The following is a 115,343-nucleotide window of genomic DNA, read 5'->3' on the forward strand; positions in this document are numbered from 1 at the left end:
CTGCTCAAGGCTCACTACAAGGTTGACCTCAACCCTGGCGTTCTCGCGGACGGAGCCACTGCCAAGGTCCTTGCCGACAATATTCGCAGCGCCCTTGCCAAAACCGAGCAAGGAAACCTGTCGGAACAGGAGCTGCATGTCCTCAAGGTCTGGTCCGAGGACATCGGCCTCAAAGGCATTGGCCTGAACGACGATTTCTTCGATCACGGCGGCACCTCGCTGGCCCTGATTCGTTCCCTCAGCCTGCTCAAGGCTCACTACAAGGTCGACCTCAACCCTGGCGCGCTCGCGAACGGAGCCACTGCCAAGGTTCTTGCCGACAGCATTCGCACCTCCCTTGCCAACGCCCATTGACCGAAAAGGAACACGCACATGTCTGAAACAGCAATCAAGCGATTCCACCTTTCCAAGGAAGAACGCGCCGCATTCGAGAAAAACGGTTTCATCGGTCCTTTCACGGCCTATGACCAGGACGAAATGAAGGAAACCTGGAAACGCCTGCGCCTGCGCCTGCTGGATCGCAGCCACGCGGCCTATCAGGATCTGGACGCGATCTCCGGTGGCACCAACATCGCCAACTATGACCGTCACCTGGATGACGATTTCCTGGCCGAGCATATCGGTCGTCCGGAAATCTGCGACCGCGTGCAAAGCATTCTGGGCCCGGACGTTCTGTGCTGGCGCACCGAGTTCTTCCCCAAATACCCGGGCGATGAAGGCACCGACTGGCACCAGGCAGACACCTTTGCCAACGCCTCCGGCAAGCCACAGATCATCTGGCCGGAAAACGAAGAGTTCGGCGGCACCATCACCGTATGGACGGCCTTCACCGACGTCAGCATTGCCAACGGTTGCCTGCAGTTCATTCCCGGCACCCAGAACAGCATGAACTACGACGAAACCAAGCGCATGAGCTACTCGCCGGAAACCTCCAACTCGGTGGTCAAGGATGGTGTACGCCGCGGTTTCTTCGGCTACGACTATCGCCAGTTGCAGATCGACGAGAACTGGAAGCCAGACGAAGCCAGCGCCGTACCGATCCAGATGAAAGCCGGCCAGTTCATCATTTTCTGGTCGACCCTGATGCACGCCTCGTACCCGCACAGTGGCGAAAGCCAGGAAATGCGCATGGGCTTCGCCTCCCGTTATGTGCCGTCCTTCGTGCATGTCTACCCCGATTCCGACCACATCGAGGAATACGGCGGCAAGATCAGCCTGGAAAAATACGGCGCGGTGCAGGTCATCGGCGATAACACCCCTGACTACAACCGTCTGGTGACCGAAACCACCCGCGGCAAGAAGTTCAGGGAAGACTGAGTCAGCGGCAGTCGAGAAGGCAGGTCACCACAATGTCTGGTAAGGAGCGTTTAACCATGTCCCATTTCACTGACGCGGCGACGCGCCTGTGCGAGGCAGTCAGGATGCTCCGGCATCTGGCGACCAACCTTCCCGAGCCGATTCGTATCGGCTTCCTCGGGGCCGAGGATGATCGTTCGATCATCGCCGGCCCCGGCGTAGCAGCAATACAAAAGGCAGTCAGCCTGGCTTTCGAGCGTCTGGGTGTTCGACACCTGGAGTATCGCCATGATGCCATTGCCCAACTGTCCTCCTTCGAATTGTTCATCAGCAGGAAAATCAGCGCTGCGCTGGATTTCAACTATGAGCTGTTTGGCGTTGCCGAACCGGACAAGGCGCAACAGGCGCTGATCCACGATTTCGACTTCAGCCCTCCTCTGCCCGGTATCGCGAGATCAAGCCTGATCACCCGCGACGGCGTCCTGCTGAATACTTACGCCAGTGCCAACCGGCAACTGACTCCGATTGTCCTTGCCCTGCCCTGCGGTCTGCCTTTCGAACTGTGCCGCGAATGGTTCCAGGCGCTGGGCGAGCGTTATTTCGTCATGACCTGGGAGACACGGGGATTATTTGGTGCCTGCATCGATTTCGATCGGTTGGAGGTGGATGCCGATGCCCAGGTGGCAGACCTGTTCGCCGTCATGGATCACTTTGGCCATGACAGCGCGCACCTGATGGGTATCTGTGGCGGCGCAGCCATCGCCCTGTGCGCAGCCGATAAAGAAAGTGAGCGCGTGCGTTCGCTGAGCCTGTGGCATGGCGACTACAACCTGGCCGATGACAACCTGCGCACAGCCCACCAGCGCAATTTCGAATGGCTGATGGAAGCCGCTGCGGCTGACCGCAACGAAGCAGGCGACCTGCAGATGCTGTTTGTCGATCAGGCCACGCTGGTTACAACCCCGGAACCCATTGCCCACGTGGCCCTGTTTCCGTACACCAACGCGGAGCTGTTCTACCGCTATTCGAAACTCAACGATGCCCTGAACAAGAAAGACCTCAACGGGCTGCTCGATCAGATCGTCGTACCGACCCTGGTAGTGGCTGGCGACAGCGACCAGACCACGCATATCGGTGGTTCGCGGCATATCGCCCAGAGCATCGAAGGGGCACGTCTGCATGTCGAGGAGAACGGCAGTCACCTGGCGTTTTTCGAACACGCCCCGCGCTCGTGCAGCACTGCATTCCGCTTTATGGAAGAGCTGGAAGAGCCCGCGCTGACTTAAGGAAAATTACGCAGTCCGGGTAGGAGCGCGCTTGCCCGCGACCGGCTGCGCCAGCAGTCGTAGGTCGTAGAGAGTGCTTCGCACTCGGTCGTCGGAGTGCCGCCCAGGGCAAGCGCGCTGCTACCTGCTTGCTACGTGACAGCGCGGCGCCGAGGCCGCGCCTCCTGAAAATCCTGTCCGGTACATCCGGAGAAAAACCATGTATCAGGCCCTCAGGCCTGATCCACCATATGCTGTTCGCGATAGAACTCGACATACATCACCGTGCGCACACCATTCGATGCGTTGACCGCGAAATGATCGAGTGAGCCATCGAAAACTACCAGATTGCCGTTGACGCTCTGGCTGAACTGACCATTGACGTTCAGGTAGTTGTAATTCTGCTCGGTCGGCGCATCGATGGTCAGTTGCATGTGCAACAAGCCCTCTTCCCAGGTCCCGCCGTGGGAGTGCGTGCCGAGGAATGCATTGGGCTCCAGGCGCAGCAACGCGCACAGTTTGATGCCTGGCGTATTGCTCAACAGCTCCAGAGTGCGCGGCATCTTTTCCTGGGCATAGGGGACAGGCTGGTCATAGACCATGAGCGCGTATTGCGTCCAGTTGGTCATCAACTGGTCGTTGTCGCCCCAGCCCCATAGCCAGCCGTACTCGCCGCCGTTATTGACGTGTTCGGTCAGTTCCTCGAACAGTTCGGTGATGGATTTGTTGACGCGATTTATTTCCAGGGTCGGTGCATTCAGAGCCTAGAACTCATCGCGGATCACTTCCCAGTTTCTGGCCAGGTTTTCAAGTTTGGGGAAACGGCAGGCTTCATAAAACGACGGGCGCATGAGCACCTCCTTGAACAGCAATTATCAGAAGGCCTTCGGATGAGGTCATTTGCCTTTCGCCACACGTATACAAGGCGAGAAAGCCATTTGGCCTGCTGCCACCACACACTGTCTGCCACCGTAATCGGGTACATCGTCTGCCCCATGAAGCGCCTGGCGTTTGTCCCCACTTCCAGCGACATACAGTGCGCAAGCGTTCCTCTAATTTTCAGCCATGGCTCTCTGGAAGCACCCGGGACCCAGGCACGGGATGGTTTGTTCGCTTGCGCACTCCTCTCTCGAAAAGCCGGTTCACCGACTGCGACCGCCGAGACGACTTTTATTGATCGAACCTCATGATTCGTCACGCCGATGGGTAATGTCCGCATTACAGCCTGCCTGCCCACCGCCCGTAGACGAGCCTTCACTGACTGCACGATACAGGTGATCCGACATGGCCTCGTCCACTCCCCAGGTGCTTGAACAAGAAACCCCGGCGTACGGGCTCGCTTCCGTACAACAAGGTATCTGGCTCGATCAGATGGCCCACCCCGAATTGCCTTACTACAACATCGGCATGGCCATGGAGATCCGTGGCGAGATCGACGTACCGTTGTTCGAAAAGGCTATCCAGCTGGTGGTGGAGCGTCACGACTCACTGCGCCTGAGTTTCGATGTGCAGGACGGAGTGGCCTGTCAGCGGGTACTGCCTCGGGTCGATGTGGCACTGGAAGTGGTGGACTTTTCCGGCGAGCAGGACCCGGAGAAAGTCGCCAGGGCGTATCTGCAGGAGGAGTTCCGCCGCCCGTTCCCGTCGCTGACCGGCGTACTCTGGAGCGTTCGTCTGGTCCGCTGCGGGCCGCAGCTGTATTACTGGCTGACCCGTTATCACCACCTGATGACCGATGGCATCAGCGTCATGCTGATGGGCCGCGCCGTGGAGCAGGCCTATAACGGGCTGCTGATTGGCGAAGATGACCCGGCCCCGGGGCCGTCCTATCTGTCCTTCCTCGAAGAAGACCGCGGCTATCTGGAGTCGAGTCGTTTCGAGCGCGACCGAACGTTCTGGCAGGAAGTCTTCGCCGAGCTGCCACCGCCGCTGCTGCAACAGCGTTTCGCCGTTGCGGGCAACGGGATTGCACCGAGCGCCCAGGTGCAGACGATGATGCCGCGCAAGCTGTTCGACGATCTCGCCGAGTTCGCCACAGGCCAGGGACTGTCGCTGGCACACGTGTTCATGACGATCATCAGCACCTATTTCTGCCGCACCACCGGCGTCGACTCCATCGTGATCGGCATGCCGGTACACAACCGCACCAATGCCCGGCAGAAGGCGACTGTGGGCATGTTCTCGTCGGTCAGTCCGATCCGCCTGGAAGTCGATACCCAGGCTTCACTTGTGGATCTGATGCAAGTCACGGCAGCCCAGTTGCGTCGCTGCTATCGCCACCAGCGCTTTCCGATTGCCGAACTCAACCGCACCTTGAAGCTGGCCCAGGAAGGTCGTCGGCAGTTGTTTGACATCTCGATCTCGTTTGAAAGCCTCAATGGCGACGCGACGCTGGGTGGTCAGGAAACCGAGATTTTCACCCAGGACAACGGTTACGAACGTCTGCCGCTGGCAATCTTCGTCCGTGACTACCATGCCTCGGATGACGTTTACCTGGACTTCAACTTCAACACCGCCTTCTTCACCAAAGAGGAAGTCCAGGTCATTCAAGGCCGCATGGTGTCGATGTTCGAAGCCCTGATCGAACACCACGCATTGTCTGTCGCACAATTCCCGATCATGCCGCAGACCGAGCAGGATCGCGTTCTGCACACCTTCAACGCGACGCAACATGACTACCCGCGCGACGAACTGATCCATGCCCTGTTCGAGCAACAGGTCGAGCGCACGCCGAACGCTTCTGCAGTCAGCGACCACAACGGTCAGTCATTGAGCTACGAAGCGCTTAACCGGCGTGCCAACCAGTTGGCTCATCAACTGATCAGACAAGGCGTGAAACCGGACTCCCGAGTCGCTGTGGCCCTGCGCCGCAGCAACGATCTGGTGGTCGCGCTTCTGGCAATCCTCAAGGCCGGCGGCGCCTACGTGCCGGTTGACCCGGATCTGCCGGACAACCGCCGGGACTACATGCTCGACGACAGTAATCCCGTAGCGATGCTGACCTGCGAGGCCCTGCTGGATAATGTCGCCCGTGCCGACATTCCCGTGCTGCTGGTGGACGACGATATCGACCGTTCCGTGTTCCCGCAGAGCAACCCGAGTCCCGAACTGCTGGGCCTTGAGGCCACGCACCTGGCCTATGTGCTGTACACCTCCGGCTCTACCGGCAAGCCCAAGGGGGTGATGAACGAACATCGCGGTGTGGTCAACCGCCTGCTCTGGGCCCGCGACGAATACCGGGTCGATGCAAACGATCGGGTACTGCAAAAGACGCCGTTCGGTTTCGACGTATCGGTCTGGGAATTCTTCCTGCCGCTGCTGACCGGTGCCCATCTGCACATGGCACGGCCCGGCGGCCATCAGGACCCGGCCTATCTGGCCCAGGTGATGCGCGAGCAGAACATCACCCTGCTGCACTTCGTTCCTTCGATGCTGGAAGTGTTCCTGGAGCATGGCGACAACCAGGGCTTCAACGCCCTGAGTCGCGTGCTGTGCAGCGGCGAAGCCTTGCCGCGCAGCCTGCAGAAGCGTTTCGAGGAGCAACTGGCCCCGGTCGAGCTGCACAACCTGTATGGCCCGACCGAAGCCGCCATCGACGTCACTTCCTGGCAATGTCTCCCGAGTGACGAAGGCGACAGCGTGCCGATTGGTCGGCCTATCGCCAATATCCAGATCTATATCCTTGATCCCCATGGTCAGCCGACACCTGTAGGTGTGGCCGGCGAGATCAATATTGGCGGCGTGGGGGTTGCCCGTGGCTATCTGAACCTGCCTGAACTGAGTGCCGAACGCTTTGTGCGCGATCCGTTCTCCAGCGACCCGGATGCCCGTCTGTACAAGACCGGCGACCTGGGCCGCTGGCTGGATAATGGCGCGGTGGAATACATCGGACGCAACGACTTCCAGGTCAAGATCCGTGGCCAGCGTATCGAGCTGGGCGAGATCGAAGCCAAGCTGGCGCTGCACGAGGCCATCAAGGAAGCCGTGGTGCTGGCACGGGATGAAGCCTCCGGCGAGAAGCGTCTGGTGGCCTACTTCACCTCGACCAGTGATTCGCCACTGGATATCCGTGAACTGCGCGATCACCTTCAGGCCCAGCTTCCCGCCTATATGGTGCCTGCCGCTTATGTCGGCCTGGAAAACCTGCCGTTGACCGGCAACGGCAAGCTGGATCGCGGCCTGCTGCCTGCCCCGACCGCGAGCGACGTGATCAGCCGCCGCTATGCAGCGCCTCAGGGCCAACTGGAAAGCGCCCTGGCAGAGCTGTGGCAAAACCTGCTGAAAGTTGAACAGGTCGGACGCGAGGATCATTTCTTCGAACTGGGCGGCCATTCGTTGCTGGCCATTCAACTGATTTCCCAGATGCGCCAGCAACTGTCCATCGAGCTGGATCTGGCCGAGCTTTTTGCCCACCCGACCCTCGCCGACCTGGCGCAAATGGCGGCAAGCGCCGGCAAGAGCAGCCTGCCGGACATCACGCCGGCGGACCGTGAGACAGACCTGCCCATGTCCTTCGCCCAGCAGCGCCTGTGGTTCCTGGCACAGATGGAAGGTGCCAGCGAGGCCTATCACATGCCGGCGGGACTGCGCCTGCGCGGCGTGCTCGACGCTTCGGTACTGCAAAGCGCTCTGGACCGCGTAGTCGAACGTCATGAAGTACTGCGTACCCGTTTCGTGCCACATGCCACCGAGCAAGCGGTGCAAGTCATCGAGACTCCGCGCACGGGCTTTACCCTGAAACACATCGACCTGTCGGCTCAGGCCGATGCAGAACTGCAGATGCAGACTCTGGCTCACCAGGAAGCGCTGGCACCTTTCGATCTGGAGCGCGGCCCGCTGGTACGCGGCACCCTGATTCGACTCGGTGAAACAGAACACGTATTGCTGGTGACCCTGCACCACATCATCTCCGATGGCTGGTCGATCGGCGTGCTGACCCGTGAAGTGGCGGCACTCTATGACGCACTGTGTCAGGGCCATGCCGATCCATTGCCGCCTCTTGCACTGCAATACGCCGACTACGCCGCATGGCAGCGTCGCTGGCTGACCGGCGAGGTTCTGGAGAAGCAAAGCCGCTACTGGAAGGAAACCCTGGCCGATGCGCCCGCGCTGCTGACCTTGCCCTCCGACCGACCACGCCCGGCGGAGCAGAGTTACAGCGGTGCCAGCCTGCCGGTGACCTTCGACGAAAGTCTGACCCAGGCTCTCAAGGCCTTGGGACAGCGTCACGGCACGACCCTGTACATGACCGTGATGAGCGCCTGGGCGGCATTGCTCAGCCGTCTTTCCGGTCAGGACGAAGTGGTGATCGGCTCGCCAATGGCCAACCGGACCCGTGCCGAAGTCGAACCCTTGATCGGCTTCTTCGTGAACACCCTGGCGATTCGTGTCGACACTTCGGGACAGCCCGATGTCGGTTCGCTGCTGGCTCAGGTCAAGGCCCGGACCCTGGCTGCCCAGCGCCATCAGGACCTGCCTTTCGAGCAGGTCGTGGAAATCGTCAACCCGTTCCGCAGCCTGTCTCACACCCCGATCTTTCAGGCCATGCTCAGCTGGCAGGACACTGGCGTCGGCCAGGCCGCACTGGGCGAGCTGCAACTGGAAGACCTGGGGCTGTTGAACGACATCGCCAAATTCGACCTGTCCCTGGATCTGGGTGAAAACAACGGACGCCTGAGCGGCAATCTCGAATACGCCACGGCCTTGTTCGATAAGGCCACAGCGCAGCGTTATCTCGGTTACCTGGAGCGCATTCTGCGGGCCATGGCCGCCGATGACAGCTCGGTGGTGGAACATATCGCCCTGCTCGACGCCAATGAGCGTCAGCGGGTCCTGCAGGATCTGAACCCCGCCCGCACGCCTTATCCCCACGACCGGACCATCCATCGTCTGTTCGAGGAGCAGGCCAGCGTGCGCGGCGACGAACTGGCGGTGGCTTTCGAAGGCCAGCGCCTGAGTTACAACGAGCTCAACCGGCAGGCCAACCGCCTGGCCCACCACCTTATCGGCCTGGGTGTCCGCCCGGACGACCGGGTGGCGATCTGCGTAGAGCGCAGCGCCCGGATGGTGGTGGGTCTGCTGGGTATCCTCAAGGCAGGCGCAGCCTATGTGCCGCTGGACCCGGATTATCCTGAGCAACGGATTGCCTACATGCTGCAAGACAGCGCGCCTTCGGTGCTGGTCAGTCAGCACGAAGTACTGGGGCGTGTGCCGCAACTGTCGATTCCGCTGGTGCTGCTGGACGAGCCCTTCACGGGTCGCGACGACAATCCGCTGGTTCCCGGTCTGCGGCCCGAACATCTGGCCTATGTGATCTACACCTCCGGCTCCACCGGCAATCCGAAAGGCGTGATGATCGAACACCGTGCGCTGGTCAACTACAGCCTCGATGCAGCCCGCCTGTTCGGGTTGAGTACCCGCGACACCGTGCTGCAACAGAACACCCTGAACTTCGACCTTTCCATCGAAGAGATCTTCCCGGCCCTGCTGGCAGGCGCAACCCTGAAGCCGACCCGCAACCTGTTCGGTACCCGTCAGGATGACGACGAGCCGGTAGCCACCATGGTGCACATGACTGCTGCCCACTGGCACACCATGGTGGGTGAATGGCACCTCAATGCCGCGCTGGCTGAAAGACAACTGAAAAACGTGCGCCTGATCAACGTGACCGGCGACGCGCTGTCCGCACAGAAGCTTCAGCAGTGGGAAGGCATTCGCCCGTCCCATGTAAAGCTGGTCAATACCTATGGTCCGACCGAAGCGACGGTCTCCTGCACCGCCGCCTATGTTCAGGGCTCTGCCGAAGACAGCGAAGCCAGCGGCAACGCAACCATCGGCACGCCCATGGCCAACACCCGGATCTACCTGCTGGACGGGCAACAACAGCCCGTGCCTTTCGGTGCCTCGGGGGAGATGTTCATTGGTGGCGATGGCGTCGCCCGAGGCTATCTGAACCTGGATGACGTTACCCGGGAACGCTTCCTGGACGATCCGTTCAGCGATCAGCCGAATGCTCGGATGTACAAGACCGGCGACCTGGCCCGCTACCTGCCCGATGGACGCATCGAGTACCTGGGTCGTAATGACTTCCAGGTCAAGGTGCGGGGCTTCCGCATCGAACTGGGCGAAATCGAGGCTCGCCTGGGCAGCCTGCCGGGAATCAAGGAAGCGGCAGTCATTGCCCGTGCAGACAGCGCAGGTGAGAAGCGTCTGCTGGCCTATGTGGTGCCCCATGAAGGCCAGAGCATCGATGCATCACAACTGCATGCACAACTGACGCCGCTGTTGGCCGAATACATGATGCCCGCCGCGTTCGTGAGCCTGCCGGCCTTCCCGCTGACCGCCAACCGCAAGCTGGACCGTCAGGCGCTGCCAGAACCCACCGCCGAAGCCTACGCCAATCGCGTCCACGAAGCCCCGGAAGGTGCCACGGAAACCCTGCTGGCACAGGTCTGGCAAGAAATACTCGGCGTTGCAACGGTCGGCCGCAACGATCACTTCTTCGCCCTGGGCGGACATTCGCTGAAAGCCGTCAGCCTGATCGAGCGCCTGCGCGAGCAAGGGCTGGTGGCCGATGTACGGGCCGTATTCAGTGCGCCGCTGTTGCGCGACATGGCCAAGGCTATCGAGGGCGGCAGCGACTCGCTGTTCGTCGCCCCGGCGAACCTGATTCCCGATGGCTGCACGGCACTGACGCCGGACATGCTGCCGCTGGTGCAATTGAGCCAGTCGCAGCTCGACACCCTGATCCAGCGGGTGCCGGGCGGTGCAGCGAATGTCCAGGACATCTACCCGCTGGTGCCTCTGCAACAGGGCATTCTCTATCACCACATGCTGGGGCATGAAGGCGACGCTTATCTGGTGCGCTCGCTGATCGAGTTCGACGACCGAACCCACCTGGATGCCTTCCTCGATGCCTTGCAACAGGTCATCGACCGCCACGACATTCTGCGCAGTGCCGTGCAGTGGAGCGGTCTGCCCCAGGCGGTGCAGATCGTACAGCGCCATGCGGCCTTGCCGGTCGAAACCCTGGCACTCAAAGGCCACTCTACCGCCCTGGAGCAACTGCAACAGGCCAGCGACCCGCGCCATCTGCGCATGGACCTGACCAAGGCTCCGCTGCTCAGCGCCCGGATCGTCCAGGACCCGCAATCCCGGCGCTGGCTGCTGGCATTGCTCGATCACCACCTGATCAGCGACCACGTCAGCCTTGCCATCATTCTCGAAGAAATCCAGACGATCATGCAGGATCGCAGCGATCGACTGCCGGTTCCGCTGCCGTACCGGGATTTCGTTGCCCAGACCCTGGCCAGCACGCCAGAGATTCACGAAGCCTATTTCAGCGAACGTCTGGCCGTCATCGATACACCGACCGCACCTTTCGATCTGCTCGATATACAAGGCGACGGAGCCGACGTCAGCGAAATCAGCCAGCATCTGGAACCGGAACTGGCACAGGCCATCCGCGAACAGTCCCGTCGTCAGGGTATGACGCCGGCTGTGTTGTTCCACGCCGCCTGGGCACAGGTTCTGGCTCGCTGCACCGATCAGAGCGACGTGGTGTTCGGCACGGTAGTGTCGGGTCGCCTGCAAGGTTCGTCGGGCTCCGAGCGGGCGCTGGGAGTATTTATCAACACCCTGCCGGTGCGTATCAGTCTTGCCGGACAAGGTGCTCAAGAGCTGGTCAGGGAAGTGGCCCGGGATCTCGGCCAACTGCTGGGGCACGAACAGGCTTCCCTGGCTCTGGCCCAGCGTTGCAGCGGCGTTCCGGCCTCTCTGCCGCTGTTCACCACACTGCTCAACTATCGCCATCAGACCGATGGCGGATCCCTGGCCAATGACGAAGCCGTACTGCAATGGGATGGCGTGCGCTTCCTGAGCAACGAAGCACGCACCAACTACCCGATAGAAGTCGCCGTGGCCGATGAAGGGCAAGGATTCTCCCTGACCACCCAGACAGCCGCTGGCGTCGATCCGCACAGAATCGCGGGCTATCTCATTCAGGCCGTCACCACACTGGTCAAGGCTCTGGAACAGACGCCGCTGCGTCTGGCAGAAGCCCTCGACATCCTGTCCGCAGCCGAGCGCCAGCAGGTGCTGAGCGGTTTCAACCAGACCGCCAGCGATTTCGGAAGCCCGTGTCCTCTGCAGACCTTGTTCGAGGCGCAGGTTCAGGCGCAACCGGACGCCATTGCTCTGGTTTACGAACAACAGCAGCTCACCTACGCCCAGCTCAATCGTCGGACCAATCAGTTGGCCCAGCGGCTGCTGGTACACGGCATTCAGCCCGAACAACGGGTTGCCATCTGTGCGGATCGCGGCATCGAAATGATCGTGGCCCTGCTCGCCGTGCTCAAGGCCGGCGGCGCCTATGTACCGATCGACCCCAACCATCCTGCCGATCGCATTGCCTTTATTCTCAAGGACAGTGCCGCTCGCCTGTTGCTGTGCCAGAAAGCACTGATACCTCACCTGCCAGCGACACGCTATTGCCCGGCTCTGATCGTGCTCGACGAGCATGACCTGACAGCGGTCGATAACGATCCGCAGTACGACGAGAACTTCGACCCGGAATCCGTGGGCCTGACCGCCGAGAACCTGGCTTATGTGATCTACACCTCAGGTTCCACCGGGCAGTCCAAGGGCGTGATGGTCGAGCACCGTTCGGTGTTCAACTTCAGCCACGTCATGGCACGCACCACCCACGCTCATTGCCCGCCGCAAGCCAATGTGGCGCTCAATGCCGGCTTCTACTTCGACATGTCCATCAAGGGCATCGCCCAGCTGTTCTTCGGCCATCGTCTGATCATCATTCCATCGCTGATCCGTGCCAGCGGCCAGGAACTGCTGGATTTCCTCGAGAAGCATCAAGTGCATGCTTTCGACTCCACACCGTCGCAACTGGATACCCTGCTGGCCGCCGGTTTGCTGGAACGTCGCAGCTATCAGCCGGTCAGCGTTCTGCTGGGTGGCGAAGCCCTGAACGCCGCGACCTGGAACAAGCTGCGCCAGAGCCGCAACATCCACTTCTACAACATGTACGGCCCGACCGAATGTACGGTCGATGCCTCGCTGGGCCTGATCAGCGAGCTGGGCGACCGTCCGAGCATCGGCAAGCCGCTGTCCAACATGCAGGTGCTGATCCTCGACAAGCGTGGCCAGCCGGTGCCGGTGGGTGTGATCGGAGAACTGCATATCGGCGGTGCCGGTGTGGCCCGCGGTTACCTGAACAACCCGCAACTGACTGCACAGCGTTTCGTCTCCAACCCGTTCTCCAGCGATCAGCATGCTCGCTTGTACAAAACCGGCGACCTGGGCCGCTGGAAAGCCGACGGCAGCCTGGAATACGCCGGACGCAATGACTTCCAGGTCAAGATCCGCGGCTTCCGTATCGAACTGGGCGAGATCGAAAGCGCGCTGCTGGCCTCTGCCTCGGTACGTGAGGCCGTGGTGATTGCTCGCGAGGACCGCTTGGTGGCCTACGTCTGTGGCGAACCGACTTCTGCCGAAGAACTGCGGGCACGATTGATCAAGCGCCTGCCGGAATACATGGTGCCCAGCGCCTTCGTGCAGCTGGAGTCCATGCCGCTGACCGCCAACGGCAAGCTCGACCGTCGCGCCCTGCCCGCCCCGGGTCAGGATTCCCTGGCCAGCCGTGCCTATGAAGCGCCACAGGGCGAGGTCGAAGAGGCCATTGCCAAAATCTGGCAGGAGTTGCTGCACGTCGAACAGGTCGGCCGCAACGATGGCTTCCTGGAGCTGGGCGGCCACTCGTTGCTCAGCGTTCAGTTGCAGGCACGCCTGCACACCGAACTGGGAGTTGAAATCGATCTGCGCACCCTGTTCAGCCAGTCCTCGTTGCAGGAACTGGCGGCCTATGTCGCCCAGGCCGATCACTCCAGCTCACAGGCAATCCCTCTGGCCGACAGGCAGCAGCCGCTGCCCGTATCCCTGGCCCAGCAGCGACTCTGGTTCCTTGACCAACTGGACCACAGCGCCGGTGCTGCCTACCACATCCCGGCACTGCTGCGCCTGAGCGGTGAGCTGAACCGCAATGCCCTGCAACGGGCGCTGGACCGAATCGTCGAACGCCACGAAAGCCTGCGCACAACCTTCGAGCGCCATGGCTCGCAAGTACGTCAGCGTATTGCAGCACCACACAGCATCACCATCAGCGAAACCACGGTCAGCCAGGCTCTGGACAACGAAGCCCTGCAACACATGGCCGCGCTGGAAGTGAGCAAGCCTTTCGATCTGGCCAAAGGTCCGTTGTTCAGGGCTCATCTGGTGCGCCTTGGCGATAGCGAGCACCTGCTCTGGGTAACCCTGCACCACATCATTTCCGACGGTGTCTCCATGGGCGTGCTGATCGACGAATTCGGCGCGCTCTACAGTGCTTTTGCCAAGGGCGAAGCCGATCCGTTGCCTGCCCTGGCCATCCAGTACGCCGACCATGCCGTCTGGCAGCGGGAGTGGCTGTCGGGTTCACGCCTGCAGGCCCAGAAGGATTACTGGCAACAGCATCTGCAGGGCGCACCGACCCTGCTCGAACTGCCTGCCGACCGCCCTCGTCCGCTGGTCCAGAGCCATGCAGGCGGGCAATACAACGTCGTACTGCCCACCGACCTGACATCCGGGCTGCGCGCCTTGAGCCGTCGTCATGGCAATACCCTGTTCATGACCCTGATGGCCGGCTGGGCAGCCTTGCTGTCACGCCTGAGCGGACAGACCGACATTGTGGTCGGCACCCCGGTCGCCAACCGGCAACGGCAGGAAACCGAGTCGTTGATCGGCTTCTTCGTCAATACCCTGGCGATCCGTGTGCGGCTGGACGACGAACCGAACGTCACGCAACTGCTTGAACAAGTCAAAGCCAGCACCCTGGGGGCTTTCAGTCACCAGGAACTGCCTTTCGAGCATGTGGTTGAAACCCTGAACCCTGAGCGCAGCCTGGGCCACAGCCCGGTCTTCCAGAGCATGCTGGCGCTGAAGAACGGCGACGCCGAACCGGTTCTGCAACTGCCGGGGCTGACGCTGACCGCCGAGGATTACGAGCATCGCAGCACCCAGTTCGACCTGTCGCTGTCCCTGACCGATGATGGCACCGACCTCACCGGCAGCGTGGAATACGCCAGCGATCTGTTCGACGACAGCACCATCGCCCGTTTCATGTCGCACTTCCAGACCTTGCTGGAAGGCCTGCTGGGCAACGATCTGCAAGCGGTCAGCCGCCTGCCGCTGCTCAACGAGCAAGAGCGCGAACACGTGCTGTATGGCTGGAATGCAACCGAACGGCCATTGCCGGGCAATCCCTGCATCCATGAACTGTTCGAGCAGCAGGTCCGCAATCAGCCTGAAGAACTGGCCCTGATCTTTGAAGACCAGCAACTGAGCTACGCCGAGCTGAACACCGAGGCCAACCGTCTGGCCCATTACCTGCTGGCCACGGGCATCCAGCCCGATGACCGGGTGGCGCTGGCCATCGAGCGCAGCCCGCGCCTGATCGTCGCCTTGCTGGCGATCCTCAAGGCGGGTGCGGCCTACGTGCCGCTGGACCCGGCTTACCCTGCCGAGCGCCTGGCGTACATGCTGAGTGACAGCGCGCCGCGGGCCTTGCTCTGTGAACACGGTGCCCTGCAGCGGCTGGGCGAACTGCCCGCCGGGCTGCAAGTGATTGCTCTGGATGGCGAGCTCCAGCCCTGGACCTCTCTCGATGACAGCAACCCGGATGCTTCGGCGCTGGGCCTGAGTGCATCGAACCTGGCTTATGTGATCTACACCTCAGGCTCCACCGGCAAACCAAAAGGCGTGATGCTTGAGCATGCCGGCCTGCGCAACGAAGTCGAGGCCATCTGCGGGTTGACCGGCCTGGTCGCGGGTGAGCGCTCGCTGCAATTCGCTTCGGTCAACTTCGACGCCTCCACCGAGGAGATTTTCGGTGCATTGGTCAGCGGTGCCACACTGGTCCTGCGCAGCGATGCCTGGCTTACCTATGCCAGCAACTTCTGGGCCTTGTGTGCAGAAAACAGGCTGAATGTGGTGAGCCTGCCCACGCGCTTCTGGCAGCAACTGGCTCAGGATCAGAAGGCAGCGATTCCCGAGCATGTGCGTGTGGTGGTCATCGGCGGCGAGGAATTGAGCACCGAGGCCGTGCAGCAGTGGTTCGCACGTCCCGGCCATACCCCGAGGCTGCTCAATACCTACGGGCCGACCGAGGCGACCATCGTGACCACTGCGGCTGAAGTCCGGCCACAGGACACCCCGAACCGCAGCATCGGACGGCCACTGGCCAATACCCGGGTCTACGTCCTCGACCGCCATGGCGAGCCAGTGCCCACCGGCGTGGTCGGTGAGTTGTATATCGCGGGTGCCGGGGTGGCTCGCGGTTACCTCAACCAGCCACAAATGAGTGCCGAGCGCTTCCCGGACTGCCCGTTCAGTGAAGATCGACAACGCATGTATCGCACCGGCGACCTGGGGCGCTGGCTGCCGGACGGCAACTTGCAGTTCCTGGGTCGCAACGACGATCAGGTCAAGATCCGGGGCCTGCGTATCGAGCTGGGTGAAATCGAAAACGCCCTCGCCGCCTGTCCTGGCGTGCGCCAGGCGGTGGTCCTGGCCAGAGACGACAGCCCGGGACAGACCAAAGGCCTGCAACTGGTCGCCTACCTGTGCGGCGAGTCCCTGTCCGTGGAGCAATTGCGCACGCAACTGCTCGAACGGCTGCCCGAGTTCATGGTGCCAAGCGCCTTCGTTCAACTGGATGCCTTGCCGCTGACTCCCAACGGCAAGCTCGACCGCCGAGCGTTGCCGGCACCCGATCAGCAGGCGTTCATCAGCCGTCGGGACGAAGCGCCACAAGGCGAAACCGAGACCGTGCTTGCCACGCTCTGGCAGGAACTGCTGGGGCTGGAAAAAGTCGGTCGCCATGACCGGTTCTTCGAGCTGGGCGGCCATTCGCTGATGGCGGTCACACTGATCGATCGTCTGCGCCAATTGGGCCTGAATGCCGATGTGCGCAGCGTATTCACCGCGCCAAGCCTGCATGAACTGGCGGCAACCCTGCAGCATGGCAACGTGTTGCAATTCGAGACCCCGGCCAACCCGATCAAGGACGGTTGCACGGAACTGACCCCGGAGCTGCTGCCGCTGGTGGAGCTCAGCCAAGCGCATATCGACCGCATCGTCAGTCAGATACCGGGCGGCTCGGCAAACATTCAGGACGTCTACCCACTGGTGCCTCTGCAGCAAGGCATTCTGTTCCACCATATGCTGGACCAGGAAGGCGATACCTATCTGGTGCGTTCGGTCCTGGAATTCAGCGAGCGGGCAACCCTCGATGCCTTCCTGGATGCGCTGCAACAGGTCATCGACCGGCATGACAGCCTGCGTACCTCGGTGCACTGGAACGGTCTGCCGCAGCCGTTGCAGGTGGTACAACGCACAGCGCAACTGACCGTCAGCAACCTGGACTTCACGGGCGACGACATTCGCGGGCAACTGGACCACGCCACAGACCCGCACCGGCTGCGTATCGACCTGGGCAAGGCACCCCTGATCCATGCCCATGTCACCCTGAATGCGGGGGGCTGGCTGTTGACCCTGCTTGACCATCACATCATCAACGACCATGTCAGCCTGGGCATCGTCCTCGACGAAATCCGTACCATCATGGATGGCGGCGCTGATCTGTTGCCTGAGCCACAGCATTACCGCGAGTTTGTCGCCCAGACCCTGGCCAGCCCGGTGGAGCTGCATGAGGATTATTTCCGTCGGCGTCTGGCCGACGTGGACAGCCCGACTGCGCCATTCGACGTGCTGGAAGTAGAAAGCGATCTCCAGAACCACATCCTGACCCTGGACGAAGACTTCACCGCACAACTGCGCACCCAGGCCAGAAGCCATGGCGTGCTGCCTGCCACTCTCGTGCATGCAGCCTGGGCGATGGTGCTGGCGCGCTGCACAGCCCGCGACGACGTGGTGTTCGGCACCGTGCTTTCCGGCCGGCTGCAAGGCGGTGCCGGGGCGCAAAGTGCCGTGGGGATGTTTATCAATACCCTGCCGGTGCGGGTGCAACTGTCAGAACGCAACGTGCAGGAGCTGATCAGCGCAACGCATCAGGACCTGAGTGAGCTGCTGACTCATGAACAGGCAGCACTGACCACTGCCCAGCGTTGCAGCAGCATCGAAACCGGCACGCCTTTGTTCACCGCCCTGCTCAACTACCGCCAGCACGCCCAGGCTGACGGACTGGCGGACTGGCCGGGCATTCGGGTGCTGACTGACGTGGACAACGGCGACTACCCGCTGTCGCTGTCGGTGGACGACTACCCGCAGCACATGAAGCTCACCCTGCAAAGCGTGCCGCTCATCGGTGTCCAGCGCATCGCCGACATGACCCTCAAAGCCTTGAATCTGCTGGTTCAGGCAATGGAAAACAGCCCAGACACCGAACTGAGAGATCTGCTGAGCTACCTGGCCGACGACAGCCTGGCGCTCATGGGGCGTAACGACCTCAAGGTCAAGGTGCCGCGCTCGGCACAGGTTGCCCCTCGAACCTATGAAGCGCCCAACGGCGAAACCGAACAATTGCTGGCGAACATCTGGGCCGACCTGCTCGGCTTCGAGCGAATCGGTCGCAACGACTCGTTCTTCGAGTTGGGTGGACATTCGCTGACAGCGGTGCAACTGACCCTGCGGATCCGTGAAGAAACCGGCGTCGAGATCCCCCTGCGGGCACTGTTCGAACAGAACTCGCTGAAGGCTCTGGCCGACCACATCAACACCTTGCAACTGGCGCTGTACGACGCCGACGACCTGCTCGCGCTCGAACAGGAACTGGCTTTGCTCTCTGAAAGCGACCTGCTCGCTATTGTCTCCAAGGATGCCTGAATTGAACGACCGTAACGAAAGTCTCGACCAGTTGAAACGCGCCGCCCTGCTGCGCCTGCTCCAGCAACGCGGTGCCAGCCGTACTGAAAAGGCACCTCAGGATGCAATCGAAGCGGCTGACCGCAGCGCCGCGCTGCCCCTGTCGTTCGCCCAGCAGCGTCTGTGGTTTCTCGATCAACTCGATCATGCCGCCAGCGCCGCCTATCACATGCCGGCGGCCCTGCGCCTGACCGGCACGCTGGACAGGTCGGCGCTGAAATCAGCTCTCGATCATCTGGTGGCACGCCATGAAAGCCTGCGCACGACCTTCGAGCAAAAGGGCGAGCAACCGGTGCAAGTCATCGCCGCGGCCGATAGCGGCTTTACGCTGGTGGAGCAGGATTTGCGCGATCAGTCCCCGGAACAGGCACGTCTGAGCGCAACGCGTATCAGCGAGGCCGAAGCAGCAGAGCCTTTCGATTTGCTCAAGGGGCCGCTGATCCGTGGTCGTCTGCTGCAGTTGACCGATGAAGAACACCTGCTGCTGATCACCCAGCACCACATCATTTCCGATGGCTGGTCCATTGAAGTGCTGGTCCGGGAGTTCTCGGCCCTTTATGAAGCCTTTGTCGGCAATCAGCCAAGCCCTCTACCGCCCTTGTCGATCCAGTATGCCGACTATGCCGCCTGGCAACGCCAACGCATGAATGGCGAACTTCAGGCGCAGCATGTGGAGTTCTGGCGCAATCACTTGAGCGGCGCTCCCGCCTTGCTGACGGTGCCCACCGACCGGCCGCGTCCGCCGGTGCAAAGTCATGAAGGCAGCACCCTGAAGTTCAGTCTGCCCAAGGACCTGTCCCAGGCAATCGGGGCCTTTGCGCAGTTGCGCGCCGCAACGCCCTTCATGACCCTGATGGCCGCCTGGGCTGTGCTGTTGACCCGCATCAGCGGCCAGCAGGACGTGGTGATCGGCACAGTCGCCGCCAATCGTGACCGACAGGACGTACAAGGACTGATCGGCTTCTTTGCCAATACCCTGGCCCTGCGCGTCCGCTTGCAGGCCGATCCGAGCCTTGATGAAGTCATGGCCCAGGTGCGCAACCTGATGCTGGAGTCGTCCAGCTATCAGGACACACCTTTCGATCTGGTGGTCGAAGCGCTCAAGCCACCGCGCAGCGCCAGCCACAGCCCGATCTTCCAGACCATGCTCTACACCAATGCCGGCAACGACGCAGAACAACTGCGTCTGCCGGGCCTGACGCTGGAGTTCCTGTCTTCGCGCCAGGAAGACACCCAGCACGATCTGTCCCTGCACATCGATGAGGGCGGTGAGCAACTGGTGTGCAGCCTGTCCTATTCCACGGCCCTGTTCGATGCATCGACCATCGAGCGGCTTGCACGGCGCTTCGAGCGGGTACTGCGCTATTTCACCGAGGCACCCGAAACCCGGGTAGGCGCGCTGGATCTGGACCCGGCTCTCGATCTGCCACAGGTGCAACCGACCGGCCACGATGCCCTGGAAACACCTCTGTCCTGGCACCAGGAACGTATCTGGTTCGTCGACACCTTTGAAACCGGCTATCTGTATGCTGCCAACCCGATCTACCACAACATCCCGCTGTTGCTGGAGCTTAGCGGCGAGATCGACAACAGCGCCCTGCAAACGGCCCTCAATGGCCTGATGGCTCGCCATGAAATCCTCCGCTGCCGGGTACTCAGCGACGGAGCCAGGGCGTGGCAGCGTTTTGAAAAGAACGCCGCACTGCCCCTGAACCGCCTGCAAGCCGCCACCGGTCAATGCGCTGCCATTGCTCTGGAAGACTCGGCGCAGCCGCTGCACATGGATGGCGGCGGTCTGGTGCGTGCGACTCTGGTGCAGGACGACACCCGGGAGTCGGTGCTGGCCATTACGGTTCATCATTTGCTGGCCGACCGGGCCTCAATGCAGATCATCAAGCGCGACTTGCTGGAGCTCTATGACGCAGCCTGTTCGGGGCGCGAGCCGCAACTGCCCGACCTGCCGGTGACCTATCGCGATTTCGCCCAGTGGCAGCGCCAGTTGCCTGCGGCCACCCGTGAATCCCTGCGTTCGTTCTGGGCCTACCAGTTGCGCGGCAAGCTACAACCCATGGAGCTGCCTCTCAACCGCCCGCGTGCAGCGGTTCATGTCTTTACCCCGGCCACTCATGCCTTCGAACTCACGGCAAGGCAGGTCAAGGCGCTCGAAGCCGTTGCGCGCCGCGCCGGGGTTTCAACCCAGAGCCTGGCCCTGAGTGCATTCACCGCCCTGCTGCGCCGTTATGCCGGGCATGACGAGCTGGTGGTCGGCACCACCGCTGCCTGCCGCGAAGACCAGGCCCTGCAAGACATGGTCGGCCCGGTCGGCAACCTGCTGGTGCTGCGCGGTGCCTGTGATGAAAACACTTCGCTGCAAGGCTTGCTGACCCAGACCGCGACAAAGCTGGCCCAGGCCCACAAGCACCGCTACATGCAGTTTGACCAACTGGTACTGGCCCTCAATCCCGACAAGGATATGAGCCGCACGGCGCTGTTCGATGTGCTGTTCAACTTCGAGCAGGCCCGGCAGACACCCGATCAGGTGGCGGGCCTCGGGGTACGCACCCTGGAAACCAGCCTGGGTTACGGCAAGAACGACCTGCATCTGCTGATCGTTGCCAGCGAAGCCCAGTGGCAGGGTCATATGACCTATAACGCCGACTTCTTCGACGCGGACTTCATCGCGCAGCTGATGCAGCATTTCGTCCGTCTGCTGGACGCCTTTGCCGAACATGCCGAACAGCCGGTGGATGACATTCCGCTACTGGATAAGCAGGAAAAACTCGTTCAGGCCTTGCACTGGAACGATACAGAGGCCGCTTACCCGACCGATGCGACGCTGCATCAGTTGTTCGAGGCCCAGGTTCTGGCCACACCAGAGCATATTGCGGTCAATAGCGACGAAGGTCAGCTGACCTACAAGGCGCTCAACGAGCGTGCCAACCATCTGGCCCATCGCCTGCGTGCCAGCGGGGTCGCAGCTCAGGAACTGATCGCCATTCTGCTGGACCGCTCGCTGGACATGATTGTCAGCACCCTGGCCGTACTCAAGGCCGGTGCGGCCTATGTACCCATCGATCCGGCCTCGCCTGCCGATCGCATGGCCTACATTCTGCAAGACAGCGGCGTGCGCAAGATCATCGCCCGGGCAGAGACAGCCCGATCGCTGGCAGACACGGCGCTTGAAGTCTTCGATCCCGTCTCGTCGGACAAGGAGCGCAGCACCGCCGCCAACCTGGAAAACCTCTCGGCCCCGGAACACCTGTGCTACGTGATCTACACCTCGGGCTCCACCGGTCAGCCCAAGGGCACCTTGCTGGAGCACCGTAACGTGGTGCGCCTGCTGCACAACAGCCGCAGCCCGTTCACCTTCGGTAGCGACGATGTCTGGACCCTGTTCCACTCCAACGCCTTCGATTTCTCGGTATGGGAAATGTTCGGTGCCTTGCTGCACGGCGGGCGTCTGGTGCTGGTGCCGGAACCCGAGCGTCGCGATCCGGCGCTGTTCCTCGATTTCCTCGAGCGCGAACAGGTCACCGTTCTCAACCAGACACCCTCGGCCTTCCTGCCCTTGAGCGAAGCGGCACTGGGCCGCAAGGAAACCGCTCTGCGCGCCCTGAAATACGTGATCTTCGGTGGCGAAAGCCTGGAAGTGAACCGCCTGGCGGCGTTCCACGGTGCCTTCCCCGAGGTGGCGCTGGTCAATATGTACGGCATCACCGAAACCTGCGTGCATGTGACCTTCAAGCACATCGAGGCCGAAGACATCAAAGTCGGCATTTCCAATGTGGGACGACCGATTCCGACTACCGTGACCTACGTCATGGACAGCAAACAGCGCCTGCTGCCGGTGGGCGTACCAGGTGAAATCTGTGTCGGTGGCCTGGGGGTCGGGCGCGGTTATCTGAACCGTCCTGAACTCACCGCAGAGCGCTTCATCGACGACCCTCTGCGTCCGGGCGAGCGCCTGTACCGCTCGGGTGATCTGGGCAAACTGCTGAGCAATGGCGAAATCGTGCACCTGGGGCGCATGGACGCTCAGGTCAAGATTCGTGGCTTCCGTATCGAACTGGGCGAGATCGAGGCCAAACTGCTGGCCTGCGAAGGCGTGCATGAAGTGCGTGTGCTGGCCCGCGACGATGCCCGTCAGGGCAAACGCCTGATTGCCTACCTGATTCCCGAGCCGGGCGCGGCTATTGAAGTGGCGGCCCTGCGCAAGCAGTTGGGTGCGACCTTGCCGGACTACATGGTGCCCAGCGCCTTTGTCAGCCTGAACGCCTACCCGCTGACCGCCAACGGCAAACTGGATCAGGACGCCCTGCCCGCTGCGGGTGTGGACTCCATGTCCGAGCGCGGCTATGAAGCGCCGCAGGGTGCTACCGAACAGGCTCTGGCACAGATCTATCAGGAACTGCTGGGGGTCGAGCGCGTAGGTCGTCGCGACGGTTTCTTCGAGCTGGGCGGCCATTCGCTGCTGGCGGCACAACTGGTGTCCCGCGTCCGTCAGATGCTGGGCGGTGAACTGATGCTGCGTGAGCTGTTTAGCCACCCCACCGTCGAAGAGCTGGCCAGAGTCATCGGCACCCTGGAACAGACCACGGTTGCGGATATCCAGCCTGTCAACCGTGAAACCCCGCTGGCCCTGTCCTTCTCGCAACAGCGCCTGTGGTTCCTCGATCAACTGGACCCAAATGCCAGCATCGCCTACCACATGCCGGCCTCGCTGCAATTGCACGGCGAACTGAACACCCGGGCCTTGAAAGAGGCTCTCGATCATCTGGTGGCTCGTCACGAAGGGCTGCGCACCACCTTCAAACGCATCGGTGAGCAGCCAGTGCAGGTGATTGCCGCCCCCGACAGCGGTTTCAGTCTGACCGAACACGATCTGCGCGCTCTGCCTTTCGCGGAGGCGCAATCCAGCGCGGCACGTATCGCCCAGCGCGAAGCGGCAGCACCTTTCGACCTGCAGCAAGGACCGCTGATTCGCGGCAGCCTGGTACACCTGGCCGATGATGAATACCGCTTGCATATCACCCAGCACCACATCATTTCCGATGGCTGGTCCGTGGGTGTGCTGGTCAGGGAATTCGCACAGCTCTATGAAAGCTTCAGCCAGGGCAATACCCCCTCGCTGAAACCGCTGGCGATCCAGTACGCCGACTATGCCGCCTGGCAGCGTGAAACCCTGTCAGGCCCGCAACTGGCCAGTCAGCTTGAACAATGGCGCGAACACCTCAGTGGCGCGCCAACCCTCTTGACCCTGCCTGCCGACCGTCCAAGACCGGCGCTGCAAAGCTATCGCGGTGCCGATGTGCCACTAGCCCTGAGCCCGCAACTGCTCGCCCAGATAGAACGCTGCTGCAAACAGCACGACGTCACGCTGTTCATGGTCTTGCTCAGCGCGTGGTCGGTGCTGATGGCACGGCTGGGCAACGAGCGCGATGTGGTGATCGGTGTGCCGACTGCCAACCGTGGCAATGCGCAGGTCGAATCGCTGATCGGCTTTTTCGTCAACACGCTGCCGGTAAGGGTGCAATTGCAGGACAGTCCGAGCGTCGGGCAACTGCTGACGCAGGTCCGGGACACGCTGCTGGCCGTTCATGAACGCCAGGAAGTGCCTTTCGAGCATGTGATCGAAGCCCTGCAACCGCCTCGTTCCCTGAGCCATAACCCGCTGTGTCAGGTTGCCCTGTCCTTGAACAACACCCCGGACGATGGCCCGCTGAACCTGCCGGGCCTGACCCTCACGGCACTGAATCAGGCTCAGGAAACCTCGCAGTTCGACCTGATGCTGTCCCTGGCGGAAAACGCCGGAGAACTGGGGGGTGCCATTCAATACGCCACCGACCTGTTCGACCGTGCAACCGTGGAGCGCTTCGCGCAATCCTTCCAGGTCTTGCTGGAAGCCTTTGTCCGTGACAGCGAGCAGCCGGTCATGGCCTTGCCGCTGCTGACGCCTGCCCAGCTAGAAGCGCATCCATCACTGCGCCCTCCTGTGGCGAGCTTCAATACCCATACCCTGATTCATCAGCGCTTCGAGCAAATGGCGGAGCAACAGCCACACGCCATTGCACTGCAATTCGCCGAGCGTCAGGTCAGCTATCAGGAACTCAACCGCCGGGCCAACCGCATCGCCGGGCAATTGCTGGAGCTGAACGTCAAACCCGACGACCGGGTCGGTATTCTCGCCGAACGTGGCGTGGACATGTTGTGCGCCATACTCGGCGTGCTGAAAGCCGGCGCAGCGTATGTCCCGCTCGACCCGGCCTATCCGCAGGCGCGCCTGAATTATCTGCTGGAAGACAGCCAGCCGGTGGCCCTGCTGGCCCAGCCCGCCAGCCTGGATGCCCTGGGCGCTCTTCCCGAGATTGCGCTGATTGAGCTCAACCCGCAGACCAGTCCCGGAACGGCTACGGACGCCACTCTGGATCGCAACCCGACGCCGGATCTTGGCCCGCAGCACCTCGCCTACGTGATTTACACCTCCGGCTCGACCGGGCTGCCAAAAGGCGTGCTGGTGGAACATGGCAATGTGGCGCGGCTGTTCGATGCCACGCAAGCCAGCTTCAGTTTCGGCAGCGACGATGTCTGGACGCTGTTCCACTCCTTCGCCTTCGACTTCTCGGTCTGGGAAATCTGGGGAGCCCTGGTCTACGGCGGCAAACTGGTGATCGTGCCCACCGAACTGGCACGCTCGCCGGACGACTTCCATGCGCTGGTCTGCCGTGAGCAGGTGACTGTGCTGAACCAGACGCCAAGCGCCTTCCGCCAGTTCATCGAAGCCGCCGGACGCAGCAATGAGGCCCACAGCCTCAAAGAGGTGATTTTCGGTGGTGAAGCTCTGGATGTTCGTACCCTGCGCCCCTGGACACAGCACACACCGCTGGCCCGCACCCGGCTGGTGAACATGTACGGGATTACCGAAATCACCGTGCACGCCACCTTTCATGCCGTCAGTCAGGCTGAAATCGATGCAGGCGATAACGGCCTGATCGGCGAACCGCTGCAGGACCTGTGCCTGCGTATTCTGGATGCCTTCGGGCAGCCGGTGCCGGTCGGTGTCGAAGGTGAAATCTACATTGGTGGCGCAGGTGTCGCTCGCCACTACCTCAATCGCCCTGAACTCAATGCCGAACGCTTTATCGCCGACCAGTTTTCCGCCAGTCCCGAAGCACGCCTCTACCGCACCGGTGACGTGGCGCGTTACCGGGGCGATGGCGAGGTTGTTTACGTGGGCCGCAACGACTCACAGATCAAGATCCGCGGTTTCCGTATCGAACTGGGCGAGATCGAAGCCCGCCTGCAAGCCTGCGACGGTGTGCGTGAAGCGGTAGTGATCGTGCGTGAAGATACGCCCGGTGACAAACGTCTGGTGGCTTACCTGATCGCCCATGAACAGGCGATGCTGGAATCATCGGCCCTGCGCGCGCAACTGGCCAGCACCCTGGCCGAACACATGATTCCAAGCGCTTTCGTGCCCCTGTCGGCCTGGCCGCTGACCACCAATGGCAAACTGGATCGCAACGCACTGCCCGCGCCTGATCGCACCGCAACGGCAACCCGCGACTACGAAGCCCCTCAGGGCGCGCTGGAAATGGCCCTGGCCTCGGCCTGGCAGGAACTGCTGGGTATCGAGCGAGTCGGTCGCGAAGACCACTTCTTCGAGCTGGGCGGACATTCGTTCCTGGTGATCAGCCTGATCGAGCGCCTGCGCCAGAACGGCATTGTGCTGGATGTGCGCAGCGTGTTTGCCGCACCGACACTCAAGGCCATGGCTGCGGTGCTGTCCACCGATACCGGGACTGTCAGCGCTTCCATCCCGCCGAACCTGATTCCTGAAGGCTGCACGGAAATCACCCCGGACATGCTGCCGCTGGTCGCGCTCACCCAGGCGGAGATCGAGCAGATTGTGGCCGATGTGCCCGGTGGTGCCGGCAATGTCCAGGACATCTACCCGCTGTCGTCACTGCAGGAAGGGATTCTCTTCCACCACCTGCTGCAGAACCAGGGCGATGCGTACCTGATGCGCACCGTGGTGAAGTTCGATCAGCGCGAGCGTCTGGACGAGTTTCTGGCGGCGCTGCAAAGCGTGATCGATCGCCATGACATCCTGCGCACGGCCCTGCGCTGGTCCGGACTGCCGAAACCGGTGCAGATCGTACAGCGCCAGGCAACGCTGCCGGTGACCCTGCTCGACAGCAGTCAGGCTGCCGATCCGCTGCAGATGCTGCATGAACACACCGACACCCAGACGCTGAGTCTGGATCTGCAACAGGCACCGCTGATCGCGGCGTACATGACCTGGGACAGAACCCGTGAGCAATGGCTGCTGGCGCTGCTGGACCACCACCTGATCAGCGATAACGTGACCCTGCGCCTGATCATGTCGGAGATCTACACCATCCTGCATGGCGAAGGCCACAGCCTGCCGCCTTCCCATCCTTACCGGAACTTCATTGCCAAAGCGGCCATGGTTTCCCAGGAAGAGCACGAAGCCTATTTCCGCAAACTGCTGGGCGACGTCGACGAAACCACTGCCCCTTATGGCGTACTGGATGTTCAGAGCAGCGGTGCCGGCAACACCAAGGCCATCCGTTATCTGAGCGATGAGGTCAGTGCAGCCGTTCACCGCGTGGCCAAAATCCGTGGCGTACCCAATTCCGTGCTGTTCCATGCGGCATGGGGATTGGTGGTCGCGGCAACCAGCGGACGCGACGATGCGGTATTCGGTACCGTATTGTCAGGCCGCTCCCAGGGTGCCAGCGGTGCCGACCAGGCACTGGGCATGTTCATCAACACCCTGCCGATGCGCATTCGCCTGGAGCAGAGAAGCGTCAGCGACATTGTCCAGGATGCCTATGAGCAATTGAGCGAACTGCTGACCCATGAACAGGCATCACTGGCCCTGGCTCAGCGTTGCAGTGCGGTCGATGCTTCGATGCCGTTGTTCACCGTCATCCTCAACTGCCGTCATGGTGAGATGATCACCGCCGATGGCAGCAATATCGCGGAAATCGACAAGTGGGACGGTATCCAGTTCGAGGCCTCGGAAACCCATACCAACTACCCGATCGAAATTGCCGTGGCGACTGAAAACGGTGCGATCTCGCTGACCTCGCAGACGGTAGTCGGCATCGACCCGCAGCGGATTGCCGATTATCTGGCACAAGCGGTGACCGTTCTGGTGCAAGCGCTGGAACATACCCCGCAACGCCTGGCCGACACCCTCGACATTCTGCCCGAGCCAGAGCGCCAACTGGTGCTGGACGGTTTCAACCGGACTGCCAGCGACTTCGGTAGCCCTCGTCCTCTGCAGACCTTGTTCGAGGCGCAGGTTCAGGCGCAACCGGACGCCATCGCTCTGGTTCACGAGCAACAGCAGCTCACCTACGCCCAGCTCAACCGTCGGGCCAACCAGTTGGCCCAGCGGCTGCTGGTACACGGCATTCAGCCGGAACAGCGGGTCGCCATCTGCGCCGAACGCGGTATCGAGATGATCGTGGCCCTGCTCGCCGTGCTCAAGGCCGGCGGCGCTTATGTGCCCATCGACCCTGATCACCCGACCGAGCGTATCGCCTTTATCCTCAAGGACAGCAACGCTCAGGCTCTGCTCTGCCAGCAGGCTCTGATCCCTCACCTGCCTGCCGAGTCCTGCCGTCCGACGCTGATCCTGCTCGACGAGCATGACCTGACAGCGGTCGATAACGATCCGCAGTACGACAGGAACATCGATCCTGCAGATCTCGGCCTGACCGCCGAAAACCTGGCTTATGTGATCTACACCTCCGGTTCCACCGGGCAGTCCAAAGGCGTGATGGTCGAACATCGTTCGGTGTTCAACTTCAGCCAGGTCATGGCGCGCACGACCCATGAGCATTGCCCTCCACAAGCCAATGTGGCGCTCAATGCCGGCTTCTACTTCGACATGTCCATCAAGGGCATCGCCCAACTGTTCTTCGGCCATCGTCTGATCATCATCCCGCCATTGATCCGTGCCAGTGGCCATGAACTGCTGGATTTCCTCGAGAAGCATCAAGTGCATGCTTTCGACTCCACACCGTCGCAACTGGATACCCTGCTGGCCGCCGGTTTGCTGGAACGTCGCAGCTATCAGCCGGTCAGCGTCCTGCTGGGTGGCGAAGCTCTCAATGCCGCAACCTGGGACAAGCTGCGCCAGAGCCGCAACATCCATTTCTACAACATGTACGGCCCGACCGAATGCACGGTCGATGCCTCGCTGGGCCTGATCAGCGAACTGGGCGACCGTCCGAGCATCGGCAAGCCACTGTCCAACATGCAGGTGCTGGTCCTCGACAAGCGTGGTCAGCCGGCACCGGTGGGTGTGATCGGAGAACTGCATATCGGCGGTGCCGGTGTGGCCCGCGGTTACCTGAACAATCCACACATGACCGCCGAGCGCTTCTTCAGCAACCCGTTTTCCAGTGATCCACACGCCCGCCTGTACAAAACCGGCGACCTGGGCCGCTGGAAAGCCGACGGCAGCCTGGAATACGCCGGACGCAACGACTTCCAGGTCAAGATTCGCGGCTTCCGTATCGAACTGGGTGAAATCGAAAGCGCATTGCTGACCTCGCCGGCAGTGCGCGAAGCGGTGGTCATCGCTCGCGAGGACAATCCGGGCGAAGCCAGCAGCAGCCGGTTGGTGGCCTACGTCTGTGGCGAACCGACTTCTGCCGAGGAGTTACGCGCCCTGCTGCTCAAACGCCTGCCGGAATACATGGTGCCCAGCGCCTTCGTGCAACTGGACACCATGCCGCTGACCGCCAACGGCAAGCTCGACCGTCGCGCCCTGCCCGCTCCGGGACAGGAGTCGCTGGCCAGCCGTGCCTATGAAGCACCACAGGGCGAGGTCGAAGAGGCCATTGCCAAAATCTGGCAGGACTTGCTGCATGTGGAGCGGGTCGGCCGCAACGATGGCTTCCTGGAACTGGGCGGTCACTCGCTGCTGGCGGTGCAATTGCTCTCCAGGCTGCGCCGCAAGCTCGGCACCCGGCTGACCCTGCGTGAGCTGTTCGACGCCCCGACCGTGCGCGGCCTTGCTGCAAGGGTGGAATCGGCATCGTCCGAGCAAAGCCAGACCATTCCGCTGGCCAACCGCAAGGAAAAGCTTGCCCTGTCGTTCTCGCAGCAACGGCTGTGGTTCCTGGATCATCTGGACCCGGCAGCCGGTGCCGCCTACCACCTGCCCGTGGCTCTGCGCCTGAGTGGAGAACTGAACCCCGATGCCTTGCAGGCAGCCCTTGACCGCCTGGTAGCCCGCCATGAAAACCTGCGCACTTCGTTTGCACTGGTCGATGGTCAGCCGGAACAGAAAATCGCGCCTGCAGACCGTGGCTTTGCACTGACGCGGCACGACCTGCGTCCGTTGTCGGCTGCGGAACGTCAGCAGAGCATCGAGCAACTGGGCGAAACCAATGCCAGCACGCTGTTCGACCTCGGCAACGGACCGCTGCTCAGAGGTTCTCTGGTGCGGACTGGCGACCATGAACATCTGCTGTTCATCACCTTGCACCACATCATCTCGGACGGCTGGTCCAACAGTGTTCTGGCCCATGAGATCAGCGTGCTTTACAGCGCCTATAGCCAGGGCCAGAAGGACCCGCTACCGGCCTTGCCGCTGCAATACGCCGATTACGCCGTCTGGCAACGGCAGTGGTTGCAGGGTGCAGCACTGCAGGCTCAGACGGACTTCTGGCACAAGCACCTGCATGGTGCCCCTGCGTTGCTGAACCTGCCCCTGGACCGGCCTCGTCCGGCAGTGCAGAGCTATGCCGGCGGCATCATCGACTTCGCTCTGCCCGCCGGACTGAGCGAGCAGTTGCGGGCCTTCAGCCAGGCACAGGGCACCACCCTGTTCATGACCCTGCTCGCGGGCTGGTCGACCCTGATGACCCATCTCAGCGGCCAGGACGACGTGGTGGTCGGTACACCGGTCGCCAACCGGCAGCGTACCGAGCTGGAGCCTCTGATCGGATTCTTCGCCAATACCCTGGCCCTGCGGGTCAAGGCCGAGCGTGAGACGAGCGTTTCCCGGTTGCTGGTCGGTATCAGAGACCTGACCCTGGCGGCCTTCAATCACCAGGACCTGCCTTTCGAACAAGTGGTCAGCGCGTTGCAGCCAACCCGAAGCATGAGCCACAGCCCGCTGTTCCAGGTGATGCTCAGCCTCAACAACACACCTCCCGCGCCACTGACGCTGCCGGGCCTTGAGATCGAGTCGCTGGAAAGTGCTCACAGCACCACCCAGTTCGACCTGTCGCTGTCCCTCACCGAAGACCAGGGCACGCTGTACGGCAGCATGCAGTACGCCAGCGACCTGTTCGATACAGCCACGGTGCAGAACATTCTCGATCTGTTCACCCTGAACCTGGAGCATCTGATCGCTGATGCCCGGCAACCAGTCGGCAAGCTGCTGGAGCAGTTGCCAGCCCTGGTGCGTGCCGATTCCGCGCCGCATCTGCCGGCCTCGGAATCAGAAGCACAGGAAGCAGAAGCCTTGCCTTATGAGGCCCCTCATGGCGATACGGAACAGGCCATTGCACGCATCTGGCAGGAACTGTTCAAGACCGAGCAGATCAGTCGCCACGATGATTTCTTCAAACTGGGCGGCATCTCGCTGATGGCCGTGCAAATGACCTCAAGGCTGCGCAAGGTGCTGGGCAAGGCCATCGCGGTCCGTGATCTGTTTGTCGAACCCACCGTGGCCGGTTTCGCCCGGACGCTGGATCAGCAGTCTGGCCAGGGTACGCGAAGCAATCTGGTGCCGATCCGTCGCAGTGGCAGCCAGCGGCCATTGTTCCTGGTCCACCCGCTGGGCGGCGAAGTGCAATATGCCCGGGACCTGGCACCGGAGCTGGACGCCGAGGTGCCGGTCTACGGGCTGGCGGCCAGTGGCTTCGCAGCCGGTGAAAAGACGCCGACCACGATCCAGGCCCTTGCTGCCAGCTACCTGACAGCGATTCGCGCCGTGCAGCCCAAGGGGCCTTATCGGATTGCGGGTTGGTCCGCCGGTGGTCTGATCGCCCACGAAATGGCGCATCAGGTCATTGCCGCAGGGGAAACCGTCGAGTTCCTGGGGATTATCGACACCTCGGTCCACAAGACTGCGCCTGCCGAGCATCCAATCAGCGAAACGCAGTTCCTGCTGGAGTGGTTGCCCGAAAGGATCGCGCCGGGCATCAGAAGTGAACTGGATGCCCATGCGGCCGCCAACCGGATCGAGCAGATGCTTGCGCTTTGCCTGGCCAACGACCTGTTGCCGCAGGAACTGAGCAAAGACATCGACGCCCAGTCACTGCGCACTCACCTGAAGGTTGCCCATGCCATTCGCCAGGCGGTCGATGCCTATGTCAGCCCGGTGACGGCGGTGAACGTATCGCTGTTTACCGCCAGGGATCAGGAGCGTGTCGATGCGGCACTGGGCTGGAGCGAGCTGCAGGGTGAGCGTCTGCAGATCACCCCGCTGCGCGGCGAGCACAATACGCTGGTGAAGGCCCCCTACGTCGGCGCATTGGGCGAGGCCATCACTCTGGCCCTGAAGCGTCTATAACTTCCAGCAGCAACGGCGGCCAGGCGCAACGAACGCCAGGCCGCCACTCTCTGGATCGAAGCGAGGATTTTTTGTGAATGGAGCATCTGCAACGGCCATCAACTTTGCCGACAAGTTTTCCCTGTTCTCCGAGCAATGGACTCCCAAGGTCATCGCGCAGATGAACGACTACCAGTTCAAGCTGGTGAAGGTCGAAGGCGAGTTTATCTGGCATAGCCATGCCGATACGGATGAAGTCTTTATCGTCATTGAAGGCGAACTGGAGATTCACCTGCGCGATGGCAAGGTCACTCTGGGAGCAGGAGAAATGTATGTGGTCGGCAAAGGTGTCGAGCACAAACCCTGTGCGGCACGGGAAACCCGGATTCTGCTGGTGGAGCCTCGCGGCGTCATCAATACCGGCGAGCATACGGGAGAGATGACCGCCGAGAACGATCGCTGGATCTGAGCGTGCTCCCGCACACTGCGCGGGAGCCTTCAGCCCCGGGTCAGGAAACCACCGCCTTGACGGGCGGCTGGGTACGACGTCCCAGTACACCGGCACCTGCTGCCACCAGACCGGAAATCACCATGCTGATCAACAGCATCCAGGCCGCCTGGGAAACCCGTCTGGCCGTCACTTCGGCGGCTTCACGGGCTTTCTGCTCGGCCTGGGCCTTCAACTCCTCATACCTGGCATATGCCTCGCGATAGCTGGCCTGAGCCTGATCGACGATCTGGTTGGCTTCTTCATCGGTCTTGTTGCCACGGGCCTTGATCAGATTGACCATGGCCTGACGGTCGGCTGCATCCCAGACCTGATTGCCTTTGTCCTTGATGCGATCCATCAGGCCGCCCAATTGATCATCGGCCTGCCGAGGGTTCTGCGCACCTTGCCGGGCAGTATCCTGCGCATCCTGCTGAGCGGACTCGACGTCCTGGCGGACATTGTCAGGGTTCAGTTCCGGCTTGCCGGTCTGGCGCATGGCCGTTTCGATTTCCCCCTGAATATCGTTGAGGTTGAAGTCGATACCTTGCGCACGCAGTTGTTCCTGAATCCTGTCACCCAGCGCAGGTGCGACCTGAGCGATGCCACTGCCCAGTGCCGACATGCCGCTGCCCGCCAGATTCAGGCCACCGCGCACCACGCCCGTGACAGCACTGGAAACCAGATAGACCGTGATCAGAGAAACGCTGGCCCATACCATCAGACCATGAAGCGCGCCCTCACGCTGGGCCAGGCGCCCTGCTGCCCAGCCGCCGACGAACAGCGAGATCATGGAACTGGCGACCAGCCAGATACCGGCCCCGGTGCCGATCCCGGACATGGGGTTGGCTTCCTCGATCGGATCGATGCTGGCAGTGCCGATAGCCGTACCCAGCAGGTTCAGCAGCAATGAAACGACCATGGCCAGCACGACACCGGCCAGTATCGCACTCCAGGAAATACGCTTGAGCACTGGCGCAATGGTAGGGGTGTCCTGACGGACATAGGCGGGATCGGTGCCCGGAGTAATACGGTCATCGCGAATCATGGTGATAGTCCTTGAAGTCAGTGGCAGAACACGCAACAAGTCTGCGTTAGTCCAGTGACCCGAAGGCAAGTCAGGAAGTTTAATACTTCCGTCGAATATTTCCCGGGAAGTTATAACATGTGTTTCATATAAGCGCAGCGAGACGACTCATTTATATTACAACCTGAACCACCCCATCAAAACGCTGCATACGACTATTGATGTCCGATAATATAAAAACCATCCAGTTATATCTTATTGTGGTTGTACCTGCGCAAAACTCGATACCAGAAAGTTCCTGTTATTCAATAGCACATGCGTACTATTTTTATCGGGCCTGTCCCTGAACAAGACTAACCTTCAAGAGAAAGCGCCAATACAAGAGCAACCATGGCCATATCATTCAAATCTGTATCAGTTCTTGCATCAGGTGCAGTGCTTTGCGCCTGTTCATCCCTGGCACAGGCCAGCGGTCAATTACCACCGTCATCCATCGAAAACCGCATGCTGCCCGACTTCGCTTCCTGCCGGGCCTTCCTCGACGCCACCTGGCGCGAGGATCAGGGCAAGGCCGATCCGCAGCCGATCCCCACCGAAGACGGCAACCGGCAGACGCTGATCTATTCAAAAGGTGTGGTAGTCATCGACACCAACCATGCCACCTATGAAGTGGAGCAAGGCTGGCAGTTTCGCACTCCGCTCCTGGACATTCGCCAGATCCGGACCAGCTACAGCTACGAACGTCGCACTTATAGCTGTAACGGTCGCCATCTTTCCGGGACAAGTATCAGCGGTTATGCACTGGAGGGGTATGAGGCAATGCCGGAGGGAAGATCACCGCAGTAGAACAGATGTGTTATCAAAGCCAGATATCCAATTGTCGCTCTTCAAAAACCAACGGCTGTCCATGCTCCAGCAACCGCCGGATACCCGGACCGAGCAGATCCTGCGGACCATCCAGCGGCACGGCAGGAGACGCCTGGAAACGTCGTTGATTGACGCTGACCTGCTGCAGAATCTGGCGGTCCTGGCGCAGGATGACCCGAAACGCCTTTTGCAGAACGAGGCGTTTGAGCGCAGACGGCCACCAGCCTTGTGCCGTGGCAATCCGGGCAAAGACTCGAAGTTGTCCATCACCGCACGGGGTCAGCCAGGCGCTGGCCAGCAGGTTGAGGCCGTCGCGACGGTCGCGATATTCGATTTCCGCCAGCCCCGGCAACCGGAAGCGCCCCATGCTGCTGCCCCGCTCGCCTTCGAACAGGCGCGAAATCAGCCCTGACTGCTTGCCCTCCTCGCTGTACTGCGCCTCGATGCCATCGGCCAGCGGCCGGACCCGGGCGCTGATTTTCTGCCGTTTCCGATCGTGGCGTATCCAACCGGCGTGGACGAAATGGGTATGAAACCCGTCGAGGAAGTTTTCCGCAGCGTCCTGCAGCGAGCACTGCACATGGTCCGTGATCCAGAACGTATCGAGTTGCTGTCTTTGTTCGGCAGGAGCAACCGGCGGCATGGCAGGAGGTTGCCCGCTCAGACAGACCCACACCAGACCATGGGCTTCGCAACAGGCCAGACTGTCGAGCAGCGGCTTGTTGCCTGGCGCCTGTTCGGTGCCGGGCACGCGGGTGCAACGTCCGTCAGCGGCAAATCGCCAACCGTGATAAGGGCATTCGATCTGCCCGTCGCGGACCTTGCCCGCGCTCAAGGGCGCAAAACGATGCGGACAGCGATCCGGCAGCGCAGCGGCGCGTCCGTCTTCAGCCCGGAAAAGCACCAGCGGCGAGTCGTATAACTGGCACGCCAGGGGCACATTCTTCAATTCGTGACTGAGCGCGACCGGCCACCATTGGGCAAGAGGATTCATAGCTTGAACCTCCTCATCAGTGGCACGCCAATGCCATGCAACAGACCACTGAGCAAAGTCCACACCAGTCGACGGCCCCAGGACAGATGAGCAACGTGAATCAGACTGTATTCGATCTGCGGCTGACCACCGCGCAAACGCTTGAACCCGGCGGCTCCGGAACTGAAATTCAGGACCTGACGCCGTTTGGCGGCTTCCAGCAGACACAGGCAGGTCAGTTGCCGATACAACCCCGTTTTTTGCGGCAGTGCCGTGTCATAACCCACGATGGGAGTGCTCAGGGTCGTGTCATTGGCGAACCAGCCCAACGCGCCGTCGATCTGTCCGTCAGGCCTGCGCAGAGCGCGGATGTCGAGCCAGCCTTCGCGTTGGCCGCGTTGCATCCAGCGGGCGCTGTAATGCGGATTCAGGATGCAATACTTCTCAAGGTAAAGCAGGTTGTAGAGGTGTTCGATGCGCTGAAAATCGGCATCGCTCAGCACAGAACCGGACACGACTTCATAGGGCGCGCGCCGCAAGAGCGTGGTGTCCATGCGCACGTTGTGGTGTTTGAGAAACCCGGCCTCGTCCCCTGCCCGACCATCGAACAGATAGACCTGACGACTGGGAATGCTCAGGTAGCCGAGGGTTTGCAGATGCTTGCGCAACTCCCGGTTGCTGAAGTCGTTGATGGAGCGAAAACACAAAGCGTGATCGGGGAAAGCCTGCTGCAGAAAAGCAGTGATCGCCGGCAGTTCGGCGACATTCCATTGGGCCGGGTAGAGATTGGTGGACAGCAGCCAGTTGTTGACCTGCACCAGCCTGTCGACCCTGGCCGACCGCAGCAAAAGGTCAACGCTTCGGGTCAGCCACTTCAATGGCCAGGTCAGCCAGGGTCGGCCAAGACGCGAAAGCTCTTCACGGGCATAGCCGCTGTAGGCAGTCCGGGGCGATACCACGTAGCAGTTATCTTCAGGTTCAGTGCCGTCGTTGATGCTGACCGGAAACTCCTGAGTCCCGGTGTCGAGCAGTGCCATGCGGGTACTGACATTGCCGATCAGGCCCGCGTTGGCACAGGCGCGGACATAGTGCCGGGCCTGGCTGTCGTCGGGACTGGCCTGCTCGCTGAGGAGTTGTTCCGGCAACAACAGCCTCATGGCGAACGCTCACTCAACGCCTGGCCATTCCACTCGATATCCGCCGTGGAAGCTGCCAGCAAGCCACAGCGCCGGGAAACGGAGCGGGAGATGATTTCTGCCAGGCTCAGCACTTGCGCGCCCAGCGGCCAGAAGTCGCCTTTCTGTACAACCACATCCCTGGCAGCGCTGTAGTCACGCCAGAACGTCGGGCTCAAAAGCCGCGGCGGGGCTGCCAGCAAGAGCATGGCCAAGGCGATCATGCGCGGATCATCTGTCGGCTCCAGCACTTTCTCACAGGTTTCGCCCAGACTGCTTACCAGCGACTTGCGCTGATCGTCGAACAGGTGCACGCCACTGGTCGCCCGTGGATTGCACTCCAGTACATGGAAGCGCCCCTCGCGGTCCTCGATAAAGTCAAAGCCCACCTGCCCGGTGTAGCCGGTTTCCTGACCGAACCGCTCCAGAAACTGGCGCACGGCTTGCGGCACGGCTGGCTGAAAGTAGATCCCGGAACCACGTCCCACCCGATAGCGCGGCTGGTAGCAGCTGTGGGCACGCAATTCGCCATCGATCAGTACGCTGAAGCTGCAGAACTCTTGCCCGTCGATAAAGCGCTGTGCCACCCAGGGGGATGCATGGTCGGGATGGACCTCGCTCAACTGACGGGCCGAGGGACGAATCAGGGTCTGCGAGGCAAAGCGCGAGTACGCCGGTTTGAATACCCATTGCTCTGCTTCATCGACAAGGGCCAGCACAGCCTGACGATCGATCAGCAGTCGGGTTTCGGGAGCCGTCAGCGCCCAGCCCTGAGTCATGGCAGCGAACTGCCCCTTGTGATGCAGGCGGTGCAACAGGGAAAAATCACTGGTCAGAACACGACACAGCGGTGCCAGCCGCTCGAGGCCGTGGGACAGATAGAACACTTCTTCGCAGGTGGGCAGCAGCAAGTCGATACGCTGGGTTTCGATCAGCTTCGCAAGGGCTTCGATCCAGACCGCCGGGTTCTGTCTGGGCTCCGGCAGGCGCACGAAATGGTGTGCCGAACGACTGAAACGACTGAGTGGTTGCCCCAGAGAATCACCGACGATGACGTGCCATCCGGCCTCGTCAAAAGCCCGTACCCATTCCAGGCAGGCTGGCGCGCGCGCGCCGAGAATCAGTACACGCATGGCAGGCCCTCGGGTAATTGCAGCAGCTTGAGGCGTCGGCGTTTGGCATCTGGCGGCGGAGCCTGCCAATGGCCAAAGCTCAACACCGGTGGCTGCAAGGCGTGATCGGCGCACAGTGCGTGGAGGCTGTCGGTCAGGGCCTGGCACAGGCTGGCGTGATCGTCGCGGGCCAGAAGGTTGATCTGCCAGTGCAGGCCTCGTTGATGGATCTCATATTCCTCAAGCGCCGTGCCATGCATCAGCAAGGCACGACGCATGACATCGGGATAAAGCGCCTGTAACCGGTCGCCTGCAAGGCTGGGCAGCCAGAGGATGTCATCGGCACGACCTTCGACAGCCTCGATCGCCCGCTCGACCCGCCCACAGGCGCAAGGCGTTTGGGCGACCCGCAAAATATCGTTGAGCCGGTAACGAACGATCATCTGCGTACGCCGGGAGAAGTCGGTGATGATCGGCTGAAAGCGCGTGTGCCCGGCATCCAGCCATTGCGGTTCGATATGCAGATGACTTTCGTTCAGATGCAAGGTGCCCTGCTCGCAGGTGTAACCCAGAAACCCTTCACTGGCCTGATAGATCTGCTGCGGTGCGACACCGAAGGCCATGAGCACGGCATCGGCATCGCCGTTTTCGAGCACTTCGGCCACCGACAGGATATGCGTGGGCCGTATCGTCAGCCGCCCGCTCAACATGGCCTCGGCCAGCCCTCTCAGCACCGTGGCCGGGGCCACCAGTACATCGGGGTTCTGCGCGTTGAGACGTGCAAACGATGCCTCAAGGCCCAGTGTCAGGTCGTGAAAGGCAAAGTCGATACGGCGGCTGGACAAGGTGGTGTAGAGACGGCTGTTGGCACGCAGGAAAAAGGCGATCCGCAAGGGTGCGCGCCAGAAGCACAACAGCCGTGGCAGAAAGCGGCGCGGCAGGGTTCGCGCCAGCAGGATGCCAGCCCAGCGCTGACGCTCCAGTGCACTGACCAGAAACACCCCCTGATTGCCGGAAGTGCCGCTGGAAAGCCCCACGGTCATATCGCCCAGGGTCGGACTGAAATCACGTGACTCTTCTGCCTGACGTGCCACGGGCAAGACCTGCTCCAGGCTCAGGCCGCGGGTGTTGAACCCGGCGAAGTCGCCCATCAGAGTGGCCTTGTCCATCAGCGGCAGGTCCGCCAGATCGGTGACGTTCAAGCCTTTGAAACGCTGCGCCCGGGGCAGCACATGCTGCAGGAAATGTTGCAACTGCCGGGCCTGCCAGGCTTCCAGTTGCTCACGCCGGGTGAAGCGCAGCCGGTAGCGACTGTTGATGAAACTCAGGGCACTACGCAGAGCCCCCATCAGTCTTTCACTGCTCATGACCGAATGCCTCCCAGGCCTGGGTGCAATGGGATGGCAGCACAGCCACGGCAGGCTCTCGGCGAATCAGCGTACCGAGATCACTGTAGGTCTGGCGGTACTGCCTGGCATCGTGGCTGACAAAGTGCAGCGCGGGCCAGGCTGGCAGGCGCTCGGCGCGGCAGGCCGGAACCGACCAGCAGGCATCGGCCACCAGAAACACCGGACGTCCATCGGCATCGGGGATAAACAGGCCAAGCTGGCCTTCGCTGTGCCCCGGCAGCGGCACGCCGATCAGGCTGCCATCGCCCAGCAGATCGAGGCCCTGACTGAAAGGTGCCATCCATTGGGGCAGCGCAACCTTCCTGCTGTGATCGGCAAGCGTCACCCGCGAGCCGAAATCGTCCGGCAACAATCCGGGCAAATGACCGCCAAGCGTGGCGCGCCAGCGGGAGCCGCGCAGGCTTTCGATCTGTCGGCGGTCGGCATCCAGGGCAATGAACGATGCGTTGGGAAAATCCCGCAGGCCAGCGATGTGGTCGCTGTGGAAGTGGGAAATGATCAGGGTGCGGATATCATCCGGGCGGATACCGAACTCGTGCAATTGGGCGAGCAGTTGTTCCTGTACCGGCAGCTGCACCGGCACCGCACTGCGATACAGGCGCTCGGGCAGCGCCTGGGTCGCCTTGAAAAAGTGTTCGGCGTAACCGGTGTCATAGAGTATCCAGCCCGCATCGGGGTGGCGAATCAGACCGCACAAGGCTGGGAAACGGGTCGGCGCGATGCGCCCGCCACGATCGGCCATGCATTCCAGGTGTCGGCACCAACCGGCGCGCAATACGTTGAGGCTGACGGTACGGCTCAACCTTGTGCTCCTTGCCGGGCCAGCCACCACTGCGCGTGCCGGCCAATGCCCTCTTCCTGAGTCATGACGGGGCGGTATCCCAGTTCGTTGCGGATGGCATCGAGGTTGAGGGTCTGACTGAATGCCAGTAAGCCAGCGCCATACCGGGTCAATAGCGGCTCGCCGCTGCCCGTCAGCCGGGCTCGGGTTTCCAGCACCCGCGCTACAGCGTCCACCAGTCGCCACGGCAAGTGCCGGGTACGCAGGTTCAGGCGGAACTGCTCGGCGATACGCTGCAGCAAGTCCTCGAAAGCCAGCGGCGTGCCGTTACTGACGTTATAGGTGCACACGGCCCGGGGCAGCGGCTGGCTCAGGCTCAGTTCCACGGCATGCACCAGATTGTCGACGCACGTCAGGTCCAGCTGCGCCTGGCCACCACGCATCAACGGAATCCGTCCCCGCTGCATGACCCGCAGCAAGCGCGGCAACAACGTGCCGTCCCAAGGACCGAAGACCGCACGCGGGCGCAGGATCACGGCTTCGGCGAGCCCGGCTGCATGCACTCGTGTTTCAGCCAGTGCCTTGCTGCGGGCGTATTCGTTGACCGCCGGTGGCAGCGGATCGCTTTCGCGGATATCGAGACGATCGCGAAAGGCAAAATACAGGCTGGGCGTCGAAAGATGCACCAGACGCCTCACATCGTTGATGCGGCAGGCCCGGAGCACTTCATCGGTGGAATCCAGATTGGCCTGGGCAAAGGCTTGCGGCGTGCCCCAGGGTGAAGACAATGCCGCGCAGTGGACGATGGCGTCACACCCGCGGGCAGCTTCGCCCAGTGTATCGGCAGCCCCCGGCGTGCCGTGTTGCAAGGGAAGCCAGCTCACAGCACCGGGGCTGTGGCGAATGACCTCGGCAGCCGCCGCTGGATTGCGACCACTGAACTGTACCTCGAAGGCACGGGATGCCAGTCGCCAGACAATATGCCGACCAATGAACCCGGTGCCGCCGGTAACCAGAACTTTCATCAGTACTCCAGAATCATGCCGCCAAGCGAAAGGCCCGCGCCGGTGCCGATCAACATCAGCGTCTGGCCGCGCAGGATACGCTGGTCGCGGATAGCGATGTCCAGCGCAGTGGGCAACGAAGCAGCCACCTGATTGCCGTGCCGGGCAAAGATATCGATGACCTGGTCTGCAGCGAAGCCCAACCGTCTGGCCGCATGCTGCAGCGCTTGCTGGCTGGCCTGATGAGGGATGACCCAGCGGATCTGCTCCTGGGTCAGTCCGGCCTGGGTCAGCAGTTCATCCATCAGGGCGGGCAAGTGCCTGGCTGCCAGGCGGTACACGTCCTTGCCCTGCATGGCAAAACTGGTCAGCGGTTCGAACGGCGTGTCGATACGACGCGGGTGAAAGCGCGAGCCGCCGGCCGGGATCTGGCACAGATGCGCGCCCTCGGAGAAGGTCTTGAGGCTGGAGGCAAGAATCTTCGATCCGCCATCGCTGACGCCCAGCACCACGGCGGCCGCGCCATCGCCGAAAATCCCGCTGACTTCGACTTGCTGCCAGTCCAGACCGCACGAAGCGATATCCGAACACACCAGAAGAATGCGCCTGTAACGCCCGGCCATCAGGGGCCAGGACAAGGTGTCGACGGCGGCGAGAAAGCCCAGGCAACTGGCATTGATATCCATGGCAGGAATGCCGGACTGCCCCAGCCCCAGTTCGCGATGCAGCAAGGCGGCATTGCACGGCAGGCCTTGATCCATGGTGCCGCTGGCGCAGGCGATCAGGTCGATCTGTTCCAGTGCTACGCCAGCTGCATGCAAGGCATGGCGCGCAGCAATGGCGCCGAGACTGGCAGCGGTTTCAGTGCGGCTGGCGACATGCCGTTGAACCACCCCGCTGATGCGCTCCACACTTCCCGCAGCCAACCCCAGTTCGACATCAAGTTCGGCACTGGTAACAATCCGTTCCGGCAGAGCGTGTCCGGAACCCAGGATGGCCACAGGCCTTGAAGGAAGTGGCAAAAGCGGTGAAGTCTGCATTCAAATTCCGTTTGGCGAGGATAAAGCATCGTCGGGTGAAGCGGCGGAATAGGCTAACAGGTTACCGATGAATATACGCTCTGAAATAACCTGTCAGAGTGTCGGTTTAGGAACGGGCGTGTCTGGAATCGATTTGGCATTCTTGGGTTGTTTCGGACAACCTCCGGATATACCCCATTTGGTAATAATGCCCCCTTCGACAAGGAAGCGTTGAACACATCTGGAATATCTGGGGTTATCTCCGCTCGCGCCTGCAAGCCAGACATATTCATAAGAAATCATGCTTGCCGCACCTCCCGCCATTGGAAAGCTGTTTTGCGGCGTCCCCCAAGACATGATCAGATCGTCCAGGGATGAACCTACCCAGGATGCCTGCACATCATCGGTTGTCTGAAAACGCTGGTTATTCAACAGGTTTCCCAAGGGTGTATTGGCACAACCGCCAAGCGTCAGAGCTGACAAAATGACTATCAGGAACCGCATATCCCAAACTCCAAATCAGTTGATATGACAGACTGGCCGTCCATCTTTTCGATGAGGCGCTATAAAGTGCGCAGGCCGTTATACGGTCTGGCTGGCGTTCGGGAAAATAGTACAGGTGTACTATTCAAGCAGACTCTCAAACACTCTAAGTTAGTCAATACAATGACTGACTTCACAACTCGCCCATTCATATCGGTTTGTTCAGTACTACCATTTCGATTACCGCCAAACGCTCAATAGTGAGCCGCTCCTGGCCTGAAAGGATGTCGCCGCGTGCTGCCGATTTTTCTGGAAACCGGGCTGGAAATCTTTGAATACCTTGCCGAGAATCCGCCTTATGCCTGGCTTTTCGGCCTGTCCCTTGTTCTTCTGGCACTGGGCCTGTGGCTGAAGCGGCAAGTTGCAAGACTGCGCATGGAGTCCGTCAGCCAGAGAGAGCAGATCGAAGTCCTTCAGCAGCGCATTGCCAATCTGGAATCGCCACCCGCCAGGCCTGAAGCGGCGCAGGCCACAATCCCCTTGCCTGACGATGCAATCATTGTGACGACCCGGGACAGCGGGCCGGAACTGGTCTGGGACCTGCCGGAAGAACTGGCCGCCGCTGCGCAACCTGAAGTTGACACCAAACCGACCACTCAACCTGTTGCACGACCTGACCCGTTGAACGCTGCGTTCGAGGCTGCGCGAAACTGGCTGCTGGGCGGCAATACCGTGCTGCGGGTTGGCGCAGTCGTACTGTTCATGGGGCTGGCGTTTCTGCTGCGCTATGCAACCGAAGGCGTAGTGGTGCCGATCGAGGCACGCTATGCAGGCGTCGCCGCCAGTGCCATGGCATTGCTCGGCCTGGGCTGGTGGCTGCGCCAACGCAACGCCACCTTCGCCTTGATGATGCAAGGCACCGGGGTCGGCGTGCTGTACCTGACGGTCCTTGGTGCCATGCGGGTGCATGAACTGCTGGACCCGGGCCTGGGTTTTGTCCTGCTGGTCGGCGTCATGCTGTTCTCGACAATGCTGGCCGTCACGCAAAACTCGCTGGCCCTGGCCTGCGCCGCCACCATTGGTGGTTTCGCCGCGCCCATCCTGTCGTCTACCGGCCAGGGCAGCCATATCACGCTGTTCAGTTACTTTGTCCTGCTCAATGCCGGAATTTTCGCCATTGCCTGGTTCAAGGCCTGGCGCCTGCTTAACCTGATCGGCTTTATCGGGACATTCGGCATCGGCTTTGCCTGGGGCTTGCGCTCGTACAGGCCGGAACTGTTCTGGAGCGTCGAGCCGTTCCTGGTCCTGTTCTTCCTGATGTACCTGGCCATCGGCCTGCTGTTCGCCCGGCACAAACTGCAGCAGCGCAGTGATGCACCCGAAGATGACAGTCGCGAAGCGATGCTGCGCTGGTCCAGACGTCAGGGCGACCATGTCGATGGCACGCTGCTGTTCGGTACGCCCCTCATAGGCTTCGGCCTGCAATATGCACTGACTGCCGACATGGAGTTCGGCACCGCTTTCAGCGCACTGGCGCTGGGTCTGCTATACATGGGCATCGCTCGCCTGCTCTCGGGCCGGGCTCCGGGTCGCGCGTTGTTGCTGGTAGAAACCTGCCTGGCACTGGGCGTGGTCTTCGCCACACTGGCAATCCCGCTGGGGCTTGGCGCTAAATGGACCACCAGTGCATGGGCCATCGAGGGCGCGGCGATTTTCTGGCTGGGCCTGCGTCAGCAGCGCGTGCTGGCACGTGGTTTTGGCTTGCTGTTGCAGGTTGCTGCGGGACTGGCGTTCATCCAGCAGATGCTCCAGTGGTATTCCCTGACACTGCAAGGCGATTTCTGGACGCCCATGATCATCGCCCTGGCCGCCCTGCTCAGTGCCTTGTTCGTGCATCGCATCAAGACTCTGCGCTACCTCAAGGACAGTGTGCTCTCAGGCATGTTGCTGGTGTGGGGCAGCCTGTGGTGGGGGCTGGCCTTTATCATCGCGCTCATGCGCTTCTCGTCGCACACCCTGTTCCCGACCTGGTTGCTGCTGTCGGTGGCCGCAAGCATAGGCGTGTGGACCTTGCTGGCCCTGCGTTGGCGCTGGAGCGGGCTGGCGGCGCTGAGCCTGTGGCTGACACCCGTCAGCCTGATCCTGCTGGTCGGCGCGATGACCGACACTCAGCACCTTTTTGCCGATTGGGCCTGGGTGGGCTGGGGCGCATTGCTGGCCGTGCATCTGTTTTCCCTGCGTCGCCTGACAGATCTCCTGCCCCGCCAGGCACTGTCACTGGCGCACATCCTGGGTTGCTGGCTGACCCTCTTCATACTGAGTGTGGAGTTGTTCTACGGCGTAGACACCCTGATCAGATCGAACGCCCCCAACAGCGCGTGGAACACGATGGCAGGCACATTGCTGCCAAGTCTGTATCTGCTGGGCATGGCCTCCAGCCGGACATGGAGCTGGCCGGTCAATACCCATGCCAGGGCTTATCGCGTGTGGGCCGCACTGCCCGTCGCGTTGTTCATGCTGGCGTGGTTCTGGCTGACCAACTATTACAGCCGTGGCTACACCGAACCTCTGCCTTACGTGCCCTTGCTGAACCCTCTCGATCTGGGCCTGGCGTTCGCCCTGCTGGGGATCGTGAGCTGGACCCACCATAACCTGCCACGCCTCGGCATCACCGTACCGCGCGCAGAACGATTGGCGGTGATCATTGCAGGCGCTTCGTTGTTCGCCCTGATCACCGCCACGGTGCTGCGCACTGCCCGGCATTGGGACTGGTACCAGATCGACCCCATGCTGGATCAGGCGGTGTTGTCCATCGTCTGGACCCTGATGGCACTGGCCTTGATGGTCGGCGGCCATATTCGCGGCCAGCGTGAAATCTGGATCACCGGCGCGCTGCTGATCGGTGTCGTGGTCGCCAAACTGTTCCTGGTCGAATTGAGCGACCGGGGAGGAATGGCACGCATCGTGTCCTTCATCGGCGTTGGCGTCCTGCTGTTGGTGGTGGGGTATTTCGCCCCGCTTCCACCGAAAAAACCGGCAAACACTACAGAGACCTATTGATCATGAGGATTGCCTGCTTGAGTCATCCGCCGCTATTCAGGATCGTGCTGTGCAACCTGGCCCTGCTGGGTTCGACATTCGTCAGTGCTCAGGACAACCCGGCCGACTTTGCCAGCCACACGCCCTTGAAACTCAATGGCGGCGGCCCCTGGTATCGCATCGAACTGCCGCTGACCGTGCAGCTCAACTCGCGCCAAAGCGCTCTGGGCGACTTGCGGGTCTTCAACAGCGAAGGCCAGGCCCAGGCGTATGCTCTGGCCTATGACCCGGTTCAGTCCCGACAGGAGCCGACGCCGGTTTCGGTCAAATGGTTTCCGTTGTACAGCGCAGCAGACGCTCCCGACAGCGCGCCCCGAATCCGCGTTGAGCGCAGTGCCAGCGGCACGCTGGTCGAGGTGCAGCCGCAAGGTGCCATCGAAGCCGGCAACGAAGTGCTGCGCGGCTGGTTGCTGGACACCAGCGCCATAAAGCAGCCACTGAAACAATTGATCCTGGACTGGAGTACCGGGCGTGAAGGCTTCCAGCGTTTCAGCATCGAGGCCAGCGATGATCTGCAGCACTGGCAAGTCTGGGGTGAGGGCCAGGTGGCGCGTCTGTCGTTTGCCAGCGATGTGGTGCAGCAGCGTCAGGTCAATCTGCCTGGCCGCACCGCACGTTATCTGCGCCTGTTGTGGAAGACGCCAGAGAGCGCGCCAACACTGACTGCGGCGCAACTGCTCATCGCCAGCAGTGACACACCGCAAGTGCCTCTCACCTGGTCACAACCGCTGGCAGGCAGCCTCGAAAAACCGGGCAGTTACCTCTGGCAATTGCCCGCCGCCCTGCCCGTCGAACGCCTCAAATTCGATATCGCCCAGGCCAACAGCCTGGCACCCGGCACCGTGTACGGGCGACCGGACAGCAAGAGCCCCTGGCAGACGCTTGGCAGCGGCCTGGTGTACCGTCTGACGCAAAATGGCCAGGACGTGACTCAGGATGAAATACAGGCATCCGGCACAATCGTGCGTCAGTTGAAACTTGAAGTGGATGAGCGTGGTGGCGGTCTGGGTAGCCAGCCACCTTCCCTGCGGTTTGCCGTGCGAGCGCCTCAGGTGGTATTTCTGGCACGCGGCAACGGCCCGTACTCACTGGCTATCGGCAACCCGACCGCCAGACCTGCCAACCTGCCCCTGGCCACCCTGATCCCGGATTACGACGCCCGGAAGATGAACAACCTGAGCAGCGCCGAACCGCTGAGCGAACCGGTCAGGCTGCCCCAGACAGCCGAAAGCAGCATCGACTGGAAACGTATTGGCTTGTGGGCCGTACTGGTATCGGGCGTGGTCCTGCTCGGCTGGATGGCCATGAGCACCTTGCGCGCTCCGTCCTCCGGGTCCCGGACCCACAGAATGAAATCAGGACATCCCGTCCAGTTCAGGAAAACCGCATCCGGCACCTATGAAACCTCCGACGGGCAGTACCAGATCGATCTTGAAGGACGACGGACAGGCCAGGTCGTGACCCTCAGGGTGAACGGCAAACCTGACTCATCGTTCTTCGCCTGGCCAGAACGATGTTTTGAAGAGGGAGGCCCGGAGGTTATCTGGACGCTGGGGGCTGCGCCTGAAACGGCCGACAGGCCGGTAGGCGACGAAACCTGTGGGACTCTCTTGCAGGCTTTCTTCCAGGCACTTCATGAATCGACAGGGCGAGTTGCGGTGGTCTTCGATCCCTCTATCGAGAATGTCGTTCTGGAGAGATGGGGACCTTAGGCGCTGCCCACGACTGCACGCCGATTCGTGCTACAACGCCAAGGCACTTGCAGACCCCGACTATCGCGTTCCCATTTGCAGGAATGAAATCCGACAATGAATAAATTCGCCGCCATGGCGCTGCTGTTCTTCCCTCTGCTGGCCTCAGCCGACTGCACGGAGCAGTTGCAGAACTGGGCCAGGACCCTGAAGCCCGATCTGAAATTCGACAGCGAACGCGCTGTATGCAAGGTCAATCCAGCCAATCCCGGACAGATACTGGCGGCCCTGCCCTTTGCCGAGACGGTGGATGAAGATGCTCAGGGTGACTATGGCCTTGGCGTGATCATGGCCGACGCTGCCAGTGGCCAGATCGTTGCCCGGCACTACCAGAGTGCTGCAATCACCTCGGACGCCATATCGTTTGAAAACCTCAGCCTGGATACCGCCCGCTATCAGCTGACGCCGCGTCTCAGAGCTTTCGGCGTACGGATCTCTTACGACGGCGCATCCAGAGTCAACCCTTTTGCCAGCACGACCCTGAACCTCTATGTGCTCGACGGCGCAAAGTTGCGCCCGGTCATGAACACAGTGGAAGTCAGCAGAAGCAGCGGCGAATGGGATGGTATGTGCAACGGCGACTTCACCCGGACACTGCGCACCCTGTCCATCGCAGAGAAACAAAGCCATGGCTTTGCCAGCCTGAATATCGAGGAAAAAGTCATCGACACGCAAAACCGGCGCAAGGGTGAGGATTGCCAACGGACCGAAGGCAAACCTGTCAGCTCCAGACGCACCCTCGACTATGACGGCAGCCAATATGTCGTGCCCGGTGGCCTGTCATACCCGTAATGAAGTCGCCAGCAAGCTGCCTCTGATCAAACAGACGCGTGGGGTAAAACGCGCTCCGGTGGACATATCCATTATCGGTATGGGCTGGTTATACCGGTTCCGCCTTTACGGCGGCTCCCTTTGTTTCGGCAAAGGGGGGAAACCATGGGCTCCGGTTCGGCCCCGGCATTGCTCCGTGGGTACGCGCCGAAGGGCCGTCCCTGGCCCTGCGGCGCTTGCTCGGCGTCCTGCCTTGCAACCCACTACGCAATACCTCCACTCGGCCTTCCCTTACGTCGCAATCGGCGGCGTCTGTGCCATCTCGGTTCATAAAAGCACAAGCAAAAGCAGAAAACTCTTTGCCGCAGTCGTGAGAGCACCGCAGAACGCGACGTTGGTGAAGGCTGAGTGGAGGCACTGATCCGGTGGTAACTCTGCAAGGATGCAGAGTTAGCCGCACCGGGCCATGGATGACCCATTGCCGCGACCGCCGGATCAGTGCCGGAGCGCAGGGAACCCCGCCGTCAGGCGGGGCCGGCCCCTCAATCAGTAACCACACCGCACCTGTTTGCTGGGCGACAGCGCGCCGGGCGAACTCCCACCACGTGATACATCACGGCTGGAAGATCACCTTGACCGGTGTGTTCCGCTTGTAAGTCCAGGTTCGGGGTCCTTCAACCGGTTTGAAACCCGGATACCAGGCTCTGAGTTGAGTATCACTCGCCCATTCGAGTTGTAACAGGTCGAGTTTCGGAGGCTCGGGGGTCGTGATATCAAATTGTGCCCAGGGTTCCACAGCGGACTGGCACGCTGCCGATACACCCGCATCAAGAACGGAAACCTGTAGCTTTTCACCCCATGTTATGGAACCGCTCTCGGGACATCTGCGAACCTCGACATGATGCTTTCCATCTGGCGAAGGCAGACTGGAAACCAGTTCATTGGGACCACATGCCGCCAGGGCAAAGGACAGCAAAATCAGGCATGGAATCGTTTTCTGCATGACAGCACTCCGGGATCTATTCCAGCAAAAGACGCCGGGCCAGACCTTCGATATAGGTTTCATCCTGGCCGACAGGGTGCGCTTCAAACGCCAGGTGAAGGTATTCATGGGTAAGGTCGAGACGGTCCTGAAGTGACAGCACGCCACGCACGTAGATGCGCTTGCGCTCGCGGTCGACGTAAGGGTTGCCGAAAGCCAGCTGGCAGACGGTAAATGTGCCGACTTCGTTATAGCCCGCTTCGCTTTCGAGTCGTTGACGCCAGCCCCGGCGCTGATTCTGCAACCAGTCCTGGGCGGCCGGAAGCGGTCTGCAGGATGCGACCGGGTTGTCCCAGCGACTGAGGCTGGTGCGCGGATAAGCGTGCAACAGGATCGCGTCGTAACGCTGACCGGCTTCGGCCTGCTCCACAGCCTGCTGCCAGGAAAGCTTGTCGGAACCGGGTTGAGTGGAGTGGTAAGTGATGTTGCTACCCGCCAGTACCAGGTCGCTGGTCCAGGCGGCGATCTGACGGGCCTCCGCAGAGGCCGGGCGTGGGGCAACGCGCTGACGATTGCTGCTGTCGTCGATGGCCAGACACTCGCCGTTACGGCTGGCATTCTGCAGCAGGTAAGTGCGAATCGCGATGGCCAGGGCCTTGGCCGCTTCGGGAGGATTGGCCGAGGCTTCACGTTGCAGCACACGGGCGACATATTCCTCACGGTCCAGACGCGCGACCAGCTTGTCCTGCATCAGGAAGAGTTCGCCGTCGCTGTGTATATCCAGTTGATTGCCATTGGCAAACTCGACGCGATAATCCCCCAGCAAAGGCCCCGACTCCACAATACGGCCTGCCGCAAGAACGCGCGCCACCGGATAGCGTGAGAACAGATCCACTTCGACGCAACGCCCCGGCTCCGCGGGCCACCCGGCAGGCAGCACCGATGCGATGGCCTGGCCATAATTGCGCAGTACCGTCTGGCTGGTGCCCCGCCCTCTGGCCCAGACAGGCGTGCCATCCACCGTCCAGCCGGCGAACCCGCCCTGCCGCAACCCGCTGTCGCGCTCCTCGAACCAGCTCCAGGTTTTCACCCGCAATCGACCACCCAGTTCGCCCACGACATTACCGTCAGCCGCGCTCAACACCACATCCAGCAATACTCGCCGCGCCTGATCCTGAGCAGGCAACACGGCCAGCATCCCGAGCAGTTCCGCGACAGGCACCTGTGTAGCGGGCTGCAACGACTGAAGGCCGAGCAACCATTGCGGGGCCTTGCGTGCTTGCCAGTACGAACGCCAGTCGGCTTCGGAAATGGCCAGGCGTTGCGGCTCGAAGTACAGGCCACAGGATTTCACCAAGGCCTGATCCCGCTCGACCTTGCCACCCGCCGTGCAGCAATACACCTCCTCTTTCGACTGGCCACGGCACTCATAGGCCGGTTCATGGGCACCGGTATCCACCAGCCATGCGTAGACAAAGAGTTTCCAGAGGCTGCCCAGATGCGTCTGCAAATCCGCAGGTAAAGGCTCTCGCGACAGCAGTCGGGTCTGGTTCAAAGACAGCAGTTCGCCCTTGAACCCAATCAGCACAGGGTCTTCCTGCGCTGTCGCCAGCGCAGGGAGCAAAAGCAGTACCAGCCATGACAGACGCCGGATCATCTCAGTCGACCTTGACCTGACCATAGGCAGGCTTTGTTTCCATAGCCTGATTCTGCGGCGCATAGACCTGAGTGAAACGCACCGGCGGCAGCTTGAACTGGCCTTTTTGCGAGAAACGCACCAGATGGCGTACCCGCAATTCGCCGCTCAAGGCATCCACTGGAATGGCGTAAGCCATTTGCCCCGGCTCAAAACGGGCCTTTTCCAGCGCCGTCGGTTCAGTGCCGACCTTGCCCTGCAACCTGATACCCCAGGTGGTGCGCTCGACATCCGCGCCCGGTGGCAGTGGCACTTCGATCATGCCGTAGCGCAGCGGTTTGGCGGCTTTGCTGGTGACGATCACCTCGTCAAGATAAAGGCTGTCACTGGACAAGGGCTTGCCATCGACCGCTTCGAGACTGAACTTGAACGCTTCGTCTCCCGGTACAAGGCGCGACAGGCGACGGGTGACGGTCACAGCCATCGGATCGATTGCCGGCTGCCGGGTCTGATAGCTCAGCAAGGCCCGCAGCGGGCGTTCCTGGGTCCCGGACAACGACAATACCGCTGGCACGGGAGTAGCCCCCTGCCAGATCCAGTACATTTCACCGCTGTCGCCGTATCGTTTCTTCCAGCCTTCACCCGGTGCCAGAGCGATGGTAGGCGAAGCCTGCTCGATGCTGCGTTGCAACCAGCTCAAGGCCAGGGCGCGCTCCAGCGTCGATTGCTGTGGCAGCAGACGTTGCAGCAACGCATGGGCACGGCCCTGATCGAAGCCTTGCAGCGACAGGTTCAAGGCTTCGACAAAGGGCTGGGAGCTGACAGCCAGACGTTGCTGGGCATCCGGAAGTTGACGGCTGAAAGCCTCCGGCAACGTCACTTTCGACTGCCGGGCCAGGGAAGCGGTCAGTGCACGCGCTGCGGCCAGTCCCAATGCAGAATCCGGGGCGCTCATGACCATGCTGTCTTCACCACTGTCCAACAGGTTCGCCTGAGGCCCCTCACCGGCCTTCGCCAGATCATCCATCAAGCCACTGAGCAAGGTGTTGACCGGCAATTGCATTTGTCTGGCAAACGACAGGATCAGCGCCCGTTGCAGCAGAGGCGTGTTTCTGGCCTGTTTCGCATACACCTCCAGCACCCGTTGCCAATGCTCCGGCGGCAGATGCAGCTCCAGAGCCTTGCTGGCGTGCCAGTCGGCGTAATAGGCGTAGGCCGTCAGGAACGCATCCGGCTCAACGTCATAGCCCCACCATGTAAAGCTCGCCGAAGGACCGGCCATTTGCACCAGCCGCAAACGGCTGTTCTGCATGATCAGGCGCAGACGGTCCCTGACCTGAGGATTCGACGACAGGATCGGATAGGCCATGCTCAGCGGCAACAGCCCGCTGGCCGTGTGCTCGACGCCGCCATAGGGGTAGCTCAGCAAATCGTCGAGAGCCGAACGGAACAGCGCTTGCGGGCTGTCGTCCAGACGCAGGCGGATACCCGTTGCATCGCTCGGCAAGGCCAGCGGATTGTCGCCGCTGACGGCGTCCAGGCTCCGGTTTTGCGTCACCTGCCAGCCTTCCCCGGTCGCGGTCAGATTCACGGCCAGTGCATCGGCGACTTTTCCGTCCTGAATCAGTTGCGCCGTCCACTCGCCACTGGCCAGTGCAAACCCTGGCAACGCAATGTAGTTGATGCCCTTGTTCAGGGTGACGGGCACACGCTGCCCGGTGCCGGCGTACTGCGTCACCAGTTCGGCCTTGATCGGTTTATCCGCCTGACTGAAAGCAAACACACCCAGATCAGGCTGGTCGCCTGTACGGAATCGGGTCGGGCCGCTCCATTTCAGGTAAAGCGGTTTTTCCGAACGTACAAACTGCTTTTTCTGCCCGACCTGACCGTTCTGATCGATGGCGCGGGCCGTGATGCGCCAGCGGGTCAGCGAGTCCGGCATTTTGAAGGTAAAGCGCGTCTTGCCATTGGCGTCGGTCACCAGCTCGGGTTCCCATGCAGCGGTGTCGACGTCCTCACGTCTCGGCCGCTCCAGCACTTTCACCCCCCGCTCGCTGCGGTTGGCCTTGCCCGGCGCACTCGGACTGCCCGGCAATGCCACGTCGTAGCTGATGAACGACAGACTGGCACTGGTGCGCACGTTATTGCGGCGTGGGTGATAGAAGAACTGGTCGATGGTCGGTGCGATTTCCGGTTGCAGCGCGTAGATCATTTCGTCCACCACACTGACCGTCAGATGTGCCGGGACCGGTTTGCCAGCGAAGTGTGTGGTCAGTTCCACCGAGACGATATCACCCGGTTGGTAATCTTCCTTGTCCGTGGCAATGGCCACGTCTATCTGCGGCGCAACTACCTTGATACCCGCATTCTGGAAGCTGTACTGGCCGCCTTTGGTGTACAGGACCGAGAAGGTCAGGTTCGGCGCAAAGGCGTCCTTTACCGTAATCCGGGCCCGGTATTGGGTGTCGTTGAGTTTCTCCATCTTCAGCCAGTCGCCGCCCCTGGACAGCAAGGCTGTGGCCTCGACCTTGTCGCGCTCCAGAGACAGCAGCGCATCGCTGACCGGCTCGGGGAAAGTGATCAACGCCAGGGCTTCGTCGCCCACCTTGTACTCGGGCTTGTCGAAGATGATTTCCACGGTGCCCGGCACGGCCTTGACGCCGTCACCGGTCACGGAATGCCCGGTGGCGCCCAGCAGGCGGCCATGCTCATCCAGCAGGGTCAGGTTGTAGGTACCCGGACGCTCGAAGGTCAGGCTGAAATCCTTTGCTGTAACCGCGAGCTTGTCGCCGCCACTGGTCTGGTCTTCCAGACGAACCCACTTGTAGCTGCTCGGCGTCACGGACTTGAGCGGCTCGCTGCTGCCTTCATTCTGATAGCTGAACGCAACCTTCTCGCCCACGGCACTGAAACGCCGGGGCGCAGTGAGGCGGAAACTGGCCGCGCCGCGGTCGATAAGGATTTCCCGGGTGGTCTTGACCCGATACGCCGCACCATCACTGGCGAACACGGTAAGCATGTAACGGCTGGGCTTGTCGGCAGCAGGCAGATCAAGGGGCGCATTGCCCTTGGCATCGGTGGTCAGTTCGGTGCTGGTCAGCTCCACCGGAAATTGCCCGAGGTATTGCAGCTCGTTATCGACCGTGGACAGTTGCTGGGCGCGCAGACTCAGGGTCACCTTGGCATTGGCCACCGGCTTGCCGTCCGGATACAGCAACACCAGATTGCCTTTTACCGGCTCGCCGGTGCCGTAGTCCTGTCTGGCCAGGTTCAGCGACACTTCAAAATGCGGCTTGATGTATTCCGCCACCCGGAAGGCACTGCTGTAGGCCTGGTCCCTGTAGCTGAAACGCAATTCATAGCCGCCCGCCACGGCGTTATCCGGCAACTGGAAACGCCCTTGGGCACCGGACACGGCGTCAAACTTCAATGGCAGCGATTGCAGTGCAGTTCCTGTGGCATCGAGCACCGTGACCTCCACATCGGCAGCGGTCGGCGCAACCGAATCACGGGCATTCTTGAACTCGCGACCGACGATCTTCAGCGACACCCAGTCCCCGGGCCGGTACATGGGCCGGTCGGTAAAGGCATAAAGCTTGGTGTCGTAGATTTCGCTGTCGTAATAGAAGTTTTCCGAAACGAAGACACCGCCCTCTTCGTCTTCACCGATCACGAACGAGCGCTCGGGGCTGACGTGTTTCAGTCTCAGCAAGCCATCGTTGTCGGTCGCCCCGCTGCTCATTACGCCCAGGCCATCGGTCCACAGCACATTGACCTTGGGTGCCGAACTGCCGTCATGCTTGCGGGCGGCCCATACCAGAAGCTCGTCACCGGAAATCTTGCTCACTGCCACGGTATTGGAAACGAAGACCATGGTCGTGGCGCGGTACTTGCCGATCAGCGCCTCCACCAGATACAGGCCTGGCTTCAACTGGCCCAGCGGGATATAGACGTTGCCCGGCACCACAGTGACGAACTTGCTGGACGAACCGCTCAGATCCACGCCGGCCGGTGGCTGGATAGGTTTGGCTTCCCACAGCGGGTAACGGAACTGGCTGACAACCGGCAGGCCGGGGATCAGGGCGAATTGGGGCTGAGACTCGAAAGGTGTCGGCGCAGCGATGGCGTTGCCCATCTTCAGTTCAGGCACTTCCTCGGTCACCTGCTTACGGGACTCGTAGGAAAACGCTCTCTGCATCACGCGACGTGAGGTGCGGTACCAGTTGTCCCACAGATAAGCCAGGGTGTTGGACAAGCCTTCGCCCTTGAACTGGCCCTCACTGACCACGCGGTGCAGGTTCTTCTGCCGCTTGAGGAAATCCAGCGGTTTTTCTATGCGATATACGCGAATGTCTGCGCCACCGTAAGGCTCCATGCGAAACCGGCGATAGTCACGCCCCGGCGCTTCCAGGCGGACCAGCGCCTGTTCGTTGCTGGAAAAGCTGCTGTCCGCCAGCAGGAAAAAGCTTTCGCCGGACACCGGGCTATAACCGCTGGGTGCAACGCTGTCTTCGGCGTGGGTACTGGCCACGGGGATCAGCAACGCCAGAAGCAATGAAATCAGAGAACAGATACGCGGCATGCGGGCACCGATCATTGGGAGAGAAAGTTGAGTCGATAGACGCCGATGAAATTGGGGTTGGCAGCGTCGGGTATCCATCGGGTGTCCTTCCATGTCATGAGTTGCTGCAGGCTCGCGGAGCGCATGCCGTTGTCAGTGGGGGTTGTGGTGCCGGTGTGATAGGCGATGTAGCGCCCCATCCAGATCATCAGGTGCTGGTCGTCGCCCTGATCGAAAAACAGCAGGTCGCCGGGGCGAGCCTGGGTCACGTCGCGTCCCACCAGATGGCTGTTGAACTGGATAAGCTTGATGGCATTCACGTACGGGCCGACCTTGCCTCCCCCCTGCTGCCATTGCTGGGCGAGCCCTCGCTGAGCCTCGCTCAATTGCAGTTCTGGTGGCAGATAACGGTTCGACAGGCCATTGCTGCGCAGCCATTTATCGTCATGAACCTTCAGCGCCTCATTACTGGCAAAACGCACAAGTCCCGCGCAGTCCTGCTGATACCAGCGCGGGCTGGGTCCCTGGGCCAGCTGTTCCTGGGCGATACGCACGAACCAGGCACGAAACACCTGGGATTGCTGCGCATCGAGCGGCGGCACCTCACTGGCAAACGCCCGGCTGCCCAGCAGCATTGCCAACAGGACAAATCCTCGAACAAGCGTGATCACAGGGCTTTCCACTCCAGCGGCAGCCATTGCCAATGGCCGTCGGGCTCGGTGCCTTGCGGCAGCGTGAGTGCGTACTTGCCGTAACCGCCCAGCTTGCGCAGCTTGGGAATCAGATGGGTCTGCGCGGCGTTATAGAACACCGGTTCCATGTCTTTCGGCAGGCTGCCCAGGGTTTCCTGTTGCATCAGTTGCGCCATGGAGCCGGGATTGAAGTAGATCGGCACCAGCGAGTCCTTGGGCAATACATCGGCCAGCGGCGGGAATCGCTTGTCGAGGGTGCCGAGGGCCTTGTCCACGAGCTTGTCGTCGAGGGAAAACAGCAGCGTCGAGCCATGACGCGCCAGACTGACCTTCATGAAGGCCTTGCCGGTGATGGCGTCCGGATTCTCGGCATTGCGAGCCAGATACGGCCCGAAGTTGGTACTGACCTGCCGTTGCCATTGGTGGGTTTGGCCCTCCTGCTTCTCGATCACAGGAAACACTTTTTCCGCGACATTGGCCTCATAGGCACCGACCATGGAGCCGAACAGGCTGCCCAGATCTGCGTCGAGGCCGGTTTTTTCCTGGTGCTTGAGGCTGGCAACCAGAAGCGGCGTGTACAGGCGCGAGTCGGCGTACCAGCACAGGCCTGCCGAATCGGAGATGTGCTCAGTCAGTGCCTGAGCCACAGCATCCTGTGCACCCAGTTTGACCAGCAGCGGCTTCTGCTGGGCGGCAGCCAGCGGCAAGGCCACGCAGGCGCTGGCCCCTATAGGCATGGCCTGCCAGATCGGCTTGAAGTTCAGATCCGGCTGATTCTCCAGTTCGTCCATGGCCAGGAAACTGTGCCAGCCCTTGTCATCCATCTCGAAACGCAGGCCGGCGAAGTTCGGGATAAAGCGCTGATACCCCATGGCCAGTACACTGGAGTTGACCGACAGGCGTTGCTTGACCTCAGGTGCCCGTGGCTCCAGACCGAAGGCTTCGGTAAACAGTTTGTCGCCCTTGAGCAAAGCGGCCATGGCTTCGGTGGAAACGCTGCCGGGTGCGGGCGAGGAACCGTTTTCCTGCTCGTCAGCCGGGCTCATGCCGGAAGATGTCGGTTCATGGGTTGCGGTGTCCGGCCCCACAAGCCTGGCCGGGTTGGACAGCACCACCAGCTTGTCGCCGTGGGATGCGAATACCAGTGACTTGCTGGCGTTGTAACTGAGTTGATAGAGCGGCACCTCATCGGCACCCACTTTCAGTACGCCAATATTGTTCAACTGGGTGTCGTACAACACTTTGAGCAGCGGCTCCAGAGTCTTGGCCAGGCCTCCGCGGTCCATGACCAGCAGAAAATCCTTGAGCCGCCCATCCTTGCCACGCCACAGGGCAATATCCGCCGGTTGATCGAGAAGCTGTTCGATCAGGGTGTCCTGCAACTTCAGGTCGTATTCGTAGATGATTCTGCGCAGGCTGCCGATCAAGCCGAGTCGATCGGCATGGGTTTCGTAATAGAAGACGAAATCTTCGGTCAGGGTTTCCTTGAGGAACGGCACGGCCAGCAGGTCCCTGGGCAACTGGCTCAGGGATCGGGTTTCCAGCAGGCCGTCCGGGCGGCTCATGCCCAGTCTGTCACTGGCAATGGCGGCCACCTGCACCTTGGGTTTGTGCATGAACCAGCCCATTGCCCCGGCAACACCGGCCACCAGAAACAACCCGGCCAGCAGCACCGGACGGCGTTTGACAACAGGTGTTTCGGCAGACTGGGAAGCCGCTGTTGCAGTCGAGTTATCGCTCATGTTCACAAAACCCAATTCATCCATGGGACGGGATGATCAATAGTTGAATGTCTTGACCAGCAGCAGGTCACCGATGGCACGCAGAGGCACGATGAAGGTTTCGCGTTTTTCATCGACGGTGTTTTCGTTGAGCACCAGGCTTATCTGCGAAGTAATGACTTCCTGTTTGTTGCTGGCTTCATCGAAGTTGTAACCGCCGTTGCCGAAGTTGCCCCAGTAGTTCACGTAAATCAGGTAAGTGCCCTTCATGGGAGCTGTCATGGTGAACATTTCCGGGCCTGGCCCGTCGACCCCGTCCGGGTCCAGGCCGCCGCCGTTGGTCAAGGCCGTATGCCCGAAGAACGCATGCTGACCGTCGGGGGTCACGATGTGCAGATCGAGTTCGGCCTGGGGATCGTCCCAGCCCAGCACAACGCGAATCCGCGCCGGGGTTCGCTGGCTGTTGGCTTCATAGAACTGAACGCGCTTGAGCGACTTGCCTTCGGCACTGCGCACTTCGACGCTGTTGGAGCCGGCACCAAATGCATAAGGCCGGGCAAAACGCCCTTCTTCGTCGGTATACAGATTCAACGGGTTGCCATTGACCGAAAGCACATGCGGCCCACGCTGTTTGCCGATCGCCTTGAGCTGGCCTTCGATCATGGTGCGATTGCGCTCCACGCCCCGATCGATGGGCGGCGTGGGATAAGCGACGCGAGGGTTTTCACTGCGGTCCAGAAGACCGTTGTAGCGCCAGCCACCTACAGGCTCCGAAAGCGTGGCCGATGTCTCGGCTCCTGCGGCGGTTGCCCAGGCAAGCGTGGCCATGAGCGTTATCAAACTACCTTTCAAGGTAAGCTCTCCAGGAAAATCATGACGTCTGCAAGGCAGACGAAAACCCCGGTATTCAATTGACCACGGCACCCGACGGCACAGGCTCGTCATATATAAGCTCATCAGGAACAGGGCCTATCGGAAATGTGCCCATGTCGGCGATGTCACCCGCTTCTGACGGGCAGCCGCTGCCATCCGTGGTCGTAACGACGATCTCGCCATCGACATACCAGTACGCCATGTTGTTGTCGTATTCTTCGTAGTAACACAGCGCCATGCGGCTGCCATCCAGCGCCGCAAGAATAGCCCAGTTCACTGAACCACCACTGCGACGATCCCAACCCGATGCCAGCAAACGGTCATCGACCTTGAGGATCGGACTGATCATGTCCTCACCCAGCACCGCATCGCTGACCATGGCCGAAGGTGCCGCCTTGATCACGGCGGCCCGCACGTCAGGATCTTCGATAAAGGCGATGCCATTGACCTTTTCCCATGGGTACTTGCCGATATAGGTCTCCAGGGGAATGCGCCCATCTGTCTTCGCGGCGAGGGCCATGCAGGCCACCGCTGAAAACACCCCCAGAACGGCTCCTGCAAGCAAGCGTTTCATGGCACTTCCTGATTACTGATTCTGTCCGGGCAAAGTCATCTTCAGCCTTCATGCAAAGCATCGGGCTGCCCGGAATCTACCTCCACGGAAGATCCCGGCCAATAGTACGGATGTGCTATCTCCGGGACTCAATATTTTTCATTCGATATCAATGGCTTGGATGCAATCCTGCGGAGTTTTCACTGCACGGACGAGTCACCTGCCTGCAAACAGGGCGGATTTGCCATTTCAAAAATGCCAATTAAGCATAATAAAAAAACCATAGATCATAAAAACGTATATTAGCTTACAACCAAAAAGACTTTCACAACTCCTCCTCAGACGAATAAGGTCTTAAAAACCAGCCTGAAGCGCTGTTCGACTTGAAGAGGATTTCTCATGCACCGCATTCAATCTCAGGCATTGCCAGGCAACCCCGCGGACCAGGGGACGCAGCAATGATCAAAAGCCCTCTTCTGCCACGCCTGTTATTCGCCGCCGTCGCGGCCAGCACTTTGCTGGGCTGCTCACCGGCCAGTCAGGACAGCCAGGCAACCAAGACACTCAAAGTCGCTTTTTTCAGGGATAACACCACGCTGGTCAGCCTCGACCCTTTCCAGGTCTACTGGCTGGAACACCGGGTCGTATTGCGCAATGTCGCCGAATCATTGACCGATCAGGACCCACAAACCGGCAATATCATTCCCTGGCTGGCGGAGCGCTGGGAAGTGAGCGACAACGCGCTGGAATACACCTTTCACCTGCGCAAGGACGTCACCTTCAGCAACGGCACACGCTTCGATGCCCAGGCGGTGAAGGCCGCTTATGATTCCAACAAGGCTTTTGCCACCCAGTTGCCGACCACCTTCGGTGCGACGTATCTGGCGGGCTACGATCATGCCGAAGTGCTGGACGACTTTACCGTCAAGCTGGTGCTGGCCAGACCCAATGCCGGTTTCCTGCAGGCCACGTCCACCACCAACCTCTCGATTCTGGCTCCGGAGTCCTACAAGCTCAGTGCCAAGGAACGCTCGCTGGGCGCGATCATTGGCACCGGGCCTTTCGTGCTGGAGCGCTACACCCCGGAAAGCGGTCTGCGCCTGACCAAACGCAAGGGCTACGCCTGGCCATCGGCCAATGCCCAGAACAAGGGCGAAGCGCATCTGGATACCGTCGAAGTCAGTTACGTGCCGGAAGAAAGCGTACGCAACGGCCAGTTCGTACAAGGTCAGGTAGATATTCTCTGGCCGCGCAATCCGTTTTCGGAAGTGGACCTGAACCTGTTCAAATCCAAGGGTGCCACCATCCAGAGCCGTTCTCTGCCAGGCCCGGCCCTGAACATGTACCCCAATACCCGTGGTACGCGCATCCTGGCCGATCGCAATGTACGTATGGCGCTGCAGAAAGGCATCGACCGCAAGACTTACGCCGCGACTGTCTATAACGCGCAATTCCCGGTGGTTTCCAGCATCTACGACATCACCACGCCCTATTACAGAAATCTGGGCGACAAGCTTGCCTATGACCCTCAGGGTGCCGAACGCCTGCTTGAAGAATCCGGCTGGCAGAAAAATGCCGACGGCTATCGCTACAAGGACGGCAAACGCCTGAGGCTGGCGTACAACCTGTCGCCTGCCGAAAGCGCTGGCGACGTGCTGATCCAGGATCAACTGCGCAAGATCGGTATCGAGTTCAAGCTCAACGTCGTGACCACTGCCGAATGGGCAGCGGCCAACGCCGCAGGCAACTACGACCTGACATCGACCTACATGACCCGCGCCGACCCGATTGTCCTGCAAACCATCATCGATCCGCGCACTGCAAACAGTTCGACCCTGGCCACCAACCTCTACGAACCGCAAACGCTGCCCAAGGCGCTGGAACTGTTCGATGCCGGGCTGACCGCCACTCGCCCCGAACAACGGGCACAGGCCTATGGCGACCTGCAGAACCTGCTGATCGACGAAGGTTCGGCATTCCCGGTCTATGAGCGGGTATGGCAAGCCGCGACGGCCAAGAAGGTGCGTAACTTCCACTGGACCGCCGAAGGCTTTGCGCTGTTCAACGACATCGAGATCGCAACGCCATGAGCCGTTACGTCCTTGGCCGGATTGCCCAGGCGCTGCTGGTACTCTGGGGTGCCTACAGCATCACCTATTTCATCCTGTATCTGCTGCCCGGCGACACCCTGTCCATCATGCTCAGTGCCTCCGGTGTCGAGATCGATGCCCTGTCCGAACAGGACATCGCTCAGGCCAAACAGTATTACGGGCTGGATCGTGGCGTCTTCGAGCAGTACATCGATCTGCTGTGGGGCGCGATCCACGGTGACTTCGGCCATTCGCTGACGCTCAACCGCCCCGTTTCGGAACTGCTGGTCGAGCGTCTGCCGCAGACCCTGTCGCTGGCAGGCCTGGCCATTCTCCTGTCGCTGATCGGCGGGGTCGGCCTGGCTTACCTCACCGCTTACGTGCGCTGGAAACCGTTGCAAGTGGCTCTGTCGCGCTTGCCATCGCTGGGTTTCTCGGTGCCGGTATTCTGGATGGGGTTGTTGCTGATCCAGTTGTTCGCTTTCAGCCTCGGCTGGTTTCCGGCCACCGGCAATCAGGGCTTTTCCAGCCTGATATTGCCTGCGGTCACCCTGGCGATTCCCAGCGCTGCGGTTTATGCGCAGGTTCTGCTGCGCGGCTTTCAGGGGGTGTGGAAAGAACCCTACATCATCACCGCCTACGCCAAAGGCCTGAGTCGCGCACAGGTTCAGGCACGCCATGCCTTCAAGAACTCAGCCTTGCCACTGCTGACGCTGATCGGCCTGCAGGTGGGCAACACCGTTTCCGGCGCAGTGCTGGTGGAAACCATCTTCGCCCGTGCCGGCGTCGGTCGCCTTGCCCAGGAGGCGGTGCTGCGCCAGGACATTCCGGTGGTACTCGCCATCGTCGCCGTCTCGGCTGCCGCTTTCGTCGTGGTCAATCTGATCGTCGACCTGCTCTACCCCGCGCTGGATCCGCGCATCGCCCACACGCCAAAGGTCTCCTGACGCCATGACCATTTTCGATACTCGCCTTGCACGTCTGGCACGCGCTGTCAGCCGCAGTGAAACACCACCTGCACCTCAGTGGCAGCGGCGCAGCAGTCTGAGTCGGGCTTTCGATGCGGTCAGACCACTGCTGCGTCGCCCCGGATTTCTGCTGGCACTGGCCATCGTGGCTTTTGCGTTGCTGGCAGCCGTCGCACCGACCCTGCTCAGCAGCTACGCCCCCTACGCCACGTCGCCCGCCGACAAGCTGACGCCGCCCAATGCCGTCCACTGGTTCGGTACCGACGAACTGGGGCGCGACCTCTATACCCGCGTGGTGCATGGCTCCAGCCTGTCGGTGCAGGCCGCCTTGCTGGCCGTCGGCATCGCCATGGCCGGCGGGCTCAGCCTCGGAGTGATTTCCGGTTTTGCAGGCGGTCGCATCGATGCCGTGATCATGCGTTTCATTGACGTCTTGCTGGCCCTGCCCGGCCTGTTGCTGGCTCTGGCCATCGTCACGGCCATCGGCTTCGGCACCATTCCGGTGGCAATCGCGGTGGGCGTCGGGATCATTCCTGGCTTCGCCCGCACCACCCGTGCGGAAGTGCTGCGCGTCAAGACCTTGCCTTACGTCGAAGCGGCCAGGCTGGGCGGCGCAAGCTGGACCCGGACCTTGCTGCGACACATCCTGCCCAATGCCTGGGGCCCGGTTGCGGTGCTGGCCACCCTGGATTTCGGCGCGGCCATTCTGGCCACCGCCGGCCTGAGTTTTCTCGGCTTTGGCGCAGAGCCACCAGCCGCCGAATGGGGCACGCTCATTGCCAATGGCCGTCACTTCCTGATGACCGCGCCCTGGGTGTCGCTGTTGCCCGGCCTGTTTCTGGTTGCCGTGGTGTTCAGCTTCAACCATATCGCTCGCACTCTGGAAGAGACTCAACGATGACCGACGCCCCGCAACTGATCGATCTCCAGAACCTGAATGTGACCTATCGTTTCAACGGGCAGCTCACCCAGGCCGTGCGCAACGTTTCCTTTCAGGTGGCCAGAGGCGAGACCGTGGCGATTGTCGGCGAGTCCGGTTCGGGCAAGTCCACCATCGCCAACTCGATCCTCGGTCTGCTGCCGGATAACGCGACCATCACCAGCGGTGAGCTTCGGATCGACGGCAACGACCTGAGCCACGCGTCTGAACGCGAGAAGCGGCGGATTCGCGGCAGCATCATCGGTCTGGTGCCACAGGACCCGATGGTCAGCCTCAACCCGACCTTGCGTATCGGCCAGCAGATTGCCGAAGCATTGATCCAGGCTCACGGTCGCCGCTACCCGGCCATCGACGCCGACGTGGTGGAATTGCTGGAACAGGTCGGCCTCGACAAGCCGGTGCTGCGCGCCCGGCAATACCCCCATGAGCTGTCCGGCGGCATGCGCCAGCGGGTGCTGATCGCCATCGCGCTGGCAGGCAATCCGCGCCTGATCATCGCCGATGAGCCTACAAGTGCTCTGGATGTCACGGTACAACGCAAGATTCTCGACCACCTGCAACGTCTGGTGGGCGAGCGTGGCATTTCCCTGCTGATCATCACCCACGACCTTGGCGTGGCTGCCGACCGCGCAGACCGGGTCCTGGTGATGAAAAGCGGTGAACTGGTGGAGCAAGGTCCGCCACGGCAGATCCTTGTCCATCCCGGACACAGCTATACACGCGCCTTGATTGCGGCCGCGCCGGCGTTCGGCCAGAGAAAAAGCCCGGCAGCGCACCGCCCTGTCGCGCCAGACGCTACACCGCTGCTGACCCTGAGCAATATCGGCAAGACCTATCGTCTGCCCCATGTAAAGGGTGAAGACGCCGACTTCCAGGCCTTGCAGGACGTCAATTTCAAGGTTTATCCGGGACAGACGCTGGCCATCGTCGGCGAGTCCGGCTCCGGCAAAAGCACTGCACTACGCATCGCACTGGGTCTGGAAAAGCCGACTCACGGGCGAGTTCTGTTCGAGGACCGCGATGTCACGGACCTCGGCTGGAACGAGTTCAGGCCGTTGCGGCGGCGTATCCAGCTGGTCCAGCAAAATCCGTTCGGTGCTCTCGATCCACGCTTCACCCTGTTTGAAAGCATCGTCGAGCCGCTGGTTTCCTTTGGCCTGCTCAAGGGCCGGGAACTTGAGCAGGCGGCACGCCAGTTGATTGAGCGGGTTCATTTGCCGACGGCATACTTGGACCGACTGCCTCGCGAGTTGTCAGGTGGACAGCGGCAGCGGGTGGCGATTGCCAGAGCCCTGGCCCTGCAACCGGACCTGCTGTTGCTCGATGAACCGGTCTCGGCACTGGATGTTTCGGTGCAGGCGCAGATCCTCGACCTGCTCGTCGAGCTGCAAAGCGAACTGGGCATCGCTTATGTGCTGGTATCCCATGACCTGGCGGTAGTCGCCAGCGTCGCCCATCAGGTACTGGTACTCCAGAACGGCAAGACCGTCGAACAAGGCCTGGCCAGCGACGTCTTCGAACGGCCAGAGGCGGCTTACACCCAGGAGCTTATTGCCGCGATACCGGGTCGCAGCCTGGAGTTACAGGCTGCGATATAGGACCAGCCTCATAAAATAATTTATGGGGTTCGGAAAATAACCTTGTTGGCTGCCAACCGGCCTGATCTCTAGGATGCCTTATCGCTCATCGCCTCAAGGAAAGACCATGATAAGGCTGCATCATCTGAACCAGTCTCGCTCCATCCGCATTCTCTGGCTGCTGGAGGAGATTGGCGCGCCGTACGACATTGAATTCTACCGTCGCGACAGCAAGACCCATTTTGCCCCCGAGTCCTTGAAGGCGATCCATCCGCTGGGCAAATCCCCGGTTATCGAACTCGATGGCAAGGTCGTTGCCGAGTCAGGCGCCATCACCGAAATCCTTATCGAACGCTTCGCGCCGCACCTCGCTCCTGAAAAGCACACCGCAGACTACCTGGACTATCTGCAATGGCTGCACTTCTCCGAAAGCTCGGCCATGCTGCCGCCGCTGCTGAAGATCTTTGCCCAGCGCGAAACAGCCACTCTCTCCTTTCTGCCCGGTTATGCGCAGCTGGAATGCGAAAAGGTCTTTGGCTACCTGGATCAGCAACTGGAAAACAGGACGTTTCTGGTCGGGGAAAAGCTCAGTGGTGCGGACTTCATGATGCTGTTCGTTGCCGAACTGGTCGAGCGCCTGGAGAAACCAGAGACTTACGCCAATATCCAGCGCTATCTGGCCACCCTGAAGAACCTTGATAGCTGGAAAAGTGCGCAGGCGCGTGAGGCTGCGGTTTACGGGTAAGGCAGGCTAGCCAACGTGCGGGAGGCAGCTTGCTGGCGACTTCAGTTCTGGCCCGGGATATCTGCCGATTTTCAGTTTTTTTCGTCAGCAAGCCGCTTCCTGCACGTTTGTTAACTGATCGGTAACACGACTACAACGTCAGTATTGCAAGGACAGTAACTGCCAGGACTGCAATACCCATCAAAGACGTCAGATTCGCCTGCAGGGTTTCGGAAAACCAGGAACCTTTCACGGGATACTTTCCGAGAGTGAGAGCTTTCATCACAGGCCAGCCGACAAAGTAGCAAATGGCTCGAAAAACGACTTCAACCAATATATCAATCACAGCCGACGATCCTTGATCTGCCTGAAAAGAGAACGGCTTCGTAAGTTACCACCCCATCGCCGATTGCCGAAGACCTGCCTGGCTGAATCTTGAATGTCAACGGTCCGCCTTGCGTCCCTCCCAGCGCTGAACCACCACACAAATACACATCAATACAATGCCCGATGCCGCAAGGATGCTTCCGACCCATCCAGTAGATGCCCACCCGAAGCCCGAAGCAATGGAGAACCCTCCAAGACTTGCACCCACAGCATTGGAGATGTTGAAGGCGCTGTGATTGAGAGCAGCGGCAAGGGTCTGTGCCTCACCTGCAACGTTCATCAGACGCACTTGCAGCGCCGGCACGAGCGCAAAGCCACAACCGATGAAAAACAGAATCGCCAGTGAGCCCCAGGACGAAGACGCGCAGACGGAAAAGAGTCCGAGAAACACAAGGTTCCAGATCATGATGTAGAAAATGGCCGGTATCAGTGCGCGGTCCGCCAGCCAGCCTCCCGCCAGATTGCCGACAATCATGCCGAGGCCCCACAGCGCCAGTATCATGGGCACCTGATCGATGCCAAAGCCGCTCACTTCAGTGAGGGTCGGCGTGATATAGCTGTACACCGCAAACATGCCGCCGAAACCGATCGAGGCCGTCGCCAGCGTCAGCCAGATCTGGGGCCTCTTCAGCCCGCTCAACTCGGCCCTGGGGCTGGCTTTTTCATCCTTGGGAATGGCTGGCACGAAGTACCAGAACAATGCCATCGAAACTACTCCGGCAATGGCAAGCGCAGCAAAAGTCGCACGCCAGCCCCAGAGCTGTCCGATCCAGGTCGCGACCGGTACACCGATCACATTGGCTGCCGCCAGGCCTGCCATCACATACCCGGCCGCCTGGGCCTTGCGGTTTTCGGCCACCATGGCTGCCGCTACCAGGCAGGCGACGCCGTAATAGGCGCCATGGGGCAAACCTGCCATGAACCGGGCCGCGAGCAGCGACAGGTGATCCCAGGCCACTGCACTTGCGGCATACCCCAGTGCGAACAGTGCCAGCAGAGAGATCAGCAAAAGCTTTCTGGGCCAGCGCGCGGCCATGATCGCAATGGCAGGTGCACCGATCACCACGCCAAGCGCGTAGGCACTGATGTAGCCACCGGCCGTTGGCACCGAGACATCCGTGCCGGTCGCAAGGTCCGGAAGAAGACTCATGGAAACAAACTCGCCCGTACCGATGAAAAGCCCGCCCAGGCCAAGCGTCACGATAGCTGCGCTGACGCCATGGGGAACAGGGGTTGCCGATGGATCGCTGAGCGCAATTCCGTCTGATTGACTCATGAAAATATCCTGCCGTCGGGTTAACGGGCCGCAGCACTATGCCGCTGCTACCCCAACCATTAATGAATTTTTCTAATGGTACACTTGGATCAAATCAGCTTTGTTTAGGTATTCCGCACAAAGCATTGAATAGAAATCAACAATAGGGATCGATGATGCCGGTACTCCCGACTACCAGGCTGTCACGAGCGGATCTGGCCGATCTGAATGCGTTCCTGGCGGTAGAAAGCCATCGAAGCTTTTCCAGAGCGGCTATCGAACTGGGTATCACAACCTCGGCTCTCAGCCATTCCATCCGCAATCTGGAAACCCGCCTTGGCGTACGTCTGCTCAATCGCACCAGCCGCACGGTTTCTCCTACGGATGCCGGTGCCACTCTGGCTAAACGGCTTTCAATCGGTTTTCAGGAAATCGGCGGCGCACTGGCTGAAGTGGACAGGCACCGTGACAGACCTTCGGGGCGATTGCGCATCAACGTTCTCAATGACGGCGCGCGTCTGTTGCTCACAAGATGGCTGCCTCCGTTTCTGGACGCTTACCCCGACGTGTCGGTCGAAATAGCCGTGGACGACCGCATGATGGATATCATCGCGGCAGGTTTCGATGCAGGTATCCGCTATGGGGGAACCATCCCGGAAGACTTCATCGCCGTGCCCATCAGCGGCCCGTTGAGGTGGGTGGCAACGGCTTCTGCGCGGTATATCAATCGATCGCCGCGGCTTGTGCATCCCGAAGACCTCAGGCATCACAACTGCATCCAGATCCGCACCGGCAACGGGACGATCTACCGCTGGGATTTCGAGAAGGATGGAGAACACCGGACGATTGATGTAACCGGGCAGCTATGCGTCAATGAGACCGGGCTCGGTATTGAAATGGCTCTGGCAGACAGAGGAATCACATATTGCCTGGAGGATCGTATACGCGGTCATCTGGATCGGGGTGAACTGCAAGTGGTGCTGCCCGACTGGGCTCCAATCGAACCACCCTTTCATATCTACTACCCGGACCGCAGACAAATGACGCCAGGCCTTCGCGAACTGGTCGATATGCTGCGAACCGAGGCCGGTTCATGGTCAAGTCAGCCTAACGGAAGGCATCGGCGCTGAGCCCGAATCGGTTCATCTTGTTGTACAGCCCGCCGCGTGACACTTTCAGGTGCCTTGCAGCCAGCCGGATATTTCCGTTGGTGTGCTTCAGCGCATCGATGATCGCGTTCATTTCATGGGCTCCCAGGTCAGGGGCATCATTGTATTCAGGCCGTGATGGAGGTTGCGGCCGGAGCGATGCCTGGATGATTTCCAGGGGCAGGTCGGCTGGCTGGAGCGATGCCGTCGCCGCCAGATTGGTGGCGCGCTCGATGATGTTTTCCAGTTCTCGTACATTACCCGGCCATGGATACGCCATGAGCGCGTCCAGCGCCGGGCTGGAGATGCCCGACACGGGCTTGCGCAGCGACTGCGCACAACGGTCGAGAAAGTGCTGAGCCAGAAGAGGGATATCCTCCTTGCGCATCCGCAGCGGCGGCACAGTGAGGTTGAGGACATTGAGCCTGTAGTAGAGATCTTCCCGGAACGCGCCTTCGGCCACCGCCTGACTGAGGTTACGGTGGGTGGCGGCGATGATCCGCACATCGACCTGACGGGACTTCCTGGCCCCGACACGGGTCACTTCGCCTTCCTGCAAGACCCGCAACAGGCTGACCTGTGCATCAAACGACATGTCACCGATTTCATCGAGAAAGATGGTCCCGCCATCGGCCAGCTCGAACTTGCCCGCCGAGCCGCCGCGAGCCGAGCCGGTAAACGCGCCTTCGACGTGACCGAACAACTCGCTTTGCACCAGTTCACGGGGAATGGCCCCGCAATTGACGGCCACAAAAGGACCGCTGCTGCGGTCACTGGCGTTATGGATGGCTTGAGCGAACAGCTCTTTGCCGGTGCCGCTTTCGCCGAGGATCAGGATGGTGGAATCGCTGCGACTCGCGATCCTGCCAAGGCGTAGCGCGTCCTGCATGACTCTGGAGTTTCCCTGAATGCTGTCGAAGGTATAACGGGCCTGAGCGCCCATGATGCGGCGGGTGATTTCGCGGATCCGGCGGTTCTCGCGCAGCGACACAATCCGCCCGCCCTGCCCGGTCAGGCACACCGAAACCAGGCACGCCAGTTGAGTGCCATCGTGAAGCTGAAAGGCACAGTCCAGGTCACGTAACGCTTCACCCTGATGCTGCATGATTTCGTCATTCAATTCGCTGTGTCCGAGTTGCGGGAACGGGCAGTCCAGCAGTTCTGGTCCGACCCGAAACAACTGGCGGGCATAGCGATTGAGTGCCTTGATGCAGCCCTTGTCATCAAGCACAACCAGGCCTTCATTGAGCACCTCCAGAACGCTGCGCTGCTCGTCCAGCAGGGTCTGCAACGCCATCTGCCGCGAAACGGCCTCGGCCGCTGCCTGCACGGTGCCCAGGGTATGGAAGTGAAACCATCCCGGTTCGGCTGTCAGGGTCAGGATTGCCAGCGTTTGCCCACCGGCATTGCGGATCGGCGCGGCAGCGCAGTGCATGCGACGTTGCCGCAAACCATTGGCAAAGTTTTCCTCGGCCAGTACATAGACCAGTCGGTCCTCGGCAATCGCAAGACCCGTGCAGTTGGTGCCCTGTACGGACTCTGACAGGCGACTGCCCACCGGCGTGATGTCCAGCCCGCAGAAACTGAGAGTCGTGCCTTGTGGATCGGTGAGGTTGATATGACCTCGTGGGTTATAGGCGAGCAGACCGCGCATCACCTCCCGAGCGGTCTCGATCAACAAGACATTACCGGTCAGCTTTTCAGCCAGATCTGTCGGCGTGACGAACCGGTATTCGCCATCTTCGGGATCGATCCCGTTTTCGACGCTACGCCGCCATGACGCCCAGATCACCGGCCTGACCAGAGGATGAGGATCGACCCTGCCTGCAAGGCACTCCCGCCAAGCCTGTTGCAGATCGAGCATCGGCCCGTCATTCAGGGCCAGCGGGCCGATGGCGGTGATGTAGTCCAACTCACTCTGGGGCAATGTCAGGAACGAATGGTCAGCCATTTGCAGCTCTCGAAGTGTTCATTTCTTTGACATGTCATTGTAGACATGTCTTTCAAATAGACACTTTCGCATGCGCAAAAAAAGATATTTCCATTACATATCAATCACTTGAGAAATGGCACAGGGCTTGCTCTACCGTCCATGGAGCGAATGACCTCGCTCCCTCCATTACAACAACAAGGAACGCATGCATATGAGCAAGATCATTCGCCTGGGTCTCATCGGCGCAGGCCGTATGGGCAGCTTTCACGGCCAGACCGCAGCCCTGCATATTCCGGGCGCCAGCCTGGTTGCGATTGCCGACCCGACACCGGGACAAGCAGCTCGCCTGGCTGAAAGACTCAATGTGCAGAAGGTCTACACCGACCCGCAGCAATTGCTGGATGATCCTGATATCGATGGGGTTCTGATTGCAGCTCCGGCCCGTAGTCATGCCGAACTGGTGATCGCCGCCGCCCGCGCCGGTAAAGGCATCTTTTGCGAAAAACCCATGGCGATCACTCTGGACGAAGCCGACCGCGCCATCGCTGCCGCCGCCGATGCACAGGTGTCGTTGCAGGTCGGCTTCAACCGGCGTTTTGCCAGAAGCTTTCGCCAGGCCCATCTGGATGTTGTCGCAGGCCGCATCGGTACACCGCAACTGCTGCGCTCGGTCACCCGTGACCCGGCATTGAACAACCCGGCCGGCATCGGCCAGTGGGTGATTTTTCTGGAAACACTGATCCACGACTTCGATGCCCTGCTCTACCTGAACCCCGGTGCCAGGGCCGTGGAAGTGAATGTCATGGCCGATGCGCTGGTCGCTCCGGACTACAAGGACAAGGGACTGCTCGATACCGCGGTGGTGACGATTCGTTTCGATAATGGTGCCATCGCCACTGCCGAGGCCAATTTCCAGGCGGTCTATGGCTACGATGTTCGAGGAGAAGTCTTCGGCAGCGCCGGCATGCTGACCATGGGCAGCGTCGCCCAGTCCGAACTGGTTCGTTATCTGGCCGATGGCATTCAGGCCGACACCCAGCGCATGGACACCGACCTGCTGCGCGATGCCTACATTGCTGAACTCAATCACTTTGCAGACTGCCTGCGCACGGGCGAAAAACCACTGGCAAGCGGTGAGGATGCCAGAGCGGCACTGGCCATTGCCCGCGCCTGCATCGAGTCGGTCCAGCAGGGCAAGACGATCCGGATTGCAGGAGAACAGCCATGAGTTTCTGCCCCTTCAAGCTGGCAGTCAGCGCCGAAATGGTGTTTCTCGAGCGGCCCTTCGCAGAGCGCGTCCGACGCATCCATGAGTTGGGTTTCAGTGCCGAAATCTGGGACTGGACCACCAAGGACATTGCGGTGTTGAGTGCCACCGGTGCCGACTTCACCTCCATGACCGGCTATATCTCGGGCAATCTGACAGATGCCGAAGATATCCAGCGTCTGCTGGAAAGTGCCCGAGAGTCATTGGCCGTTGCCGAGCGCCTGAACTGCCCCAGCCTCAACCTGCATGGCACTGGCCTGGACAACAAGGGCCTGCCGATCAAACCCGTCAGCCATGCCAATGGCCGGATGTGGCTGAGCGCCTGCAAGACTCTGGAAAAGATTGCCCGCCTGGGTGAAGAGCATGGAAAAGTATTCCTGCTGGAAAACCTCAATACTCAGGTTGACCATCCCGGCACGCCTTTCGCCAGGGCCGAAGACACGCTGGCCCTGATCGAAGCAGTGGACAGCCCGCACCTGAAAATGAATCTGGACCTTTATCACGCGCAGATCGGCGAAGGAAATCTGATCGAACTGATCCAGCGTGCCGGAACGGCCATCGGCGAGATTCAGGTGGCCGATGTGCCGGGACGCATGGAGCCGGGCACCGGCGAGATCCATTACCCGGCCATTGCCAAAGCCCTTCATCACATGGGTTATCAGGGCGTGGTGGGGCTGGAAGGCTGGGCCAGCGGCGATCCGGTCATTGCGCTGGAACGCTTCCGCCAGGCTTTTACCCTGCCGGCGTGACCACCCGAGGCATTGATCCACTGATGAATTTCAACCCATAAGAACAAGAGGAAAACCATCATGCGTCGCTACTTGTTTGCACTGGCCTCTCTGGCACTGCTGTTCAGCCACAGCGTTTTTGCCGATGCCCGGATCGGCGTCAGCATCGCCAAGGTCGACGACAACTTCATGACCTATGTGCGCAGCGGTCTGAACGATGCCGCGAAGCAGGAAAACGTACAGATCCAGTTCGAGGATGCCCAGGGCGATGTGGTTCGCCAACTCAGTCAGGTCGAGGGTTTCATCAGCCAGAAGGTGGATGCAATCATTGTCTTGCCGGTCGATACCGCCGCCGCGGTCAACATCACCCGTGCAGCTACAAAGGCCGGAATACCGCTGATCTATGTCAACCGCCGCCCCGACCAGCGCCCCCTGCCCACCGGCGTGGTCGCCGTGGCCTCGGAGGACATCCAGGCCGGGCAACTGCAAATGCAGTACCTGGCAGAAAAGATGGGTGGCAAGGGCAATCTGGCGATCATCATGGGCGATCTGGTGCAAAACGCCACCCAAGGCCGGACCGAGGGGGTCAAGCAGATTCTGAAGAACTACCCGGACATCAAGATCGTCGGCGAACAGAGCGCCATGTGGCAGCGCGACAAAGGCATGGACCTGACCAGCAACTGGCTGCTGGCCGGAGTCAGGATCGATGCCGTGGTCGCCAACAATGATGAAATGGCCATCGGTGCCGCCATGGCCTTGAAACAGGCCGGACAAGGCTCGACTCCCGTGGTCGGCATCGACGGCCTGCCCGATGGACTGGCGGCCATCAAGCGCGGCCAACTGGCAGCATCGGTGTTTCAGGACCCCAAAGCCCAGGCCAGCAGCGCCATCACTGCCGCGCTACGGATGATCAAGGGCGAAGCTGTGGAGCCCGATATCTGGGTACCTTATCAATTGATCAAGCCGGAGCAGGTAGAGGAATTCGCCCGGCACTTCAGATAGCGGCCTGCCGCGGCTCTCGATGAAGGTAGTTTTCAAGCAGGGTGACGACCTCGGCAACGAAGGCAGAATGCTCCAGCACGTCGGGCCGTTCAGCCGTCACGGTATGGATGATCGCGTGAGCCGCGACACTCATCAGGTAGATCGAAAGCTCCGGGTCAGGCACGTTTTGCATGAACGGCGTCAGGACATCCGAGAAATGCCTGCGCAGCTGGTCCTGGTCGTCTGCCATGTGCCGCACGGTACGTGGCAGCTCTTCGTGAATCGCCTTGTGCAGCGCCGGCGCGATGCGGTGCTCATGGACAATCATCTCGACCAGCAAGGTCAGTGCTTCGCGCAGAGAGGCCTGCTGCGGCACGACTTCCAGCGCTTTGAGCAAGTCGCTGCGCGTTGCCGCCGCATGACGCCGTTGCAACTCGGCAATCACCGCTTCCTTGTTGGGAAAGAACTGGTACAGCGAACCGATGTTGACGCCTGCGCGCTCCGCTATTGCATTGGTCGTCAGGCCTTCCCAGCCCACCCGGGTCAAAATGTAAGTTGCCGCCTGGACAATCGCATCCACGGTCGCCCGGGAGCGCGCCTGAGTCGGGACTTTCCGGGGTTTGACGGACGATCGGCTTCTGCTCACGGGCGGCTCCAGAACATGAGTTTTTAAAATATAAGCTTTAACTTACGATTTTGCTGCGTGAGAACACAACGTTCTTTATGTCCTTGAGAACCATTGCAGCCATGAAAACTCCAGACTTCGTGCGCACCTGGGATAGCTTCCAGGCGGCCAACCGCTTTCGCAGAGCCATCCGCAAATTCGACCCGACGCCAATTGCCGAAACCGAGATCAGTGCACTGCTCACGGAAGCGACGTATGCGCCTTCCAGCGGCAACATGCAGCCTTACCAGTTGCACTGGATTCGTGAACCGGCCTTGAAAGCCCGTCTCGCCGCGGCCTGTAACGGCCAGAAGGCAGCGACCTCGGCGGCAGACCTGATTGTGTTTGTCGCCAGCCCCGCGCTGGGGTTGCGTACCGCCAGAGCGCAACTGGAATACGTCGAAAACTCACCGGCGCTGGGCCAGAACTCCAGGACTTATTACCGCAAGCAGATCGGGATGTTTCGGAAAATCCTCCAGGTCGGATCCTGCGCATTATGGTCGCCGTTCGTGCTGCTCGCAGCACTGCTTCGCCCTGGCTTGTCGCTGTTGCCCATCGGCCATATCGGCAGTCGCCAATGGGCAGCACGCAACGCCATCTTCGCTGCCCAGACCCTGATGCTGGGCGCAGCCGCAAAAGGCATCGATTCCTGCCCCATGGAAGGTTTCTCGGCCTCCCGGGTGGCCAGTCTTCTCACATTGCCGCGCGGCTCGGTGATTCCGCTGATTGTCGCATTGGGCTATCGCGCCGATGACGCCAGGATCGAAGAGCGCTGGCGCCAGCCCCTGACCGACCTGATAGTCGCCCACTGAAAGGATGGGTGGATGGCAGCCGAAACGCTCTTTTGGCTGCCGTAATTCACGATTATTGATAACGAGTCTTATTAATAAATGAAAAAATATTTTATTAACACTCATTATCAAGTTGGTATAAGCGTTTTATATACCGCGAAACTTGCCCGGCAAATTCTGTCATTTCACATACTTGCAAAACGCTAGCACTGAACTACATTGCTATTGATTCCAAGCCTGAGCACTCAGGCGCCCTACCCGCTTGGTTGTAGAGACAGGAGTAATACCGGCCCCGGATGCAGTTTGAAATATCTGACAAGGACACTCAGTCATTACAATCAAGAGGGACGCTTGATGAAGCATAGTCAGTTGTACCGTGCACTCTCTAAAGCAGGAGTTGCCGGAAGTGGGTGGCTATCGTTACTGTGCTTTGCGATTCTGGTCATCGCCAGTTTTCTGTTGTTTGGTGAGCAGATCGAACAATTCCTGACCGGTTTGAGCCTGACGATTCCGTCAGACCCCATTCAGAAGTTAAACCTCGCTCTTCTGTTGATTGCACTGCTTGCATTCGATGTCGTGCTGCCTGTGCCCTCCAGTATCGTGGCGCTGATGGCAGTGGCGCTGCTGGGCAGTGTCGGTGGTTATCTGGTCATTTTCATCGGGCTTTGCCTGGGAGCCGGAATTGGCTATGCCCTGGGAGCCGGTTACCTGCGTCTGCTGTCCAGGCGTCTGGCGGTCAACAAGCGCAGCAGCGGGCAACTGGCCTATCGGCTCAATACCCTGTCGCTGATCTGCCTTCGGGGCGTACCGGTGCTGGCGGAAACTTCGGTGGTGGCCGCAGGCATGCAGCGCTATCCACTGCGTCAGTTCCTGGTGGTCACGACTCTGGCGAATGCGGGGCTGGCCCTGGCCTACAGCGCCATCGGCACTTACCTCATGGAGCAGGACGCCCTGCTGGTAACGGTACTGGCCAGCATGGTCCTGCCTGCTCTGTTCATTGCCGGCCGCAGCCTGGTCAAAGCCATCAGAAACCGGGCAGCCAAAGACGCTGACCGTCCTTTGCAGGGCCGCTTCGACGTCAGCTACAACTATCCGGTGGTTTTTACCGACCACCTGTTCGACCCGAAAAATGACTGCCTGCGTGCACAACTCACCGCAGATCAGGCTGGTCCAGTAACCGTGCTGATCTTTGCCGACGAACAATTGCTCAAATCGTCGCCCCATCTGCTGCCGCAGATCGATGCCTACTTTGCCACTCATGGCCGCGAGCTGCATTTGCAGACCGCGCCCATCGCAGTGCCCGCAGGTGAGTTGAGCAAGACCCCGCAAGTCTTGCATCAGCTCTATGAACACATGTTGCAGCATGGGCTGGACCGGCATTGTTATGTGCTGGCCATGGGTGGCGGTGCCGTGCTGGATGCCGTGGGTTATTCCTGTGCCACCTTCCATCGTGGCATGCGCCTGATTCGTATCCCGACCACCGTGCTTGCCCAGAACGATGCCGGTATCGGGGTCAAGAACGGCATCAATGCCTTTGGCCAGAAGAACCTGCTCGGCGCGTTCTGCCCGGCCAATGCGGTGATCAACGACTTCCAGATGCTGCTCAGCCTGTCGCAGCGTGACCGGATCGCCGGGCTGGCTGAAGCCGTGAAGGTCGCAGCCATCAAGGACGCCACGTTTTTCCAGTGGATGGAGCAGCACGCTCAGGATCTGGCCGGTTTCGAACACGCTGCCAGCCGTTACGCCATCCGCCGTTGCGCGGAGCTGCATCTGGGGCATATCACCGGTGCAGGCGATCCGTTCGAGCGAGGTAACGGCCGACCACTGGATTACGGACACTGGTCCGCCCACAAGCTGGAAAATCTGAGCCAGCACCGCTTGCGTCATGGTGAAGCGGTGGCTGTGGGCATGGCGCTGGATGCGCTGTATGCCAATGCGGTGAAACTGCTGTCGGACACTGATACCGAACGTCTGCTGCACCTGCTCGTGCAGCTCGGTTTCAGCCTCAACCCGCCGGAGCTGTTGCTCAGGGACGCCCAGGGTCGCTCGCTGATCGTGCAAGGGCTCGAAGAGTTCAGGCAGCATCTTGGAGGTCAGCTTTCCATTCCGATGCTCACCAGTCTGGGTGAGTCAACCGATCTGCACGAAATCGATTTCGCGCTGATGGAGCAGGCCTTGCAGCGCCTTTCGTCCTACAGCACGTCGCCCCTCGGCTGGACCAAGAGTTGTCCCGAATGAACCAGACTTCCCTGAAAACCTGGATGACACTGGGCCGTGTCTCCAATCTGCCGACGGTATGGACCAATGCCCTGGCAGCCGCCTTGCTGGCCAGTAGCGCTGGCGCCCTCGCCCCGCCTTCGCTTCTGGTCTGGGTACTGCTGCTGGTGGTGCTGTCGCTGCTTTATCTGTTCGGCATGCTCTTGAATGATCTGCTGGATGCCGACTGGGATCGGCAACACGATAATCCGCGCCCCATTACCCTCGGGCTGGTCAGTCGCCAGCAGGTCGCACTGGCTGTCGGCGCACTGATTCTGGTGGCGGCCGTCGCGATACTGGGTCTGAGCCAGTTGATCGAAGAACCGAACTGGCTGCTGGGCAGCGCTGCGCTGTTGCTCGGCTTCATCCTGGCCTACAACATTCTGCACAAGAAATATCCCCACAGCGTCTGGCTGATGGGTGCCTGCCGCTCGGCGCTTTACCTGACAGCGGCTGCCAGCCTCAGCATACCGCCGGAGCCCATCTGGCTTTGCGCGGCATTGCTGGGTGCCTATATCAGCGGCCTGACCTACCTGGCCCGCCAGGAACATCGCAACCAGTTGCTCAGCCGTTTCCCGCTGATTCTGATGCTCAGCCCGCTGATTCTGGTCAGCTACGCCAGCAACGGCGTGTTCTGGCTGGTGCTGCTGATCTGGCTCGTCTGGCTGGGACGCAATTACTGGCGCCATCTGGCCAACCCGCAGCAGCGTCAGGTGCGCGCTTTCATCGGCGCCGGTCTGGCAGCACTGCCGCTGTTCGACGCCATGGTTCTGGCCCTGGCGGATCAGCCCTGGGGCAGCTTGCTGTGTGTCCTGGTGTTCTTTCTGCTCCCTCGCTTTCAACGCTGGATCAAGCCGACATGATCGAAATCGCCCCGAATGGACTTGCGGCACTTGAACTCAGAGACGAGATCCTGACCGAGCAGTTGCAGCGTTTCACCCGCCACCTGCCCATTTCCGAGTTGCAGTGGTGGGAAAGTGCGCTGCCACAGCTTGCGCAGAACCCGAGTGCCGATACGCTGGTGCTTCTGAGCAGTCAGTGCAAACGTCAACTGACCGAACAGCCTCAGGCCGACAGCGCTGTCTGGACCAAGGTGCAGCAAGCCCGCGTGCTGCTTCTGGCCCAGGCCCTCAAGCATCAAGAACCGGACAAGCGCTCACCTTTGCTGCGTCAGTTCTATGCCTGGGGGGACGATCAGGAAAAGATTGCCATCCTCAAGGCACTGGACTGGTTCGATGCCGGCGGGCAGTGCCTGGACCTGGCACTTCAGGCCGGCCGCACCCACAACAGTCAGGTGTTCGCCGCCATTGCCCTGGACAACCCCTTTCCGTCGAGCCACTACAACGAACGCGCCTTCCATCAACTGATCTTGAAAGCGCTGAGTCTGGGCCTCGACATCCAGCGCCTGCTGGGCCTTCCCGAAAGACGCAGCAGTTCGCTGAACCAGCTTGCCCTGGACCTGCTGGAAGAACAGCTTGCCGCCGAGCGCCCGGTGTCAATCGGCCTGGTTCACGTCATTGCTTTTGCGCTGCTCACCCCCCCCCAGCACCAGAGGCTTGCCCAACTGCATCAGGCCCAACGCCTGCCCGCAGAATGGGCCGGGCACTTCCGGTAACACCAATCCCGCTTCCCCCCAACGCTTGCCCTTTGCGCATTACGAGGATGTTCCATGCCCAAGTATTTCGATCCGCACATCCACATGGTAAGCCGTACCACGGACGACTATCAGAACATGGCCGCTGCCGGGATCACCGGAGTCATCGAACCCGCTTTCTGGCAAGGCCAGGCACGCACCAGCGTCGGAAGCTTTGTCGACTACTTCGATATGCTGCTGGGCTGGGAGCGCTTCCGCGCCAGCATGTTCGGCATCCATCATTTCTGCACCATCGGGCTCAACCCCAAGGAAGCCAACGACCTGTCGATCGCCTACGAAGTACTGGATATCCTGCCTCGCTATCTGGTCAAGGATGGCGTGGTCGCAGTCGGGGAAATCGGCTATGACGATATCACTCCCGAAGAGGACCGTTTTCTCGCCGCGCAACTGGAACTGGCCAAGCAGTTCAAACTTCCGGTTCTGGTCCACACTCCGCATCGCGACAAGATTGGCGGCACCAAACGCACTCTGGCGGTGATCCGGGAAGTCGACATTCCCGAAAACCTGGTCATCATCGATCACCTGAACGAGTTGACCCTGCCGCTGGTGATGGAAACCGACTGCTGGCGCGGCCACTCGATCTACCCCAACACCAAGATGTCGGAGCAACGCATGGTGGCGCTGCTCAAGGAATACGGCACGGAAAAGATGGTGGTCAACAGCGCCGCGGACTGGGGCATCAGCGACCCGCTCAAGGTGCCGAAAACCGGACAGGCAATGCTGGCGGCCGGCTTCACCGAAGCTCAGGTCGAACAAGTGCTGTTCAATAATCCGGTGGACTTCTTCGCCCAGAGCGGGCAACTGGACAAGACTCTGGTCAGCACCCCACTGCCCATCGATCAGCGCAAGCAATGGCAGGAAAACTCGGCTCTGCGCGGCCAGGAACCGGTGGTCAAATGAGCGCCGTGTCCGGCTGGACCGCTGCCCAGATCGGCTATTGCAGCAACGTGCATCCTGCACCCGGGCTGGCTGAGCTGTGCGCCTCCATCGAGCAGCATTTCCAGGGCGTACGTCAGCAACGCAAGCTGACCGAGCAGGAAAGCGGCCTGTGGATCAGTGCCCAGGCGGCTCAGGAACTGCAGGATGCAAGGGCGCGCAAGGACTTTCTGGATGTGTTGACGCGCTCCGGCGTGCGTCTGACATCACTCAACGGCTTTCCCTACGGCCAGTTTCACAAGGGCGCGGTGAAAGCCGAGGTCTACCTGCCCAGTTGGGCGGACACCGAACGACTGACCTACAGCCAGCAACTGGCTGAAATTCTGGCCGAGGCCTTGCCTGCGGACTGCGATCAAGGCGTGATCTCCAGCGTGCCACTGGGTTACGCCGCCCACTGGAGCCCGGAGCGGCAGCAACGTGCCGAAGAACTGCTTGCGCAACTGACATCTTCCCTGGCCAGTCTGCGGCACAAGACCGGCAAGAAGATCGTGATCTGCCTGGAAATGGAACCGGACTGCGTACTGGAAAACACCACCCAGTCCATCGAGTTCTTCCAACGCCTGCAAGCTCGCGATCCCCATCACGAGCATCTGGCGCTGTGCTTCGATGTCTGCCATCAGGCCGTCGTGTTCGAGCACTGCTACCAGTCTCTTCAAAGGCTGCGCGAAGCCGGAGTTCCGGTGGGCAAGATCCAGTTATCCAATGCGATGATCTGCCATCTGCCTGCCGAAGACGAAAGTCGTCGTGAACAGGTTCTTGATGCTCTGGGCGATTTTGCCGAAGCCACCTACCTGCATCAGGTCAAGACTCTGGACACCCAGGGCCGGTTGAAGGCTTGGCACGACCTGCCTGCGGCGCTGGAAAATCCGGAGCAGAGCAGCGAACTGAGGATTCATTTCCACGTGCCGCTGTTCAGCGAGCAACTGCTGTTGCCGGAACTGAGCGGCAGCCAGCAGGCCTTGAGCCAGACCTTCGACTTCCTGGCTGACCATGCCGATTTCAGGCCTGTGCTGGAAGCGGAAACCTACAGCTGGAACGTCCTGCCTTCTGCCATACGGCCACAAACCGAACGGGCGTTGCTGCTGGGCATCGCAGCCGAACTGCAATGGGTCGAAAATCAACTGCGCCAGCGTGGTCTGCTGATTGCCGATGCCCATAAGCAAAGGGCGTATGCCGATGCGATCTGACCTGCCGCCCCTGCTGCTGATCAATGTGGTGGGCCTGACACCCGGCTTGCTGGGCGAGGCCACGCCGCAGATCAATGCCTTGCTGAAAAATGCGCAGATGGCCAGCTTGCAGCCGGTGTTTCCGGCGGTGACTTCCACTGTGCAGGCCTCCATCCTTACCGGCCAGCCACCTTCGAAGCATGGTGTCGTCGGTAATGGCTGGTATTTCCGTGACCAGGCCGAAGTACGTTTCTGGCTGCAACCCAACGACCTGATCCAGGGCGAAAAGGTCTGGCACGCTCTCAAGCGTGAGCATCCGGACTTTCGCAGCAGCCAGTTGTTCTGGTGGTTCAACATGTACGCCGATGTGGATGCGTCCATCACACCACGGCCCCACTACCCCGCTGACGGGCGCAAGATGTTCGGTCTGTATTCATCACCGGCATCGCTGCATGAGGTCATCGAGCAGCAGATTGGCGAGTTTCCCTTCCCGGGTTTCTGGGGACCCGCCGCCGGCATCGCGTCCAGCCGCTGGATCGTGGATTGCGCCATGGCCGAGTTCCGCATCAACCGGCCCAATCTGCAACTGGTCTATCTGCCGCACCTGGACTACAGCCTGCAACGCCACGGGCCGGATCATCCGTCGATTGCCGATGAAGTACGCGCCATCGACCATGAAGTCGGCCGCTTGCTGGCCTTCGCCGAACAGCACGGTGCCAAGGTCATGCTGCTGTCGGAATACGGCATAGAAGCGGTTCAGCAATCGGTATCGATCAACCGGGTGCTGCGCTCGGAGGGTTTGCTGCAGGTGCGTCAGTCGCTGTCCTGGGAACTGCTGGATCCGGGGGCCAGTGCAGCCTTTGCCGTCACCGACCACCAGATTGCCCATATCTACGTGAAACGGGCACAAGATATCCCCACAGTAAAAGCCCTGCTGCAGCGCCAGCCAGGCATCGAGCAGGTACTGGACAAGACCGAGCAGCAGGCCTGGCAACTGGATCATCCGCGCAGCGGCGAACTGGTGGCCATTGCCGAGGCCGGTTTCTGGTTCGATTACTACTACTGGTTCGATGATCGCAAGGCACCCGACTTTGCCCGCACCGTGGATATTCATCGCAAACCCGGTTACGACCCGCTGGAGTTGTTCATCGATCCGGCCATCCGTTTCCCGAAACTGAAAGTGGCGCGCCGCCTGCTGCAGAAAAAACTCGGCTTTCGCTACTACATGGACTTGATCCCTCTCGATACCCGACTGATTCGCGGCAGCCATGGACGCTTGCCCGGCGATGAACAGTCAGGCCCGTTAATCATTACAAATTGCGAACTGCAGTTGCCGGAGCGTCTTCCTGCAACCGCCGTCAAGCAACTGCTTCTGGAGTACTTCCGGGGGCACCAACACCGTGATCAGGCGAATGCCAAGGAGATTTCATGCGGCGAGCCCTTTATGTAAGCGTTCTGAGCGCCATGGCCGGTCTGGCTCAGGCGCAGACACCCAGCCCGGCCTCTTTCGATTGCACCAGTTTCCTCAAGTTCGGTGCCAATCCCGCCACTACCTGGACGCAGTTCCAGCAGAGCCCTGAAACCATGGCCTGGAACTGGTTTGCCTGCCTCAACCAGCCAGCGGCTCAAGGCGACCCCAATCGGGTCTGGGAAACCCTCAAGCCCAGCGATCAGGTTTATCTGCCCAATGGTGCCAAGCCTCTGCCCTATGCCCAGCGCGAACCGCTGCCGGATCCGGTAAAAAAACAGGCCCAGGCCTCGAACATGAACATGCAGCGAGCCTTCCAGAACCTGGACAGCGTGCAGCAGGTGGACGGCCTGATCCTGCAAATGGGTAATCAGGTGCCTGCGGCGCAGTTGGGCAAGCCGGTACGTTTTCACCTGCAGATGAGTGAAGACACCTTCAATTACATCGTTGAAAAGAACGTCTACAACATCAACGGTCAGGCAGCCCTGACCAGCAACCTGAACTTTCCCTCGACAGCCTGGGAGCTGAAAACCTCCTGGCTGTGGATCGGTACCGACCAGACGTTCATGCAGCAACTGACCAATGATGGTTATTACATCATTCAGGCCTATTACCTGGAGGACGACGAGAAAACCTACAACGTGGGTTATGCCGCCCTCAGCGGTATGCATGTCATCAACAAGCTGTCGCCAAGCTGGGTCTGGACCACCTTCGAGAACAAGAACAACAGCAAGTACAGCGTGACCAATGACACGCCGGCAAAACCGATGATCAACGTCACCGGACCAACAGCAGCGGCCAAACCGGTCAACACGGCCTTCCAGGCCCAATACCCGGCGCTGGCGCAGTACGAACTGATCGGCGTTCAGTATCAGAACGACGGGCAACTGCTGGCCAACTCGCAACTGGAGTCGGCTTTCCAGAGCAATTCCGATTGCCTGGCCTGCCACAGCACAGCGGCCTACTCAAAGACAAAACACTATTTCAACTTCGCGCTCCCCAAAAACGACGGCATCGTCTATCCGGTCAAGGAACTGCCGGACTCGGTCTATGCCGGCTACCAGAAACTGGACTTCGTCTGGTCGCTGAAGCGTGCCCAGTGGCAACGACCTGCACCTAAAGGAGAGTGACCCCATGAGCGTGTTGAATTTCCCTCGTATCTATTTCAACGGCCATATGTTCTGGAACCCTCCAACGGCCAATAACAACGACATGTTTCCGCTGTACGACGCAGTCAAGATGCAGATGAACTGGCCGTTTCTGAAGGACTACGGCATCACGCCTGAAAACGCTGCCAGCACTCTGATGCCCTGGACCATCGCGCCGATTCCGAAGGTGCCTGATTACGTCCTGGAAGTACCGGGCAATTACGGCGCAGGCGGCACTCCCGGCGAATGGAACCTGTTTGGTGACAATGGCTGCGGTACAGTGGGCTACAAGGATATTCAGTCCTTGGTCATTGGCGGAGAACTGCAGAACAACAGCTATATCAGCCAGGATGATTTGGTCAACAAAAGCTACCAACTGGTAGGCAATCCTTTTGGCAGCACTGCCCAGACACCAGCCCGTTTCGTTGATGTAAGCCCTTGGCAGAACACCTTCACAGCGCTGTACTTCGACAAGCTGATCATAGGCGATAGCCAGTGTGGCCTGACCCTAAATCGCCAGCACCGTATGCTTGATCGTTTTCTGAATTTCAACTGGGCGGGAATATTCCGAGGCCTGAGTTATGCCACTACTACTTGGCAAACTTGTTTTCCCAAAGAAAACCTGGAATGGGTAACAGGTAGCTCGGTACTGTTGCAGACCCTCAAACAACAGATGGAACAGCAAAACGCCAAAGGCTTGATGTTCCGATTCTCGACCTATCTGACTTACTACGACAAGAACGGCATTTTCAACGATTACCCGCCCTTTATCACACATCCTACGGGCGATGAGGATCCGGCAAAAATACTGACAGAAATGCAGGCCATGTATCAGAAAGGCCTGGATAACGTTGCAGATATCTTCTTCAACCCGGCTTATAGCCGTACGGCTGGTACCTTGGGGCTATGGTTCGAGGATGAATTCCCGACTGCACCTGCCGGGCGTCGTCTGGTTCCGGCATCACCCATCAGCGTTTACAAGACTACGCCGGGCGATACATCTCCTCTAGTACAACTGGGGGTGATTTCGGCTCAGGTACAGCCTGAGAGCAACATTCTTTCTCTGGATCTGGGAACAGGCTTCCCCTTCTATCCGAAAGATAAAGCAGCACCAGTTCCTGTTGCGGAAAAATTTCATGCAGGCGACGTTCAGGTGGGGGTGCGAACCAACGGACAATTCAGCCAAGTCGCAAGTTTCGGATTCGATCAATATCAACAGTCCGCTTTCGACAAGCGTTCCGGGATTCTCGACCTTACCCTGACGCCCGATGCCATCAGCAAACTGCAAAGCGGGCCGCTGGAACTGCAGTTGCCAGGCTCGTCACCCACGACCGCCGCCACACAGCAAATGTGGACCGCCGAAGTCGTGGAAAGCGCCAGCTTCATCGATGTGGGCGATACCAAGACGCTGAACATCATGGTTCAGTACGATGGCAAACCGGCGGCGAATGCCGAGGTCTGGGTAGCGGAATACAACAACGCCTTTTCAGTGACCACCAGCAGCTATTATCTGGCCTTCAGTAATGCAGCAGATTTCACTCTATTCAGCAATTACCCACCTACTTATGAGCAGAACGTATCCGTGCTGCCGCAATTTCTCAATACTCCTCCCGTATTGAGCCTGGCCGCCGATGGTAGCGGTCGCCAGCTAACGGAGTTTTTACCTCCCCTGACTGCAAGCGTAGCGAAGAACGACTCACCGGGAGAGGTCACCTATCAGACCTACCTGAGCAACCCGACAGCACTGGCACTTACGCCTTGTCTATCGCTGGCCAATGCCATTCCACAGCAAGGCACTCTGGAAGGAAAAAACGGCAGTACCGTGAACTACAGCGTGGCGAAGATCAAGACAGATGCCAACGGTGTCGCTCAATTGACCTTTACCGCACAGGCTCCGGGTTTCCCAACCCTGCGTTTCTTCGTGCAAGAAGGCGAAGAGTCTCCCCAGGTTCCTTTCAGCTTCAACTACCTGTCAGCCTATACCGACTTCCTGGCACCACTGCGGGTTCTTCCTCTGGAACCGGAACTGCAACAGGACTTCATCAGCTACTGGAACAGCATCTGCGAACAGCAGGAGGCCCGTGTATTGATCTGGGAGAAGTTCATCTACCCACGAATCCTGGAGCCCTTCTATTACCTGTATCCGATCATGGCCAAGTACATGCCGCTCAACTCTCTGAAGCGCATAGAAGGCGCGGTCGATCAGTTGATTGTGCTGATCAGCAAGCCATACCAGGAAGAAAGCACCCTGGCGATGCCCATCACCCGTGACATGCCACAAAGCCGACGCGCCGTGCTGGAGCTTTGGGCGCAATCCCTCGTCAAGGGCAACTATCCGCCCATGCCCCTGAGCATGAGCGACTTCCCGCAAAGCTGTTAAAACCCGGCAGGAAAGCGCGGATGGCAAACATGCCATCCGCCATTTCAAAGGAGTGTGGTATGAAATCCAGCGTTCTGATTCGGTTGTTCGTGTTGTCGAGTCTGCTGTTCTGCAATTCCCTGTTTGCGCAGGGCGACGGCGATATCTACCCGACCATGGGCGTACACAACACCGCAGGCTGCAATGAAAAGAACGGCAACTGCATTGCCAAACGAAACCCGACCGACCCCAGCGATCCGTTCTTCCCGGCATTCTGGGTCAGTGACTGGACCATGTATCGGGTCACTACTGACAGCTACAAGAAAAACCCGCCGCCTTACAGCAACCCACCCGCCACTTTGAAGCCCAGTGACTACAGCGTTTCCAAGGGCACCAGCTATTACGACACCACTTACATTCCCGCCGACGGCGATGGCTACGGCGCGATGATGGAGCACTACGAGAAATACTGCCTGCCGATCTTCCCGATCAAGGACAACAATTACACCTGCTCCTTCGTATCGCTGGGCAACAAGGCGTACTTCCTGACCTACGAGCAGGACCGCCCCAAGGGCATGCCCGCCTGTTGCATGTTCTCGCCCATGAACCACCCGCCTCGCCAGGACTTCATCCAGCACCTGCCCTACAGCGTCGAGCGCAGCAAAAACCTCAATGCCAGCGTGCAGGCCTACTCCATCGATGTACCGGGGCCGGATGGTCCGATCCTGTTCGGTTATTCATTCTTCAAGGACGCCACCAGCGACCAGAAAGGCCAGGCTCCTTATCGGCATCCGCAATCCTTCTTCTTTTCAGGCGATGTCTCCACCGCCAATGCTCCCATCGTCAGCCAGAACTACACCAACTTTCGCGTGAGCAAACCTGACCCGGCCACCACTTGGGCACAAGTGGCGAAGATGTGTCCGACAAACCCCGAGCCCTGCCAGCTGTTCAACCCGCCAGCCACGCTGAGCAATGGCAAAAAGGCGCAATGGAACAACCTGATGCCCAACAAGCCCTGACAGACAAGGACGTATGCCATGAATTCTCGATATCGTCTTGCCCTGGCACTGCTTGGCAGTGTCAGCCTGCCTGCCCTGGCTCTGGAACAACCGATGCCTGATGTGTCGGTGACGAGCCTCAACTGCCAGCTTCCCGGCAGCGCCCCAGCCGCCAAAAGCGGCCAGGACCTGTTCGATCTGTACAGCTGGCAGATGTTCATCGCCCTGAACTGGCCCGTAACGGATGGTCAGCGCGGAGTCCCCGACTGCAGCAAGAAGCCTGGCGATGCGGGCTACACCGTCTGGCAGAGCTACAAGAACGTCAGTGAAATATTCCCGGCGGACGGCAGTAATCCAGGCCCCTGGAATACTCCGTTGACCGGCCGGAATCTGGGCATGATCAATATTTCGGCCCTGAAAAATACCGGCGTACTTCAGGCGGTCGATCAGGCCGTGGGGGGCTGGCTGATCGATCAGCGCGGCAATCCGACCTATTACGACATCTCGGCCAACGAGGTTTCGTACAACTACATCGTGGCCAACAACTTCTACAACGCCAATGTGGTTTCCAAGGCCAGCAATATTTCCTTCCCGAACGGGGTCATCGAGGTCAAGTCCAGCTGGCGTATCCTCACGCCAGCCGATAATGCCAGTCGTTACCTGACGGTTCATTCGCAGGTCGATCTGTTCGATGATCAGGGCAAGCCCACCGGTGCTGTGGCAGATGCCTACCTGGGGCTGGTGGGTCTGCATATCATCACCAAGGTGCAGGGCTACCCACAGTGGATCTGGTCCACCTTCGAGCAGGTCGACAATGTGCCACCCAAGAAGGAGTCGGGAGGCCAATGGGTAGACAATCCGACCTCCGGCATCAATTACTCCTACTTCAACCCGCATGCCGAGCCTGCCAGCCTCAATCAGTCCCCGTGCGACTGGCAGACGCAAGATAACAAGATGGTGTGCGTGCCCAAGGCCGGCACCACCTTCCAGACCCCGAACCCGCTGAACCGGGTAACGCCGATTGCTCTCTCCACCGAACTGATCAACAAGGGATTCCAGCTCAATCCCGGCCTGCAGCAGAGCGCTCTGAAGTACTACCAGCTCGTCACGACCCAGCGCCCGTTCAATCCGAACAACCCGGGTAATCCGTTGGGCCAGCCGACTCCGGCACTCTCGGCCAACGTCACGATGGAAAGCTATATCCAGGAAAACAGCAGTTGCATGACCTGCCACTCCATGGCGACACCGGTCGGCAGCCCTTACAAGGCCGACTTTTCCTACATGTTCAAATTTGCACAACCCGCCGCCCAAGGCGCCAAGGACGAGAAATAGATCATGAGCATTCTCAATGGACCACGATTGAATTTCTGGGGTGGCATCAGCACGGATGTGAGTGTGCCGAACAATTCGGCGACTCTCGATGAGAACAACAATACAAAGTTCAATCTGTTCGACGTGACCACCTCCACCATTGCTCCAGAGGCACAGCCTTACACCGATGAGCAATTGAATGAAAAGATCAACGCGCCCTCCAGCTCTCCTCCAACCACCGGTTATACCAAAGGCGGCTGGAATCACTATGGCCAGCATCTCGTGACCATGGACACGCAGATCAGTTCGCAAGGCAATCCAGGGGCCATCAACACCAGTGGCGATCAGATAGGGCAACCGGTCTATCTGCTCGGCTCGCTGGATCCGGCAACCGGCCAGAGCGGCTCATCCGGACCGATGATGGTGGATCTGGACCCGACCTCAATGTACACCACCCAAATATTTGTCGGTGGCTTGCAGATCGGTAACAGCGACGATGTACAGCTGTTGATTCGGTGCAATAGCGTATGCAGCAGCATGGATGTGAAGCAGAGGCTCCTGGGACCAGAGAGCATGGATGCGCCCGGATCCTGTTACTTCAGCGGCACATTCCAGCTGACCTTTCCGTTAAACAGTATCGTCAGTTACAACCAGAACAGCGAAATCCTGCAGTCGATCATAAAGGCACCCGGTGCAACCGGTATCGTCTTGCGCTTTGTCATGTTCGAGATGTGCCCGACCATGACCACGCCACAACTGGACGCAGATTATGCCGCCAGGAAGTTCTCCTCCAACCCTAGTATCGGCAGGGTCATAGGCACCCTGGCACCGGCTTTTGCCGACGAACCGGTCACCTGCCCGGCGGGTCGACAATTGGTCAACCAATACACCCAAAACACCGGTTTCGCGACCCTCAATGACAACGGTCTATTGAGTATCGATATGGTGAACCTCATTCCCAAGCAGACGTTCAGGGCAGATCGTGTGGGTATCACCAGCCCTATAGGTCCCAACGCCGATTACGGACCTATCAGTTTCTGCGTCGGCACTACGCCCCTGACAACCTTGGCAATCTTGCCGGCGGACAGTGAATATGCGCTGAACTACTACCTGTACGGTGGCATCGTGGATTTGCTTCTGGATGCCAGCCAGACGTCCCAGGTAAAAACCCAGCCCCTCTCCATAACGGCTCCCAATCAGGTGCTCGACACCTGGAAAGGCCAGGAAACAAAACTGAATATTACCGAGTCGGTTTATCGACTATATACCGACCAGCGAAATATCTATCTGGAAGACCACCCCACTGGCCTGACTATTCCATTGCAGGTCAGGTATCTGGGTGGGCCTGTTCCCTCCGACACCGCTATTGGAGTCTCGATTGGCAAAACCCTCGACTGCCTGAACTATCTCCCATCGGTATCAGTACCCGCCCATCAGCTTGCGGTCGATATCGATATCACTCTTAAAACCGGGACCGAAGCCTTGGCGGGTTTCAGCGTATTGACCTACACCGTCGTCGATAAGGCGAGCCATAGTATCTCGTCGTACTTCACCAACTTCCGCAAATACTCCCAGACAGACTTCGGCATCGCCAAAGGCAGCATCATCACCTGGGATCAGGTATACCCCAACGTGCTGCGCTTTCACTATCTGGCCTTCCCTGCCATGTCCCGTTATGTACCGCTTAACCAGCCAAATGCAGTCATGGGGGCCAAGGACGCCATTCTCAGACGTATATCGGACAATTACAAAGGCACCACCCTGTACATGCCAGTGGTTCGCTCGATGTCGCCCAGTCAGCGCGCCTTGTTGAGCGCCTACCTGACAGGCACGCCCTGGCAGCCGTTGCCATGAGTGCCCAACCCATGGCTATGGAGAGCCTGATGACTGTGCCCATTGAAATTCCCGCCCGTCCCGTTGAGCGTCTGTGCGCCAGTACTTTCATTGCCGAAGGTTTGCTGAACCCGCGAGGCCTGTGTACCGGGCCGGATGGCAACCTGCTGCTGACCGAAGCCGGATCGGGGCTGCCCGATGCGCCTTTGAGCGGTCGCATCAGCGTGCTGCGCCCTGATCCGAAAAACCCGGGGGCTTATCTGCCTGCCGAACCTCTGGCCCAAGGCTTTCGCGCCATGAACATGCAGCCTCGCATGCTGCGGGACGAAATCATGGGCGTTTCGGATATCGCCTGGGGTGACGGGCGCTTTCTGGTCAGCCAGACCGACTATGTGCAGGGCTCGAAGATCCTGGATATCCAGTACTCGCCGCCCGAGCCGGTATTCCGCAGCCAGGGCAACCTGAACTCCCTGTGCTATCACCCCACCCGTCATAGCTGGCTGGCAGTCAAGCCCGATACCAACCAGCTGGTGGAGTTCAGGCACGGCAACGAAAACGAACTCATCCTGACCCAATTGCCCGATCTGGCTCAGGGGCAGGAAGCGGTGCCCGTGACTCTGGTTTATGAACCGAAGACCGGAGCCGTCCTGATCAGCCTGTTTTCCGGAGAGTTGCGCGCCGACCCCGAGCGTCAGGGCATCGACTTTGTCGACAGGGCCGGCCAGGTCATCCGGGTCTGGCCCGACACCGGCAAGATCGAACTGCTGATCAGCGGACTGCAACTGCCCACCGGCCTGGCCATTCGCCCGGATGGCAGCGTACTGGTGCTGGAACTGTGCGACCGGCTGCTGCAACCTTTGCGCCCCGAATGGGCCGGCGAACCCTTGCATGGAGGTTTCGAGCGGTTCAGCGGCAGATTATTGAGCTGCGATTTGCAAACCCGGGACATCACCGTCCTCGCCACAGGGCTGGATACCCCTTCCAACCTGTGCCTTGTGGAGAATGCCGTGATCGTCAGTGAAGGCATGGGGCTCACCGGGCGTCTGCTGCCCGGTCGGGAAAATACAGTGGTGCCACTGACCGGGAGATTGCGGCGAGTGCATGTATTGTAGAAACATAAGGATTCTCTAGTTCAGCACAGCGCCGTCTGCTGTGCTGAAATAGTCCACCACTACCGCCAAAATCAGCAACCAGTCCCATGAGTCAGATGAGCTTTTTAGGCTCTGTATGAAAACCTTTGAAACCCCGTCGCAGCCACTAGTGGCCTGATTTTCCGTAGAGTTCTCGCCTTTTAAGCGAGGGATTCTGCCATGCCCAAGCGATACGAACTTTCCGACGCAGATTGGGAACTAGTCGCTGATCTTTTTACTGCTCATCGTCGTACTGGGCGCCCAAGAGCCGAGGATCGCTTGATGCTCAATGGCGTGTTGTGGGTGCTTTGCTCGGGGGCAGCCTGGAGGGACATGCCTGAGCGGTTCGGGCCATGGTCGACGGTCTATCAGCGCTTTCGAGATTGGCGCAACCAGGGCACCTTCAACAAAATGCTCAAACGATTGCACGTCAAGCTCAATGCCCAAGGACTGATTGACTTGAACACCTGGTGCATCGACTCAACGGCCGTTAGGGCCACCCGAGCCTCTTCTGGGGCAGGTCAAAAAGGTGGCCGCAAGAACCGAGGGACCACGCGCTTGGACGAAGTCGGGGTGGGTTAACGACGAAAATTCACATGGTCAGTGACGCCTGCGGCGTACCGCTGCACTTCAGGCTCTCAGGCGGGCAAGTCAGCGACATTTCACAGGCTCAGCCACTGCTGGATGGTGTGCACATTCTCTCTAATCGAGGTCGGCCACGTAAGAGATGCCGTTGGCTATTGGCCGATAAGGGCTATGACGCGGAGTCCTTGCGGCAGTATTGCGACCGCTATCGAATGCAGCCGGTGATTCCGCTGCGTGACATGAAACGCAAACCCAAACCGGGTTTACCACGGCTGTTTAACAGGCCCAAGTATCGATAGCGCAACGCTATTGAGCGGCTATTTGGCTGGCTAAAGGAGCACCGTCGCCTGGCGACACGCTACTGCAAACTGGCGGAAAGCTTTGCAGCGATGGTCACACTCGCTTGCTGGCGGCGGTGTCTACGACATTACTTTTCGTACACTGCCTAGGGTTGAAAGTACGCTTATAAAGACGTGAAAGGATCGAATCTGCCCACTCCACTATGGTCCTGTGATGCCCCTGATTGTTAGCTTCTGAGCGGCAAAAGCTAATTTCGGAGATCCTTGACTCCCAGAAAACCCTCCGTGCAATACGGGAAGACACGTACCTATCTCACCTCAGAAGATATTTGCAATCCACCATTACTGGCCGAGAGCGCTAGGCTAGAAAGACCAATATGCTGCGATGACCATTGACTTTTTAGACCATAAAAATGCATTTTAGTCGACTCACGCACCAAAAGGCATTATCGACATGGAACAACCTTCAGAGCCTATAATTGTCGGCACAGAGTTCAAATCTCCGTATCAATGGGCAGCGAAGATCGCACCAAACAACCTACTGATACCCTATAAAAATGCGTTATTATGGCTTGAGGGCATGGCCTTCAACTCCATTGAGGATCTAGAAGAAAAAATAAAAGAGGTAATATATTACCAAGAGCATGGAAGCATGCCCTACGAAACAACTCCAGCGCCTTTTACCACAAACAACAACAACACACCCCAAACCTCCTCACCGGACACAAACACAACGGAATGGAACACCGTAAAAGCCTCCTCCCGTAAAAAAACCGTCCACAAACCCAAAATCACAGATGATGAATTGGCAACCCAAATAATGCGTCGAGCACATAATATATTTAAAAATTCCTGGAACTACGCCGGACCAACATTAAGAATTAGCGACGTTTACGAGCATTTCAACAAATACAAATCAAGCTACAACTCCAACACCTTAAAAAACAAAATAAGACTTGAGATGATTAAAAGCACATACACAATAAAAGCTGGCTACCACTACGAAGTTGGCAGCAGTTTCGGAAAAGGCAACGGCTTCAACATAAAGATCAAAAAAACATTCAAAGACCAGTCAAAGCAAGCAGAAGAAAAAGCTTTCGCTCAGGTACATATAACTTGGGAGTAGCTCCATGGTGAGACTGATGAATAACTCCCTCAGTCGTAAACTGCATATCAATATTTTTCCCAAATGGATTATTGCAGTGAATGCCGCAAGTGACGCCATCCCTCTGTCCGGCATCGAATACCTATTCTGCGGCACAGTGGTCGTTCTCAAGGAACAAGGCATATGCACTTGCAACACTCCCTCCCTTTCCCTCTCTCGCGTCTGAACACGGCCAGGCTGCTCGGGTTCAGCGCTGCTCTCGCCTGCGCCAATCTCGTTCAGGCTCAGAATGGCGATGCCAATACCGTCAACCTGGCCGATATCGAGGTGTCGGCCGGTACGGTCAGCGCAGCCGAGGCGTCACGGGAGCAAGGGAAGAAAGTACCGGGAGCCACCAATGTCGTGGACCTGAACGATGTCGAGCAAGGCCGTGTGGCCAACAATGAAGATGTCTTCAGGTATCAGCCCGGCATCTATGCCAAGGCCGCCAACAACGAAGGCGCGAAGATTTCCATTCGCGGCTCGGGCATCAACCGGGCACCGGGCGCACATGCTTCCGGACTGTTTGAAATGCTCGACGGTCTGCCGCTGACCGGCCCTGGCGGTACACCGTATGAACTGAAGGAACCTCTGTGGCTGAGCCATGTGGACGTGCGCCGCGGTGCCAACGGCTTCGATCAGGGTTCTCTGGCGCTGGGCGGCTCGATCAATTACCTGACCCGCACCGGCCATGACGCACCAAAACTGCAACTGCGTTACGAAGCCGGTAGCCACGGCTACGCCAAGCGTCAGATCAGTTCCGGGCAGGTTCTGGGGGATCTGGATTACTACGTCAGCCTGACCGACTCGAACTATGACGGTTTTCAGGATCAGAGTTCCGGCGGCAGCAAAGGCATTGCCGCCAATGTCGGCTACCGCTTCAACCCGAATATCGAGACCCGCTTTTACTTCCGCTACCGGGAAACCGATAACGACACACCGGGTCGACTCACCAAAGACCAGATCCGGCACGACCCGCGTGCCGCAAACTCGCTCAATGTGGCCCGCGACTCCAAACGCCTGCAACCGGGCAGCACCTGGCTGGCCAACAAGACCACGTTTTACCTGGATGACGACTCCAGAGTGGAAGCCGGTCTGGTCTATCACGACTATCCCATGGACCTGCGCGAAGGCACCAACCGCCTGAAAGTCGCCTACACCGATATCAGTGGCACGCTGAACTACATTCGTCAGGACCAGTTGGCCGGGCATCAAAGCATCACCACCATCGGCCTGCGTACCACCAAAGGTCTGCCGAACAATGGTGCCTCCGAATACGTGCGGATTCCCACAGGCAACACCGCCGGTTTTGCCGTTGGCACCAAGACTCGGGATTACAGCTACCTGGGTTCCGACACGGCGCTGCACCTTGGCAACGATCTGGAGCTGGTCCCGGACTTGTGGCTGACCACCGGTATCGCAGCCATCTATACCCGCCGCGAGACGGAAGTGACTTACCCTGAGGTCAACGACCCGGTCAGCACCCATGACTGGGATTACGCCGCCCGCCTCGGCCTTCGCTACGAGTTCACGCCGCAATTGCAGGTGTACGGCAACCTCAGCCGTTCGGTGGAGCCGCCTCATGCATGGTCGATGATCTGGGGCTCGAACAAATTCTTCCCAGCCGGAAGTGGAGCCGCGACCGGTCTGCAACGGGCAGGCGTGAAACTGGAAAACCAGACCGCCACCACCCTGGAACTGGGCGGACGCGGGGAAAGCGAAATCGGACGCTGGGACCTTGCCTGGTATTACTCGCAGGTACGCCATGAGTTGCTGAGCATCGAAACCCAGGCCGCCACCCTGACCACTTCGCAGATCATTGCGGAATCCAATGCCAGCCCGACCATTCACCAAGGGGTCGAAGCCAGCCTGGACAGTACGCTGTGGCAAGGCGGCGCGGCCGGCAAGCTGGCCTTGCTCCAGGCTTATACCTACAGCGACTTCCATTACCGTGATGACGACCGATTCGGTGACAACCAGTTGGCCGGCATCCCGAAACACTACTATCAGGCTCAACTGCGCTACAGCCATCCCACCGGCTTCTACGTCGGGCTGAACACCGAGCATGCGTCAAGAATTGCCGTGGACTATGCCAATTCCTTCTACGCAGACGCCTACACCTTGCTGGGGGCAACACTGGGTTATGCCTCGCCCAAGGATGACTGGCAGACCTGGCTGGATCTGCGCAACCTGACCAACAAGCGCTATGCCAGTACCGTGACACCGGGTTATGACGACCGAGGACAGGATGTGGCGCGCTCGACGCCGGGCGATGGCCTGGGTGTCTATGCCGGGGTTTCCTGGAGTCTGCGCTGAGATGACATGCTCCCCATCGGCTTGCCCTGTGCAAGCGATGGGGACCGGTCAGAAGTTTGCAGGCGTGTTGGCGCTGATGATTTCGGCCTCGTCCTGGCCGATATTGCGGAAACGATGGGGCAAGGTGGTGGGGAAATAATAGCCATCCCCGGCAGTCAGGATATTGATCTGTCCATCGATGGTCAGCTCGATTGTCCCGCGAGTGACCAGACCGCACTCCTCGCCTTCGGCATGCACGATGGGTTCGTCACCGGAACTGGCACCCGGCGCGTATTGCTCACGCAGAAAACGCATCTGCCGGCTCGGCAGCGTCGCGCCGACCAGCAAGAGGCGCAGTCCGTTACGCCCCAGATCGGGCTGATCACTGGCGCGAAACACATACTGGTCCTGTCCGGGCGGCTGATCGAAGGTGAAGAAATCCGCCAGGGTCATGGGAATGCCCTCGAGCAGTTTCTTGAGAGAACTGACCGAAGGACTTACCCGATTCTGCTCGATCAGAGAGATCGTGGCATTGGTCACACCGCTGCGTCTGGCCAGCTCGCGCTGAGACAACTTGTAGCTTTCGCGTACCAGCTTGAGTCGTGCTCCCGTGTCCATAGCCGCCTTACATGAGAAATATCCGGTGAATTAGGCGCGGTTGATGGCAGACACCACACCCCCACAAAAGCCGCGTATTAAATCACGTTTGCCAGCGTACGGAACATCGTCCGGCTATCGCTGGCTGCGGCGTTGCGCATAAACCTGACAGGCTTCACGAAATGCCTCGAACAGGCGCAACGACACCGGATTGTCCAGAAACTGCCACTCGGGATGCCACTGCACGCCCAGCACGAATCCGGGCGCTGAAGGCATGGAAACCGCTTCGACCAGACCATCCGGTGCCAGGGCTTCTGCACGCAACTCTCCCGCCAGCCGGTCGATGCCCTGGCTATGCAGGCTGTTGACCTCAAAACCGGGAGCCAGCCCAAGCGAATCCAGAACGCCGCCAGGCCGCACCTGTACAGCATGCTGCGGGGCATATTGCTCTTCCAGCAGCTCGCTTTTCGGCTCGCGATGGTCCATGTAGTCCGGCAGTTCATGGACACGCTGGTGCAGGCTGCCCCCCAGGGCCACGTTCAGTTCCTGAAAGCCCCGGCAGATACAGAAAACCGGCACCCCCCTGGCAATGGCCTGCCGCAGCAGCGGCAAGGTATTGCGATCACGAAACACATCATGTTGGGTACCTTCGGCGCTGGGCGCGCCCTGATAGTGGCGCGGCTCGACATTGGAGGGCGAACCGGTAAACAGCAGGCCATCCAGATGCGCCAGCAACTGCACAGGATCGGTTGGCGTGGTCAACGCAGGCAAGACCACAGGAATACCGGCAAACGCGGCTGCTTCGACATATTTGTCACCTGCCGTATGGGACGAATATTTGCCCAGTTGTTGACGACACGCGGTAACGCCAATCATGGGAAGGTTCGACATGATTCAACCTCTTCGACGATGTGCGAGGGCCTGTAAAGCCGCTATCGCGTTCAATGGCATGAGTCTAAGATAGTCATTACTGCAATTGGCATGGGCATTCTGGCAATGGAAATATGCAGCGATGCAATATGAGATCAATCACGCCGACCTGGCTCTGGTGCTGGCATTGGTGCGCGGACGCACTCTGGCGCGGGCGGCAGAATTGCTGCAGGTGGATATATCCACGGTATTCCGCTCCATCAGAAGGCTCGAAGCGGCATTGGGCACGGCGCTGTTCGAGAAGAACCGTCGCGGCTACATTCCCACCGACACGGCTCAGGCCATGTCCGAGCAGGCCGAACGAGCGGAGCTGGCTCTCAATGCCGCGCGCGTGGCCCTGCAACAAGGAGAAAATGTGGTCAGCGGCACGGTGCGCCTGACCTGCACCGACGCCGTCCTGCACAGTCTGCTGCTACCCGCCCTCGCCCGCTTCATGGCGGCCTACCCGGCACTGACCCTGGAGCTGGCGACCTCCAATACCTTTGCCAACCTGAGCCGCCGCGATGCAGACATTGCCCTGCGCCTGACCAATACGCCGCCCGAGCATCTGATCGGCCGTCAGCTGGGCACTGCTCACTACGTCATTTGCGGCCACCCGGATTATCGCGAGCCACTGCAGGAGTCCGCGAATTCAGTACCCTGGATCAGCCCGGACGATTCAATGCCGGACCATACCTCGGTGATCTGGCGCAGACAGGCATTTCCTGCCGTCGTGCCACGCTATCGATGCAGCAGCATGTCGGCCGTCTCGCAACTGGTGGCTGCCGGACTGGGTGTGGCGGCCATGCCCGACTTCACCGCCCGCAACCTGCCGGGCAGCGAGGTGCTGAGCCCTCCCCTGGAAGGCTGCAGCACCGACCTGTGGCTACTGACACGTCCCGATTGCCGGGCATTGCGTTCGGTTCAGGTACTGATGGACGAACTGACACCGCTGCTGCGCAGCGCGCTGGAGTGAAAAAGCAGCCATAAGCTTCAAGCTGCAAGCGTCAAACCCTTTCAGATCGATAGTTCAACAATTGCCGCCCTGGCCTGCTCGATCCCCTTGTTGCGCACTTCTTCGGTTTTCGATGCGCCTTCGGCTCTGACCACCTGCACATCGGTGACGCCCAGAAAACCGAAGAAGGCCTTTAGATAGCTTTCCTGAAAGTCCATATGCCCCGCCGGTCCCTGCGCATAAAAACCGCCACGAGCCGAGACGATAATGACCCGCTTGCCGACGGTCAGGCCGACAGGACCTTTATCCGTGTATTTGAAGGTACGCCCCATCTGCGCAATACGGTCCAGCCAGGCTTTCAGATGACTCGACACAGAAAAGTTGTACATGGGCGCGCCGATCACCAGCACATCGCTGGCCAGAAACTCGTTTACCAGCGCTTCCGATACCAGATGTTCCTGCCGGGCGCTGTCATCGACAGCGCTGCTACCGCCCGGACGGAATCCGGCTGCAATGGCACCATTAAGGTGTCTGATTTCGTTGAGAGCCAGATCGCGGTACTCAACCTGAGCATCGGGATGGCTGGCCTTGATGTGAGCCACAGTGGCGGCAGACAGATCACGGGTTACAGAACTATTGCCCAGAATGCTGGAGTCGATATGCAGGATTTTCATTTCAGCCTCACGTTTACGGGGGTTATCGGTTAGAGGATTCCTGGCCTGTTTCCCTGGCGGCCCGGTCAATCAGCGCAGCCACTTCTTCGGGGTGAGAAAGCAGAGACAGATGACTGGAGCGGATGGAGGTGATTTGTGCGCCAATCTGCCGGGCAATGACCTTCTGCACGTCGGGAGGCAGAGCCTTGTCACTTTCCGTCTGCAGATACCAGCTGGGCTTTTCATGCCAGGCCGCATGCCGGACCTTTCCGGCAAAACTGTCCGCCGATATGGGCTGCTGGACCGCGGCCAGTTCCTGTACCTTTTTCATGGGCAGATCCGCTGCCATGACCTGCTGAAATGCCTGGGGATCGTCCAGCCAGATCAGGCCTTGATCATCGGGTACCAGCCCCTCCATGGGGGCATCGAGCCTGTGCAACAGATCGGCCACCGACTCACCGCTGTCGGGAACCAGCGCGCTGAGATAGACCAGGCCTTTGACATTGTCTTCATTACCCGCCTGGCTGATCACGGCCCCGGCCCAGGAGTGGCCCACCAGCAGCACATCGCCCTTCTGGCGTTTCAGCACTCTTTCGGTGGCAAGGACATCATCGTCCAGTGAAGTCAGCGGGTTCTGTACCGCGGTGACGCGATAGCCCCTGGCCTGAAGTCTGGCAATGACAGGAGACCAGCTGGAACCATCGGCAAATGCGCCATGCACCAGCACGATACTGCGCACGCCCTGCTCTGCAGGGGCGGCCATGCTCTGCCCGGCACTGAACAGCATCGTCAATCCGAGCGCCGCAGCGAGTTGGCCAGATTTGAGAAACTTCATGGGGAAACGCCTGAATGACTTGATGGAGAAAAGTCTATAGAGGCTCTCGAAAAGGCATCAGATGGCAAACCAGACATGTTTCATGCAAAACTCGCCAATGCGTGACATTCATCAGGAGTCCCTATGCGCATTGCGATCGTTGCCGTGGATGGCAGCCTGCTGTCGGCGATTGCCGGTCTGTCGGATATGTTCTGGATCACCAATCAGGCATTGCGCAGCCCGCCGCAAGGGGCTGCAAAAAGCCTCATCAATCAGGCCGGTCTCGAATTCGAAACCACCATCGTCAGCGCCGATGGCAAGGTCATGCGCGACCCTCAGGGTCGGCAGATTCCGGTGGACGGCTCGTTTCATGACCTGACCGATTGCGATGTCGCCCTTGTCACCGGGATGGCCCTCGGGCCGGACGGGCTGCCGCCGTTATCCGACTCGATCCGTCAGGCCGCGGACTGGCTCAAGAGCAGCCACGAAAAAGGCATGCTGATTGGCGCAGCCTGTGCCGGTGGGTTTGTGCTGGGGGAGTCCGGCCTGCTGAACGGCAGACGCTGCACCACCACATGGTGGCTGCATCACGCCTTCAAGCAACGCTTTCCGAGGGCACTTCCCGTCTGGGGCACGGCCGTGGAAGAACAGGACGGAATCATCACCACAGGAGGTCCGCTGTCCTGGGTCGACCTGGCCCTGCATGTGATCAGACGTCAGGCCGGGGCCGAAGTCGCCAGGCTGGCCGCGGACATTTCCGTTGCCGACAGCCTGCCGCTGCCACAACTGGTGTATGCGCCTCGGGGGTTCGTCAATGCAGCCGATCCGTTATTGCTGCAGGCAGAACAGATCATCCGCCATATCAATCCCGAACTGACAGCAGGAGGCTTGGCAAAAGCCCTGAACATGAGCGAGCGAACCCTGCATCGCCGGCTCAAGGAACTGACCAATGAATCCCCCAAGACGTTCATCACTCGGGTCAGGATAGAAACCGCCTGCGTGCTTCTGGAAACGCCGGGCAGCAGCGTCAAGCAAGTGGCTCTCAAGTGCGGCTACAGCGAAGAAACCGCATTCCGCCGCGCCTTTATCCAGTCGACCGGCATGACACCCGCCGATTACAAACGCTGGTCGAACGGGCGCAATTGAACGGCCTTTCGGATACATCCGGTCCTGCGCTCAACTGCTGTGCAGCCGCACTTCAAACCGGCAGCCATTGGGCTCACGGCTGGTCAGCAGCACCTGCCACTGCTGGTTGGCACAGATGCGTTGTACCAGTGAAAGCCCCAGGCCCAGACCATTGCCTCGTTGTTCATCGCCCCTGACAAAGGGTTGAAACATTTCCTGCTGCTTCTCGACGGGAATCCCTATGCCGCTATCTTCGACAACAAAGCTGTCCGCCCTCAGGGTCAGGCGAATGAAACCCTGGTCGGTGTAGTGCCAGGCATTACGCAGCAGGTTGCCCATGACCGAATGCAGAAGTGTCGCGTTGTAGAGGGTGTCGGATGTTTCGAGAGGTTCATGGATCAGCTCCAGGCCTTTCTGTCCGATGGGCTCCCTCCAGAATTCGACCAGTTCCCTGGCCACCATCGACAGTGTCGAACGCGGTCCCTGACTGGGTTGATTGCTTTCGGCACGCGCCAGCAGCAGAAAGGTTTCCACCAGTTGCTGCATGGCGGCACTGGCTCTGGCAATGCGCACCACCTGTGAATGAGAGCGCGGGTCCAGGCTCGGATTTTCCAGCAGCAGTTCACTGGAGCTGATCAGAATCATCAAGGGCGTGCGCAGCTCATGGCTGACGTCACTGGTAAACAGCTTCTCGCGCCCCAGTGCGGCACGTAGCTGGTCCATGGTCTTGTCGAACGCCAAGGCCAGGGTGCCCACTTCGTCCTGGGCATATTCGGGGGCCAGTGCAGGGGCCAGGCCCATGAACTGTTCACGCTGCCGGACCTGGCGAGACAGGCTTACCACCGGCGCAATCACGCGATGGGCCAGCAAACGCCCCAACAGAATGGCCAGCAGCACGCTCAACACAAAGCTGATGAAGACCACGACCAGCAGGATTCTTTCACGCTTGATGGAGCTGTACAGGTCGCGCAACAGCACATACTTGCGGCCGCTCACGGATTCGACCATCGCGTGATAAGGGCGGTTTTCCCAGGTCAGCTCATGAAAACCTTCGCCAAGCTCCTCAAGAGAGGGCGTCATCGCCAGGTCCCCCGCTCCGCCCTGAACGTAGAACAGCGAACGCTTATAAGGCCGATGCCGCCAGTCATCTGCGTTCTCCATCATCAATAGCCGGTGCAAGTCACTGCCGAGTGTGATGATGGCCAGCCTCTTCTCGACAACATGGACTGTAGCAACGACACCTATCGCAAAAACTCCGGCAATCAGTGCGCTCATCAACGCAAAAACCGTGACGATACGTTGCTTCAGGCTGTGCTTGTTTTCCATGGACTTTCCGACAACAGGACAATGCTCGACGACCCGAAATCACTCAAGCCTTCAGGCGTGAGTGATTATCGGGGAGCGGATGTCATGATTTCGTCAAGAAATGGTGCTGACCACGCGCAATGCCAGTCCCTCGTAGGCATCCAGAGTAATGGTGAATTCGCCCTCGGACGTCAGATCCCCTTCCACTCGCTCATTGATGATGTCAACCACAAGACCGGCAGCGATGTCCGGCAGGTGCAGGGTTTCGACAATGGTCTGAGAACTGAAGTTGAGAGCCGTTATCTGAATGCCCTTGTCGGCGGGCAACTCATGGACCATCACCAACAGGCCGGGATGCTCCACATCGGGGATCAATATCTGGCGACTGGCGGCAATGTCGTAGGCTCGACGCACGGCGAGTATTTTCTTGAGCTGCGAGGCGAACGAGTCCGGACGCTGCAACTGGCTGATCAGGCTGCCGTACAGGGTTTTGGGGCGAGGCATATTGCCGGCGGAAAACTCTGCCTCCGGGTCAAGATCCACCAGATCATAGGCCCCGCGATGAATCCAGCGTGTATCGCCGTCCTGCATCAAATGCTGGACCTGCTCGGCAGGCAATGGCAATGCCCCCACCAGATCCCAGCCGGACAGGGCGAAAACCCCGGGCTGCATGGCGTTGTACATCACCAGCAGCAAGTGGATGTGCTGGATCTGCCTGATATCTGCCTCGGTGATGGTATCGAGATCACGAATCCCCAAGGCTGCCGTAATGATACTGGCCGTGGTGCAGGACACACCATTGGTGACGAATTTGAGGTTGTAGGGGGCATGCTCTCCCGCCAGGTGCTCGTACATCTCTTCGCGGATATGCTCGCGCAGGATATTTCCGGGAAAGGTCTGCCCCTGATAGTGGTACGTGTCATGGGCATGCAGGGTCCAGAAATGCACCAGTTCCAGGGTCAGTTCATCATGGTTCTGCAACGCATGGATCAAGGACGCCGGATCGATGCCGAACGCATGCACCTGACGCAGCATGAGACGCAGAAACTCGGTGGTGCCGGTCACCAGTGCATGCTGATAGGCAGGCCGAGTAATGAAGTCATAGGACAGATCGGCACCGCCATGGGACATGGCTGCGATATCGTCCAGGGTCAGGTTCAGCTCCTGAAAGCTGAAACCGCCCGCCTTGCGGATCGCGCCACCCAGCAACTGGTTGCCGGTAATCGACAGCGGATGGCTTTCCGACCAGGCGGTACCTTCGGCCTTGCGTTCCACGCCCAGAAAACCGTTGGCATCCAGCCGCAGAACTCTGGCGCCCATGGCATCGATGGCATGCAGTGCATCGCCGATGATCATCTGCTGCGCGGCAAAACTGGGGTCCAGCCAGTTGAGCGAGGGTTGACCTTCCTTGAAGTAATGCAGGTAAACCCAGCGCCGGGCCTTGCCATCCACACCATGAACGACGGCTGTGGCACTCCAGTCGGTTTCCTTGACACCCGGCTCGAAGAAAATGACCCGCTGCAATTGTCCGACGATGTAATGCTTGTCCCGGAGCTGATCGACCACCTCGGGCATCAGGTTGATTGCATCCCTTCCAGCAGGCACATCCGGCAACAGTGACCAGTCCTCCTCGCGGATCTCCACCATGTGGTAGAGGCCGGGGTAATCCTCATAGGCCATTTCCGCCAGGCGGAAATCGGCGCCTTTGCCGGTATGTGACGGAATCACATCATCAATGATGACCGCATTGTGCGCAGCAGCGATACGACTGAGATTCAGTAACTGGGCTTCGGTACCCAGTTGCGGGTCGATACCGAAACTGATCCGGTCGAAATTGCCGTCGATGCTGGGGGTGAGACTGCGACCTTGCAGGCCACCGGAAAGCTTGAGCGGTCCGTTATGGATACCCTGGATGCCGATCTCGGACAATGAGTGCCAAAGCGCTTCATCCCCCAGAGCCTCCAGAACCGAACCGCCTTCACGGGTGATGATCGACGCCGGATAAGCTGTGAACCAGACAGAAGCTATCGCCGAAGCATCTCTGGGACGGGCCTGGGCAAAGGGGCGCTGCCATAACCTGCCCTGTCCGCCATAGGATTTGGCCCGCTGCCTTGCGGTATTGAGCATCGATTGTTCAACCAGCCAGTCCAGATACTGCTTGTCCGGTGTCGTCATAGGTTCAGTCATCCACGTCCATTAGCTCAAAACAGACCGCAGGCGACCTGTCCCGAATTCACTACCTATGGGTATGAGCGCCGGCGATGGAAAACGTTGCATCCGGTTTACGTGGCCAGACGCTGAACCGGAACAAGGGACGGTTTTTTCAGGGTCTGCAGCACGGCATTGGACGCATTGGACAGCAGCGATGTGGGCCGAGCAATGACGCTGATATTGCGCATGATCACCGTAGGTAACGGAACGGGCTCAAGGTCGCGGAAACGACCGGTCAGCAAGGCGCTGGGCAGGATCGAAATGCAATGTCCCTTGACTACCAGGTCCAGCAGAGTTTCCACGCAGCTGAGTTCGCCCCGATGGCTGAAGCGCAACTGGGCCGAGGCCAGATGATTGTGCAGTCGCTCCAGACCCGGATGACGCCAGGCGACATAGCGCACGGTTTGCGAGAGCTCGGTAAAGCTGCGCATCGAAGGTTGTCGGCTCTTGGCGCAGGCCAGCACGTAATAGTCGGACCAGTGATGATGCTCGATATAGTGCTCGCTCAACACTGTGCTGGGCAGAATCAGGATATCGGCCAGCTCTTTTCTCAAGGGATCCAGGGAAGGGTTCTGTTCGTTGCTGTGCACAACGCTCAAATGGATATCCGGGTAAAACCGGGCCAGGAAATCCAGTGATGTATCCAGACTCGTTTCGAGAATATGGGTGAAATAGTGGATGGTGACGGTACCGCTGGCCCCATTTTTTTTAGTTGCTCAAGCGTCGCCATGATGTTTCCCAGGGTCTGGGTAATGACTTTTCCTTCCGGGGTCAGGGTGCAGCCTGTGCGGCTGCGGATGAACAGGCGTTTTTCGAAGAAATCCTCAACCTCCTTGATGGCGTAGCTGATATTGGACTGACTGCAACCCAGAATGGCCGCAGCCTCCGAGAAAGAACCATGCAATGCAACGGCTTGAACGACTTTGAAGAAATGGGTTTTCATATTTCCTGCACTCTGGACGTGGCGAAATGGGCGCGGGCCTGCAATTGAGCAGGTTGGTGAAGGGAATACAAGAAGCCCCGCAAACGCAATCCCGCTGCCTGCCAAAGGACAGTTCAGAGGGATGATTCAGGCGAGGTAAAGCGACCGCTGCATTTTTCGAGAAAAAGATGCGTTACGCACAAGTACGCAACGGTCATCAGTGATGCCCCCGCATGGCTGACTGACTGTCAGCCAGAGGTAATATCGGCACCGAGGCTTGCGAAAAAGCAGAAAACAAACGTAACGGCAGGATGGCTCAGGTTTTGTACGAAAACTCGGCGAGCGGTACTCAGGCAGGCGAAACAGGCAAGGAACGGTCGGAGTCGCGCCCGACTTTACTGGGTGTAAATAAGCATTCCGAGCCCGGTTTCAACGCAGCATGAGCGACGCGCAGCCAGTTTACGTGCAAAGCCTAGTCGTTTTCGGTCCAGTCGAAGTCTAGTTGCAGTGCGGTACGTTCCGCCAGTTCGCGGCTGTGCAGGCGTTCGACCAAGTGCAGACTCATGTCGATACCGGCGGAAATGCCTGCTGAAGTCACGAAGGCCCCTTCGTCGACCCAGCGCAGGGTGCTCAGCACATCGATGGAGGGGAACATTTCCTTGAGATCGGCGATGTCTTCCCAATGAGTGGTGACCTGCTTGCCCGCCAGCTTGCCGGTCTTGGCCAGCATGAAGGCACCGGTGCAGACGGCGGCAACCACACGACCGGGTACGGACTGGTCGCTGATCCAGTGGATGACATCCGGCTTTTCCAGTTCGGCATTCACCACGCCGCCCGGCACAATCAGGCAGTCCATGGCCGGGTGATCGTGGATCGAATAGTCCGGGTCGACCTTCAGGCCGGCCCTGGCGCGTACCGAAGCGGTGCTTCGGCCGATGGTGAATACGTTGAACAGTGGCCGTTCGTCGCGGCTCTTGCGTGCGTGCATGCGTGTGGCAGTGGTGAACACTTCATAGGGCCCTGCGAAGTCAAGGACTTCGACGTCGTCATAGACATAGATACCGATATTGAGTGACATGAAGGGGCTCCAGAGTACTTGGTGACAGCCGTCAGATTACCCAGTAGCATCACACCGAACTACTGTCGGTAATGCCAATATCCGGTAACATCGCGCCATGAAAAACCATCTCGTCGTTGCCCTCATCTACAACCAGCTCTGCACCTTCGAATTTGGCTGCACGGTGGAAGTCTTTGCTCTGAAACGACCTGAACTGGGCGTCAACTGGTATGAGTTCGCAACCTTCCCGGTGGATGATGGCCCGATCACTGCAGCCGGCGGCATTACCATCGTGCCGACGCCCGGTGACGTGCTGCTGGAAAACGCCGACACCATCATCGTTCCCGGCTGGCGCGGGGTAGAATCCGCAATCCCGCAGCGGCTTATCGAACAGCTTCAGGCAGCCCATGCACGCGGGGCACGTATCTGCTCGATCTGCACCGGAGCCTTTGTACTGGCGGCGGCTGGCTTGCTCGATGGGCACAAGGTGACCACCCACTGGCGTTATACCGACCTGCTGGCGACCATGTATCCGGGCCTGACCATTCAGCCCAACGAGTTGTATGTCGACCAGGGCAATATCGTCACCGCTGCCGGCTCTGCCGCGGGCCTGGACATGATGCTGCATCTGGTGCGCAACGATCACGGCTCCCGGGTCGCCAACATGGTGGCGCAACGCATGGTGATCCCGCCCCATCGCGAAGGCGGACAATCCCAGTACGCCTCACGGCAACTGGTAGCCGCCGCCGATGGGCCGATATCCAACCTGATGGACTGGATCCGCAGCGACCTGCAACGCCCGCACACCATCAAGGAAATGGCCTCCCGTGCCGCCGTCAGCACCCGCACCCTGCACCGCAGCTTCATGGAAAGCACCGGGCTGACACCTTATGACTGGCTGCTGGGCGAGCGCATCGCATACGCCAAGGAATTGCTGGAATCTTCGCGAATCCGCCTCAATGAGGTGGTAGACAGAGCAGGGTTTGGCTCGGAAGAGTCCTTCCGCCGACATTTCCGCAATCTGGTGGGTATCAGCCCCAGCAGCTACCGCAAGCAGTTTGCCAGGGCCTGACCCTCAGGGTGGCCAGGATCGCGGGAAGGGTCTTGGCCGCGACAACCCGTTTCAGACACTGAAAATGCCCAGCCCTTCAACGTGAAGTCGCCAGCAAGCTGCCTCCCACCAGTGGCAGATACTGATACTGGCCCGTTCTAACCGTAGATCGCCTCGACCAGCCCATCGGCCAACGCACCCCATGCTCCAGCCACGGCGGTATTGGTCAGGACAACCAGGCTGATCCCGTCCTGCGGATCGACCCAGTAATGACAGCCGTATAAACCACACCACGACCAGGTGCCCGCGCCCTGAGGATGTCGGGCCAGATCGGGATCGGTCAGGAGCACCGGACCAAGGCCGAACTTCCAGCCTGCACCCCTGCCCGCCAGCCTCGTTTCGCCAATGGCGTTGCCCAACAGGCTGGCGGTACTCGCGGCGTTCAATATCGGTGAACCGCCCAGACGCAGGCACTCCAGCAGACGCAGATAATCATCGGCAGTACCCAGCATCCCTGCTCCACCAGAAGCATAAGCCTGCGACTCAAAGGCACGGTTCGACGACAGCCAGGCATGACCGCTGTCGAGCGCCAGCAGATCATGCTTCACTACCCGCTCGGGACCGCGAATCCCGTCCTTGTAAGCGCAGGCCAACGGTTGATCGTCATCGAAACGGAAACCTGTCGCCTTCATGCCCAATGGCTGCGTCACCCAACGTGCTACCGCTTGCGGCAATCCATGGCCGGTCGCCTGTTCGATAACAGCCCCCATCACATCCGTGGCCAGCGAATAGCCCCAGGCAGTCCCCGGCTCGAACAACAGCGGCACACTGGCCAGACGTTGCAGGTTCTGCTGCAGGTCCATGGCGACAAGATCCAGCCCGTCCGACACACCGGCCAGGTCATAGGGATTACCTGGCGGTTGCTCGAAGCCATAGCTCAGGCCGGCAGTGTGCGACAGCAAATGCCTCAAAGTGATGACCGGCTCTCGCCCATCGTCCATCCGGGGACGAAAGTCCTTGAGCCAGTTCGTCACCGGATCCTCCAGCGACAGGATTCCCAGCTCACAGAGCCGCAAAGCCGTGACCGAGGTCAGCAGTTTGCTCAGAGAAGCCAGACGAAACCGGGTATCGCGCGTGACCGTTGTACGTCTTTCACGATCGGCCCAGCCACGGGCAGAGGCATAGCGAAGCTCGCCCTCTTGGGCCACCAACAGCACGCCTCCCACAATCGAGCCCCGGTCGACAAAGCCCTGCCAGACTTCGGCCAGCCGCTCCATGCTCCGCGCATCGACAGACGGCATGCGTTACTGCCCTCTGACCGCATGACTGAATATCTGCGAATAGACCTGGGCCGAATGAGGGATCGGATTGGTATGCGAGCAACCATCGGCAAAGGCCATACGCCCGACCAGTTCCGCATCCCGCTCATCGAGACCAATCGCACCCAAGGTGTGAGGGATGCCGATCTCTTCCCGCAGTTGCAGCAGCCATTGCATGACGCCCTCGAAACCCGGTCTGGGCAAACGCAGGTAAACCGCCAGGTCATCCATTTGTGTGGTCAAGGCCGATTGGTTGGCTTGCAGGACATAGGGCAACAGAATGGCATTGAGCAAACCATGGTGCAGGTCATACAAGGCCCCCAGACTCTGGGCGATGGCATGCACACCGCCCAGCCCTCGCTGGAAGGCGGCTGCCCCCAGGCTTGAAGCCACCAGCATTTGCTGACGGGCCTCGAGATCGTGACCGTCAGCCACGACTCTGGGCAGGTAGGCCTTGATCAATTGCATGCCCTTGACCGCCACAGCCTCGGCCATCGGGTGATAGACCGGTGAGCAGTAGGCTTCCATACAGTGAGTCAGCGCGTCAGCGCCAGTGGCTGCGGTCAGCTGTGCAGGCAGATCAAGGGTAAGGTTGGCATCGAGAATGGCAATGCGCGGCAGCATGCGGATATGCAGGATGGTGCGCTTGACCCGCGCCTCTTCGTCGGTGATGACCGACGCCCGCCCCACTTCCGACCCCGTTCCCGCCGTGGTAGGCAGGGCAATGACCGGCGCAATCCCCAGAGGATCGGCCCGCAAATGGTTCTGCCCGATATCCTCGAAATCCCAGAGCGGGCGGGTCTGACCCGACATCAGCGCCACCGCCTTGGCCGCATCCAGTGCCGAACCGCCACCAAAGGCGATGACACCGTCATGCCCTCCCGACTTGTATGCCAGCAGGCCATTGGCGACATTGTCGCCGGTGGGATTACCCTTGACCTGATCGAACAGGCCGCAGTGCCCCAGCGCTTCGCGGCAGTCGGCCACAGCGTTGTGAATCATGTCGGTGCTGCCCAGAAACGTATCGGTAATCAGCAACGGGCGCTTGATCCCCGTGACGCGACAGGCGTCGGCCAACTCGCTGACACGCCCCGCGCCCACCCGGATCGAAGTGGGATAGTTCCAGTCGTTAGTGTGCATGTGTCCATTCCTTATCGAGGCGATAGTTGTTTCAACCGATAACACCGGCAGGCAATAAACCGATCAGCAGCCGCAGACCGAAAACGATCATGAACAGCCCGGTAATGATGTCGATGGCCTTCTTCATGCGCTGATAGCGCGCCTGCACAGCGGGAATCGAAAACAGTGTCGCCAGCAAGACAAACCAGGAAATAGCCAGAATCGCGATGATCGAAACTCCGGCAGTACGCACCCACATCGGCATGCCCGGCGTGGTGACGGTGGTAAATACGCTGGTGTAGAAAGCCAGCGCCTTGGGGTTGGTCATATTGGTCAGCAGGCCAAAGCGATAGGCACGGCTCAGACTACCGATGCCCAGAGCCTGGATATCACGCGGCTTGGGCTGACTGCCCGCGCTGCGCAGACTCTTGCTGCCCAGCCAGGTCAGGTAAGCGCCCCCGAGCAATTGCAGAGCCGGCTGCAACCAGGGCAATTGCTGAAAGATCAGCCCCAGACCGGTGGCCGCCAACAATGCCCAGATGATGCTGCCCGACGCAACGCCCAGCCCGGCGCAAATTCCTTGTTGCCTGGACTGACTGAATGAAAGTTGGGTAATGACCAGAAAGTTGGGACCGGGGCTGATAATCAAAACGATGAAAGCACCGGCGAGCGCGGTCAACAACGTGATTTCGTACATGAAAAACTATCCTGTTCAATTCAATAAGTAATGTTGCGGATTACAGCCCGACGGCTGTTGAAGCGTTCACGCCCAATGCACCCATGCAGGACTCGACCGCCAGTCGCGCTTCGATAAGCGCCCGGCAGCCCGGGTCCGGCGTGGGAACATAGTGGTTATAGAAAGTGCAGCCCTCGACGGCAGGCCCCAGAACCCAGAGCCTTTGCTGGACCGAACCATCGACGCTCAACGCCCGACCGACGCTGTCCGTCTCGATGCCGTCGGCGGGATAGGCATGGGCAGCGCGGACCAGCCCCTGACGCTGCAAGTCACCAATCACCCCCTGATGGCTACGGGACAGGCCGCTATGGGGGACCCGGGCCTTGATGACCCTGCCGAATCCCGAACAGTCCATGTCTTCCATCGGCGGCAGGACTGTGACCACACCGGCATCCATCAAGGCCAGCAGGTCTTCGTAACGCTCCTTTTGCGGACCGCCGACCAGCCGGTTGGAAAGCCCGGCCCAGGTGCCATAGAACTCAAGGGTCGAGGCTGACGTCAGCCCGTTTCGATCCACCAGCATTCGTAGCAGATCCCGATAATCGCGCCAGACTTCCAGTGCCTGCTTCAGCGGGCTCAGCGCAGTGCCTCGACGGCTGAGCGCCAGGTCATGTTCGATCCAGTCGCGATACCACTGACTGTAATCGCTGGCCTGCCCCGTCCAGCGCCGGGTTGGCAGCCACCGTGCAGGCTCGAACTCGCCCCACTCTCCGGCCAGACGGGCGAACAGGGACTCTCGCGCCTCGGCACTTTGAGCCTCCCGAAGCCATTGCTGAACAGACGCCAGTTGCTCGGGGGATTCGAGCCGGACCCTGGCCTGATAGAACACCCCACGCATCTCGTCCTTGATCAGCGGCAGGATGTCCTGCTCGAAATCCAGTTGCCCGGTCGCACTCTGTTGCCGCAAGACCTCGATGGCCCGGGCCGTGAAAAACAGTCTGGGCAATCTGGCAGTGCTGGCCGGGCTCCATTGCGGTCGGGCATGGAACGCCAGCCCGGAACGGGAAAACAGACTGATGTGCGGCTCGCGTCCCGAAGCAATGTAACGCCAGCCAGCAAAGCCAGCGTCGCGCTCATAGCGCCCGCCTCGCCCCTCGGTCAATGAAGCAAGGGTATCCATGGCCGTCAGCCCGAGACCTTCGATGGCGACCCGCTCACCCACGGCCTGTTCAGCAAGAACTTCAGGCACATGCCCGCTGGTGAGAAATACCGCTTCGGTCGTGAACGGTCTGCCATTGGCGGTCTGCAGACAAAAGCCCGACATCCCCGACAAGGGCTGACAACCGGTCACTTCCTCAGGGTAATGGCGCACCTGAACATGGGCCGGACACTGCTCCAGCAAAAACCGATAACTGTCCTGCAGGTAGCGACCCAGCAGCTTGCGCGGCACAAAATCGCCAAACCCGATGGGCCGAGCGTTCTCGTCGTCACTGGTGTGGCCACGCTCATCCAGACGCACGCCACGGGCTGTACACCATTGCAGAAAGGTCATGCCCACCGGCTCGCAGACCGGAAACGCACTGGAAAACGCCGAAAGCTGGCCGGCCATGGTGTTGAGCATCAGGTAGTCCGGCTGCTCGGCCAGGTGCAAGCCACCGCCGGGCAATTGCGGATCGAAGACTTCGATCAGCCAGCGCCAGCTCCGGTCATCGCGAGCCATGCCAATCAACTGCTCCAGGATACTCAGTCCTCTGGAGCCCATGCCGATAATGGCGACCTTGCGTGTTTCAGGTTCGATTACCGGAACCGGCTCATCAATAAAACGTTCGATGGAAAGAGTCTGCATAGCCATCACCACCGGTTCGACTCAAAGAAGAACCGGGGCACGGACAACGCCGTGCAGTCGGTAATCGCCTGCTGATACACCCGCTGCCCCACCGCCAGATCCAGCACTCCAAGCCCGAACGGCGAGAAGATCGTCGCTCGGTCCGGCTTCAACTCGATCTGCCCCAGCATCAGTTGCGCCAGGGTGCCGTTGATGAACGAGCGGTCCTGGTAATGCTGCACCGCAAGATCCGGCGAGGTCTGGGCCTTGAGGCAGTGCTCCACGTCATCAAGGATATTGTTGGAACCGGCAATGACCTTTGGCCCCAGATCACGCAATGAGATATTGAGAATCACCTGCTCGGGTCGGAACGGATAATCTTCCACGTAAGGGCTTGGCGCGGTGGTCGCAAACACCACCACATCGGCCTGCAGGCTGCTTTCCAGATCCGCAGGGTGACTGGTCAATTGATGGCGGGTCGAAGCGTGTTCGATCAAGGCAAGGGCCGACTCCACATGCTTGTCGAATACACTCACGTCATCCATCGTCCAGCCATCACTGACGAACATGTCCAGAATCGTGCGGGCAATGAACCCCGCGCCGATAAAGGCGATTCGACGGACACTGCGTTGCTGCCGGTTCAACCAGCGCGCCCCCAGCACGGCCGAAGCCGCCGTCCGCATGGCACTGATGCGCGAAGCTTCCAGGCACGCAAAGGCATAGCCGGTCAGCGGATCGTTGAGGATCAGCACCGCCGAGGCACGCTGCAACCCTGTGTCGATATTGCCGGGAAAGCTGGAAATCCACTTGATGCCACTGACCGGCTGTTCACCCGACAGGCTGGCCGGCAAAGCGATGATTCGATTGGCCGGGGCCTGGGGAAAGCGCAGAAAGTAACTGTCGGGATTGATGGAACGCCCTGCTTCATGCTCCAGATACGCACGCTGCACATCGTCGATGCAGGCCTGCGGATCGTCGGCCAGAATCCTCGCTACAGCCTCGCCATCCACCACATGAAACGGCGTCTGGCGCAGGCGTTCGGCGGCCAGGTAGGTGGTCCACTCGGGCACGATCGGCATGTCCGCCAGGGTCATGTTCAGCACTTCATTGCCAAAGCGCTGCTCGACCCATGAATCGTCATAGAGAGTGTCCAGATAGCGCTCACCCCAGTCCGGGGATAACGCCACCACCACCGAGCCCGGCTCGATACGCTCGCGCCAGGCATGCACGGCCGCCACCACAGTGGCGGTCGAACCACCGACCAGCAGGCCTTTGCTGCGCGCCAATACCCGGCACATGGCAACGGTGCGCGATTCAGGCACCATTTCCAGGGCATGAATGCCTTCGGCGTTGAAGATCGGCGGTCGCTGGCTGGTGCCCAGTCCCGGAATGAAACGGCGGCTGGCGGGAGTGTTGAAAGTCACCGAGCCGACACTGTCCACGGCAATGATCCGGGTGGTGGGATGGTGACGCTGAAAATACTGCACGCAGCCCATCAGGGTTCCGGTAGTACCGGCGCCCACGAACAGATAATCCACATGCCCGAAATGTCGAGCGATGGAGCGTGCCGTCGTCCGCGCATGGGCTCGGGGGTTGGCCGCATTCTCATACTGGTTGAGCCAGACATAGCGCGAGTCACTGCTGACCTTGTCACGGATCAGGGCGATACGTGTGCCCAGAAAACCGCCATTGGCGTCCGGCGTATCGACCTGGATCACCTCGGCACCGTAAGTGCGCATCATGCGGATGTTGTGATTGGAACTGTTGGGATCGACCACACAGGTAAATCTGATCGAACGCTCGGCGCAGATCATCGCCAGGGCCACGCCCAGGTTGCCGGACGAGGACTCGATGAGAATGGTGTCCGGGCCGATCAGGCCACGGGCCTGCAAGTCATCGACCAGGCCGACGGCAGTCTTGAGCTTGATGGAACCTGCCGGGTTGAGCGATTCCATTTTCAGGAAAAACTCATGCCCCAGGCCCGCGACCTTGAGAAAGGTCTGGTCGTGAACGATATCGCAGATATTGTCGTACATGAGGATCACTTCACTGTGTCAGGAGCTGGGCATCGGCCAGGGAGTCGAGGGTGTGTCCAAGGGCATTGGCGATACGCTCGGCGCGCAATGCCATCAGGGAAAACGACTGGCTGTCACTGATGCCATGGGTCCGTTCGGACAGGCCGTTGACCCAGATACCCACGTCGCACTCGCCCTGAGTGGCGACGTTGTAATTCCTGTCGATGACCAGACCGCCATCCAGATCGGCCTTGAGCCAGGGCTGCAGGTTGCTCAGCAACGGCGGGATCAGATACTGCTGGTAACCCGTGCCCAGCACGATCACATCCACTTCCAGCACTTCGGTGCGCTGGCTGAAGGTGTCGGTCAAGGCCACGCGATAGCCCTGATCGATCTTTTCCACGTGGGAAATGACTCGGTAACCATAGGTCTGCAGGCGCTTGCGACCGGCAATGGTGTCTTCGTAGATCATCGAGAACAGTTTCTGACTCTCATCCGGATCGATGCCGGCGTAGTTGGTCGACCGGCTCCAGTCGAGGAATCGGTGGCGTGCGGCAGGGCTCAGGTCATGGAAGTAATCGACATGATCCGGGGCGAAAACCCGGTTGGGGAACTGGCCCAGTTGGGTCAGCTTGAAACCTGCGGAACGATGCACCGAATGCACCTCGATGCTGCTGTCGCGTCCGATCAGCTCCAGCACCGACTCGCTGGCGCTCTGCCCGGAGCCCAGCACCAGCCAGCGCTTGGGCAGCTGCTCGCCAAAGGCCTTGAGGCGCGTCAGGAATTGCGAGGTATGGAACAAGGTCGGGCCAAGCAGCGCCTGGAACTCCACCGGCACTCTTGGCGCACTGCCACTGGAGAGCACGATATTGCGCGTGTTGAAACTGGCATCCGGTGTCTTGACCCGCACCTCGCACAACCGGCCGTCACGAATGACCGGCAGGATTTCAGTGACGGGCGCATTGAAGCGGGTGTGGCTGTCGACCTGTCGGGCAACCCAGGCAACGTAGTCCGACCATTCATGACGGCTGGCAGGACGGCCCAGCAGACCGAAGTCGAACATGCGGCCCTGGCTTTTCAGGTACATGGCGAACGAGAAACGGCTGCGGGGGTTGCGCGGCGTTACCAGGTCGCGAAAGACATGGTGATTGATATCGGTTCCGGCCAGCAGCAACTCGCGATGCCATTGCGTATCCGGCGCGGCTTCAAGATAACGAACCGTCAGGCGAGACAGTGGGTCATCGACTTCCCGCGCATCTTCAAACACACAGGAAAGTGCAATACCTGCCGGTCCGAAACCAATACAGACCGCATCGGTATTAAACATGTGTGGTGCTAAGTTACCCATTGAATAACCATCCTTAGAACTGGAGTAAATGGCAGTAAGCAGATAGAGGTGTTGCGCTATTCGGTAACGGGGACGAGCCCTCCCTCGCCCAGTTTCCAGACACTGTTGAACGCACCCCGACATTCGCCCCGGTCGAAACCGACGAGGCCCAGCGGAGTGTCGAAAGTGGTGTTGCTCAAGGCATCCAACAGCTCGGCCTTGCGCCCGTTGCTGTTGGCCAGTACCGCCAGCACGTAAAACATCAGCAGGCTTTCGCGGTAATAGGTTTGCGGCATTGCGCCGTACAGCTGTCGATGAAGATCCGTTGCGTGACACGAAGAGCCTTCCGACTCTTCAGCCGGACCAGCCACACCGAAACCGATGACATAGGTGTCGCAATCATCGGCCTGTGCAG

72 protein-coding genes and 2 pseudogenes (1 of these 74 running past the window's edge) are annotated in these 115,343 nt (G+C 59.9%); 38 read left to right on the top strand and 36 right to left on the bottom strand.

Annotated elements, in window-relative coordinates:
* The 3 genes from JSY17_RS09940 to JSY17_RS09950 form a co-directional block, all read left to right on the top strand.
* Positions 1 to 354: acyl carrier protein (locus JSY17_RS09940; protein WP_206401605.1), on the top strand; the 354-nt coding region annotated here is incomplete at its 5' end.
* A gap of 18 nt (positions 355 to 372) precedes the next feature.
* Complete coding sequence (syrB2, locus tag JSY17_RS09945) at positions 373 to 1,317, top strand: syringomycin E biosynthesis L-threonyl-[L-threonyl-carrier protein] 4-chlorinase SyrB2 (RefSeq protein WP_117163221.1); 945 nt, start codon at positions 373 to 375, stop codon at positions 1,315 to 1,317.
* Between the two features lie 56 nt (positions 1,318 to 1,373).
* Complete coding sequence (locus tag JSY17_RS09950) at positions 1,374 to 2,582, top strand: alpha/beta fold hydrolase (protein ID WP_206401606.1); 1,209 nt, start codon at positions 1,374 to 1,376, stop codon at positions 2,580 to 2,582.
* A 212-nt stretch (positions 2,583 to 2,794) separates the two neighbouring features.
* Here JSY17_RS09950 and JSY17_RS09955 read toward each other — a convergent pair whose 3' ends face one another.
* Positions 2,795 to 3,322 (bottom strand): aspartyl/asparaginyl beta-hydroxylase domain-containing protein, encoded by a 528-nt coding sequence (locus tag JSY17_RS09955; protein WP_332875315.1) that lies wholly within the window; start codon positions 3,320 to 3,322, stop codon positions 2,795 to 2,797.
* A gap of 523 nt (positions 3,323 to 3,845) precedes the next feature.
* On the opposite strand from JSY17_RS09955, the gene JSY17_RS09960 reads away from it, so the two are divergent.
* From JSY17_RS09960 to JSY17_RS09970, 3 genes are all read left to right on the top strand, one after another.
* A complete protein-coding gene (locus JSY17_RS09960; RefSeq protein WP_206401607.1) occupies positions 3,846 to 18,452 on the top strand; it encodes a non-ribosomal peptide synthetase in 14,607 nt (4,868 codons plus the stop codon).
* A 1-nt stretch (position 18,453) separates the two neighbouring features.
* The gene (locus JSY17_RS09965; protein ID WP_206401608.1) at positions 18,454 to 32,058 is read left to right on the top strand and encodes a non-ribosomal peptide synthetase; all 13,605 of its coding nucleotides are present in this window, start codon (positions 18,454 to 18,456) and stop codon (positions 32,056 to 32,058) included.
* Between the two features lie 73 nt (positions 32,059 to 32,131).
* Positions 32,132 to 32,506 (top strand): cupin domain-containing protein, encoded by a 375-nt coding sequence (locus tag JSY17_RS09970; RefSeq protein WP_117163216.1) that lies wholly within the window; start codon positions 32,132 to 32,134, stop codon positions 32,504 to 32,506.
* Positions 32,507 to 32,546: 40 nt separating this feature from the next.
* On the opposite strand, the gene JSY17_RS09975 is transcribed toward JSY17_RS09970, so the two are convergent.
* Positions 32,547 to 33,572, bottom strand: coding sequence for a hypothetical protein (locus JSY17_RS09975; protein ID WP_200978096.1), 1,026 nt, complete (start codon positions 33,570 to 33,572; stop codon positions 32,547 to 32,549).
* Positions 33,573 to 34,055: 483 nt separating this feature from the next.
* Here JSY17_RS09975 and JSY17_RS09980 point away from each other — a divergent pair, with 483 nt between their 5' ends.
* Positions 34,056 to 34,397 carry a hypothetical protein gene (locus tag JSY17_RS09980; protein WP_117181354.1) on the top strand — a complete coding sequence of 114 codons (342 nt, stop codon included), beginning with the start codon at positions 34,056 to 34,058 and terminating at the stop codon, positions 34,395 to 34,397.
* A gap of 13 nt (positions 34,398 to 34,410) precedes the next feature.
* On the opposite strand, the gene JSY17_RS09985 is transcribed toward JSY17_RS09980, so the two are convergent.
* From JSY17_RS09985 to JSY17_RS10020, 8 genes are all read right to left on the bottom strand, one after another.
* Positions 34,411 to 35,412 carry an aromatic ring-hydroxylating dioxygenase subunit alpha gene (locus tag JSY17_RS09985; RefSeq protein WP_206401609.1) on the bottom strand — a complete coding sequence of 334 codons (1,002 nt, stop codon included), beginning with the start codon at positions 35,410 to 35,412 and terminating at the stop codon, positions 34,411 to 34,413.
* A complete protein-coding gene (locus JSY17_RS09990) occupies positions 35,409 to 36,548 on the bottom strand; it encodes a hypothetical protein (protein WP_206401610.1) in 1,140 nt (379 codons plus the stop codon). Before JSY17_RS09990 ends, JSY17_RS09985 begins: the two co-directional genes overlap by 4 nt.
* Entirely contained in the window at positions 36,545 to 37,699 is a 1,155-nt protein-coding gene (locus tag JSY17_RS09995) for an ATP-grasp domain-containing protein (RefSeq protein WP_206401612.1), read from the bottom strand. The genes JSY17_RS09990 and JSY17_RS09995 overlap by 4 nt, the downstream gene beginning before the upstream one ends.
* The gene (locus JSY17_RS10000; RefSeq protein ID WP_117197373.1) at positions 37,687 to 39,045 is read right to left on the bottom strand and encodes a F390 synthetase-related protein; all 1,359 of its coding nucleotides are present in this window, start codon (positions 39,043 to 39,045) and stop codon (positions 37,687 to 37,689) included. The genes JSY17_RS09995 and JSY17_RS10000 overlap by 13 nt, the downstream gene beginning before the upstream one ends.
* On the bottom strand, positions 39,035 to 39,889 hold the full coding sequence (locus JSY17_RS10005; RefSeq protein WP_206401614.1) for an MBL fold metallo-hydrolase: 855 nt from the start codon (positions 39,887 to 39,889) through the stop codon (positions 39,035 to 39,037). The genes JSY17_RS10000 and JSY17_RS10005 overlap by 11 nt, the downstream gene beginning before the upstream one ends.
* A complete protein-coding gene (locus tag JSY17_RS10010; RefSeq protein ID WP_206401615.1) occupies positions 39,886 to 40,893 on the bottom strand; it encodes an NAD-dependent epimerase/dehydratase family protein in 1,008 nt (335 codons plus the stop codon). Before JSY17_RS10010 ends, JSY17_RS10005 begins: the two co-directional genes overlap by 4 nt.
* Positions 40,893 to 41,912, bottom strand: a complete 1,020-nt coding sequence (locus JSY17_RS10015) for a 3-oxoacyl-[acyl-carrier-protein] synthase III C-terminal domain-containing protein (protein WP_206401616.1) — start codon at positions 41,910 to 41,912, stop codon at positions 40,893 to 40,895. The genes JSY17_RS10010 and JSY17_RS10015 overlap by 1 nt, the downstream gene beginning before the upstream one ends.
* A gap of 93 nt (positions 41,913 to 42,005) precedes the next feature.
* Entirely contained in the window at positions 42,006 to 42,395 is a 390-nt protein-coding gene (locus tag JSY17_RS10020) for a hypothetical protein (protein WP_117163206.1), read from the bottom strand.
* Positions 42,396 to 42,668: 273 nt separating this feature from the next.
* Here JSY17_RS10020 and JSY17_RS10025 point away from each other — a divergent pair, with 273 nt between their 5' ends.
* The 3 genes and pseudogenes from JSY17_RS10025 (at position 42,669) to JSY17_RS10035 (ending at position 48,016) form a co-directional block, all read left to right on the top strand.
* On the top strand, positions 42,669 to 45,434 hold the full coding sequence (locus JSY17_RS10025) for a DUF2339 domain-containing protein (RefSeq protein ID WP_263943077.1): 2,766 nt from the start codon (positions 42,669 to 42,671) through the stop codon (positions 45,432 to 45,434).
* Between the two features lie 2 nt (positions 45,435 to 45,436).
* A pseudogene (locus JSY17_RS10030) lies at positions 45,437 to 46,795 on the top strand (DUF3999 domain-containing protein); the annotation flags it as partial.
* A 486-nt stretch (positions 46,796 to 47,281) separates the two neighbouring features.
* The gene (locus JSY17_RS10035) at positions 47,282 to 48,016 is read left to right on the top strand and encodes a PA3715 family protein (protein WP_206401620.1); all 735 of its coding nucleotides are present in this window, start codon (positions 47,282 to 47,284) and stop codon (positions 48,014 to 48,016) included.
* A gap of 592 nt (positions 48,017 to 48,608) precedes the next feature.
* On the opposite strand, the gene JSY17_RS10040 is transcribed toward JSY17_RS10035, so the two are convergent.
* From JSY17_RS10040 to JSY17_RS10070, 7 genes are all read right to left on the bottom strand, one after another.
* On the bottom strand, positions 48,609 to 48,998 hold the full coding sequence (locus JSY17_RS10040) for a hypothetical protein (RefSeq protein WP_206401621.1): 390 nt from the start codon (positions 48,996 to 48,998) through the stop codon (positions 48,609 to 48,611).
* Between the two features lie 16 nt (positions 48,999 to 49,014).
* Positions 49,015 to 50,634, bottom strand: coding sequence for a DUF2300 domain-containing protein (locus JSY17_RS10045; protein ID WP_206401622.1), 1,620 nt, complete (start codon positions 50,632 to 50,634; stop codon positions 49,015 to 49,017).
* Between the two features lies 1 nt (position 50,635).
* The gene (locus tag JSY17_RS10050) at positions 50,636 to 55,210 is read right to left on the bottom strand and encodes an alpha-2-macroglobulin family protein (RefSeq protein WP_206401623.1); all 4,575 of its coding nucleotides are present in this window, start codon (positions 55,208 to 55,210) and stop codon (positions 50,636 to 50,638) included.
* Positions 55,207 to 55,872 carry a DUF1175 domain-containing protein gene (locus JSY17_RS10055; RefSeq protein WP_117163200.1) on the bottom strand — a complete coding sequence of 222 codons (666 nt, stop codon included), beginning with the start codon at positions 55,870 to 55,872 and terminating at the stop codon, positions 55,207 to 55,209. The genes JSY17_RS10050 and JSY17_RS10055 overlap by 4 nt, the downstream gene beginning before the upstream one ends.
* Positions 55,842 to 57,608 (bottom strand): DUF2138 domain-containing protein, encoded by a 1,767-nt coding sequence (locus JSY17_RS10060; protein ID WP_206401624.1) that lies wholly within the window; start codon positions 57,606 to 57,608, stop codon positions 55,842 to 55,844. Before JSY17_RS10060 ends, JSY17_RS10055 begins: the two co-directional genes overlap by 31 nt.
* A gap of 36 nt (positions 57,609 to 57,644) precedes the next feature.
* Positions 57,645 to 58,415, bottom strand: coding sequence for a YfaP family protein (locus JSY17_RS10065; protein WP_206401769.1), 771 nt, complete (start codon positions 58,413 to 58,415; stop codon positions 57,645 to 57,647).
* Between the two features lie 79 nt (positions 58,416 to 58,494).
* Positions 58,495 to 59,034 carry a hypothetical protein gene (locus JSY17_RS10070; protein ID WP_117183262.1) on the bottom strand — a complete coding sequence of 180 codons (540 nt, stop codon included), beginning with the start codon at positions 59,032 to 59,034 and terminating at the stop codon, positions 58,495 to 58,497.
* A 437-nt stretch (positions 59,035 to 59,471) separates the two neighbouring features.
* Here JSY17_RS10070 and JSY17_RS10075 point away from each other — a divergent pair, with 437 nt between their 5' ends.
* From JSY17_RS10075 to JSY17_RS10095, 5 genes are all read left to right on the top strand, one after another.
* Positions 59,472 to 61,103 carry an ABC transporter substrate-binding protein gene (locus JSY17_RS10075; RefSeq protein WP_206401625.1) on the top strand — a complete coding sequence of 544 codons (1,632 nt, stop codon included), beginning with the start codon at positions 59,472 to 59,474 and terminating at the stop codon, positions 61,101 to 61,103.
* Positions 61,100 to 62,050 carry an ABC transporter permease gene (locus JSY17_RS10080; protein ID WP_201014597.1) on the top strand — a complete coding sequence of 317 codons (951 nt, stop codon included), beginning with the start codon at positions 61,100 to 61,102 and terminating at the stop codon, positions 62,048 to 62,050. Before JSY17_RS10075 ends, JSY17_RS10080 begins: the two co-directional genes overlap by 4 nt.
* A gap of 4 nt (positions 62,051 to 62,054) precedes the next feature.
* Complete coding sequence (locus tag JSY17_RS10085; RefSeq protein ID WP_117163195.1) at positions 62,055 to 62,972, top strand: ABC transporter permease; 918 nt, start codon at positions 62,055 to 62,057, stop codon at positions 62,970 to 62,972.
* Positions 62,969 to 64,609 carry a dipeptide ABC transporter ATP-binding protein gene (locus tag JSY17_RS10090; protein WP_206401626.1) on the top strand — a complete coding sequence of 547 codons (1,641 nt, stop codon included), beginning with the start codon at positions 62,969 to 62,971 and terminating at the stop codon, positions 64,607 to 64,609. The genes JSY17_RS10085 and JSY17_RS10090 overlap by 4 nt, the downstream gene beginning before the upstream one ends.
* Before the next feature lie 106 nt (positions 64,610 to 64,715).
* Positions 64,716 to 65,333, top strand: coding sequence for a glutathione S-transferase family protein (locus tag JSY17_RS10095; protein ID WP_206401627.1), 618 nt, complete (start codon positions 64,716 to 64,718; stop codon positions 65,331 to 65,333).
* A gap of 421 nt (positions 65,334 to 65,754) precedes the next feature.
* Here JSY17_RS10095 and JSY17_RS10100 read toward each other — a convergent pair whose 3' ends face one another.
* A complete protein-coding gene (locus tag JSY17_RS10100) occupies positions 65,755 to 66,975 on the bottom strand; it encodes an MFS transporter (RefSeq protein ID WP_206401628.1) in 1,221 nt (406 codons plus the stop codon).
* Between the two features lie 155 nt (positions 66,976 to 67,130).
* On the opposite strand from JSY17_RS10100, the gene JSY17_RS10105 reads away from it, so the two are divergent.
* Positions 67,131 to 68,084, top strand: a complete 954-nt coding sequence (locus tag JSY17_RS10105; RefSeq protein ID WP_117185619.1) for a LysR family transcriptional regulator — start codon at positions 67,131 to 67,133, stop codon at positions 68,082 to 68,084.
* Here JSY17_RS10105 and JSY17_RS10110 read toward each other — a convergent pair.
* On the bottom strand, positions 68,062 to 70,053 hold the full coding sequence (locus JSY17_RS10110; protein ID WP_206401631.1) for a sigma-54-dependent Fis family transcriptional regulator: 1,992 nt from the start codon (positions 70,051 to 70,053) through the stop codon (positions 68,062 to 68,064). The two genes, JSY17_RS10105 and JSY17_RS10110, sit on opposite strands and share 23 nt — an antisense overlap.
* 187 nt (positions 70,054 to 70,240) lie before the next feature.
* Here JSY17_RS10110 and JSY17_RS10115 point away from each other — a divergent pair, with 187 nt between their 5' ends.
* From JSY17_RS10115 to JSY17_RS10125, 3 genes are read left to right on the top strand one after another with little or no spacing between them, the layout of a single operon-like run.
* The gene (locus JSY17_RS10115; RefSeq protein ID WP_206401632.1) at positions 70,241 to 71,263 is read left to right on the top strand and encodes a Gfo/Idh/MocA family oxidoreductase; all 1,023 of its coding nucleotides are present in this window, start codon (positions 70,241 to 70,243) and stop codon (positions 71,261 to 71,263) included.
* The gene (locus tag JSY17_RS10120) at positions 71,260 to 72,051 is read left to right on the top strand and encodes a TIM barrel protein (RefSeq protein ID WP_206401634.1); all 792 of its coding nucleotides are present in this window, start codon (positions 71,260 to 71,262) and stop codon (positions 72,049 to 72,051) included. Before JSY17_RS10115 ends, JSY17_RS10120 begins: the two co-directional genes overlap by 4 nt.
* Positions 72,052 to 72,111: 60 nt before the next feature.
* Complete coding sequence (locus JSY17_RS10125; protein ID WP_206401636.1) at positions 72,112 to 73,032, top strand: sugar ABC transporter substrate-binding protein; 921 nt, start codon at positions 72,112 to 72,114, stop codon at positions 73,030 to 73,032.
* On the opposite strand, the gene JSY17_RS10130 is transcribed toward JSY17_RS10125, so the two are convergent.
* Positions 73,025 to 73,657, bottom strand: a complete 633-nt coding sequence (locus JSY17_RS10130) for a TetR/AcrR family transcriptional regulator (protein WP_117163186.1) — start codon at positions 73,655 to 73,657, stop codon at positions 73,025 to 73,027. The genes JSY17_RS10125 and JSY17_RS10130 overlap by 8 nt on opposite strands.
* A 101-nt stretch (positions 73,658 to 73,758) precedes the next feature.
* On the opposite strand from JSY17_RS10130, the gene JSY17_RS10135 reads away from it, so the two are divergent.
* The 16 genes and pseudogenes from JSY17_RS10135 to JSY17_RS10210 all read left to right on the top strand — a co-directional run bounded on the left by JSY17_RS10135 (position 73,759) and on the right by JSY17_RS10210 (position 95,069).
* Positions 73,759 to 74,487 (top strand): nitroreductase family protein, encoded by a 729-nt coding sequence (locus JSY17_RS10135; RefSeq protein ID WP_200979845.1) that lies wholly within the window; start codon positions 73,759 to 73,761, stop codon positions 74,485 to 74,487.
* 333 nt (positions 74,488 to 74,820) lie between these two features.
* On the top strand, positions 74,821 to 76,704 hold the full coding sequence (locus JSY17_RS10140) for a 3-dehydroquinate synthase (protein WP_206401638.1): 1,884 nt from the start codon (positions 74,821 to 74,823) through the stop codon (positions 76,702 to 76,704).
* The gene (locus JSY17_RS10145; protein ID WP_117183242.1) at positions 76,701 to 77,585 is read left to right on the top strand and encodes a UbiA family prenyltransferase; all 885 of its coding nucleotides are present in this window, start codon (positions 76,701 to 76,703) and stop codon (positions 77,583 to 77,585) included. Before JSY17_RS10140 ends, JSY17_RS10145 begins: the two co-directional genes overlap by 4 nt.
* Positions 77,582 to 78,337, top strand: a complete 756-nt coding sequence (locus JSY17_RS10150) for an EboA domain-containing protein (protein ID WP_206401640.1) — start codon at positions 77,582 to 77,584, stop codon at positions 78,335 to 78,337. Before JSY17_RS10145 ends, JSY17_RS10150 begins: the two co-directional genes overlap by 4 nt.
* Before the next feature lie 54 nt (positions 78,338 to 78,391).
* Positions 78,392 to 79,276, top strand: a complete 885-nt coding sequence (locus tag JSY17_RS10155; protein ID WP_117163181.1) for a TatD family hydrolase — start codon at positions 78,392 to 78,394, stop codon at positions 79,274 to 79,276.
* Positions 79,273 to 80,499, top strand: a complete 1,227-nt coding sequence (gene eboE / locus JSY17_RS10160; RefSeq protein ID WP_206401642.1) for a metabolite traffic protein EboE — start codon at positions 79,273 to 79,275, stop codon at positions 80,497 to 80,499. Before JSY17_RS10155 ends, eboE begins: the two co-directional genes overlap by 4 nt.
* The gene (locus JSY17_RS10165) at positions 80,489 to 81,928 is read left to right on the top strand and encodes an alkaline phosphatase family protein (protein ID WP_206401770.1); all 1,440 of its coding nucleotides are present in this window, start codon (positions 80,489 to 80,491) and stop codon (positions 81,926 to 81,928) included. Before eboE ends, JSY17_RS10165 begins: the two co-directional genes overlap by 11 nt.
* Positions 81,907 to 83,076 carry a hypothetical protein gene (locus JSY17_RS10170; protein WP_206401644.1) on the top strand — a complete coding sequence of 390 codons (1,170 nt, stop codon included), beginning with the start codon at positions 81,907 to 81,909 and terminating at the stop codon, positions 83,074 to 83,076. The genes JSY17_RS10165 and JSY17_RS10170 overlap by 22 nt, the downstream gene beginning before the upstream one ends.
* Before the next feature lie 4 nt (positions 83,077 to 83,080).
* On the top strand, positions 83,081 to 85,474 hold the full coding sequence (locus tag JSY17_RS10175; RefSeq protein WP_206401646.1) for a hypothetical protein: 2,394 nt from the start codon (positions 83,081 to 83,083) through the stop codon (positions 85,472 to 85,474).
* A gap of 59 nt (positions 85,475 to 85,533) precedes the next feature.
* Positions 85,534 to 86,472, top strand: a complete 939-nt coding sequence (locus JSY17_RS10180) for a hypothetical protein (RefSeq protein ID WP_206401648.1) — start codon at positions 85,534 to 85,536, stop codon at positions 86,470 to 86,472.
* A gap of 18 nt (positions 86,473 to 86,490) precedes the next feature.
* Complete coding sequence (locus tag JSY17_RS10185) at positions 86,491 to 87,783, top strand: hypothetical protein (RefSeq protein ID WP_206401650.1); 1,293 nt, start codon at positions 86,491 to 86,493, stop codon at positions 87,781 to 87,783.
* 3 nt (positions 87,784 to 87,786) lie between these two features.
* A complete protein-coding gene (locus tag JSY17_RS10190) occupies positions 87,787 to 89,616 on the top strand; it encodes a hypothetical protein (protein ID WP_206401651.1) in 1,830 nt (609 codons plus the stop codon).
* 29 nt (positions 89,617 to 89,645) lie between these two features.
* Positions 89,646 to 90,707: a hypothetical protein gene (locus JSY17_RS10195; protein ID WP_206401653.1), complete on the top strand. Its 1,062-nt coding sequence runs from the start codon at positions 89,646 to 89,648 to the stop codon at positions 90,705 to 90,707.
* A gap of 198 nt (positions 90,708 to 90,905) precedes the next feature.
* Positions 90,906 to 91,759: pseudogene (locus JSY17_RS10200) on the top strand (IS5 family transposase).
* 304 nt (positions 91,760 to 92,063) lie between these two features.
* Positions 92,064 to 92,735 (top strand): hypothetical protein, encoded by a 672-nt coding sequence (locus tag JSY17_RS10205; RefSeq protein WP_206401655.1) that lies wholly within the window; start codon positions 92,064 to 92,066, stop codon positions 92,733 to 92,735.
* 162 nt (positions 92,736 to 92,897) lie between these two features.
* Complete coding sequence (locus JSY17_RS10210; RefSeq protein ID WP_206401657.1) at positions 92,898 to 95,069, top strand: TonB-dependent receptor family protein; 2,172 nt, start codon at positions 92,898 to 92,900, stop codon at positions 95,067 to 95,069.
* A gap of 48 nt (positions 95,070 to 95,117) precedes the next feature.
* Here the strand turns inward: JSY17_RS10210 and JSY17_RS10215 are convergent, their stop codons facing one another.
* The gene (locus JSY17_RS10215; RefSeq protein WP_117163172.1) at positions 95,118 to 95,666 is read right to left on the bottom strand and encodes a cupin domain-containing protein; all 549 of its coding nucleotides are present in this window, start codon (positions 95,664 to 95,666) and stop codon (positions 95,118 to 95,120) included.
* Positions 95,667 to 95,780: 114 nt separating this feature from the next.
* Positions 95,781 to 96,536, bottom strand: a complete 756-nt coding sequence (locus JSY17_RS10220; protein ID WP_206401659.1) for a gamma-glutamyl-gamma-aminobutyrate hydrolase family protein — start codon at positions 96,534 to 96,536, stop codon at positions 95,781 to 95,783.
* A 121-nt stretch (positions 96,537 to 96,657) separates the two neighbouring features.
* Here JSY17_RS10220 and JSY17_RS10225 point away from each other — a divergent pair, with 121 nt between their 5' ends.
* Positions 96,658 to 97,530: a LysR family transcriptional regulator gene (locus JSY17_RS10225; RefSeq protein WP_117185566.1), complete on the top strand. Its 873-nt coding sequence runs from the start codon at positions 96,658 to 96,660 to the stop codon at positions 97,528 to 97,530.
* Between the two features lie 41 nt (positions 97,531 to 97,571).
* On the opposite strand, the gene JSY17_RS10230 is transcribed toward JSY17_RS10225, so the two are convergent.
* Positions 97,572 to 98,183 (bottom strand): FMN-dependent NADH-azoreductase, encoded by a 612-nt coding sequence (locus tag JSY17_RS10230; RefSeq protein ID WP_117163169.1) that lies wholly within the window; start codon positions 98,181 to 98,183, stop codon positions 97,572 to 97,574.
* A 22-nt stretch (positions 98,184 to 98,205) separates the two neighbouring features.
* Positions 98,206 to 98,997 (bottom strand): alpha/beta fold hydrolase, encoded by a 792-nt coding sequence (locus JSY17_RS10235; protein WP_201014616.1) that lies wholly within the window; start codon positions 98,995 to 98,997, stop codon positions 98,206 to 98,208.
* Between the two features lie 123 nt (positions 98,998 to 99,120).
* Here JSY17_RS10235 and JSY17_RS10240 point away from each other — a divergent pair, with 123 nt between their 5' ends.
* Positions 99,121 to 100,122, top strand: coding sequence for a GlxA family transcriptional regulator (locus JSY17_RS10240; RefSeq protein ID WP_206401660.1), 1,002 nt, complete (start codon positions 99,121 to 99,123; stop codon positions 100,120 to 100,122).
* A gap of 30 nt (positions 100,123 to 100,152) precedes the next feature.
* Here JSY17_RS10240 and JSY17_RS10245 read toward each other — a convergent pair whose 3' ends face one another.
* From JSY17_RS10245 to JSY17_RS10265, 5 genes are all read right to left on the bottom strand, one after another.
* The gene (locus tag JSY17_RS10245) at positions 100,153 to 101,427 is read right to left on the bottom strand and encodes a sensor histidine kinase (protein WP_206401662.1); all 1,275 of its coding nucleotides are present in this window, start codon (positions 101,425 to 101,427) and stop codon (positions 100,153 to 100,155) included.
* A 93-nt stretch (positions 101,428 to 101,520) separates the two neighbouring features.
* Entirely contained in the window at positions 101,521 to 103,581 is a 2,061-nt protein-coding gene (gene treS, locus JSY17_RS10250; RefSeq protein WP_122371429.1) for a maltose alpha-D-glucosyltransferase, read from the bottom strand.
* A gap of 107 nt (positions 103,582 to 103,688) precedes the next feature.
* Positions 103,689 to 104,264, bottom strand: coding sequence for a LysR substrate-binding domain-containing protein (locus JSY17_RS10255; RefSeq protein ID WP_232849406.1), 576 nt, complete (start codon positions 104,262 to 104,264; stop codon positions 103,689 to 103,691).
* The gene (locus tag JSY17_RS10260) at positions 104,213 to 104,560 is read right to left on the bottom strand and encodes a helix-turn-helix domain-containing protein (RefSeq protein ID WP_232849383.1); all 348 of its coding nucleotides are present in this window, start codon (positions 104,558 to 104,560) and stop codon (positions 104,213 to 104,215) included. Before JSY17_RS10260 ends, JSY17_RS10255 begins: the two co-directional genes overlap by 52 nt.
* A gap of 451 nt (positions 104,561 to 105,011) precedes the next feature.
* On the bottom strand, positions 105,012 to 105,617 hold the full coding sequence (locus JSY17_RS10265; RefSeq protein ID WP_117163163.1) for a DJ-1/PfpI family protein: 606 nt from the start codon (positions 105,615 to 105,617) through the stop codon (positions 105,012 to 105,014).
* 97 nt (positions 105,618 to 105,714) lie between these two features.
* On the opposite strand from JSY17_RS10265, the gene ftrA reads away from it, so the two are divergent.
* Positions 105,715 to 106,668 (top strand): transcriptional regulator FtrA, encoded by a 954-nt coding sequence (ftrA, locus tag JSY17_RS10270; protein WP_025260304.1) that lies wholly within the window; start codon positions 105,715 to 105,717, stop codon positions 106,666 to 106,668.
* A 137-nt stretch (positions 106,669 to 106,805) separates the two neighbouring features.
* On the opposite strand, the gene JSY17_RS10275 is transcribed toward ftrA, so the two are convergent.
* The 7 genes in view from JSY17_RS10275 to JSY17_RS10305 are tightly spaced (at most 56 nt apart) and all read right to left on the bottom strand, a layout consistent with a single transcriptional unit that may run on beyond the window.
* The gene (locus JSY17_RS10275) at positions 106,806 to 107,948 is read right to left on the bottom strand and encodes a serine hydrolase domain-containing protein (RefSeq protein WP_206401664.1); all 1,143 of its coding nucleotides are present in this window, start codon (positions 107,946 to 107,948) and stop codon (positions 106,806 to 106,808) included.
* Positions 107,949 to 107,951: 3 nt separating this feature from the next.
* Positions 107,952 to 109,106 (bottom strand): iron-containing alcohol dehydrogenase, encoded by a 1,155-nt coding sequence (locus tag JSY17_RS10280; protein WP_206401665.1) that lies wholly within the window; start codon positions 109,104 to 109,106, stop codon positions 107,952 to 107,954.
* 31 nt (positions 109,107 to 109,137) lie between these two features.
* Positions 109,138 to 109,782, bottom strand: coding sequence for a LysE family transporter (locus JSY17_RS10285; protein WP_122371433.1), 645 nt, complete (start codon positions 109,780 to 109,782; stop codon positions 109,138 to 109,140).
* A 40-nt stretch (positions 109,783 to 109,822) separates the two neighbouring features.
* On the bottom strand, positions 109,823 to 111,559 hold the full coding sequence (locus tag JSY17_RS10290) for an FAD/NAD(P)-binding protein (protein WP_206401772.1): 1,737 nt from the start codon (positions 111,557 to 111,559) through the stop codon (positions 109,823 to 109,825).
* Positions 111,560 to 111,612: 53 nt separating this feature from the next.
* Positions 111,613 to 113,622: a 2,3-diaminopropionate biosynthesis protein SbnB gene (sbnB, locus tag JSY17_RS10295; protein WP_117185558.1), complete on the bottom strand. Its 2,010-nt coding sequence runs from the start codon at positions 113,620 to 113,622 to the stop codon at positions 111,613 to 111,615.
* A 10-nt stretch (positions 113,623 to 113,632) separates the two neighbouring features.
* Complete coding sequence (locus JSY17_RS10300; RefSeq protein ID WP_206401667.1) at positions 113,633 to 114,949, bottom strand: SidA/IucD/PvdA family monooxygenase; 1,317 nt, start codon at positions 114,947 to 114,949, stop codon at positions 113,633 to 113,635.
* A 56-nt stretch (positions 114,950 to 115,005) separates the two neighbouring features.
* Positions 115,006 to 115,343: the final stretch of an ABC transporter substrate-binding protein gene (locus tag JSY17_RS10305; protein WP_206401669.1), read on the bottom strand. 649 nt of this gene lie beyond the right edge of the window; only the last 338 of its 987 coding nucleotides appear in the window; its start codon lies beyond the right edge, outside the window — the gene reads right to left on this strand; it ends in the stop codon at positions 115,006 to 115,008.

This window comes from Pseudomonas capsici (assembly GCF_017165765.1).
Classification (GTDB): domain Bacteria; phylum Pseudomonadota; class Gammaproteobacteria; order Pseudomonadales; family Pseudomonadaceae; genus Aquipseudomonas; species Aquipseudomonas capsici.

What these genes read in the sequence shown, in the direction of transcription:
- JSY17_RS10205 (WP_206401655.1), top strand. Translation starts at nt 92,064, where the DNA reads ATGGAACAACCTTCAGAGCCTATAATTGTCGGCACAGAGTTCAAATCT.
- syrB2 (WP_117163221.1), top strand. Translation starts at nt 373, where the DNA reads ATGTCTGAAACAGCAATCAAGCGATTCCACCTTTCCAAGGAAGAACGC.
- JSY17_RS09985 (WP_206401609.1), bottom strand. Translation starts at nt 35,412, where the DNA reads ATGAATCCTCTTGCCCAATGGTGGCCGGTCGCGCTCAGTCACGAATTG.
- treS (WP_122371429.1), bottom strand. Translation starts at nt 103,581, where the DNA reads ATGACGACACCGGACAAGCAGTATCTGGACTGGCTGGTTGAACAATCG.
- JSY17_RS10280 (WP_206401665.1), bottom strand. Translation starts at nt 109,106, where the DNA reads ATGCACACTAACGACTGGAACTATCCCACTTCGATCCGGGTGGGCGCG.
- JSY17_RS10225 (WP_117185566.1), top strand. Translation starts at nt 96,658, where the DNA reads ATGCAATATGAGATCAATCACGCCGACCTGGCTCTGGTGCTGGCATTG.
- JSY17_RS10245 (WP_206401662.1), bottom strand. Translation starts at nt 101,427, where the DNA reads ATGGAAAACAAGCACAGCCTGAAGCAACGTATCGTCACGGTTTTTGCG.
- JSY17_RS10235 (WP_201014616.1), bottom strand. Translation starts at nt 98,997, where the DNA reads ATGAAGTTTCTCAAATCTGGCCAACTCGCTGCGGCGCTCGGATTGACG.
- JSY17_RS10050 (WP_206401623.1), bottom strand. Translation starts at nt 55,210, where the DNA reads ATGATCGGTGCCCGCATGCCGCGTATCTGTTCTCTGATTTCATTGCTT.
- ftrA (WP_025260304.1), top strand. Translation starts at nt 105,715, where the DNA reads ATGAAAAACCATCTCGTCGTTGCCCTCATCTACAACCAGCTCTGCACC.
- JSY17_RS10140 (WP_206401638.1), top strand. Translation starts at nt 74,821, where the DNA reads ATGAAGCATAGTCAGTTGTACCGTGCACTCTCTAAAGCAGGAGTTGCC.
- JSY17_RS10150 (WP_206401640.1), top strand. Translation starts at nt 77,582, where the DNA reads ATGATCGAAATCGCCCCGAATGGACTTGCGGCACTTGAACTCAGAGAC.
- JSY17_RS10175 (WP_206401646.1), top strand. Translation starts at nt 83,081, where the DNA reads ATGAGCGTGTTGAATTTCCCTCGTATCTATTTCAACGGCCATATGTTC.
- JSY17_RS10185 (WP_206401650.1), top strand. Translation starts at nt 86,491, where the DNA reads ATGAATTCTCGATATCGTCTTGCCCTGGCACTGCTTGGCAGTGTCAGC.
- JSY17_RS10145 (WP_117183242.1), top strand. Translation starts at nt 76,701, where the DNA reads ATGAACCAGACTTCCCTGAAAACCTGGATGACACTGGGCCGTGTCTCC.
- JSY17_RS10070 (WP_117183262.1), bottom strand. Translation starts at nt 59,034, where the DNA reads ATGAAACGCTTGCTTGCAGGAGCCGTTCTGGGGGTGTTTTCAGCGGTG.
- JSY17_RS10000 (WP_117197373.1), bottom strand. Translation starts at nt 39,045, where the DNA reads ATGAGCAGTGAAAGACTGATGGGGGCTCTGCGTAGTGCCCTGAGTTTC.
- JSY17_RS09995 (WP_206401612.1), bottom strand. Translation starts at nt 37,699, where the DNA reads ATGCGTGTACTGATTCTCGGCGCGCGCGCGCCAGCCTGCCTGGAATGG.
- JSY17_RS10180 (WP_206401648.1), top strand. Translation starts at nt 85,534, where the DNA reads ATGAAATCCAGCGTTCTGATTCGGTTGTTCGTGTTGTCGAGTCTGCTG.
- JSY17_RS10085 (WP_117163195.1), top strand. Translation starts at nt 62,055, where the DNA reads ATGACCATTTTCGATACTCGCCTTGCACGTCTGGCACGCGCTGTCAGC.
- JSY17_RS10040 (WP_206401621.1), bottom strand. Translation starts at nt 48,998, where the DNA reads ATGCAGAAAACGATTCCATGCCTGATTTTGCTGTCCTTTGCCCTGGCG.
- JSY17_RS10210 (WP_206401657.1), top strand. Translation starts at nt 92,898, where the DNA reads ATGCACTTGCAACACTCCCTCCCTTTCCCTCTCTCGCGTCTGAACACG.
- JSY17_RS10220 (WP_206401659.1), bottom strand. Translation starts at nt 96,536, where the DNA reads ATGTCGAACCTTCCCATGATTGGCGTTACCGCGTGTCGTCAACAACTG.
- JSY17_RS10215 (WP_117163172.1), bottom strand. Translation starts at nt 95,666, where the DNA reads ATGGACACGGGAGCACGACTCAAGCTGGTACGCGAAAGCTACAAGTTG.
- JSY17_RS10190 (WP_206401651.1), top strand. Translation starts at nt 87,787, where the DNA reads ATGAGCATTCTCAATGGACCACGATTGAATTTCTGGGGTGGCATCAGC.
- JSY17_RS10065 (WP_206401769.1), bottom strand. Translation starts at nt 58,415, where the DNA reads ATGGCCACGCTTGCCTGGGCAACCGCCGCAGGAGCCGAGACATCGGCC.
- JSY17_RS10135 (WP_200979845.1), top strand. Translation starts at nt 73,759, where the DNA reads ATGAAAACTCCAGACTTCGTGCGCACCTGGGATAGCTTCCAGGCGGCC.
- eboE (WP_206401642.1), top strand. Translation starts at nt 79,273, where the DNA reads ATGAGCGCCGTGTCCGGCTGGACCGCTGCCCAGATCGGCTATTGCAGC.
- sbnB (WP_117185558.1), bottom strand. Translation starts at nt 113,622, where the DNA reads ATGTACGACAATATCTGCGATATCGTTCACGACCAGACCTTTCTCAAG.
- JSY17_RS09975 (WP_200978096.1), bottom strand. Translation starts at nt 33,572, where the DNA reads ATGATTCGCGATGACCGTATTACTCCGGGCACCGATCCCGCCTATGTC.
- JSY17_RS10015 (WP_206401616.1), bottom strand. Translation starts at nt 41,912, where the DNA reads ATGCAGACTTCACCGCTTTTGCCACTTCCTTCAAGGCCTGTGGCCATC.
- JSY17_RS10165 (WP_206401770.1), top strand. Translation starts at nt 80,489, where the DNA reads ATGCGATCTGACCTGCCGCCCCTGCTGCTGATCAATGTGGTGGGCCTG.
- JSY17_RS10100 (WP_206401628.1), bottom strand. Translation starts at nt 66,975, where the DNA reads ATGAGTCAATCAGACGGAATTGCGCTCAGCGATCCATCGGCAACCCCT.
- JSY17_RS10010 (WP_206401615.1), bottom strand. Translation starts at nt 40,893, where the DNA reads ATGAAAGTTCTGGTTACCGGCGGCACCGGGTTCATTGGTCGGCATATT.
- JSY17_RS10155 (WP_117163181.1), top strand. Translation starts at nt 78,392, where the DNA reads ATGCCCAAGTATTTCGATCCGCACATCCACATGGTAAGCCGTACCACG.
- JSY17_RS10115 (WP_206401632.1), top strand. Translation starts at nt 70,241, where the DNA reads ATGCATATGAGCAAGATCATTCGCCTGGGTCTCATCGGCGCAGGCCGT.
- JSY17_RS10275 (WP_206401664.1), bottom strand. Translation starts at nt 107,948, where the DNA reads ATGCCGTCTGTCGATGCGCGGAGCATGGAGCGGCTGGCCGAAGTCTGG.
- JSY17_RS10230 (WP_117163169.1), bottom strand. Translation starts at nt 98,183, where the DNA reads ATGAAAATCCTGCATATCGACTCCAGCATTCTGGGCAATAGTTCTGTA.
- JSY17_RS10110 (WP_206401631.1), bottom strand. Translation starts at nt 70,053, where the DNA reads ATGGCTGACCATTCGTTCCTGACATTGCCCCAGAGTGAGTTGGACTAC.
- JSY17_RS09960 (WP_206401607.1), top strand. Translation starts at nt 3,846, where the DNA reads ATGGCCTCGTCCACTCCCCAGGTGCTTGAACAAGAAACCCCGGCGTAC.
- JSY17_RS10195 (WP_206401653.1), top strand. Translation starts at nt 89,646, where the DNA reads ATGACTGTGCCCATTGAAATTCCCGCCCGTCCCGTTGAGCGTCTGTGC.
- JSY17_RS10075 (WP_206401625.1), top strand. Translation starts at nt 59,472, where the DNA reads ATGATCAAAAGCCCTCTTCTGCCACGCCTGTTATTCGCCGCCGTCGCG.
- JSY17_RS10055 (WP_117163200.1), bottom strand. Translation starts at nt 55,872, where the DNA reads ATGGCTGCCGCTGGAGTGGAAAGCCCTGTGATCACGCTTGTTCGAGGA.
- JSY17_RS10035 (WP_206401620.1), top strand. Translation starts at nt 47,282, where the DNA reads ATGAATAAATTCGCCGCCATGGCGCTGCTGTTCTTCCCTCTGCTGGCC.
- JSY17_RS10095 (WP_206401627.1), top strand. Translation starts at nt 64,716, where the DNA reads ATGATAAGGCTGCATCATCTGAACCAGTCTCGCTCCATCCGCATTCTC.
- JSY17_RS10080 (WP_201014597.1), top strand. Translation starts at nt 61,100, where the DNA reads ATGAGCCGTTACGTCCTTGGCCGGATTGCCCAGGCGCTGCTGGTACTC.
- JSY17_RS10285 (WP_122371433.1), bottom strand. Translation starts at nt 109,782, where the DNA reads ATGTACGAAATCACGTTGTTGACCGCGCTCGCCGGTGCTTTCATCGTT.
- JSY17_RS10300 (WP_206401667.1), bottom strand. Translation starts at nt 114,949, where the DNA reads ATGGGTAACTTAGCACCACACATGTTTAATACCGATGCGGTCTGTATT.
- JSY17_RS09990 (WP_206401610.1), bottom strand. Translation starts at nt 36,548, where the DNA reads ATGAGGCTGTTGTTGCCGGAACAACTCCTCAGCGAGCAGGCCAGTCCC.
- JSY17_RS09950 (WP_206401606.1), top strand. Translation starts at nt 1,374, where the DNA reads ATGTCCCATTTCACTGACGCGGCGACGCGCCTGTGCGAGGCAGTCAGG.
- JSY17_RS10090 (WP_206401626.1), top strand. Translation starts at nt 62,969, where the DNA reads ATGACCGACGCCCCGCAACTGATCGATCTCCAGAACCTGAATGTGACC.
- JSY17_RS09980 (WP_117181354.1), top strand. Translation starts at nt 34,056, where the DNA reads ATGCTGCCCGACTTCGCTTCCTGCCGGGCCTTCCTCGACGCCACCTGG.
- JSY17_RS10265 (WP_117163163.1), bottom strand. Translation starts at nt 105,617, where the DNA reads ATGTCACTCAATATCGGTATCTATGTCTATGACGACGTCGAAGTCCTT.
- JSY17_RS10105 (WP_117185619.1), top strand. Translation starts at nt 67,131, where the DNA reads ATGCCGGTACTCCCGACTACCAGGCTGTCACGAGCGGATCTGGCCGAT.
- JSY17_RS10260 (WP_232849383.1), bottom strand. Translation starts at nt 104,560, where the DNA reads ATGAAAACCCATTTCTTCAAAGTCGTTCAAGCCGTTGCATTGCATGGT.
- JSY17_RS10045 (WP_206401622.1), bottom strand. Translation starts at nt 50,634, where the DNA reads ATGATCCGGCGTCTGTCATGGCTGGTACTGCTTTTGCTCCCTGCGCTG.
- JSY17_RS10240 (WP_206401660.1), top strand. Translation starts at nt 99,121, where the DNA reads ATGCGCATTGCGATCGTTGCCGTGGATGGCAGCCTGCTGTCGGCGATT.
- JSY17_RS10020 (WP_117163206.1), bottom strand. Translation starts at nt 42,395, where the DNA reads ATGCGGTTCCTGATAGTCATTTTGTCAGCTCTGACGCTTGGCGGTTGT.
- JSY17_RS10170 (WP_206401644.1), top strand. Translation starts at nt 81,907, where the DNA reads ATGCGGCGAGCCCTTTATGTAAGCGTTCTGAGCGCCATGGCCGGTCTG.
- JSY17_RS10060 (WP_206401624.1), bottom strand. Translation starts at nt 57,608, where the DNA reads ATGAGCGATAACTCGACTGCAACAGCGGCTTCCCAGTCTGCCGAAACA.
- JSY17_RS10120 (WP_206401634.1), top strand. Translation starts at nt 71,260, where the DNA reads ATGAGTTTCTGCCCCTTCAAGCTGGCAGTCAGCGCCGAAATGGTGTTT.
- JSY17_RS10125 (WP_206401636.1), top strand. Translation starts at nt 72,112, where the DNA reads ATGCGTCGCTACTTGTTTGCACTGGCCTCTCTGGCACTGCTGTTCAGC.